Here is a 115,343-nt window from a genome sequence, read left to right as displayed (position 1 = left end):
GAAGGCTTCGGCGCCGAAGTGCAGCGCCGCATCATGGTTGGCACCTACGCCCTGTCGGCCGGCTACTATGACGCCTACTACGTCAAGGCGCAGCAGATCCGCCGCCTGATCAAGAACGACTTCATGGCCGCCTTCAACGATGTCGACCTGATCCTCGGCCCGACCACGCCGAACCCGGCCTGGAAGCTTGGCGCCAAGAGCAGCGACCCGGTCGCCGCCTACCTGGAAGACGTCTACACCATCACCGCCAACCTGGCAGGCCTGCCGGGCCTGTCGATGCCAGCCGGCTTCGTCGATGGCCTGCCGGTCGGCGTGCAGCTGCTGGCCCCGTACTTCCAGGAAGGCCGCCTGCTCAACGTCGCGCACCGTTACCAGCAAGTCACCGACTGGCACACCCGCGCCCCTAACGGCTTCTGAGGAATTCACACATGCAATGGGAAGTTGTGATCGGGCTGGAGATTCATACCCAGCTGGCCACCCAGTCGAAGATCTTCTCCGGCAGCGCCACCACCTTCGGCTCCGAGCCGAACACCCAGGCCAGCCTGGTTGATCTGGGCATGCCCGGCGTACTGCCGGTGCTGAACCAGGAAGCCGTGCGCATGGCCTGCATGTTCGGCCTGGCGATCGATGCCGAGATCGGCAAGCGCAACGTGTTCGCGCGCAAGAACTACTTCTACCCCGACCTGCCCAAGGGCTACCAGATCAGCCAGATGGACCTGCCGATCGTCGGCAAGGGCCACCTGGACATCGCCCTGGAAGACGGCACCATCAAGCGTATCGGTGTTACCCGCGCGCACCTGGAAGAAGACGCCGGCAAGAGCCTGCACGAAGACTTCAGTGGCTCTACCGGCATCGACCTGAACCGCGCCGGCACGCCGCTGCTGGAAATCGTCTCCGAGCCGGACATGCGCAGCGCCAAGGAAGCCGTGGCCTACGTCAAGGCCATCCACGCCCTGGTGCGCTACCTGGGCATCTGTGACGGCAACATGGCCGAAGGCTCGCTGCGCTGCGACTGCAACGTGTCGATCCGCCCGAAAGGCCAGGCCGAGTTCGGCACCCGCTGCGAGATCAAGAACGTCAACTCGTTCCGCTTCATCGAGCGCGCGATCAACAGCGAGATCCAGCGTCAGATCGACCTGATCGAGGACGGCGGCAAGGTGGTGCAGGAAACCCGCCTGTACGACCCGAACAAGGACGAGACCCGCTCCATGCGCAGCAAGGAGGAGGCCAACGACTACCGTTACTTCCCCGATCCGGATCTGCTGCCGGTGGTGATCGAGGACAGCTTCCTCGAAACCGTCCGCGCTGGCTTGCCGGAGCTGCCGCCACAGAAGGTCGAGCGCTTCCAGAGCCAGTACGGCCTGTCGGCCTACGACGCCAACGTACTGGCTTCCAGCCGCGAACAGGCGGACTACTTCGAAGAAGTGGTGAAGATCGGTGGCGACGCCAAACTGGCCGCCAACTGGGTCATGGTCGAGCTGGGCAGCCTGCTGAACAAGCTGGGCATCGAGATCGACCAGGCGCCGGTAAGCGCCGCGCACCTGGGCGGCATGCTGCTGCGCATTCGTGACAACACCATCAGCGGCAAGATTGCCAAGACCGTGTTCGAGGCCATGGCCGCCGGTGAAGGCGATGCCGACAGTATCATCTCAAGCCGTGGCCTCAAGCAGGTCACCGACACCGGTGCGATCGACAAGATGCTCGACGAAATGCTCGCAGCCAACGCCGAACAGGTCGAACAATACCGCGCCGCCGACGAGGCCAAGCGCGGCAAGATGTTCGGCTTCTTCGTCGGTCAGGCGATGAAGGCTTCCAAAGGCAAGGCCAACCCGGGGCAGGTGAACCAATTGCTCAAGGCCAAGCTCGAAGGGTGAGCTGAAAAAAGCGGCGAGGGCTTTGCCCTCGATCGCGGGTCAAGCCCGCTCCTACAAGAGATCGCGCCATTCCTGTAGCAGCGGGCTTGACCCGCGATGGGCCGCACAGCGGCCCCAATGCACCGGAGCATCCGAATTGCTAAAACGATCCCTAGGTACGCTAGCCCTCTTCTCTGTCCTGGCCGGCTGCGCCAGCCACGACATCGACCCGCGCGGTTACAACGAAACCGGCACCGCTTCCTATTACGGCTCGCGCCACCACGGCAAACGCACTGCCAGCGGCGAACCGTTCAACCAGCACGGTCTCACTGCCGCCCACCGCAGCCTGCCATTCGGCAGCCGGGTGCTGGTCACCAACCTGGCCAACGACCGCAGCGTGGTGGTCCGCGTCAACGACCGCGGCCCGCATACCCGCGGCCGGTTGATCGACCTGTCACGTGCCGCAGCAGAAAAAATCGGCATGCTCCGTAGCGGAACGGCGCGCGTCCGGGTACAAGGTCTGAGCGACTGACCTGACAGGAGTCTGATCATTTTCGACCTGGCCACCCTCCCCACCTTCAGCCTGCTGCAAATGGGCGTTGCCCTGCTGCTGCTGATCGCCGGAGCCGAACTCCTGGTGCGCGCCGCTCTGCGCCTGGCCCAGCGCCTGCACGTGCGACCACTGATCATCGGCCTGAGCCTGGTGGCCTTCGGCAGCACCGCGCCGCAGCTGACCGTGAGCCTGCAAGCCGCCTATCAAGGTGCGCCCGACGTGGCCGTGGGCAGCGTGATCGGCAGCAACATCTTCAACGTGCTGGTCATCCTTGGCCTGGCCGCACTGATCATCCCGCTGCGGGTATCACGCCAACTGGTGCGCCTGGACATCCCGTTGATGATCGTTGCCAGCGGCCTGGTCTATGCGCTCTGTGCCAATGGCCACCTGGGCCGGGCCGAAGGGCTGCTGCTGCTGCTCGCCCTGGCCGGCTACCTGGCCATGCTGTGGCACCAGTCTCGCAACTATGCCCGCACCTATCCCGCCCAGAATGCCGGGGCTGCCAGCGCCGGGCGCTTCTGGTCCGGAACACTGCTGCAGGTGCTGTTCGGCCTTGGCCTGTTGAGCCTGGCCGGCCACCTGCTACTGGAAGCGGCCATTGAAGTGGCTACCGATCTCGGCCTGTCCGAACGCGTCATCGGCCTGACTGTGGTGGCCGTGTGCACGTCCCTGCCTGAACTTGCCGCCGCGCTGATCGCCGCCATTCGCGGCGAGCGAGAGATCGCGGTAGGTACGGTGATCGGCAGCAACCTGTTCAACCTGCTGGCAGTGCTCGGCCTGACGGCGCTGATCACCCCTGAGCCGCTGAGCATCTCGCCCAATGCGCTGGCGTTCGACCTGCCGGTAATGCTGGGTGTCGCGGCCCTGAGCCTGCCCGTGTTCTACTCCGGCTACCGTGTCACCCGCGTCGAGGGACTGGTGTTCCTCTGCCTGTATCTGGTCTATGGCCTGCATGTAGCGGCCTTCACCATGGGCATGCCACTGGCCGGGCGGCTGGAGCAATTGATGTTTTTCTATGTATTGCCGGTGCTCGGCTTGGTTTTGCTGTTCACCACTGTGCGAGCCTGGCGCAGGCAGCACTAGGGGCCTGGCACGGGATTGTGGGAGGACCACCAGGCGCTGGCCTTTCCTCTGCATCGCCCGTGAGATCGAGCGCCGCCCGCGCGGCGCATCGCGAGCTTTGCTCGCTCCTACGTTTGTTTTTGGCCAGTAACGCCTGTGACAGGCGCACGCGACCGCCTTGTTGGTACGACACGATATTGAGGCATGCGCCAAGGCGTTCGCGCGCAAATCCCACAGGAATGATTGGCCCGAAACAAACGTAGGAGCGAGCAAAGCTCGCGATGCGCCGCGCGGGCGGCGCTCGATCTCATTGGCGATAAAAATCTAACGGCGAACCTGGCGAGCCTTCTTCAGCTTGAAGGCCACCCACAGCACCGCAATCCACCCCGGAATCAGCATCACCGAGATGCGGATCGGCGGGGTCAGGTACATCACCCCCAGGATCAGCACGATGAACGCCAGGCACAGGTAGTTGGTCAGCGGGTGCCCCCAGCTCTGGTAGAACGGGGTAATGCCGGCCGCCAGCTTGGCCTTGCGGAACTTGAGGTGGGTAATGCTGATGCTGGCCCAGTTGATCACCAGCGCCGAAACCGCCAGTGCCATCAACAGGCCGAACGCCTCACCGGGCATCAGGTAGTTGATCAGCACGCACAGGCCGGTCGCAAAAGCCGAAACGCCCAACGCTGTCAGTGGCACGCCGCTGCGGCTGACCTTGAGCAGCTGGCGCGGCGCATCCCCCTGGCTGGCCAGGCCGAACAGCATGCGGCTGTTGGCGTACACGCAGCTGTTGTACACCGACAGCGCGGCGGTCAGCACCACGATGTTGAGGATGGTCGCCACCAGGTCGCTGTCCAGCTCGTGGAAGATCATCACGAACGGGCTGCCACCCTGCACCACTTTCTGCCAGGGGTACAGCGACAGCAGCACGGCCAGGGCGCCGATGTAGAAGATCAGGATGCGGTAGACCACCTGGTTGGTCGCCTTGGGGATGCTCTGGCGCGGATTGTCGGCCTCGGCAGCGGTGATACCGACCAGCTCCAGGCCACCGAACGAGAACATGATCACCGCCAGCGCCATCACCAGCCCGGTCACGCCATTGGGGAAGAACCCGCCGTACTGCCACAGGTTGGCCACGCTGGCATCCGGGCCGCCGTGGCCGCTGGCCAGCAGCCAGGCACCGAAGCCGATCATGCTGACGATAGCCACCACCTTGACCAGGGCGAACCAGAACTCCATCTCGCCGTAGACCCTCACCTGGGTCAGGTTGATCAGGTTGATTGCCACGAAGAAGATCGCCGCCGTGGCCCAGGTCGGGAACTCCGGCCACCAGTACTGCACATAGATACCCACGGCCGTGAGCTCGGCCATGCCGACCAGCACATATACCACCCAGTAGTTCCAACCGGAGACGAACCCGGCGAACTCGCTCCAGTATTGGTGGGCGAAGTGGCTGAAGCTGCCGGCGACCGGTTCCTCGACCACCATCTCACCCAATTGGCGCATGATGAAGAAGGCCATCAGGCCGGCGATGGCGTAGCCCAGCAAAACGGAGGGGCCAGCCAGCTGGATGGTCTGGGCGATGCCCAGAAACAGCCCGGTGCCGACAGCACCGCCCAGCGCAATCAGCTGGATATGGCGATTCTTCAACCCGCGCTTCAGCGGCTCGGGCGTGCTCTGGTCTTGCATGAAGTGTCCTTTGGCTCAGTGAGGCAGTGTTGTTGCTGTTGTTTTGCAGTCAAGGATCTAGATCCATCCGCCCCACTGCAAGATGAAAATACCAATATTGGTGGTGATCGCCGCCATTAGCGTTGTAATCACGATGATCGAGGCCGCCAGTTCGTGGTTACCGTTGGCGGCGCGGGCCATGACATAGCTGGCCGCTGCCGTCGGGCTGCCGATATAGAGGAACAGGATGCCCAGCTCGGCTCCACGGAAACCGCACAACCAGGCACCCAGGGTACCGATCAGCGGCAGCCAGACCATCTTCACCAAGCTGGCATCGATGGCCAGCTTGCCGCTGTCACGCAGCGCCGCCAGCGAAAGGGTGCCGCCGATGCAGATCAGCGCCAGCGGCAGGGTCATCTGCGCCAGGTAGTCGCCCGAGGTCAGCAGCCAGTTGGGCAGCGGCACCTGCCCGTAAGCCATCGGCGTGGCGACCAGCACGCTGATGATCAGCGGGTTGCTGAAGATGCTCTTGCAGATGCTCCAGGGGTCGGACTTGAGGTCCGGGCTGTACACCGCCAGCACCACCGACGATAGCGAGTTGTACATGAGGATCACCAGGCCGGCGAGCACCGCCCCCAGGGAGATGCCGTAGTCGCCATAGAGACTGGCGGCCAGGGCCAGGCCGATCACACCGTTGTTGCCGCGGAACGCGCCCTGGGTGTAGATGCCGCGGTCGGTCAGCGGGCTGCGCCAGATGGCCATGCCCCAGGACACGGCGAAGCCGACCAGGGTGGCGGCGACGAAGTAGAGGATGACCTTGGGCTGCACCGCCGTGGCCAGGTCGGCGTGGTAGATGCCGAGGAACAGCAACGCTGGCATGCAGACGTTGAACACCAGCTGCGAGGCGACGCGGTTGAAATTGTCGTCGATCAGCTGGATGCGTTTGAGCAACACGCCCATGAACAGCATGGCGAAGACGGGCGCCGTGATGTTCAGCGTCTGGATAAGAAGGGCGAGCATGCGCAAGCGGTCCTGATGGGGTTGCCGTTAGGCGGCTAATGATACGCCAACGCGTCAGGAATTGCGGGGATCGTGGAGGACTATCTTGATACACCTGTGCCGGCCCTTTCGCGGGGCAAGCCCGCTCCTACAGGTTCACCGCCGGCCCAGGGCCTGATGAAAATCCTGTAGGAGCGGGCTTGCCCCGCGAAGAAGCTTACACGGAGTCAGCGGCGAACCGGACGTTTCTGCAATTTGCGCTGCAGGGTACGGCGGTGCATGCCCAGCGCCCGCGCGGTGGCAGAGATATTGCCCTCATGCTCGTTCAGCACGCGCTGGATGTGCTCCCACTGCAAGCGGTCCACCGACATCGGGTTTTCCGGCACCAGCGAGTCCAGGTCGGCATGCTCCGACAACAGCGCGGCCAATACGTCGTCGGCATCGGCCGGCTTGCACAGGTAGTTGCAGGCACCGCGCTTGACCGCCTCAACGGCGGTGGCGATGCTCGAGTAACCGGTCAGGATCACCACGCGCATCTCCGGGTCCAGCTCCAGCAGCTTGGGCAGCAGCACCAGGCCCGAGTCGCCTTCCATCTTCAGGTCCAGCGTGGCGTAGTCCGGCAGGTCCTGTTGGGCCAGGATCAGGCCTTCCTCGGCGGAACCGGCAGTGCTCACGCGGAAACCACGGCGGCTCATGGCCCGGGCCATGACCCGGGTAAAGGTGGCGTCATCGTCCACCAGCAGCAGGTGCGGAAGTTCTTCGCCTTCGACCTGGTTTTCTTCGCTCATCATTCATCTCCTCGCTTGCCATGGGGCAGGCGCAGTTCGGTCAGGGTGCCACCCTGTTCATGACTATAGAGTTTCACCGAACCGCCCGCACGGGTCACGCTGGCCTTGCTCAAGAACAGGCCCAGGCCGAAGCCTTTGCCCTTGGTGGTAATGAAGGGTTTGCCGATCGCTTCGGCAATGGCCGGCGGCACGCCGGGGCCATGGTCGCGGATGCTGATCAGGATGTCCTGGGCGTCCCAGTCAAGGGTCACCTGCAGGTCATCAGGGCAGGCATCGGCGGCATTGTTCAGCAGGTTCAGCAGCGCCTGGGTCAGGTCCGGTGGCGGCGTCAGGCGCGGCACCTGGCCGTCGCGCAGGCGCTGGAAGCGGTAGCTGGCCTCCGGGCGCATCAGGTGCCAGCGGTTCAGCGCCTCGTCGAGCCAGGCGGTGACGTCCTGTTCGACCACCGCCAGGCGGCGGTTGGCCTCGGCGGCGCGCACCAGCTGTTGCAGGGTTTCCTTGCACAGCTTGACCTGGTCCTGAAGGATCTGCAGGTCTTCCTGCAGCAATGGGTCGGTGTGGTCCTGGCGCATTTCATTGAGCAGCACGCTCATGGTCGCCAAGGGTGTGCCCAGTTCGTGGGCGGCACCGGCAGCCTGGGTGGCCACGGCCAGTAGCTGTTCATCACGCAGGCTTTCTTCGCGGCGCTCGGAACGCAGTTGCTCCTGGCGACGCAGCTCCTCGGCCATGCGCGCGGCGAAGAAGGTAATTACGGCGGCGGCCAGGGCGATACTCAGCCACATGCCGTAGACCTGCATCTTGTCCCGCGCCATCGGCAGCCCCTCGAGCGGGTAGAACTGCACCAGCAGCAGGCTGTAGGCAGTCAGGGCGATACCCGAGAGGATCAGCGAATACAGCCACGGCAAGGTCACCGCAGCGATAGCCAGCGGCACCAGGTAATAGGACACGAACGGGTTGGTCGAACCCCCTGAGTAGTACAGCAAGGCGCTGTGAATCAGCAGGTCGCAGGCCAGCTGCAAGGCATATTCGGTCTCGGTGACCGGCAGCGACAAACGCAGGCGCAAGGCGGTGAAGGCGCAGAGCAGCGACGACAGGGCCAGGGTCGCGGCCAGCGAGAGCCACGGCAGCGGCAGCAGGTCGGTCCAGTAGGCGACGCCCACGGAGCCTGCCTGGGCGGCCAGGACCAGAACGCGAATGACAGTCAGGCGCCAGAGGTTCTGGCGTGTTGCGGACAACGGTTGTGCGGCGGCGAGCATGCGCTCTCCCGATGAGTGCTCCAGGAAAATCGGCTGGAGTATACCGAAGCCGGGCGCCCCGCTGCAGCGATGCGGCAAAGCGCCACACTTTGTCACAAGTTCATGATGGCACTTTTGAACCCACTACACTGCTCCGGGTCTGATGGGCCATGCGTGGAATGGATGCCCAGAACCCACGCCCACTATTGCCAAGGAGTAACACATGCACATCCCACGTCGCGGCGCGGCCCTGATCCTTTCCTGCGGCCTGTTCGCCAGCCTGCCGGCACTGGCGGCCGACGAACCGCGCTACAACCAGGTATCGCTGCGCGCCGAAGTCAGCAAGGAAGTGGCGCGCGACCTGATGGTCGTGACCCTCTACAGCGAAGCGCAGAATACCGACCCGGGCAAGCTCGCCAAGCAGATCACCGAAACCATGAACAAGTCCGTGCAGCAGGCGCGCCAGGTCAAGGACGTGAAGATCAGCCAGGGCAGCCGCAACAGCTACCCGGTGTATGACAGCAAGGGCCAGAAGATCACCGGCTGGCGCGAGCGCGCCGAGCTGCGCCTGGAAGGTGCCGACTTCCCGGCCCTGTCCCAGCTCACTGCCGACCTGCTGCAGGACCTGAAGATGGGCGGCATGGACTTCTCCATTGCCCCGGCCACGCGCAAAGCCAGCGAGGATGAATTGCTCAAGGATGCGGTGAATGCGTTCAAGGCCCGGGCGCAGCTGGCCACCGAGGCACTGGGCGGCAAGGGCTACAAGGTGGTCAGCCTGAACCTGAACAGCTCCGGTTACCCGCGCCCTTACCTGCGCAGCGCGCCGATGGCGATGAAGGCCATGGCGGCTGACGAGGCGGCACCAGCGCCGGATATCGAGGCGGGTACCAGTGAAGTCAGCATGAATGCTGATGGCCTGATCGAAGTACAGATGCCTTGATGTCTATTGGGGGCGCAATGCGCCCCTAATCCCATTTTCAGACATTTCCTACGCACCACACAGGTGCGTCCTACACCTTCACCCGCCCCGAAACATCCCGCAAAAAGCCATCATTTCGCCCACGCAAACGTTCAACTTCGCTGAAAGTTATACGAATGCGACATCCATGTACGCCCGTACTACTTTTCTGACGCCAACTATCCTTCTGCCTGTTGCATTGGGAATACCCCCTGCATAAGTATCCGCAGGTCGGCTCACGAGGCCACCTCAAATCAAAAATGACAACAATGAGGCCACCATGCTTAAACACGCAGTCATTCCGTTCCTGCTCGGTGCAGGCTTGCTCGCCGGCGCTCCGCTAGCCCACGCCGCGTCCAATCTGGTGTTCTGCTCCGAAGGCAGCCCGGCCGGCTTCGACCCGGGGCAATACACCACCGGAACCGACTTCGACGCCTCGGCCGAGACCGTGTTCAACCGCCTGACCCAGTTCGAGCGCGGCGGTACCGCAGTCATCCCTGGCCTGGCAACCAAGTGGGACGTGGCCGACGACGGCAAGACCTACACCTTCCACCTGCGCGAAGGGGTCAAGTTCCACACCACCGACTACTTCAAGCCGACCCGTGAATTCAACGCCGATGACGTGCTGTTCACCTTCGAACGCATGCTCGACAAGAACCACCCGTTCCGTAAGGCCTACCCCACCGAATTCCCGTACTTCACCGACATGGGCATGGACAAGAACATCGCCAAGGTGGAGAAGCTCGACGATCACACGGTGAAGTTCACCCTCAATGAAGTGGACGCCGCATTCATCCAGAACCTGGCCATGAGCTTTGCCTCCATCCAGTCCGCCGAATACGCCGGCCAGCTGCTCAAGGACGGCAAGGCCGCCGACATCAACCAGAAGCCGATCGGCACCGGCCCGTTCGTGTTCAGCAAGTACCAGAAGGACGCGCAGATCCGCTTCAAGGGCAACAAGGACTACTGGAAGCCCGAGGACGTGAAGATCGACAACCTGATCTTCGCCATCACCACCGACGCCTCGGTGCGCATGCAGAAGCTGAAGAAGAACGAGTGCCAGGTCACCCTGTTCCCGCGGCCGGCCGACATCGAGCCGCTGAAGGCAGACAAGAACCTGCAGATGCCACAGCAGGCCGGCTTCAACCTCGGCTACATCGCCTACAACGTGATGGACAAGATCAAGGGCAGCAACGAGCCCAACCCGCTGGCCCAGCTGAAAGTCCGCGAAGCGCTGGACATGGCCGTGGACAAGAAGAAGATCATCGAATCGGTCTACCAGGGCGCCGGCCAGCTGGCAGTCAACGCCATGCCGCCCACCCAGTGGTCCTATGACACCAGCATCAAGGACGCGCCATACGACCCAGAGAAGGCCAAGCAGCTGCTCAAGGAAGCCGGCATCAAGGAAGGCACCGAGATCACCCTGTGGGCCATGCCGGTGCAGCGCCCGTACAACCCCAACGCCAAGCTGATGGCCGAGATGCTGCAGTCGGACTGGGCCAAGATCGGCATCAAGGCGAAGATCGTCAGCTATGAATGGGGCGAGTACATCAAGCGTTCCAAAGGCGGCGAACAGGGCGCCATGCTGATCGGCTGGAGCGGCGACAACGGTGACCCGGACAACTGGCTCGGCACCCTCTACGGCTGCGACGCCATCGACGGCAACAACTTCTCCAAGTGGTGCTACAAGCCCTACGACGACCTGATCAAGCAGGCCAAGGCCACTTCCGACCAGGCCAAGCGTACCGAGCTTTACCAGAAGGCCCAGCACATCCTCAAGGAGCAGGTGCCGATCACCCCGATCGCCCACTCCACGGTGTACCAGCCGATGAGCGCCAAGGTGAAGGACTTCAAGATCAGCCCGTTCGCGTTGAACGCCTTCTACGGCGTCAGCGTGGACAAATAGGGTAGATCCCGGCCCCCGCCCGACCGCGGCGGGAGCCGTTTCACCGCAACCAAGCACTGCACACCTGCTCCGACGCTACCCGCGACGGGGTCGGGAAACTGTTGCCGCCATTCGTACCCCGAAGCGGCTTGAACAGCTGGAACAGGAACCGCCATGCGCCACCTCACCCGCCTTTCGACCCTGCTCGCCCTCGGCCTGCTGAGCCAGGCCCCTGCCCTTCAGGCCAAGAACCTTAAGTTCTGCTCCGAAGGCAGCCCGGCCGGCTTCGACACTGCCCAGTACACCAGTGCCACCGACAATGACGCCGCCGAGCCGATCTACAACCGGCTGGTGGAGTTCGAGCGCGGCGGCACGGCCGTGCACCCGGCACTGGCGACCAAATGGGAGGTCTCCGACGATGGCCTGCGGTACACCTTCCACCTGCGCGAGGGCGTGAAGTTCCACGCCAACAAGGCCTTCAAACCGAGCCGTGACTTCAACGCCGACGACGTGCTGTTCACCTTCAACCGCATGCTCGACAAGAACCACCCGTTCCGTAAGGCCTACCCTACCGAATTCCCCTACTTCGTCGGCATGGGCCTGGACAAGAACATCGCCCGGGTCGAGAAAGCCGACCCGCTGACCGTGGTGTTCACCCTGAACAAGGTCGATGCCGCCTTCATCCAGAACCTGGCCATGAGTTTCGCCTCGATACTCTCGGCCGAGTACGCCGAAACGTTGCTGGCCAACGGGCGCCCCAGCGACATCAACCAGCAACCGATCGGCACCGGCCCGTTCGTGTTCCAGCGTTATCAGAAGGACTCGCAGATCCGCTTCAAGGGGAACAAGAACTACTGGGCGCCAGAGCAAGTAAAGATCGACAACCTGGTGTTCTCGATCAACACCGACCCGTCGGTGCGCATCCAGAAGCTGCGCCGCAACGAGTGCCAGGTCACCCTGAACCCGCGCCCGGCTGACCTGCCCGCGCTCAAGGCCGATGGCAATCTACAAGTCATGCAGCAGCCGGGTTTCAACCTCGGCTACATCGCCTACAACACCCAGCACCCGCCGTTCGACCGCCTGGAAGTACGCCAGGCCATGGACATGGCGGTGGACAAGAAAGCGATTATCCAGGCGGTGTACCAGGACTCCGGCCAGCTGGCGATCAATGCCATGCCGCCGACCCAGTGGTCCTATGACAGCAGCCTCAAGGACGCCCCCTTCGACCCGGAAAAGGCCAAGCAGCTGCTGCAGCAGGCCGGGGTCAAGCCGGGCACCGAGGTCACCCTGTGGGCCATGCCCGTGCAGCGCCCGTACAACCCCAATGCCAAGCTGATGGCCGAGATGCTCCAGGCCGACTGGAACAAGCTCGGTTTCAAGGTGCGCATCGTCAGCTACGAATGGGGCGAATACCTCAAGCGCATGAAGAGCGGCGAGCACGACATCGCCCTGATTGGCTGGACCGGCGACAACGGCGACCCGGACAACTGGCTCGGCACCCTCTACAACTGCGACGCCATTGGCAGCAATAACTACTCGCGGTGGTGCGACCCGCAGTACGACAGCCTGGTCAAGCAGGCCAAGCAGGTTACCGACCGCGAGCAGCGCACGGCGCTGTACCAGCAGGCCCAGCAGCGTCTGAAGCAGCAGGTGCCGATCACCCCGGTGGCGCATTCCACGGTGAACCAGCCGCTGAGCATCAAGGTGGCCGACTTCAAGGTCAGCCCGTTCGGGCGCAATGACTTTTCCGGTGTGAGTGTTGATTAGGCGATAGCCAGGTCAGGCCTCTTCGCGGGGCAAGCCCGCTCCTGCACAGGTTGGTGATCACCCTGTAGGAGCGGGCTTGCCCCGCGAAAGGGCCGGCATGGCCAACACACCTCCCCCGACTTGGCCCGGCGCCCCCGGGCAACCCTGGCAACACCGCAGCAAGCAACCCGGCCCACAAGGCCAGGCAATAACTAAAAGAACAGAAAGGGAGCTTTAACCTTGAGACTATTCACCTTGACCGCTTTGGCCTTATCCATCGGCACCTTTTGCGCCGTGACGGAGGCCGACACCCAGAGCCAGGACTACGTCCCGATCAGCCTGAAATCCACCAGCGAACAGGACGATGCAAACGGCTTCCTCGACGGCCAGAGCCTGTCTGGCAGCACGCGAAACTGGTACGCCCACGAACGCGCCACCCGCGCACCGCTGTGGAAGTACTACAAGGCTGACGGCAGCCGCCACGACACCCACAGCCGCGACAACTGGGTGCAGGGCACCATCCTCAACTACAGCTCAGGCTTCACACAAGGCACTGTCGGCTTTGCCGTCGAGGCCGCCGGCTACAACGCCATCGCCATCCAGCAGGGCCGCGCCGCGATCGCCGGGCCGAACAACCGAACGCTCACCCACAGCGACGGTGACCCGGTCGGCCAGTGGAGCAAAATGGGCCTGGCCAACGTCAAGGCGCGCGTCTCCAACACCACCCTCACCGTCGGCCGCCAGTCGGTGGACACGCCGATGATCGCCTACATCGGTAACCGTGCGCTGCCGTCGAGCTTCCAGGGCGCGTTCCTGCACAGTGCCGAGTTCGACAACCTGTCGATCGACCTGGGCACTTTCGACCGCGTTTCGCCGCGCACGGAACAGAGCCTGAGCAAGTTCCGCAGCGAATACAGCGCCACCGGCGTCGAAACCGACCGCGCCAGCACCGCCGGGGTCAACTACCAGCCGTTCAAGAGCCTGACCACCAGCCTGTACGCCACCAAGGTCGATGACTTCTGGAACCAGTACTACTTCGGCGCCAACCACGTCCTCGGCGACAACGCCGTGCTCGCCCTGACCACTGGCCTGAACTACTACAAGACCGTGGATGAAGGCAGCAAGAAGATGGGCGAGATCGACAACGACACGTACAGCCTGTCGTTCGGCCTGACCCACCAGGCCCACACCCTCACGGCGTCATGGCAGCAGGTCAACGGCAACGAGTACTTCGACTACCTGCACGAAACCAATGGTATCTACCTGGCCAACTCGCTGCTGTCGGACTTCAACGGCCCCAACGAGAAATCCCTGCAGATTGCCTATGTGCTGAACATGGCGCCCTACGGCGTGCCGGGCCTGAAGTTCAACCTGTACAACGCCCGCGGCTGGGGCATCGACGGCACCCACTACCGTGGCACCGCCTACGACGTGAACGGCCTGGACGGCGAAACCCACTACGAGTGGGGCATCGGCACCAGCTACGCCGTGCAGAGCGGGCCGTTCAAGGACACCAGCATCCGCGCCACCTACACCGCACACCGCGCCAGCAAGGCCCAGGCCGATGGCAGCCTGGACGAGTTCCGCGTGGTCACCACCATTCCATTCAACATTCTCTGACCGCTGGCGCCATGGCCCGCTTCAACCCGGGCCGTGGCGGCTACGCTGGAATCAACGCATGCAGGGAGTTTCCATGACATCGCTACCGCTCCGCGCTGCCCTGGCAGCAGTCATCCTCGGCGCCGCCGGCAACCTCGCGGCCACGCCACTGGTGGTGTGCACCGAAGCCAGCCCTGAAGGCTTCGACATCGTCCAGTACACCACCGCCGTCACCGCCGACGCCTCGGCCGAGACGGTGTTCAACCGCCTGGTCGACTTCAAGCCCGGTACCACCGACATCCAGCCGGCCCTGGCCGAACGCTGGGACATTTCAGCCGACGGCCTGACCTACACCTTTCATCTGCGCCATGGGGTGAAGTTCCACACCACCGACTACTTCAAGCCGACCCGCGACTTCAACGCCGACGACGTGCTGTGGAGCCTGAATCGCCAGCTCGACCCGCACCACCCTTGGCATGACAAAAGCAGCGTCGGCTACCCGTACTTCGAGAGCATGGCCTTCAAGGACCTGCTGAAATCCGTGGCCAAGACCGACGACCACACGGTGGTGATCACCCTCACCCGCCCGGAAGCGCCGTTCCTGCGGGACATGGGCATGCCCTTTACCTCGATCTACTCCGCCGAATACGGCGACCAGCTGCTCAAGGCCGGCAAGACCGGCGACCTCAACAGCAAGCCCATCGGCACCGGCCCCTTCATCTTCCAGCGCTACAACAAGGACGCCCAGGTTCGCTACAAGCCCAACCCGGACTACTTCCGCGGCAAGCCGCCAGCCGATGCGCTGGTCTTCGCAATCGCCACCGACAGCAACGTGCGCCTGCAGAAGCTGCGCGCCAACGAATGCCAGGTGGCGCTCTACCCCAAGCCCGATGACATACCGTTGATCAAGAAGGACTCGACACTCAAGGTCGACGAAATCGAAGCCCTGGTCACCGGCTACATCGCGATGAACACCCAACACAAGTACCTGAGCGACGTACGCGTGCGCAAAGCCATCAACATGGCCTTCGACCGCCAGACCCACGTCGACCAGCTGTTCGGCAAGGGCAACGCACTGGTCGGCGTGAACCCCTACCCGCCGACCATGATCGGCTATAACACCGAGAACAAGAACCCGCCCCGCGACCTGGCCAAGGCCCGCGAGCTGCTCAAGGAAGCCGGGGTACCGGAAGGCACGGTGATCACCCTGTTCACCCGCAACGGCGGCGGCGCGACCAACCCCAACCCACGCCTGTCCGCCGAAATGCTGCAGGCCGACCTCAAGCAGATCGGCCTTAAGCTGGATATCCGCGTGATGGAGTGGGCCGAAATGCTGCGCCGGGCCAAGAACGGCGAGGCCGACCTGGTGTCCACCGGCTGGGCCGGCGACAACGGCGACCCGGACAATTTCCTCAGCCCGCTGCTCAGCTGCGATGCCGCAAAAAGCGGCGAGAACTACGCGCGCTGGTGCAACGCCAAATTCCAGGAGCTGATCACCCGCGCCCGCGAAGTGAGCGACAACGACCAACGCGCCAGGCTCTATGCCGAGGCTTTGAAGGTGTACGATGACGATCAACCCTGGATCAGCATGGCCCATCCGAAGATGTTCACTGCCATGCGTGACAACGTGGAGGGCTACGTGATCAACCGTCTGACCAACAACAACTTCGCCACCACCCGGGTGAAGTAGAACAACAACGATCGCCGGGACCCCACACGGGCACCGGTGGCACTGCGTGACCTGCTTATGAGGTAACCCCGACAATGTTGAGTTTTATTGCCCGGCGCCTGGGCCTGCTGATACCGACCTTCTTCGGTATCACCTTGCTGACCTTCGCGCTCATACGCCTGATCCCCGGCGACCCGGTGGAAGTGATGATGGGCGAGCGCAGGGTCGACCCCGAAATGCACGCCCAGGCCATGGAGCGCCTGGGCTTGAACAAGCCGTTGCCGGTCCAGTACCTGGACTACGTCGGCAAGCTGGCCCAGGGCGATCTCGGTGAATCGCTACGCACCCGCGAGAGCGTGTGGACCGAGTTTCTCACCCTGTTCCCCGCCACCCTGGAGCTGGCCCTCGCCGCCTTGCTGTTCGCCGGCGTGGTCGGCCTGCTAGCCGGGGTGATCGCCGCGCTCAAGCGCGGTTCACTGTTCGACCACGGGGTGATGGGGATTTCCCTGGCCGGCTACTCCATGCCGATCTTCTGGTGGGGCCTGATCCTGATCATGTTCTTCTCGGTGAGCCTGGGCTGGACCCCGGTTTCCGGGCGGATCGACCTGCTCTATGACATCGAGCCGAAGACCGGCTTCATGCTCATCGACACCCTGCTCAGCGACGAGGAAGGCGCGTTCAAGGATGCGGTGATGCACCTGATCCTGCCGGCCATCGTGCTAGGCACCATCCCGCTGGCGGTGATCGCCCGCATGACCCGTTCGTCGATGCTCGAAGTGCTGCGCGAAGACTACATCCGCACCGCCCGCGCCAAGGGCCTGTCGCCCGCCCGCGTGGTGTTCGTGCATGGCCTGCGCAACGCGCTGATCCCGGTGCTGACGGTGTTCGGCCTGCAGGTCGGCACGCTGCTGGCCGGCGCCGTGCTCACCGAAACCATCTTCTCCTGGCCGGGCATCGGCAAGTGGCTGATCGAAGCCATCGGCGCCCGTGACTACCCCGTGGTCCAGAACGGCATCCTGTTGATCGCCTGCCTGGTGATCCTGGTCAACTTCGTCGTGGATATCCTCTACGGCCTGGCCAACCCACGCATCCGTCATCAGCGCTGAGGCCTTCGCCATGACTAGCCCGATTCCGAAATCCGTCACACCGGCCAGCCCGGTGGACCAGAGCCTGCTCTACCCCTCACCGTACAAAGAATTCTGGCACGCCTTCTCGCGCAACAAGGGCGCGGTAATGGGCCTGGCCTTCATGTGCCTGGTGGTGTTCTGCGCCCTGTTCGCGCCGTGGGTTGCCCCCCATGACCCGAGCGAGCAGTACCGCGACTTCCTGCTGACCCCGCCGGTGTGGCTTGAGGGCGGCAGCTGGCAGTTCATCCTCGGCACCGACGAACTGGGCCGCGACCTGCTGTCGCGCCTGATCCAGGGCGCGCGGCTGTCGCTGCTGATCGGCCTGTCGTCGGTGGTGATGTCGCTGATCCCGGGGATCCTGCTGGGCCTGCTGGCCGGCTTCTTCCCGCAGGTGCTTGGCCCCTCGATCATGCGCCTGATGGACGTGATGCTGGCCCTGCCCTCGCTGCTACTGGCGGTGGCCATCGTCGCCATCCTCGGCCCTGGCCTGATCAATACCGTCATCGCCATCGCCATCGTGTCGTTGCCCTCCTACGTGCGCCTGACCCGCGCCGCGGTGATGGGCGAGCTGAACCGTGACTACGTCACCGCCGCACGCCTGGCCGGTGCCGGGCTGCCACGGCTGATGTTCGTCACCGTGCTGCCCAACTGCATGGCGCCGCTGATCGTGCAGGCCACCTTGAGCTTCTCCTCGGCGATCCTCGACGCCGCCGCGCTGGGCTTCCTCGGCCTCGGCGTGCAGCCGCCAACCCCCGAGTGGGGCACCATGCTGGCTTCGGCCCGTGACTACATCGAGCGCGCCTGGTGGGTGGTGAGCCTGCCTGGCCTGACCATTCTGCTCAGTGTGCTGGCAATCAACCTGATGGGCGACGGCCTGCGCGATGCGCTGGACCCGAAACTCAAGAACGCCGCCTGAGGAGAACGCCATGTCACTGTTGCAGATCAACAACCTGAACGTGCGCTTCGGCGACGCCAATGCCGTGCCCGTGGTCGATGGCCTGGACCTGGCGGTGGAAGCCGGCGAGATCCTGGCCATTGTCGGCGAGTCCGGCTCGGGCAAATCCGTCACCATGATGGCCCTGATGGGCCTGATCGACGCCCCCGGGCGCATCACGGCCGATTCGCTCACCTTCGACGGCACCGACATGCTCAAGCTCAGCGGCCGCCAGCGGCGCAAGGTGGTGGGCAAGGACATCGCCATGGTCTTCCAGGACCCGATGACCGCGCTCAACCCCAGCTACACCGTTGGTTACCAGATCGAGGAAGTGCTGCGTCAGCACCTGGGCCTGAAAGGCAAGGCCGCACGCCAGCGTGCCCTGGAGCTGCTTAAGAAAGTCGAGATCCCGGCTGCGCAAAGCCGCCTGGACGCCTACCCGCACCAGCTCTCCGGCGGCATGAGCCAGCGTGTGGCGATCGCCATGGCGATTGCCGGCGAACCCAAGCTGCTGATCGCCGACGAACCGACCACCGCGCTCGACGTGACTATCCAGGCGCAGATCATGGAGCTGCTGGTCAACCTGCAGAAGGAGCGCAACATGGCGCTCATCCTGATCACCCACGATCTGGCCGTGGTCGCCGAAACCGCCAGACGGGTGTGCGTGATGTACGCCGGCCAGGCCGTGGAAGTCGGCCAGGTGCCGGAGCTTTTCGACGTGCCCGCCCACCCGTACAGCGAAGCGCTGCTGGCAGCGATCCCCGAGCACAGCGTCGGCGCCGAGCGCCTGGCCACCCTGCCCGGCATCGTCCCCGGCCGCTACGACCGCCCGACTGGCTGCCTGCTGTCGCCGCGTTGCCCGTACGTGCAGGACAACTGCCGGCACCAGCGCCCGCCCCTCGACCCGCAGGCCCACAGCCTGGTGCGTTGCTTCTACCCGCTGAACCAGGAGGTGGCGTGATGGCCGTCGTTCTCACTGCCCGGGAGCTGACCCGGCATTACGAAGTGTCCCGCGGGCTGTTCAAGGGCCACGCCCTGGTGCGCGCGCTCAATGGCGTGTCGTTCGAACTGGAGGCCGGCAAGACCCTGGCCGTGGTCGGCGAGTCCGGCTGCGGCAAGTCGACCCTGGCTCGCGCCCTGACGCTGATCGAAGAGCCCTCCTCCGGCTCGCTGCAGATTGCCGGCACCGAAGTGAAAGGCGCCAGCAAGTCCGAGCGCAAGCAACTGCGCCGCGACGTGCAGATGGTATTCCAGAGCCCTTACGCTTCGCTCAACCCACGGCAGAAGATCGGTGACCAACTGGCCGAGCCACTGCTGATCAACACCTCGCTGAGCAAGGCCGAGCGGCGCGAGAAAGTGCAGAAGATGATGGAACAGGTCGGCCTGCGCCCCGAGCATTACCAGCGCTACCCGCACATGTTCTCCGGCGGTCAGCGCCAGCGGATTGCCCTGGCCCGGGCGATGATGCTGCAACCGAAGGTGCTGGTGGCGGATGAGCCGACTTCGGCGCTGGACGTGTCGATCCAGGCCCAGGTGCTGAACCTGTTCATGGACTTGCAGAAGGAGTTCAACACCGCCTACGTGTTCATCTCGCACAACCTGGCGGTGGTGCGGCATGTGGCCGATCAAGTGCTGGTGATGTACCTGGGGCGGCCCGCGGAGATGGGGCCGAAGGCGGATATCTACGAAAAGCCGTTGCATCCATATACCCAGGCGCTGCTGTCGGCCACACCGGCGATTCACCCGGACCCACTGAAACCGAAGATCCGCATTGCCGGAGAGCTGCCCAACCCACTAGATCCGCCGGATGGGTGTGCATTCCACAAGCGTTGCCCATATGCGACCGAACGTTGCGCCAAGGAGGTGCCGGCGTTGCGGCAGGTGAGTACGCGGCAGGTCGCTTGCCATTATGCCGAGCAGTTTCTTTAAGCTTTAGATTGTTGGGGCCGCTTCGCGGCCCCGGGAATCTCAATGCATGAAAAGCCAGATCAGGATGATCACTGGTATCGGCACCCCAATCATCCAAAGTAATAAAGAGCGCATGTTCCATCTCCTTAATCGAGCACCAACACAAAGGGCGGCTTACGCCGCCCTTCGGATCAATGCATGAACAGAGCAATCAGGATGATCACCGGGATTGGAACCCCGAGCATCCAGAGCAGTATCGAGCGCATGGTTATTCTCCTTCCTTAACGTTGAATGGTGCGATGAGCGACGTAGTCGACTTCAAGCCATTGCACGCGGTCGCGCAGACGGCCGCCATACAACGCAGCCACGCTGGCGAAGAATGCGCCGCAAAGCAGAGCGACGAAGGTCCACAGTGCAGTCCAGGCTGCCACCTTGGCCGCTTTGTCAGCCGCTTGCTTGGCATCCACCTTCAGCTGCTGTACCTGTGCCATGACCTGGTCGACACGTGCCTCGGCCTCCGGCTGGGTCAACCGGGTACGTTGGGCCACCAGCTGCGCAAGGTAGGCCCGATCTTCCGCAGGCAAGGCGCCGTCACTGGCGATTCCTTTGGCCAGAATTCGTGCTGCCACGCCATTGGCGGCATCTTCACTGACCGGTGCCGGCCCCTCGCCACGGAACAGGCTATCGACGAAATACCCCATCGAGTTGCTGTTGTTGTCAACCGCAGCAGCCCCCCCTGCCGCCGCGGTCACGGTCGCCGCCTGGGAGGCCGCGCTGGCGCCCGCGCCAATCACGTTGCCCGCAGCGCCCAGCACCAGCATTGCCGCCACCAGGGTCGCCACCGCCCAGGACAGGAAACCGTGGGCGGTATCGCGGAAGTACACTTCATCACCATGCAGGTTGGCCCACTTCACCCGCAGCCGACCCGCGATGTAGCCGCCTAGGCCCGATGCAATGATCTGGGTGAGCAGGAGCCAGATGATGGTGGAAATGCCCAGCGCCTTGGCGCTCGCCCCTTCGTTGGCCCAAGGGGAAGTCGCTGCAAAGCCCAAGCCTGCCCCAAGAACCACGAGGATCAGGGACAAGGCAGCAGCGGCGGCGGCACCAGCGAAGATCGCGGCCCAGGACACACCTGAGCGGGTTTGGGGATCGACAACGGGATAGTCGGCAGAGGGGATCATGATGTGTTCGCCTGTATTGGGTTGTTAGCGAGAATTCCATTCGCGCAGTAACCATTGCAGCGGCTGTGCCAGTTGTGACAAAAAATGACACCCTTTCAGATCAACAAGTTAGCAATCAGACCAGCGCATCAACCGTGCAAAATGCGCGAATTGCCGAACTGCATCAGGTGTTCTGCATTCTTGTCGACGCCCCGACGGCAGGGCATGATTCGGGCATGACCCTTCTCGACACGCCCGCCCAGACCCCGCTGACCGCCGACACCGTGCTGCGCTACCACTTGTGCTGGAAGCACCGTGACCTCGACGGCGTGATCGCGCTCTACCACCCCGACATCCAGTACCACGACTTCTTCCAGAACCGCGTGCTCGGCTACCGCGAGCTGCGCGACTACGTGCGCGCCTGCCTGCCCCATGAAGCCGGCGAGGACATCGTCCACAGCGACCGCATCCGCGTCGACGGCTGCACGGCCTTCATCCAGTACCAGGTCACGGTGCAGGGCGGCGACGGCCTGGTGGCGTTCCAGTCCAGCGAAGCGATCACCGTCAAGGACGGCCTGATCTGGCAGGTCAACGAGTACGCTACCCTGGTTCGCCAGAACGGCAACGGCCTGGTCAGCAGCGGCCCGCGCCCGGCCACTAGCCGCCTGGGCCTGTCGCCACGGCAGCTGTCGACCATGGCCCAGGACCTGGAGCACTACTTCCAGCGCCAGCGCCCCTACCTCGACCCGGAGCTGGACCTGCAGCAGGTGGCCGACGCCAGCGGCTACAGCCGTAACCAGATCTCCTACCTGCTCAACCAGGTGCTCGGGCAAAGCTTCTACCGCTACGTCAACCAGGCGCGCCTGCAACACCTGATGGCCAGCCTCGACGACGACAGCGTCGAGGCGCCGATCGACGACCTGGCGTTCAACGCCGGCTTCAACTCGCTCTCGGCGTTCTACAAGTGCTTCCGCGAACACACCGGCCTCACGCCCAAGGCCTATCTCAAGCAAATTTCCCTGCGTGCACGCACGTAAGACAGCCACCAGCCGACACCACTAGCATCGCCCACAGACCTTGACGGATGTGGAGCAAAACCCGATGCAACCCCTGCGCACGCTCAGCCTGTGGATGGACCAGCTCGACGAGCCGCTGTGCGCGCGCCCGGCCCTGCGCCAGGACCTCGAGGTCGATGTGTGCATCATCGGCGCCGGCTACACCGGGCTGTGGACCGCCTACTACCTCAAGCGCCAGGCTCCGCAACTGAATATCGCGGTGATCGAGGCCAACATCGCCGGCTTCGGCGCTTCTGGGCGCAATGGCGGCTGGCTGATGGGCAACCTGCTGGGTGAAGACCGCCTTCTCGCCACCCTGTCGCCGCAGCAGCGCCGCTCCAGCATCGACCTGTTGCATGGCATTCCTGATGAAGTGCACAGCGTGCTGCAGCGCGAGGGCATCGACTGCGACTACCGCAAAGGCGGCGTGCTGTATTGCGCCGCGCGTTACCCGGAGCAGGAACGCAGCCTGCGCGCGTACCTCGACGACCTCTATCGCCAAGGCATGACCGAGGACGACTACCGCTGGTTGCGCCCCGAGCAGCTGGACGCACAACTACGGGTCAGCAATGCCTACGGCGCTATCTACAGCCCGCACACCGCAACCATCCATCCGGCCAAGCTGGCCCGTGGCCTGGCCCGGGCCGTGGAAGCCCTGGGCGTGACGATCTACGAGAACACTCCAGCCATCGACTGGCAACCCGGCGAAGTACGCTCGCCCCTGGCGCGCATTCGCTGCCAGTGGATGGTGCCTGCGGTCGAAGGGTACGCCGCCAGCCTGCCGCCGCTGGGCAAGCACCAGTTGCCGGTGCAGAGCCTGCTGGTGGCCACCGAGCCGCTGCCGGAATCGACCTGGGAGCAGATCGGCCTGAGCCAGGGCCAGGCCTTCAGCGAGAGCAGCCGCCAGGTCACCTACGGCCAGCGCACCGCCGACAACCGCCTGGTATTCGGCGCCCGCGGCGGCTACCGCTTCGGTGGCCGGCTGCGCGAGAACTTCAACCTCGAGGAGCATGAAGTCGAGCTGCGTCGCTACCTGTTCGGCGAACTGTTCCCGCAGCTCAAGCACGCCCGCATCACCCACTCCTGGGGCGGCAACCTGGGCATGGCGCGGCGCTTCCGCCCGCACATGCTCTGCGACCGCCAGCGTGGCATCGCCCTGGCCGGCGGCTACGGCGGCGAAGGTGTCGGTGCCACCAACCTTGGCGGGCGCACGCTGGCGGCGCTGATCCTCAACCAGCACAACGAACTGACCGCGCAACCCTGGGTACTCGACAACCGCCCGGTTGCAAGCCTGGCCAGCTGGCCGCCCGAGCCCTGCCGCTGGCTCGGCTACAACGCGATCATCCAGAGCTTCGTCCACGAGGACCGGACCCTCGCCAACCCCGCCAGCGCGCCTTGGAGGCGGCGCCTGGCCAGCTCCCTTGCGGACTTCATGGAAGGCTTCATGCACTGACTTCCCTTACCCCGACACAGGATCCACCGGTCATGAGCATTACCCAGTTCAAACACACAGACACCGCCGTGCTCGAAAGCGCCAACCCGGTCGCGGTGCCACTTGGCGAACCCGTGGCAGTGGCTTCGGTCACCTGCGTGGAACGCAGCGACGGCGTCGAGACCGGCATCTGGGAGTGCACGCCCGGGCGCTGGCGGCGGCAGATCGTGCAGCAGGAGTTCTGCCATTTCATCAAGGGCCGCTGCACCTTCACCCCCGACGGTGGCGAGCCCCTGCTCATAGAAGCCGGAGACGCACTGATGCTACCGGCCAACAGCACCGGCATCTGGGACATCCAGGAGACCGTGCGCAAGACCTACGTTCTCATTTTCTGATCCGCTGATCGCCTGCCTTCGATAACAACAGACAAAGCAAGGTAAACCCGACATGCGCACGCTCCTTCTCGCCCCCCTGATGCTGGCCGCTAGCGTCGCCAGCGCCGCCGAAACGGTGAAGATCTACAACTGGTCCAGCTACGTCGCGCCCGACACGCTGAAGAACTTCCAGCAGGCCAGCGGCATCGTGCCGACCTACGACGTGTACGACAGCAACGAGACCCTCGACGGCAAGCTGATGACCGGCAACTCCGGCTACGACGTGGTGTTCCCGTCCAACCACTTCATGGCCCGGCAGATCCAGGGCAAGGCCCTGAAGCCGCTGGACAAGTCGCAGTTGCCCAACTGGCACAACCTCAACCCGGTGCTGATGAAGGCGCTGGAGGTCAACGACCCGGGTAACCAGTACGGCTTCCCGTACCTGTGGGGCAGCACGGGCATCGGCTACAACATCGACAAGGTCAAGGCGGTGCTCGGCGACAATGCACCGGTGGATTCCTGGGACCTGATCTTCAAGCCCGAGTACATGAGCAAGCTGAAGAGCTGCGGCGTCGCAGTGCTGGACAACGGCCCCGAACTGCTGCCGATCGCCCTGCACTACCTGGGCCTGCCGCACCACAGCCAGAACCCGGCCGACTACGACAAGGCCAAGGCGCTGCTGATGCAGGTGCGGCCGTACATCAGCTACTTCCACTCATCGAAGTACACCGGCGACCTGGCCAACGGCGATATCTGCGTGGTGGTGGGCTTCTCGGGAGATGTGCTGCAGGCGAAGAACCGTGCCGAAGAGGCGAAAAACGGAGTGAAGGTGGGGTATTCGATCCCCAAGGAAGGTGCGCCGATGTGGTTCGACATGGTGGCCATGCCGGCCGACGCGCCGGATGAAAAGGCCGGGTATGCCTACATGAACTACCTGCTGCAGCCGGAAGTGATGGCCAACATCAGCAACCATGTGCAGTACGCCAACGGCAACCTCAAGGCGGACGGGCTGGTGGAGCCGGTGATGAAGGGTAATACGATGATTTACCCGAGCGAGGATGTGATGGGCAAGTTGTATGCCCTGGAGGCGATGCCGGCCAAGATCGACCGCATCAGGACGCGAATCTGGACCAGCATCAAAGCCGGGAATTGAAATGGGGCCGCTTTGCGGCCCCAATTCCGCGATCAGTGGTGCTCGCGGGTAGCGCGGAACTTGATGTCCGGCCAGCGCTCTTCCATCAGCGCCAGGTTGACCCGGGTCGGCGCCAGGTAGGTCAGGTGACCGCCACCGTCGATGGCCAGGTTTTCCATGGCCTTGTTCTGGAATTCCTCGAGCTTCTTCTTGTCATCGCAGCCGATCCAGCGGGCCGACCAGACGGTGATCGGCTCGTAGGCACATTCCACCTTGTACTCTTCCTTCAGGCGGCTGGCGACCACGTCGAACTGCAGCACACCGACCGCACCGAGGATGATGTCGTTGCTGCGCTCCGGGAAGAACACCTGGGTTGCGCCCTCCTCGGCCAGCTGCTGCAGGCCCTGACGCAGCTGCTTGGATTTCAGCGGGTCCTTCAGGCGCACGCGGCGGAACAGCTCCGGCGCGAAGTGCGGGATACCGGTGAAGCCCAGCGCCTCGCCTTCGGTGAAAGTGTCGCCGATCTGGATGGTGCCGTGGTTGTGCAGGCCGATGATGTCGCCGGCATAGGCCTCTTCCAGCTGCTCACGCTCGGAGGAGAAGAAGGTCAGCGCGTCGCCGATGCGCAGGTCCTTGTTGATCCGCACATGGCGCATCTTCATGCCCTTTTCGTACTTGCCCGAGCAGATGCGCATGAAGGCGATGCGGTCGCGGTGTTTCGGGTCCATGTTCGCCTGGATCTTGAACACGAAGCCGGTGAATTTCTCTTCCACAGGCTCGACGGTCCGCTCGTGGGCGACGCGGCCCAGCGGGCGCGGTGCCCAGTCGACGACGGCATCGAGCACATGGTCGACGCCAAAGTTGCCCAACGCGGTACCGAAGAACACCGGGGTCAGCTGACCGTTGATGAACTCTTCCTGGTTGAACTCGTGGCAGGCGCCCTGCACCAGCTCCAGTTGCTCGACGAACGAATCGTACTGGTCACCCAGGTGCGCGCGGGCCTCGTCGGAGTCCAGATTCTGGATGATCTTGGCTTCGGTGCGCTCGTGGCCGTGGCCCGGGGTGTAGACCACGATGTAGTCGCCGGTCAGGTGATACACGCCCTTGAAGTCGCGATAGCAACCGATCGGCCAGGTGATCGGCGCGGCCTTGATCTTCAAGACGGCTTCGATCTCGTCGAGCAGTTCGATCGGGTCGCGGATGTCACGGTCGAGTTTGTTGATGAAGCTGACGATCGGCGTGTCGCGCAGACGGCATACATCCATCAAGGCGATGGTCCGCGGCTCTACACCTTTGCCGCCGTCGAGCACCATCAGCGCCGAGTCCACCGCGGTCAGGGTGCGGTAGGTATCTTCCGAGAAGTCTTCGTGGCCGGGGGTGTCGAGCAGGTTGATCATGTGCTCGCGGTACGGGAACTGCATCACCGAAGTGGTGATGGAGATGCCGCGCTGCTTCTCCATTTCCATCCAGTCGGAGGTGGCGTGGCGGTCGGACTTGCGCGACTTCACGGTACCGGCGACGGCAATGGCCTTGCCCATCAGCAGGAGCTTTTCGGTGATGGTGGTCTTACCGGCGTCGGGGTGGGAGATGATTGCGAAAGTGCGGCGCTTCGCGACTTCGGCGGCCTGGTTGGTCATGGGAAATCGCCTGACTGGGGGATTTGAAAGGGGCGATATCATACCTGAAGTTGGGCGGGGACCAAAGCCGGCTGCATGAGTGGTTGCAGGACCGGCCTGCCCCGCGAAGAGGCCGGTAGATGCAAAGAAATCCATCAGACAATCGCTTTATCACGACAAAAGGCCACAGGGCAGTTATTTCAACGCCTCCAGGGCATTAACCCGCTGTTTTTTCTCGCCAAGATTCACCCTGCCCAGTGATTAACGCTGGCCAAATGCCGCCTCAGATGGGAACCTTTACGCCCACGGAGACGTCCACTCCCCTGCAACCCGCTTCGGTTGGGGACTGGTTTCATCAGCATTTTCGGGCCCGACGGGGTTCGGCTCATGGCCTGATCGCAGCCTTCGGTTGCCTCACGCTGCTACTCGCGAACACACCACCCGCCGCCAGCACTGGCCGGCGACCAAGAAGTGTGCTCGCCGACAACACAAGGAGTCCGCCTGTGGCTACACGCTACGGTAAAGGGCTGTTGGGATGCGCCACCGTGCTCGTCATCCTGGCCCTGCTGATCCACTGGATCGGCATCGACACGATCGCGCATTATCGCGACGATCTTGGGTTCTATCTGCAAGCGCACCTGGTACTGGTGCTAGCTTCGATGGCGGCGGCGCTGGCCGTGGGCATCCCCGCCGGCATTGCGCTGAGTCGACCGCACCGGGTCGACAAAGCCGAGCGCTTCATGCAGTTCTTCAACGTTGGCAATACCATCCCCCCCCTGGCCGTTCTGGCCATCGCCCTGAGTATCCTGGGCATCGGCGCCGGGCCTGCGATCTTCGCGTTGTTCCTCGCCTCCCTCCTGCCCATCGTGCGCAACACCTACGAGGGCCTGAAAAACGTCCCCGCCTCGCTCAAGGAAGCCGCCACCGGTATCGGCATGACGCCGCGCCAGCAACTCTGGCAGGTGGAACTGCCCAACGCCGTGCCGATCATCGTCGGCGGCGTGCGCGTGGCCCTGGCACTGAATGTCGGCACCGCGCCGCTGGCCTTCCTGATTGGCGCCAACAGCCTGGGCAGCCTGATCTTCCCCGGCATCGCCCTGAACAACCAGCCACAGCTGCTGCTCGGTGCCGCCTGCACCGCACTGCTGGCATTGGTGCTGGATGCGGCGGTGAGTTTCTCCAGCAAGCGCTGGCTGGAACGTGGCCTGGCTGGATAACAAGAGGGAACCCATGAACAAGAGAATCGCCTTGCTGCTGGGCGCGGCCCTGCTGTTCGCAGGATTTGCCCAGGCAGCCGAAAAACCCTTGATCCGCATCGGCGCGCGGGTGTTCACCGAGCAGACCGTGCTCGCCGAAATCACCGCGCAATACCTGCGTGCCAACGGCTTCGACGTGCGCGTCACCACCGGTCTTGGCAGCAGCATCGCGCGCCAGGCCCAGGAAACCGGTCAGCTCGACCTGATGTGGGAATACACCGGCGTGTCGCTGGTCTCGTACAACCATATCGACGAGCGCATGCCCAATGCCGAGGCCACCTACGCCAAGGTCAAGGAGCTGGACGCGAAAAAGGACCTGATCTGGCTGACCCCGTCGAAGTTCAGCAACACCTATGCCCTGGGCCTGCCCAAGCAGGTGGCCGAGGCTTATCCACAGGTCAACACGATCAGCGACCTCAACCAGGTGCTGCGTGACGAAAGCCAGCGCAAGCATCTGGTGGCGCTGGACACCGAGTTCGCCAACCGCCCGGATGGCCTGGTCGGCCTCAAAGAGATGTACGACCTGCACGTGAGCCGCGCCAACATCCGCCAGATGGATGCCGGCCTGGTCTACACCGCCATGCACAACAACCAGGTGTTCGCGGGCCTTGTGTACACCACCGACGGCCGCCTGAGCGCGTTCAACCTGAAGCTGCTGGAAGACGACAAACACTACTTCCCCGACTACACCGCCGCCCCGGTGGTGCGCAAACAGGTGCTCGACGCCAACCCGAAACTTGTCGGCCTGCTCAAGCCACTGGCCGAGCAACTCGACGACGAGACCATGCGCCAGCTCAATGCCAAGGTCGACGTCGAACACCAGAACCCGACCACGGTGGCCGCGGCCTTCCTGCGCGAGCACCCAATGCCTAGCGAGGTACAGCCATGAGCCTGCTCGACACGTTCGCCCACCTCGACTGGGCCCAGGTGCTGCAGCTGACCTGGCAGCACATCATGCTGGTCGGCGTCGCCGTGGGCCTGGCGATCATCGTCGGCGTGCCGCTGGGCATCCTGATGACCCGCTTCCCGGCCGTCGCCGGCCCGCTGCAGGCCAGCGCCACGGTGCTGCTGACCATCCCGTCCATCGCCCTGTTCGGCCTGCTGCTGCCGTTCTACTCCAAGTTCGGCCAGGGCCTCGGCCCGCTGCCGGCGATCACTGCGGTGTTCCTCTATTCGCTGCTGCCGATCCTGCGCAACACCTACCTGGCCCTGACCAACGTCGAGCCCGGCATCCGTGAAGCGGCGCGTGGTATCGGCATGACCTTCGGCCAGCGCCTGCGCATGGTCGAGCTGCCGATTGCGGTGCCGGTGATCCTCGCCGGCGTGCGTACCGCCGTGGTGATGAACATCGGCGTCATGACCATCGCCGCCACCATCGGGGCCGGCGGCCTGGGCGTGCTCATCCTCACCTCCATCAGCCGCAGCGACATGTCGATGCTGCTGGTCGGCGCCGTGCTGGTCAGCCTGCTGGCGATCGTCGCCGATCTGCTCCTGCAAACCCTGCAACGTGCCCTGACTCCAGAAGGACTGCGCTCATGATCGAACTCCAGAACCTCAGCAAGACCTTCAACGTCAACGGCAAGGACGTCAAAGCCGTCGACTCCGTCAGCCTCACCGTCAACGAAGGTGAAATCTGCGTGTTCCTCGGCCCGTCGGGCTGCGGCAAGAGCACCACGCTGAAGATGATCAACCGCCTGATCGCACCGACCTCAGGCCGGGTGCTGATCAACGGCGAAGACACCAGCGCCCTCGACGAAGTGACCCTGCGCCGGCACATCGGCTACGTGATCCAGCAGATCGGCCTGTTCCCCAACATGACCATCGAGGAGAACATCACCGTGGTCCCGCGCCTGCTCGGCTGGGACAAGCAGAAGTGCCACGAGCGGGCCCGCGAGCTGATGCACATGATCAAGCTCGAACCCAAGCAATACCTGCAGCGCTACCCCCGTGAGCTGTCCGGCGGCCAGCAGCAGCGCATCGGCGTGATCCGCGCACTGGCGGCAGAAGCACCGGTACTGCTGATGGACGAGCCGTTCGGCGCGGTCGACCCGATCAACCGCGAGATGATCCAGAACGAGTTCTTCGAGATGCAGCGGGCGCTGAACAAGACCGTGATCATGGTCAGTCATGACATCGACGAGGCGATCAAACTGGGCGACAAGATCGCCATCTTCCGCGCCGGCAAGCTGCTGCAGCTGGACCACCCGGACACCTTGCTGGCGCACCCGGTGGATGACTTCGTGAGCAACTTCGTTGGCCAGGACAGCACGCTCAAGCGCCTGCTGCTGGTGCGTGCGGAGGACGCGGCGGACAACGCGCCGTCGGTGAGCCCGCAGACCCCGGTGAGCGATGCGCTGGAGCTGCTCGACGAGCATGATCGCCGTTATGTGGTGGTGACCGATGGGCAGAACAAGGCGCTGGGGTATGTGCGTCGGCGTGACATGCACCGCCAGCAAGGCACCTGTGGCGACTTCCTGCGGCCGTTCAATGCCACGGCATCGCATGACGAGCATCTGCGCATCCTGCTTTCGCGGATGTACGAGTTCAACCGGGCGTGGTTGCCGGTGCTGGATGCGGAGCAGGTGTTCCTCGGCGAAGTGACGCAGGAGTCGATTGCGGCTTATCTGAGCTCGGGGCGTTCGCGGGGGGCCAAGACCAGCATCGTTTCGCCAGCCGAGGTGGTGGCCTCGTAATCGCTGGGGGCGCTTTGCGCCCCATTTGCGGGACAAGCCCGCTCCTACAGGTACAGCGACAATCTCAGGGATCGCGGAGTACCTGTAGGAGCGGGCTTGTCCCGCGAAGCAGGCGACGCGGTATCAGAACCCTACACTGGCCTGCACATAGAAGGTCCGCGGCTCACCCACATAGATACCGGCATTGTTGTCACTCGAACGCGTGAAGTACTGCTTGTCGAACAGGTTCTTCACCCCCGCCGCCAGCTTCAGGTTGGACATCTGCGGCCCGAAATCGTACCCACCACGGGCATGCCAGGTCACATACCCCGGAATATCGCCATACTGCCCATCGGCACTCGGCTCGGTGATGTAGTCACCCGTGAAGCTGCCATCGGCATTGATCCCGGTTCCCGGCGCACGCTGCTTGGACTGGGCATAGGCATCCAGATTCCAGGTCCAGCGGTTGATCGCATAGCGCAGCCCGGCCGTGGCCACTTGGCGTGAATAGAACGGCAGGTCACGGCCCTTGAAGCCCGGAATATCCCCTTCATACGTCGCGCGGGTATAGGTGTAGCCACCGCTCACCGACAGGCCGTCCAGGCGCGGGTCCAACCCGGCCAGGTCATAGCGCACCGAAGCCTCGATACCTTGGTGCTTGGTCGCGCCGAGGTTGGTCCAGCCCACGTCGTTGCTGATGTACTGCAGCTCGTCGTCGAAGTCGATGTAGAACGCGGTCAGCTCACCGGCGAAGCCGCCGTTGTCATAACGGGTACCGAGCTCGTAGGTCTTGGCTTTTTCCGGTTCCAGGCCGTTGGCCGTGCTGTTGCCAGTGCCGCCCTGGCCCAGCTGGAAGTACTGCAGGCTGCCGAACGAGGTCTCGTAGTTGGCGAACACCTTCCAGGCATCGGAGATGTGGTACATCACGCTCAGCGCCGGCAGCGGCTCGTTGCTGGTGATGCTGCGGTTCTTCTCCGGCACCGGGCGGTTGTTGGCATCCAGCACCGGGCGATCCCGCCAGTCGGTATTGATGTGCTCGAAACGGATGCCCGGGGTGATGGTCCAGTTGCCGACATCGATCTTGTCATCGATGTAGTAGGCGCTAGCTTCAGTGCCACCGCTGCGGTCCTGGAACACGTGGCCGTCCGACGTCGGGGTGGGCGTCGGCACGTTGTCGATCAACGCCAGGCGCGTCGACTGTTCGCGCATGGCTTCTTTCAGGTAGCGATAACCGACGCTGACTTCCTGGGTGGTAGGGCCTGCGAAGAAGATCCGCGACAGCCGTGGCTCGATGGCGAAGGTGTGGTAATTGCGCGGGTACGACGACAGGGTCTTCATATCGCGCGCGGCGATGGCGCTGCCACGGAAGCTGTCGGTGTAATAGGTCAGCACTTCGAACTGGGTGGCGTCGTCGAGCTGGTGCTGCCACTTGAGCGACACGTCCTTGCGCCGGCCGGCGAAGTAGTCGTAATCGCGCAGCGACTGGTACGGGTTGCTGTCGTACTGGGCCTGGGTCAGGCCACCGGGCATGTCGGCACGACCATCGTAGTAGTGAAAGTTGAGCCAGAACTCGTCGACATCGGTCGGCGCCCAGTGGGTCTTGAGGATGACATCGTCGATGTCGTTGCCGTTGTTGCTTTCACGGTAACCGTTGCCGTTCACACCGGTATAGAGCAACGCCACGCCCATGCCATTGTCGGCGGTACCGCCGGCGAACGCCGACTCGGTGTGCTTCCAACCGCCATGCTGAGAGGTTTCCAACGTGGTGGACAGCTCAGCCGACGCCTTTTTTGGAATCGCCCGGGTAACGAAGTTGATCACCCCGCCGACGTTCTGCGGGCCATAGCGCACCGAGCCTGCGCCGCGTACCACGTCGATGCTGTCGAGGTTGCCCGAGGAGATCGGTGCCATCGACAGCTGCGGCTGGCCATAGGGCGCAAAGGCCGCCGGAATGCCGTCGATCAGCACGGTCGAGCGTGGCGACAGGCGCGAGGTCAGGCCACGCACGCCAACGTTCAGCGACAGGTCACTGCCACCGGTGCCGTTGCTGTCCTGTACCTGCACGCCAGGGATGCCACGCAGCACATCGCGCACGTTCATCGCGCCCTTCTCCACCATCGCCTCGCGACGGACCACGGTGCGCGCACCAGGGTGGTTCTGCACCACGGCCTGGTCGGCATCGCCCAGCCAGTCACCGACCACCTTCACGTCGGTGGGCGCCAGCTCCAGGCTGCCGGTGGTGAGCGTGCCGGCAGCCTGGGCCGGTTTCACCACCACCGTGTCTTCGGACATCTCATAGGTCAGCCCGCTGCCCTGCAGCAGTTGCTGCAGCGCCTGCTCGGGCGCCAGGTTGCCGGACACGGCCGGGGCCTGCTTGCCAGCCACCAGCTCGGGGCTGAAGAACAGCTGCAGGTTGGTCTGCTGGCCCAACTGGCTCAATGCCGAGGCCAAAGGCTGCGCCGGGATCAGGATCGTGCTGCTTGCCTGCTCGGCTTGAGCATTGATGGCCGCGGTGCTGAGCGCCAGGGCCAGCGCGAGAGCGCTCAGGCGTGGATAGGGTTTGTTGTTCACGTCGTCGAAATATCCTGAAGAGGAATAAACGCCAACCGCATGCGAATGGAAATGCTTGGCAGTTGCAGCTGGCGAGGAAGACGAACGGGCGGAAAAAAACCTGAATCTATTTCGCGATTATTTCGCGTGATCCGTCTTCATGGGCCTTGATCGCCACCGGCAGGATGCTCGGCAAGGCGCGCAGCAGCGCGTCCGTGTCATCGGTGCTGAAGGTGCTGGAGAGGCGCAACTGGGCAACCTTGCCAGGTGCCACGCGCAGTGGTTGGGCACGGTAGCGCGACACTTCGGCCACCACCTCGGCGAGGGTAGCGTTGTCGAACACCAACTTGCCCTGGCGCCAGGCGGTCAGCGAGGCGGCATTGACCGCATAAGGCGCCGCGACCTGGCCATGGGCATCGATCCAGGAACCTTGGCCAGCGTTCAGTTGCGCCAGCGAGGTGTCACTGCCCTGCACACGCACCGAGCCCTGCTCGACCGCAACACGGGTCGCGGCCGGGTCCAGACGCACATCGAAACGGGTGCCGGTCACGGTCACGCTGCCCTGGGCGGTATCGACCACGAACGGGCGGCTGCTGTCGTGGGCGACGATGAACATCGCCTCACCTGCGTTCAACTGGATGTGCCGACGGCCTGGGCTGAAATCGACAAGCAACTGGGTGGCGCCGTTGAGTGCGAGGTGCGAACCATCCGGCAGCTCTACTTGGCGGCGCTCGCCAAAGGCCGTCTGCAGCTGATCCTGGTAGTTGAGCTGTTGGTAGTGCCAGCCCATCCAGCCCAGCCCCAACGCCACCACCGCCACACTCGCCGCCAGCGCCTGGCGCAACAGGCGCCGTTGCGGCAGCTGGCGTACCGGGTCCGGCTCGCACAGCGCTTCGAGGCGCTGGCGCGGGATCAGCTCGGCCGCGCTCCAGACCGTGGCCAAGGCATCGTACTCGGCGCGGTGTCTGGGATCCGCGGCCAGCCAGGCACGTAGCTGCTTGTGCAGCGCGGCATCGCGCGGCGAGTCCTGCATGCGCACGAACCATGCGGCCGCCTGCTCACGGACGGTCTCGGAACCGGGCTGTTTCATGGGAAAGGTCTCCTGACTCATCGTGCTGACACATCCAGGTGCTCACGCAGATGTCGGAGCGTGCGAATCATATACTTTTCGACCATGTTCTTGGTCAAACCCATGCGCTCGGCGATCTCGGCCTGACTCAGGCCTTCAAGCTTCTGCCAGATGAACACCCGGCGGCAGTTAAGCGGCAACTGGGCCAGTGCGCGCTCGACGCTGTCGGCCAGCTCCAGGGCATGCATGTAGGCCTCCGGGTCGTCGCTGGCGCTGCTGCCTTCATCGAAGGCCTCCAGCTCCAGCGCCTGGCGCCGGTCTTCGCGGCGAAACCCGTCCACGGCGATGTTGCGGGCGGTCTGGTGCAGGTAGGCGCGTGGCTGCTCGACCTGCTCGAGCGGGTTTTCCAGTACCCGGACAAAGGCATCATGGGTGAGGTCCTCGGCCTGCTGACGACTGCGCAATTTGCGCGTCCAGGTGCCGATCAGCTCATGGTAGTGGTCAAGGAAGCCTTTGTGTCCGGACACGGTCGGGGTCGTCAGGGAGGCGGATGATGGTGCGAATAGTAATGTTTCTCATCAAAACCAGCAAATCCGCCAATCGGTAACAAAAAATTTATGACTTATTTCATGTACGTGAGTACCAGAGAATGTGGCCATAAATATGAACACCTGAAGCCTTTTCGCGGGCACGGCCGCTCCCACAGGAATCGCTTGAAGCCTGTAAAAAGGGGCTTGCCTGTACAGGGGTCAAAACGCTCCATTCCACAATTTTTTACGCTTGAAACACCCCGGGGAACATCAGGTGGTCATGCGAGTCGGTTATTCAACGGGTAGGGCGTCGTTCCACGACGATCGCGCCCGGATTGCCTGTTGATTCTGCATTCTTCACGCCCTAAAGTGCGCGCCGAACGTCCATGCTGGAAACGATCCATCCGGCTCAAGTACTGAGTAGGCGAACCAAAGTGGGGATACGGAGGACGTTCAGTTTGCAGCCACTTAATCTTTCAGTTTGCCCATGGAGTCCCTGAGCATGTCGATCCAGGTCGAAGACTATTTCGCGCGTGACACCTTCCAGAAAATGAAGGCGTTCGCCGACAAGCAGGAAACCCCGTTCGTACTCATCGACACCCAGATGATCAGCCAGGCCTATGACGACCTGCGTGCTGGTTTCGAATTCGCCAAGGTGTACTACGCGGTCAAGGCCAACCCGGCCGTCGAGATCATCGACCTGCTCAAAGAGAAAGGTTCGAGCTTCGACATCGCCTCGATCTACGAGCTGGACAAGGTCCTGGGCCGTGGTGTCAGCGCCGACCGCATCAGCTACGGCAACACCATCAAGAAGTCCAAGGACATCCGCTACTTCTACGAGAAGGGCGTGCGCCTGTACGCCACCGACTCGGAAGCCGACCTGCGCAACATCGCCAAGGCCGCGCCAGGCTCGAAGGTGTACGTGCGCATCCTCACCGAAGGCTCGACCACGGCCGACTGGCCACTGTCGCGCAAGTTCGGCTGTCAGACCGACATGGCCATGGACCTGCTGATCCTCGCCCGCGACCTGGGCCTGGTGCCTTACGGCATCTCCTTCCACGTCGGTTCGCAACAGCGCGACATCAGCGTGTGGGACGCGGCCATCGCCAAGGTCAAGGTGATCTTCGAGCGCCTGAAGGAAGAGGACGGCATCGAGCTGAAGCTGATCAACATGGGTGGCGGCTTCCCGGCCAACTACATCACCCGTACCAACAGCCTCGAGACCTACGCCGAAGAGATCATTCGCTTCCTGAAGGAAGACTTCGGTGACGACCTGCCGGAAATCATCCTCGAGCCAGGCCGTTCGCTGATCGCCAACGCCGGTATCCTGGTCAGCGAAGTGGTGCTGGTCGCACGCAAGTCGCGCACCGCCGTCGAGCGCTGGATCTACACCGACGTGGGCAAGTTCTCCGGCCTGATCGAAACCATGGACGAAGCCATCAAGTTCCCGATCTGGACCGAGAAGAAAGGCGAAGCCGAAGAAGTGGTCATCGCCGGCCCGACCTGCGACAGCGCCGACATCATGTACGAAAACTACAAGTACGGCCTGCCGCTGAACCTGGCCATCGGTGACCGTCTGTACTGGCTGTCGACCGGTGCCTACACCACCAGCTACAGCGCAGTGGAATTCAACGGCTTCCCGCCGCTGAAAGCTTACTACCTGTAATGCGCAACGGGGCCGAAAGGCCCCGTTTTCATTTGTGGGCCTATTCGCGGGTAAACCCGCTCCCACAGAGACCGCGCCCCATTAAAAGCTGGCGCTGTACCCGCGAAAGGGCCGGTACAGGCGACATCAAGCCCCGCGCCGCTCCAGTTCCTCGGCATAACGCCCGGCAAACGCCATCAACACCGGCCCTGCCCCCTGCAAGGTCACCACGGCACTGCGCAGGAAGTTCTCATTCCCCTCGACTCGCGCCCGCTCCAGCCAGATCCCGGCCTCGGCCACCTCACCCCGCTCGATCAGCACCATTGCCAGGCTGAACATCCCGCGAAAATCCCCTGCCTCGGCCGAGCGCCGATACCAGCGCACCGCCCGCACCGGGCTCGGCGCCGTAGCAATACCATGCTCCAGGTAGCGCCCATACAGGTTCATCGACTTGGCATGCCCCATCTGCGCCGCCTTCTCGTAACAGCTCAGCGCCTGGGCCTGGTTGGCCGGCAGGCCTCGCCCGGTAGCCAGCAGATTGCCGAGGTTGTACAGCCCCCAATCCAGCCCGGCATCGGCCGCCCGCGCATAGTGAATGGCCGACTGCGCCAGGTTCACCTCGCCCCCCCAGCCATGCTCCAGGCAACGACCGAGCATGTTGTGCGCCATGGCACTGCCGCCCTGCGCGGCAATGCCGAACCAGCGCCGGGCGACACCGGCGTCCTGCTCGATGCCACGGCCATCGAGCAGGATCTGCCCAAGCAGCAACTGCGCCTCGACCAAGCCCTCCCCCGCCGCCGCCAGGATCGCCTGGGCCGCCTGGCCGGGGCTGTGTTCGAGCATGGCCTGCAGGCCGGCAGCATCCACCACTTCTTCACGACGCAACTGATAGGACATAGCTCAGACCTCGGCCCAACGGCGCAGCAGGTTATGGTAGGTGCCGGTCAGTTGCAGCAATGACGGGTGGTCCGGCACATCGGCGGTGAGCTGCTGGATGGCATTGTCCATCTCGAACAGCAAAGCCCGCTGGCTGTCCTCGCGCACCAGGCTCTGGGTCCAGAAGAACGCCGCGTAGCGCACGCCACGGGTCACCGGGTTGACCTTGTGCAGGCTGGTGCCGGGGTACAGCACCAGGTCGCCGGCCGCCAGCTTCACCTGCTGCAGGCCGTAGGTGTCCTGGATCACCAGCTCGCCGCCATCGTAGCTGTCCGGGTCGCTGAGGAACAGGGTCGAGGACAGGTCGGTGCGCACCCGCTCCGGGCTGCCCTTGGGCTGGCGCAGGGCGTTGTCGATGTGGAAACCGAAGTTGCCACCCTCGCGGTAGCAGTTGATCAGTGGCGGGAACACCTTGTGCGGCAGCGCCGCCGACATGAAACGCGGTGTCTGCCACAAGCGCTCGATCAGTGCGCTACCAATCTCCTTGCCCAGCGGGTGCCCTTCTGGCAGCTGCAGATTGTGCTTGGCCTTGGCCGACTGGTAGCCGGCCGTGACCTTACCGTCGGCCCAGTCGGTCTGCTCCAGCGCCTCGCGGATACGGGCGAGTTCATCGGCGTCGAACAAGCCTGGGATATGAAGCAGCATGGCGGCGGCACCGTTAAGATTTGTAAAGGGCTCAATGATATTGATTCCCTTTTACACTGCACAAGCCCTGGCTGTGCCTTAGACGATTCAGCGTCGATAAATCGTAAAGAGAATATGTAAAGATTGTAAATTCTTAGCGAATGGTAACGAGTCTCAATTGTGCCTTACAATCCCTTACATTAACATCCGCGGCCTTCACACCTTGGGGAAGGCCAATAACAATGCGTCACGTACCATCTGCAGTGAGTCCACCACGCCTGATCGTCTCGGCCATTGGGGTCGCCTTGAGCGCTTCGGGCGCCTACGCCGCCGACCCGGCTGCCAGCAATGCCATCACCCTCGACGCCACCAGCGTCAATGGCAAGGCTGAGCAGGCCAGTACCGATTACAAGGTCGAAAAGGCCTCCTCGCAGAAGTACACCGCACCGTTGGTGGACACCCCGCGCTCGGTCACCGTGATCCCGCAGCAAGTGATCAAGGACACCAACGCCCTGACCCTGCAGGACGCCCTGCGCACCGTACCCGGCATCACTTTCGGTGCCGGCGAAGGCGGCAACCCGCAAGGCGATCGCCCGTTCATCCGTGGTTTCGACGCCCAAGGCGATACCTACCTGGACGGCGTGCGAGACACCGGCGCCCAGACCCGCGAAATCTTCGCCATCGAGTCGGTCGAAGTGGCCAAGGGCCCTAACTCGGCCATCGGGGGCCGTGGCGCCGCCGGCGGCACCATCAACTTGGTGAGCAAGCGTGCACACTTGGGCAACTCGCTCGATGGCGCCTGGACCTGGGGCAGCGACCAGACCCAGCGCTACACCTTCGATGGCAACTACCAGTTCAGCGACACCGTTGCCGGGCGCCTGAACCTGATGACCCACGAAAGCAACGTCGCCGGCCGTGACAGTGTCAACTACGACCGCTGGGGTATCGCCCCATCCCTGGCCTTCGGCCTGGGTACCGCGACCCGCGTCAACCTCGACTATTACCACCTGGAGAGCGACGACCTGCCGGATTCGGGCATTCCGTACAGCATCCCGACCGCAGGCAGCGGCGCGCGTACTTCGGCACACCCGAGCAAGCCGGACGACGGTGGCGACAGCAGCAACTTCTATGGCCTGAACGACCGCGATTTCCGCAAGAGCCGCGTCGACATCGCCACCTTCGCCATCGAACACGACCTGACCGATGCGCTGACCATCAAGAACACCTTCCGTCATGGCAACAGCATGCAGGACTACATCCTGACCCAGCCTGACGACAGCAAGGGCAACGTCAACAATGGCAGCGTCTGGCGCCGCGCCAACACACGTGTGGGCAATACTTCCACCACCACCAACCAGACCGACCTGTTCGGCGAGTTCTACCTGGGTGGCATGAAGAACAGCTTCTCCACCGGTATCGAATTGAGCCGCGAAGAAAGCGATCGCGAAAGCTACAACGTCGACACCGACACCGTTGCCGGTGGCGCAGCCAACACCAACTGCACCCCAGGCATGATCGGCGCCACCAGCGGCTACAACTGCACCTCGCTGAGCAACCCGAACCCGGATGACCCGTGGAACGGTGCAATCTCGCGCAACTACGCCGGCATCAACACCAAGAGCAACACCCGGGCCATCTACGTGTTCGATACCCTGGAGCTGTCGCCACAGTGGCTGCTGAACATGGGCCTGCGTTACGACCACTTCGATACCCAGTACCGTGGCTACAACGCCAACGGCAGCACTGCGGTAAGTACCAAGGGCATCGTCTCCAAGGGCAAGGATACCAGTGAGTTCGTCACCGGCCAGCTGGGCCTGGTGTGGAAACCGGCCGACAACGGCAGCATCTACGTGTCCTACGCCACCTCCGCCACCCCACCCGGTGCGATGCTCGGTGAAGGCACTGAAGGCAACCCGCTGGGCAACACCACCGATCGCAGCGGCAACCTGCTGAGCAGCGACATGGAGCCGGAAGAAACCACCAACTACGAAATCGGCACCAAGTGGGACCTGCTCAACGAGCGCCTGTCCCTGGCCGCCGCGCTCTTCCGCACCGAGAAAGAAAACGCCCGCGTCCAGGTGGACACCACCACCTACGAAAACGTCGGCGAAACCCGGGTGCAGGGCATCGAACTGTCGGCCAGCGGCAAGATCACCGACAAGTGGCAGGTATTCGCCGGCTACACCTACATGCAAGCGCGCCAGATCGACGGCGGCCCGCTGGGCAAGGCCAACGACGGCAACCAGCTGCCGAACACGCCGAACAACAGCGCCAGCCTGTGGACCACCTACTCGATCACGCCAAAGCTGACTGTCGGTGGCGGCGCGTTCTACGTGGATGATGTGTACGGCAGCGTGGCCAACACCACCATGGTCGACAGCTACGTGCGCTACGACGCTATGGTTGCCTACAAGCTGACCAAGAACGTCGACCTGCAACTTAACGTGCAGAACCTGACCAACGAGGTCTACTACGACAAGGCCTTCTCCACCCACTTCGCCAACCAGGCGGCCGGGCGCACGGCGCTGCTGACCACTAGCGTACATTTCTGATCGTGGGTACAAACCCCTGAGCCCAGGCCCAGGTTTTTTTTGTCTTCTGTCAGTAGGCGATGACCTTTGCCTTGAATACGGCGGCCTCGCCAAGAGAGGTGTTGAGCAAGCCATCAGCCGTTCTACCCAGGCGTTCTCCACTGAGTGAGCGCAGGTGAAAGCGCAGATCGGCCTCGTCGTTCCACGCATTGAGCGGCTCGACTTTCCAGGCTGTCTCTTCGGCATCTATTCGGTACAGCCCGGCATAACCATTCAGGCTCAGGTTGAGCAGCGTCCCTCGGTAGCCACCCGCCCGCGTGACGCTGGAAATCAGGTAATGCAGACGCGTTCTGGATTCACTCAAGATGAATGTAAACCTGAAATCCACTGGCAGGCTTTGATCACTGCCGTCGACAGCCGTTAACCAGCCACTTTGCGCTGGCGTCGATGAAAGTGTTACACCCACGCGTTGGTCAGAATTCTGGCCGGTAATAAAAAGCTGAGCGGTAAAGCTCCTTGTTAACATATGTGACATTGGTTTGTACCCGAATGGATAAGTAGGTGTTCACTGTGCTCCGCATCACCCGGCCAATCACACGCCGAACCGTTTCCAAGGTCCGCACGACATGAAAAAAACGCTGTTTCAGCTGCACTGGTTCTTTGGCATTACCGCAGGCCTGGTGCTGGCCTTGATGGGCATCACCGGTGCGCTGTACTCGTTCCAGGAGGAGCTGCTGCGCGCGTTCAACGCCGATGTTCTCAAGGTCGAAGTGCGCGCCGAGGGGGTACTGCCACCCGCCGAATTGGTTCGCCGGGTCGAGGCCGAGCAAGGCGAAAAGGTATCGATGCTATGGGTGGATGTGCGCGAAGGCAACGCCGCGCGGATCTTCTTCACCCCGTCACCCGGCGAGCGCCGTGGCCAACTGCATTACGCCGACCCGTACACTGGTGAACTCAAGGGCGAAGTGGCCGGGCAAGACTTCTTCAACCTCATGCTCACCCTGCACCGTTTTCTGGCCATGGGTGATACCGGCCGGCAGGTCACTGGTGCCTGCACCCTGATGCTGGTGTTCTTCTGCCTGTCCGGTCTGTACCTGCGCTGGCCGCGCAAGGCGCTGGACTGGCGCACCTGGCTGACCTTCGACTGGGCCAAGAAAAGCCGCGCCTTCAACTGGGACCTGCACGCCGTCGCCGGCACATGGTGCCTGCTTTTCTATCTGCTGTTTGCCCTGACCGGGCTGTTCTGGTCCTACGAGTGGTACCGCGAAGGCCTGAACAAGCTGTTGGCCGACGCGCCAGCCGCTGGCCAGCAACAAAAGCGCGGCGAAGGCCGTGGCCGCCACGGGCCGCAGAAATTCGACAAGGACGCCCCGCCGCTTGTGGTCGACTATGACGCCATCTGGGCCAACCTCAAGGACGCTGCCGGCCCTGGCCTTGCCGCCTATAACCTGCGCCTGCCACCGGTTGGTGGCCAGCCGGCCAACCTGTTCTACCTGCTGGAAAACGCCGACCACCCACGCGCCTTCAATACCCTGGTGCTGGACCCGGCCACCGGCCAGGTGAAAAGCCACGACCGCTACACCGACAAGTCCTTCAAGGCCCAGTTGCTGCAGAGCGTCTACGCCCTGCATGTTGGCGAGTACTTTGGCCTGCCGGGGCGCATCATCGTCACCATCGCCAGCCTGACCATGCCGCTGTTCTTCGTTACTGGCTGGCTGTTGTACCTCGACCGCCGCCGCAAGAAGCGCCAGGTGCGTGCCGCCCGCGATAACGTTGCCAGCAACGGTGCCAGCGGCGACAGCTGGCTGATCGGCTTTGCCAGCCAGAGCGGCTTTGCCGAGCAATTGGCCTGGCAGAGCGCCGGCCAGCTGCAGGCCGCCGGCCTGCCGGTGCAGGTACGCGCGCTGGCCGAGCTGGGTGAAGACGACCTGCGCCAGGCCCGCCGTGCGCTGTTCGTGGTCAGCACCTTCGGCGACGGCGAAGCGCCCGACAGCGCCCGAGGCTTCGAGCGCAAGGTGCTCGGCCAGCCGTGGGCGCTGAACAACCTCAACTACGCCCTGCTCGCCCTCGGCGACCGCCAGTACCCGCACTTCTGCGGCTTCGCCCGTCGCCTGCAGGCATGGCTGGGCGAGCGCGGTGCCAGCAGCGCGTTCAGCCCGGTAGAGGTGGACAACGCCGACCAGGTGGCCCTGCAGCAGTGGCAGCAGGAACTGGCGCAACTGACCGGTGCCCAGCCGGTGGCCGCCTGGCAGCCGTCCAGCTTCGGCAATTGGTCGCTGGTAAGCCGCCAACTGCTCAACCGTGGCAGCCAGGGCCAGCCGGTGTATCTGCTGGGCCTGCAGCCGCAAGAGCCGTCCAGCTGGGAGGCCGGCGACTTGGTGGAGATCCTACCGCTCAATGGGCAGCCAAGGATCGACGCGTTCCTCAAAGGCATGGCACTGGACGCCGCTGCCCAGGTACAGGTGAATGGCCTGAACGAAACCCTTGCCCAGGCGCTGGCCGGCCGCCAGCTGCCGATCCGTCGCGATCACCTGATCGGCTTGCAGCCGCAAGCGCTGGTCGATGCATTGGTGCCGATCGGCACCCGCCAATACTCCATTGCCTCGATTGCCAGCGATGGCGTGCTGGAACTGATCGTGCGCCAGGAACGCCACGCCGATGGCATGCTGGGCCTGGGTTCCGGGTGGCTGACCGAATACCTGCCGTTGAACGGTACGTTGAGCCTGCGCCTGCGGCGCAACAGTGGCTTTCACCTGCCGCAGAGCACCACACCAATGATACTGATCGGCAACGGCACTGGCCTGGCCGGCCTGCGCAGCCTGATCCGGGCGCGGGTGAATGCTGGCGAACAACGTAACTGGCTGCTGTTCGGCGAGCGGAACCGCGCGCACGACCTGCTGTGTGGCGATGAGCTACAAGGCTGGCTGGCAAGGGGCGAACTGGCACGCCTGGACCTGGCGTTCTCGCGGGATCAGCCGGAGAAGGTGTATGTGCAGGACGTGTTGCTGCAGCAGGCTGAGGAGTTCAAGCGCTGGGTAGCTGACGGGGCTTGCGTGTATGTTTGTGGCAGCCTGCAAGGGATGGCTGCGGGGGTGGATGCGGCGCTCAATGCCATGCTTGGAGGCGCGGTCGTCCAGCAGTTGATCGAGGACGGTCGGTATCGGCGGGATGTGTACTGACACTTGCTCCTGTCGTCCGCTGCGCAGAAAACCATTCCTTTACTGCGCAGCGGAATCGATAGGACTGTTAGTATATTTTGATGTGATGCAATTCGAATGTAAGAATTTTGCCACTCTCGACATTCAAGTATTCAAGCCCGTTCAAAGGGTCTTGGTATGCAGCAACCCGTCGTCCTTGATCGTCGCGCAAATGAAGTTGGACGCCGTCAAGACTTCGGCTGTACCTTTCCCATTCGGTAATTGCTTCAAGCTTCCAGTGCTTGACGGTCGCTTGCGTCGCGAACGCCGCGTAAAGCGGCGACACATGATCGAGTATTTTATTTGCTGTAGAAATGCCGTAAAAGCCAACATAGCCGTTGAGGCTATATCCGAGTTTTCCCTCTGCGAGGTCCCCCCCTTGGCCATCATCGGCCCCCCTGATGCGATAGTAGACCCGAGTACCATAGTCTGCTTCGAAGAGGAACAACAAACGAGCGTCCTTTGAGTTATCCTTGAAGCGGTCGCGGATGACCAGCCAACCATCTCGTTCCGTGCTCCAGGGCGCAGCACCTCGGTCACAGACACCGACGTAGCCCGAATAGCCTTCTGTGGTGCAATAGAGTTGTGCGGAGAAATCTGTTCTGAACATTGTTAAGTCCTTGGTAGATGCTGTGATTGATACAACATCATCCTCGACAACAAATTCTCAATGCAGCGTGAAGGCCTTCCAGCACCGCTTGGAAGGCTCAATGTATCTGGTAGTTAATGTAATTCAAAAATGTCCGCATCCAAGTTAGCTGGAAACTTGGCCCGGTACGCTGCCAGCTCAGCCGCGTTCAACACGGCGGTGAACACCCCATCGGCCTCCCCGGCACTGAGCAGGCTCTCGCCCTGGAAGTCCAGCACCTGGCTGTCGCCGGAATAGGCAAAGCCCTTGCCGTCGGTACCCACCCGGTTAACAGCCGCCACATAGCACAGGTTCTCGATACCTCGCGCCGGCAACAGGCGGTTCCAGTGCTGGCGGCGCGCAGCCGGCCAGTTGGCGGTATACAGCAACAGGTCCGTGTCCTGGGCATCGCGGCTCCACACCGGGAAGCGCAGGTCGTAACAGATCAGCGGGCGAACCCGCCAGCCCTTGATCTCGAACTGCACCTGGCGCTCGCCGGGGGTGTAGTGCTTGTGCTCACCGGCCATGCGGAACAGGTGGCGTTTGTCGTAGTGCAAAATCTCGCCATCCGGGCGTGCCCACAGCAGGCGGTTGCGGTGGCTGCCATCGGCGGCCTGGATAATCACGCTACCGGTGATCACCGCATTGTACTTCTTCGCCTGGGCCTTCAGCCATTTGTAGGTCGGGCCGTTCTCAGGCTCGCACAGGCTTTCCGACTGCATGGAAAAACCGGTGGTGAACATTTCCGGCAAAATCACCAGGTCCACTTCGCCCACCTGCTCCAGCAACACCTCGAAGTGCGCATAGTTGGCCTCGCGGTCATGCCAGGCCAGGGTGGTTTGCACCAGGGCGACTTTCAGGTTCGGCAGTGTGCTCAGATCGCGCATAGTTTTTCCGCTGCCTGACGCAGCGTCTCCTCTCGTTTGGCAAAGCACAGGCGTACCAGGCGTTGCTCGGGAATGGGTTGCTGGTAGAACACCGACACCGGAATGGTCGCTACGCCGTGCTCACGGGTCAGCCACAGCGACATGTCGACATCATTCAGGTCCGGGCGGATCTGCGAATAGTCCACCAGCTGGAAATAAGTGCCCGCCGTAGGGGTAAAGCTGAATCGCGAACCTTCCAGCAAGCCGCAGAACAGGTCGCGCTTGGCTTGGTAGAAGGCCGGCAATTCATCGATATGCTCCGGGTGCTCGGCCATGAAGTCGGCCAGCGCGCACTGCAACGGCGTCACCCCGCAGAAGTTGACGTACTGGTGCACCTTGCGCAGCTCGGCGCTCAGCGCTGGCGGGGCAATCACGTAGCCGGTCTTCCAGCCGGTGACGTGGTAAGTCTTGCCGAACGAGCTGACCACGAAGGCGCGCGAGTACAAATGCGCGTGGGCCAGCACGCTGGCGTGACGCACGCCGTCGTAGACCAGGTGCTCATAGACTTCATCGCTGACCACGTAGATATCGCGGTCGGCGATCAGCCGGGCCAATTGGTCAAGGTCTTCGCGGGTGATCAGCGCACCGCTGGGGTTATGCGGCGAGTTGAGGATGACCATGCGCGTGCGCGGGCTCAGGGCGTCGCTGAACTTCTGCCAGTCGATGCGGAAGTCGCCGTCGCTCAGCTGCACATGCACACAGCGCCCGCCTGCCAGTTCCACGGAGGGCTGGTAGCTGTCGTAGCAGGGGTCGAAGACGATCACCTCGTCACCCGCCTGTACAACCGCCTGGATGGCGCAGAAGATCGCCTCGGTGGCACCCGGGGTGATGGTCACTTCCTGATCGGCATCCACCTGGGCGCCATACAACCGCGCAACCTTGGCCGCCACTTGCTGACGCAGGGCCGGCAGGCCGGTCATCGGCGAGTACTGGTTGTGCCCGGCGGCCACGTGCCGGCCGACTGCATCGAGCAGCGCCTGCGGGCCGTTGAAGTCGGGGAAACCCTGGGACAGGTTGAGCGCGCCGGTCTGCACGGCGAGCTGGGACATGGTGGTGAAGATGGTCGTGCCGACATTCGGCAGTTTGCTGCGGATCATGGAGCCCTCTTTCCTGGGGTGTATCCGGCACGGGGTGGAGTCCGAGCATAGCGGATCGAGCGGTCAGGAAAAAGGTTGAAACAATAGGGGGATTGCTTTGGATCAAAGGGCTTCTTCGCGGGCAAGCCCGCGAAGAAGCAGACGCGGAATCAGCGCTTGTCGCGGCGCTTCTTCTCGGCCTTCTTGTGGTGCGACATCAGGCGGCGCTTCTTGTTGACCTGGCGATCGGTGAGGGTGTTCTTCTTGCCCTCGTACGGGTTCTCACCGCCCTTGTACTCGATACGGATCGGCGTACCGACCAGCTTCAGCACGCGGCGGTAGGTGTTTTCCAGGTAACGCGAGTAGGACTTCGGAATCTTCTCGGTCTGGTTGCCGTGAATCACGATCAGCGGCGGGTTGGCACCACCCAGGTGGGCATAGCGCAGCTTGATGCGGCGACCGTTGACCAGCGGCGGCTGGTGCTCGCTCACGGCATCTTCGAGGATCTGCGTCAGGCGGCTGGTCGGCCAGCGGGTGACCGCCGACTTGAACGCAGCCTGTACCGACTTGTACAGGTGGCCAACGCCAGTGCCGTGCAGGGCAGAGATGAAGTGGATGTCGGCGAAGTCGACGAAGAACAGCCGGCGCTCCAGCTCGGTCTTCACGTAGTCGCGCTCGCCCGACTCCATGCCATCCCACTTGTTCAGGGCGATGACGATGGCGCGGCCGGCTTCCAGGGCGAAGCCCAGCAGGTTGAGGTCATGGTCGACCACACCTTCGCGGGCATCCATGACGAAGATCACCACGTTGGCGTCCTTGATCGCCTGCAGCGTCTTCACCACCGAGAACTTTTCGACTTCCTCGTGGATCTTACCGCGCTTGCGCACGCCGGCGGTGTCGATGAAGGTGTACTTCTCGCCATCACGCTCGAACGGGATGTAGATACTGTCGCGGGTGGTGCCCGGCTGGTCGTATACCACCACACGCTCTTCGCCGAGCATGCGGTTTACCAGGGTCGACTTGCCCACGTTCGGGCGGCCGATGATGGCGATCTTGATGCCATCTTTCTCGCTCGGGCCGGGGATGCGAACCGCTTCCTCGCCTTCGGCGACTTCTTGGTCCAGAGCTTCTTCCTCGGCGTCACGAGGAATATGGCCGAGTACGCTTTCCATCAGCGCGTTGATGCCACGGCCTTGGGAACCGGCCACCGGAATGGCGTTGCCCATGCCCAGCGGCGAGAACTCGGCGCGGGCGACGTCGGCGTCGATGTTGTCGATCTTGTTGGCCACCAGGATGGCCGACTTGTTGCGCTTGCGCAGGTGCTCGGCAATCATCTGGTCTGCGGCGGTCATACCGGCGCGGGCGTCGACCAGGAACAGTACGTAGTCGGCTTCTTCGATGGCCATGAGCGACTGCTCGGCCATCTTCTCGTCCATGCCCACTTCGTCACCGGTGATACCGCCGGTGTCGATGAGGATGAAGGAACGACCCTGCCAGGTGGCATCACCGTATTGACGGTCACGGGTCAGGCCCGACAAGTCACCGACGATGGCATCGCGGGTCTTGGTCAGGCGGTTGAACATGGTGGATTTGCCGACGTTCGGGCGGCCCACCAGGGCGATTACGGGAACCATGCGGCTCTCCACTCTTGAATTCTTGAAAATGCAAAGGCCGCTGCAAGGCAGCGGCCGGAGTTCGGGCGGCGTGTCCTACGCCGCGGCCTGAAGCCCGCCAAGGCTTCAAGCATAGCTTCAGCGGATGGTCAGTGCCTCGAGCTTGCCGCTGTTGCCGAAGACGTAGATGGTGTCGCCGACCACAAGTGGGCGGGCGCGCAGGCCATCGCTGTCGATACGCTCACGGCCGACGAAGCGGCCATCGACCTGGCTCAGCAGGTGCAGGTAACCCTCAAAGTCCCCCACAGCCACGTAGCTGGAGAACACTTCAGGCGCGGTCAGCTGACGGCGGGCCATCGAATCGTTGGTCCACAGCGCGCTGGAAGAGCGCTCGTCGACACTTTCAACGGTACCGGTAGCTTCGCTGACATAGACGTTGCCGTAGCCCTGGGCGACGCCCACGTAGCTGGAGGCATCGCGCTGCCACAGCACGCGGCCGCTTTCCAGGTCCAGGCCCGCTACGCGGCCCTGGTAGGTGCTGACGTACAGGGTACCACCAGACAGCAGCAGGCCGCCGTCGATGTCGACCACGCGGTCCAGCTCGGAACGGCCCTGCGGGATGGCCACGCGGCTCTCCCACACCGGCACGCCGTTGTTGATATCCACCGCCACCACCTTGCCGGTGGACAGGCCGGCGACGGCCAGGCGGTTGGTGGCAATTGGCGCGCCGGTGCCACGCAGGGTCAGCACGGCCGGGGTGTTTTCGTAGATCCAGCGGCGGTTGCCGGTACTGGCGTCGAGGCCGATCAGGCGGTCGTCCTGGGTCTGCACCACCACCACGTCACCGTTGTTGGCAGGCGGCGCCAGCACTTCACTGGTCACGCGCGAGCGCCAACGCTCTTCACCGGTGCTGGAGTCCAGGGCGACCACTTCACCCTTGAGGGTGCCGAGCATCACCAGGCCGTAGCCCACGCCGACAGCGCCGGACACCGGCAGCTCGAGGTCTTTCTTCCACACCACGTCACCGGTGATGCGGTCGAGGGCGAAGACTTCGCCGTTGACGTCGGAGGCGTAGATACGGTCGTTCTCGATCGCCGGAACCAGGGTGTTGTAGGTTTCACCCTGGCCGTCACCGATCGAACGGCTCCACTGCTTCTTCAGCACCACTTCTTCGGTGAACTTGGTCAGCTCGGCCGGTGGCAGTTCCTTCTTGCTGTTGCTGCTGCAACCTGCGGCCAGCACGGCCAGGGTCAGCACTGCTGCTTGTTTCCAACCGATCACTTACGCGTCCCCTTTGGCCAGGTCATCCAGCTTCAGTTGCAGGCCACCGACCGCTGCTTCATCAGATAGCGCGGCCTTGGCTTTTTCGTAGGCACTGTGGGCATCGTCGCCGCGACCCAGCTGCACCAGCAGGTCACCCTTCAGTTCTTCGCGGCTGGCCAGGAAAGCCTTGTCAGCATCGCCGTCGAGCAGTTTGAGGGCCTCTTCGGCCTTGTTCTGAGCGGCGAGCACGCGCGCCAGGCGCTGGCGCGAGATTTCGCCCAGGGTGACGTCGGCCGGCTTGTCCAGCACGCTCTTCAGCTCGGCAGCGGCGTCGTCGAGCTTGCCGCTCTCGACCGCGACCTTGGCCACGAACAGGCTGCCGTACTGGGCGTACGCCGTACCGCCGAACTCGCTCTTGAGCTTGCCGGCCAACTCCGCGACCTTGGTCGCGTCTGGCTGGCCATTCGGCGTCAGGCTGGTCTCAAGCAGGGCCTGATACAGCTGCGAGGCACCTTGCGACTGGTTGTTCTGGTACTTGTGCCAGGTATTCCAGCCCAACACCACCACGCCAGCCAGCAGGGCACCGGTCAGCAGCGGCTTGCCGTTGCGGTTCCACCAGTCCTTGACCCCTGCCAGTTCATCATCGGTACTCGACACCCCAATACTCCTTTTCGCCTATTCGCTTGTTGAACCGCGTTACGCCTGAGCGATCGCGGTTTCCAGGTGCTCAGCCAGAGCATCCCAGGCAATGTTCTGTTGTTCGCCCTGACCACGCAGGGGCTTCAAGCCGATTTCTTGCTTGGCCAGTTCGTCGTCGCCGAGGATCAGGGCGAACAGTGCGCCGCTCTTGTCGGCTTTCTTGAACTGACTCTTGAAGCTGCCACCACCGGCGTTGACCGCCAGGCGCAGGCCCGGCAGGCGATCGCGCAAGCCTTCGGACAGGCGCAGGCCGGCCAGTTCCGCCTGCTCGCCGAAGGCGCACAGGTAGACGTCGATGGTGCGGTTGATCGACTCGGGGACCTTGCCGAGGGTTTCCAGCAGCAGGATCAGGCGCTCGATGCCCATGGCGAAACCAACGCCAGTGGTCGGCTTGCCGCCCATCTGCTCGACCAGGCCGTCGTAACGGCCACCGGCGCAGACGGTGCCCTGGGCGCCGAGCTTGTCGGTGACCCACTCGAACACGGTCTTGCTGTAGTAGTCCAGACCGCGAACCAGCTTGGTGTTGATCACGAACGGGATGCCAGCGGCGTCGAGGCGTGCCTTAAGGCCCCCGAAGTGCACGCGGGAATCTTCGTCCAGGTAGTCTTCCAGCTTCGGCGCGCCGACCAGCACCGCCTGGGTGCCCTGGTCCTTGCTGTCGAGGATGCGCAGCGGGTTGCTCTTGAGGCGCCGCTGGCTGTCTTCGTCGAGCTGCTCCAGGCGCGCCGAGAGGAACTCGACCAGCGCATCACGGTAGCGGGCACGGGCTTCACTGGTGCCCAGGCTGTTGAGTTCGAGCTTGACTGCGTCCTGGATGCCCAGCAGGCCCCACAGGCGCCAGGTCAGCATGATCAGCTCGGCGTCGATGTCCGGACCGTCCAGGTTGAACACTTCCACGCCGATCTGGTGGAACTGGCGATAGCGGCCCTTCTGTGGGCGCTCGTGGCGGAACATCTGGCCGATGTACCAGAGTTTCTGCACCTGGCCGTTGCCGGTGATGCCATGCTCCAGCACGGCGCGCACGCAGGCGGCAGTGCCTTCAGGGCGCAGGGTGAGCGAATCGCCGTTGCGGTCCTCGAAGGTGTACATCTCTTTTTCGACGATGTCGGTCACTTCACCGATGGAGCGCTTGAACAGCTCGGTGAACTCGACGATCGGCGTGCGGATCTGGCTGTACCCGTAGGTGTCCAGCAGGCCGGCGACGGTGCCTTCGAAGTAGCGCCAGAGTGGTGACTGCTCTGGCAGGATGTCGTTCATGCCACGGATGGCTTGCAGCGATTTGCTCACGAAAAGTCCTTACGAATCTATGTGTCAGCTGCGGGCGATCAGCGCCGCGTCAGCTTCGACCTTTTCGGCCGCTTTCTGGCGGATGAGCTTCTCCAGCTCATCGACCAGGTTGTCATTGGTCAGCTTCTGCGCCGGCTTGCCGTCGATGTAGACCAGGTTCGGCGTACCACCGGTCAGCCCCACATGGGACTCCTTGGCTTCGCCAGGCCCGTTGACCACACAACCGATCACCGCCACGTCCAGCGGCACCAGCAGGTCTTCCAGGCGGCCTTCCAGCTCGTTCATGGTCTTGACCACATCGAAGTTCTGCCGCGAGCAGCTCGGGCAGGCGATGAAGTTGATGCCACGCGAACGCAGGTGCAGCGATTTGAGGATGTCGTAGCCGACCTTCACTTCCTCGACCGGGTCGGCCGCCAGCGAGATACGGATGGTATCGCCGATGCCTTCGGCCAGCAGCATACCGAGGCCGACGGCGGATTTCACCGTCCCCGAGCGCAGGCCACCAGCTTCGGTGATCCCTAAGTGCAGCGGCTGGATGATCTGCTTGGCCAACAGGCGGTAGGCTTCGACGGCCATGAACACGTCGGAGGCCTTGACGCTGACCTTGAAGTCCTGGAAGTCCAAGCGGTCGAGGTGCTCGACGTGACGCAGGGCCGATTCGACCAGCGCGGCCGGGGTCGGCTCGCCGTACTTCTTCTGCAGGTCCTTTTCCAGGGAACCGGCGTTGACGCCGATGCGGATCGGGATACCACGGTCGCGGGCTGCATCGACCACCGCGCGCACACGGTCTTCACGGCCGATGTTGCCCGGGTTGATGCGCAGGCAATCGACGCCAAGCTCGGCCACGCGCAGGGCGATCTTGTAGTCGAAATGGATATCGGCAACCAGCGGCACGCTGACCAGCTGCTTGATCTTGCCGAACGCCTCGGCGGCGTCCATGTCCGGCACCGAGACGCGGACGATGTCGACACCGGCATCAACCAGGCGCTGGATCTGCGCCACGGTGGCCATGACATCGTTGGTATCGGTGTTGGTCATGCTCTGCACCGCGATGGGGGCATCACCACCCACCGGCACATTGCCGACCCAGATTTTGCGGGATTCGCGACGTTTGATCGGAGATTCGCCGTGCATGACTTACTGTCCCAACTTCAGGCGAGCGGTCTCGCCACTGGTGAACGGGGCAACATCGACGGCCTGGCCGTTGTAGCTGACCTGGGCGCCACGGGCAAAGCCCAGGCGAACCGCGAACGGGGGCTTGCCGGTCAGCTCGAGGTTGTCCCCCTTGCGCTTGATGGCGCTGAACAGCACCTTGCCGTTGCCATCGGACACTTGGGTCCAGCAATCGGCGGTGAACTGGATTGCAACCTTGGCGCTACCAGCCGGCACGGCCGCAGGGGCGGCAGGCTCGGCGGCGGCGACGGCCGGCACGCTGGCAACTGGCGCGGCCGGCGCTACCGGAGCCGGGGCTGGTGCGACAGCATGGGCCGGTGCCTGCTGAACCGGCGCAGTAGCAGGCGCTGGAGCCGGTGCAGGCGCAGACGGTGCGGCTTCGCTGGTGGTTTCGGCTGCGGCTTCGACCGAGGCTGGTTCCAGTGGCAGCGGTGCGCTCTCAGGCTGCTGTCCCGCCGACACGGCCTGGTCTTCAGGCTCGTCCAGCGGGTGAATCTGGGTGGTGCCGTCGGCACTTTCGACTTCCACGTGCTCCAGCGCCATCTTGGCCAGGTCCTTGCCTTTCAGGCTGCCCTGGTCCTGCCACCAGATGAAGCTGCCGCCGACCACCGCGACCAGCAGCAACAGGGTGACACCGCGCATGATGTTGTGCGACAGGCGCACCGGCTCTTCGATACGACCCAGGGAATGCACTTCACTGCCCTTGGCGTGGGTGCCGGTGTACCGGTCGAAAGCCTCGACCAGTGGTGCCTGGTCCATGTCCATCAATTTGGCATAGGCGCGGATGTAACCACGGGCGAAGGTATGCCCAGGCAGCTTGTCGAAGGCGCCGGTTTCCACGTGGTTCAGCGAACTTACGGTGAGATTGAGCTTGCGAGCCACCTCGGCTTGCGACCACTCCCGTTTCTCGCGGGCCTGGCGCAACAGGTCACCGGGGTTCTGGCCAGTCGCTGCTGCTACTTCGGGATGCGCGGCTTTCATCGTTGCTCCGACAGGTATTGCTGATATTCCGGCGTACCGGGATAAAGTCGTTGTAATTGCTGGCCCACATCGGCCAGGGTGCCCTGCTCGTCGAATACCCGGGCAAGGCGGCTGCCCAGCAGAAGGCTACGGGCGCTGTGATCGCTCAACTGGCTGAAACGATCGTAGTAATCCCGGGCCGGCACATAATGCCTGTTTTCGTAGGACAACTCAGCCATTTCCAGCAACGCTCTGGGCTGGCGTCGGTTGAGTTGCAGGGCCTTGGTCAGATACGCGTGTGCCTGGTCGCGATCATCGAGCTCCAGGGCCGTCAGGCCAAGGTTCTCGTACACCCGCGAGCGTTCAGGATACAGGGTATCGGCACTGGCCAGGCGAAACATCTGCTCGGCTTCGGCAAAACGTTGCTGAGCATATAGGAAACTGCCGTAGTTGTTGCGAATTCGCGTGTCACCCGGGCGGGCTGCAAGCGCTTTTTCGAAGTGCGCCTGGGCAAGGGCTGGCTCGTCTTCGGCCTGGAACACCAGGGCCAGGGCCGCGTGAGCATCGGCATCCCCGGCATCCAGCGCGAGCGCCTTGCCCAAGGGGGCCTTGGCCTGCTGGGTCAAACCTTGTTGCAAATAACCCAGGCCAAGCTGCGAATAGGCTCGCCCTGCCTCCGTCCGCCCCTGGCGGCTGGCCAGGGGATCGCTCGCGCCGCCCGACACGCAGCCGGCCAGCAGCGAAAGCGCAAGGATCGACAGCGCGGCGCGCAGGCTCATGGCAAGGCCGGACTCAGTGACGCACGGCGCTGTCTTGCAGCTCGGCGTCAGCGGAGAGCTGGCGTACCGCGATGTAGCGCTCGCTGCGGCGGGTACGGTCGTTGACCTGGCCGACCAGCTGACCACAGGCGGCGTCGATGTCGTCGCCACGGGTGGTGCGGGTGGTGACGTTGAAACCACCGTGGTGCAGCAGGTCCTGGAAGCGGCGGATCGCGTTGTTGCTCGGCCGCTCGTAGCCCGAATGCGGGAACGGGTTGAACGGGATCAGGTTGATCTTGCACGGTACGTCGCGCAGCAGCTCGATCATCTGTGCCGCATGCTCAGGCTGGTCGTTGACGTCCTTGAGCAGGGTGTACTCGATGGTCAGCACGCGCTTGCCGCCCAGGGTCGACATGTAGCCCATGCACGATTCCAGCAGCATCTTCAGAGGGTACTTCTTGTTGATCGGTACCAGCTGGTTGCGCAGTTCATCGTTCGGCGCATGCAGCGACAGCGCCAGGGACACGTCGATGTGCTTGGCCAGTTCGTCGATCATCGGCACCACGCCCGAGGTGGACAGGGTGACGCGGCGCTTGGAAATGCCATAGCCCAGGTCATCCATCATGATGTGCATGGCGGCAATGACGTTGTCGAAGTTCAGCAGGGGCTCGCCCATGCCCATCATGACCACGTTGGTAATCGCGCGGTCGATCTTGGCCGGGACGGTCCCGAAGGATTTGTTCGCAAGCCACACCTGGCCGATTACTTCGGCGGCAGTGAGGTTGCTGTTGAAGCCTTGCTTGCCGGTGGAGCAGAAACTACAGTCCAGGGCGCAGCCGGCTTGCGACGAAACGCAGAGGGTACCGCGGTCGTCGGTGGGGATATAGACGGTCTCGACGCAGCTGCCGGAGGCAACGCGGATCACCCACTTGCGGGTGCCGTCGGCGGAAATGTCTTCACTGACCACTTCCGGGGGGCGAATCTCGGCAACGGCCTCGAGCTTTTCGCGCAAGACCTTGCCAACGTTGGTCATGGCCGCAAAGTCGGACACGCCAAAATGGTGAATCCATTTCATCACCTGACCGGCACGGAAGCGCTTCTCCCCTATCGAGTCGAAGAACTTTTCCATTTCCGGCTGGGTCAGCCCCAACAGGTTGATTTTGCCAGTAGATGTCGTCATGGATTCACCCTCACCCGTAAGCTTTCGCTTAGCGAGTGGTTACCTCGGTAGCAGCGAAGAAGTAAGCGATTTCGCGAGCAGCGGCAGCTTCGGAGTCCGAACCGTGAACGGCGTTGGCGTCGATCGACTCGGCGAAGTCAGCACGGATGGTACCTGGAGCAGCTTCTTTAGGGTTGGTAGCGCCCATCAGCTCACGGTTCAGAGCGATGGCGTTTTCGCCTTCCAGAACCTGAACAACGACTGGGCCGGAAGTCATGAAGGCAACCAGGTCACCGAAGAAGCCACGAGCGCTGTGCTCGGCGTAGAAGCCTTCGGCTTCGGCTTTGGACAGTTGCTTGATTTTCGAGGCAACGATTTTCAGGCCGGCTTCTTCGAAGCGGGTGGTGATCTTGCCGATTACGTTCTTGGCAACGGCGTCAGGCTTGATGATCGAGAAAGTACGTTGAACAGCCATGGAAAACTCCAGAATATTGAGTGTTACGAAAAATTAAACCCGCGAATTATACGCGGGTTCCAGGGGATTGCCTAACCTGCAGCGTCACGCTTAGTCGGCTTCTTCAATCCAGGCCGCCTGGATGGCCTCGAGCACTTTCTCACCGCCACGTGACGGATCGTCGCTGAACTCTGGCAAGGCCAGCACCCAACGGTGCAGATCGACGAAATTCACATATTTAGGATCGACGTCCGGCTTGCTTTCCGCAAGCTGGATGGCGATCTCAAGTACATCAATCCATTTCAAGCTCATGGGGCAAACCTCAGTGCGGCGCTTCGGCAGCGTGGTTGAGCGTATATTTGGGCAGCTCGATGGTGAGGTCATCCTCACCAACGGTCACCTGGCAGGCCAGGCGCGATTGCGCCTCCAGGCCCCAGGCCTTGTCCAGCATATCCTCTTCCAGCTCGTCGGCTTCCTCGAGCGAATCGAAGCCTTCGCGCACGATGCAGTGGCAGGTGGTGCAGGCGCACACGCCGCCGCACGCGCTTTCCATCTCGATGTGGTGCTCGTGGGCCAGCTCCAGGATGTTGGTACCTGGCTCCACCTCAACCACCAGCCCGTCCGGGCAGAACTTCTCGTGCGGCAGGAAAATCACCTGGGGCATCGGTTACTCCTCGATCTCATTCAGGTTGCGCCCGGCCAGTGCGGCTTTGACCGTCGAATCAAGGCGACGGGCGGCAAATGCATCGGTCACCTGCGACAGACGCTTGGTCTGCTGCTCGATGGCCGCGCCATCGGTGCCGCTGAGCAAATCACGCAATTCTTGCATCTGGTACTCGATGGCGACCCGCTCGTCTTCGCTGAGCAGGCGGTCACCGTCGGCATCCAGGGCGCCCTGCACCGCTTCGAGCAGGCGTTCGCCGTCGACCTGGTGCTCGCGCAGCTGGCGCGCCTGCTTGTCGGAGCCTGCGTGCTCGAAGGAATCCTTGAGCATGCGGGCGATCTCGCCGTCGGTCAGGCCGTAGGACGGCTTGACCTGGATGCTGGCTTCCACGCCCGAGCCCAGTTCACGGGCTGCAACGCTGAGCAGGCCGTCGGCGTCGACCTGGAAGGTCACGCGAATCTTCGCAGCGCCGGCAACCATGGCCGGAATGCCGCGCAGCTCGAAGCGCGCCAGGGAGCGGCAGTCGCTGATCAGCTCGCGCTCACCCTGCAGGACATGGATCATCATGGCCGACTGGCCATCTTTGTAGGTGGTGAATTCCTGGGCGCGGGCCACCGGAATGGTGGTGTTGCGCGGGATCACCTTCTCCATCAGCCCGCCCATGGTCTCAAGACCCAGGGAAAGCGGGATGACATCGAGCAGCAGCAGTTCACCACCTTCGCGACGATTACCGGCCAAGGTGTCGGCCTGGATGGCGGCACCGATGGCCACCACCTGATCAGGGTCGATCGACGTCAGCGGGGTGCGACCAAACAGCGCGCCCACGGCTTCGCGCACGCGCGGCACGCGGGTCGAACCACCGACCATCACCACTGCGCCCACTTCTTCCAGCTCGACGCCGCTGTCGCGCACGGCGCGGCGGCAGGCTTTCAGGCTGCGGGCAACCAAGGGCTCGATCATCGCTTCGAAGGCGGTACGGCTCAGCTCGCCCGTCCAGGCGCCATGGCTGACACTGACAGTATCAGCGTCGGTCAGGGCTTCCTTGGCGGCGCAGGCAGCCTGCAGCAGCTGGCGCTGGGTGGCCGGGTCGAGATCAGCGGAGAGGCCGGCCTGCTCGATGATCCAGCCAGCAATGGCGTGGTCGAAATCGTCGCCGCCCAGTGCGGTATCGCCACCGGTAGCCAGCACTTCGAACACACCAGCAGTCAGACGCAGTATGGAAATATCGAAGGTACCGCCACCCAGGTCATAGATGGCCACCAGGCCTTCGGCATTCTGGTCCAGGCCATAGGCCACGGCAGCGGCGGTCGGTTCGTTGAGCAGGCGCAGCACGTTCAGGCCGGCCAGGCGCGCAGCATCCTTGGTAGCCTGACGTTGGGCATCGTCGAAATAGGCCGGCACGGTAATTACCGCACCCACCAGCTCGCCACCCAGGGTGGCTTCGGCACGCTCGCGCAGCACCTTGAGGATGTCTGCGGACACTTCCACCGGGCTTTTCGGCCCCTGGACGGTGTCGATGAACGGCATGTGCGACTCGCCGCCGATGAAGCGGTACGGCAGCTGCTCGCCGAGCTGCTTGACGTCTGCCAAGCCACGGCCCATCAGGCGCTTTACCGACAGCACGGTATTCAGCGGGTCGCTGGATGCCGCTTCGCGCGCGGCCAGGCCGACTTCGTTGTGGCCAGCCAGGTAACGCACCGCCGACGGCAGAATGACGTTGCCCTGCGCATCGGGCAGGGGCTCGCTGCGACCGCTGCGCACGGCAGCGACCAGAGAATTGGTGGTACCCAGGTCGATCCCCACCGCCAGGCGACGCTGGTGCGGCTGAGGGCTTTGACCGGGTTCGGCGATCTGCAGTAGGGCCATGCTTATCTGAATACCTTAGGCGTCATCACGGGCGACACCGGGTTAATCGTCGAGGCGCTCTTCCAGTTGGCGCACTTCTTGAGCGAGCTTGTCGAGGAACTGCATGCGGCGCATCAGGCGCTCGGCCTTGTCGCGCTCGGCAGGCACATCCCAGCAGGCGGCGAAATCCTCGTTGAGGGTGTCCTGGGCAGCCTTGAGGCGCTTCTTGAACACGGCCACGCCATCGAGGTCGGCTTCATCCTGCAGCTCTTCGAGCTCTTCGCGCCACTGCATCTGCTGCAACAGGAAAGCAGGGTCATGGACCGTGACTTCCTGGGGCACTTCGTGGCCACCGATAGCCAGCAAGTAGCGGGCACGGCGCGGCGCACTGCGCAGGGTCTGATAGGCGTCGTTGAGAGCCGCGGACTTTTCCAGCGCTACCCGCTGCTCGCGTTCGGAGGCGTCGGCGAAGCGGTCCGGATGGACCTCGCGGGCCAGCTCGCGATAGCGAGTGGCCAGTTTGTCGAGGTCCAGGCGGAAGCAGGGCTGGAGGTCAAACAGAGCGAAATGACAAGGAGTACCCACGGCCAGCCTCAGACGTTGAAGCTTTCGCCGCAGCCACACTCACCGCGCACGTTGGGGTTGTTGAACTTGAAGCCTTCGTTCAACCCTTCCTTGACGAAGTCCAGCTCGGTGCCATCGAGGTACACCAGGCTCTTGGGATCGATGATCACCTTGACGCCATGGTTCTCGAACACCTGGTCCTCTGCGGCCAGCTCGTCGACGAACTCCAGCACGTAGGCCAGGCCCGAGCAGCCGGTGGTGCGCACGCCCAGGCGAATGCCCTCACCCTTGCCGCGCCCGTCGAGGGAGCGGCGAATGTGGTTGGCGGCGGCTTCTGTCATGCTGATAGCCATCGGAACTCCTTGAGTCTTACCTTGCAACGGGCGGCTTAGATCAAGCCTTTCTTCTGCTTGTAGTCGCGAACGGCTGCCTTGATGGCATCTTCGGCGAGTACCGAGCAGTGGATCTTCACTGGCGGCAACGCCAGTTCTTCCGCCAGCTGGGTGTTCTTGATGGTTTCGGCTTCGTCCAGGGTCTTGCCCTTCATCCACTCGGTGGCGAGGGAGCTGGAAGCGATGGCCGAACCGCAGCCGTAAGTCTTGAACTTGGCGTCTTCGATGATGCCTTGCTCGTTGACCTTGATCTGCAGACGCATCACGTCACCGCACGCTGGAGCGCCGACCATGCCGGTACCGACATCCGGGTCCTCGGCGTTCATCTTGCCGACGTTGCGTGGGTTTTCGTAGTGGTCGATGACCTTTTCACTGTATGCCATGGTGCAATTCCTTCCTCATCAGGGAGCCGCTCTTGCCGGCGACTGCTTAGTGGGCGGCCCACTCGATCTTGGAGATGTCAACGCCGTCTTTGTACATGTCCCACAGCGGCGACAGCTCACGCAGTTTGTTGACAGCCATGCAGACTTGCTGCGCGGCGTAGTCGACTTCTTCTTCGGTGGTGAAGCGGCCGAAGGAGAAGCGGATCGAGCTGTGCGCCAGCTCGTCGTTGCGGCCCAGAGCGCGCAGTACATACGACGGCTCGAGCGAAGCGGAGGTACAGGCCGAACCGGACGATACGGCGATGTCCTTCAGAGACATCAGCAGCGACTCGCCTTCGACGTAGTTGAAGCTCAGGTTCAGGTTGTGCGGTACGCGGGCAGTCTTGCTGCCGTTGACGTACAGCTCTTCGAGGTCCGAGACCTGCTTGAAGAAGCGGTCGCTCAGGGCCTTGATGCGCACGTTCTCGGCGGCCATTTCCTGCTTGGCGATGGCGAAGGCTTCGCCCATGCCGACGATCTGGTGGGTCGGCAGCGTGCCCGAACGCATGCCGCGCTCATGGCCACCGCCGTGAATGATGGCTTCCAGACGCACACGCGGCTTGCGGCTGACGTACAGCGCGCCGATACCTTTAGGGCCGTAGACCTTGTGCGCCGAGAACGACATCAGGTCGACCTTCAGCTTCTGAACGTCGATTTCGACCTTGCCGGCCGACTGCGCAGCATCGACATGGAACAGCACGCCACGCGAACGGGTCAGCTCACCGATGGCGGCGATGTCGTTGATCGAACCGACTTCGTTGTTCACGTGCATCAGCGAGACCAGGATAGTGTCGTCGCGCAGGGCGGCTTCGACCATGGCCGGGGTGACGATGCCGTCTTCGCCCGGTTCCAGGTAGGTGACTTCGAAACCTTCACGCTCGAGCTGGCGAGCGGTATCCAGGACCGCCTTGTGCTCGATCTTGGAGGTGATGATGTGCTTGCCCTTGGTCTGATAGAAGTGCGCCACGCCTTTCAGGGCGAGGTTGTCGGACTCGGTGGCACCGCTGGTCCAGACGATTTCGCGCGGGTCGGCGTTGATCAGGTCGGCAACCTGGCGGCGACCGTTCTCGACCGCTTCTTCGGCCTTCCAGCCGAACACGTGGGAACGCGAGGCCGGGTTACCGAAGTTGCCGTCGACCAGCAGGCAGTCGGCCATCTTCTGGGCGACGCGAGGGTCGACCGGCGTGGTAGCGGAGTAATCGAGGTAGATCGGCAACTTCATGGGTATCTCCTATCAGGCGGTGGCGTCGCTCGTCACTGTTAAAATAAAAGGTCAGTCGACGGCGGACGTCTCAATCTTGTCCAGCTGGGCAGTACGGCCTGCGACACGCCGCAGGTCCTGGCGCTGGGCGACTTCCTGCACCTCACGGCGCATGACGAGGTCGGCCAGGCTGATGCCGCTGAGGAATTCATGGATCTGCTGGCTGAGGTCGCACCACAGGTGGTGGGTCAGGCAGGTGTCACCGGCATGGCAATCCCCGAGGCCCTGGCAACGGGTGGCATCTACCGACTCGTTGACCGCGTCGATGACCTGGGCCACCTGGATGGTTTCCATGCCGCGCGACAACTGGTAGCCACCGCCCGGACCGCGCACGCTGGAGACCAGGCTGCTGCGGCGCAGCTTGGCGAACAGCTGTTCCAGATAAGAGAGGGAAATGCCCTGGCGCTCGGAAATGTCGGCCAAAGACACCGGCCCATGCTGCGCGTGCAGTGCCAGGTCGAGCATGGCAGTCACGGCGTATCGGCCTTTGGTAGTCAGTCGCATGGCTATTGGGTACCACGGGAGTTACGGGATGTGTGCGAGTATGCGATTCCCGAGCATTTAAGTCAACTATTAGACCTACTGCTTTAGTCGGGTTTGCATCTGGGAGGCGGGCGCGATTGTAGCAGTAATGGGGCGTGAGCACACGCCCCATATGTCAGGGTGACGTCACTGCGGCGTAATCAATGCGACTGAGTGTCGCGCTGGGCAGCCTGGGTTTCGACCGCGAAGTCATCTTCCGGCAGCTTCGGCAGTTCCTTGGCACAGTAGTCACTGCCCATCTTGGTCAGCGCGCCACACATGCCCTCCAGGCGCTCGTCGACGGCCTGCAGGTGGTCGAGCATCTGGCCGATGGCCCGGGCTACCGGGTCCGGCATGTCGCCGCTGACACCATAGGCATCGAAACCGATCTTCTCGGCCATCGCCTTGCGCTTGGCCTCGAGCTCGGTGTCTTCACTGTTCTTGACAATGATCCGCCCCGGGATGCCGACGGCAGTGGCGCCGGCCGGCACCGCCTTGGTCACCACCGCATTGGAGCCGATCTTGGCCCCGGCACCGACGGTGAACGGGCCAAGCACCTTGGCACCCGCCCCTACCACCACACCGTTTTCCAGGGTCGGGTGGCGCTTGCCCTTGTTCCAGCTGGTGCCGCCCAGGGTCACACCCTGATAAAGGGTGACATCGTCACCAATCTCGGCGGTTTCGCCGATGACGATGCCCATGCCGTGATCGATGAAGAAGCGTCGACCGATGGTCGCGCCGGGATGGATCTCGATACCGGTCAGCCAGCGACCGAAGTTCGACACCAGGCGGGCCAGCCACTTGAAATCGCGCTTCCACAGGGCGTTGCCCAGGCGATGCAGCCAGATGGCGTGCATGCCGGGGTAGCAGGTCAACACCTCGAAGGCATTGCGCGCCGCCGGGTCTCGATGAAATACGCTCTGGATATCTTCACGCAGACGCTCGAACATCTGTCAGTCCTTCCGTTTATGCGGCTCGCCCCGTGCGACCTTCTGGGTCTCGGTGAGGATGCCGCGCAAAATGCTCATTTCCGAACGATTGACCGAGCTGCGCCCATATAGCCGGCGCAGGCGCGCCATCAGGTGCTTGGGCTTCTCAGGGTCGAGGAAGCCGATGTCCACCAGGGTGTTCTCCAGGTGTTCATAGAACAGCTCCATTTCGTCCATGGTCGCCAGCTCGTTGCTGCGCAGCGAGTTGGCATCGAACTTCTCGACTTTCGAGGGCGCGCCTTCGGCTGCCAGCCAGGCCATGCGTACCTCATAGGAGAGCACCTGGACCGCGGCGGCAAGGTTCAGCGAACTGAAGTCGGGGTTCGAGGGAATGTGCACGTGGAAGTGACATCGCTGCAGTTCTTCGTTGGTCAGGCCAGCGTGTTCACGCCCGAACACCAAGGCGATCTCTTCGCCGCCGGTGGCGTGCTCCACGGCCTTGGCCCCGCATTCGCGCGGGTCGATCAAAGGCCAGGGGATGCTGCGCTCACGGGCACTGGTGCCCATGACCAGGCTGCAGCCGACCAGCGCGTCTTCAAGGCTGTCGACCACTTGGGCATTGGCCAGGATGTCGTCGGCGCCCGAGGCACGCGCAGTGGCGTCGCCGGACGGGAACTCTTTTGGCTGCACCAGCACCAGACGCGACAAGCCCATGTTTTTCATGGCACGCGCAGCGCCGCCGATGTTGCCGGGGTGGCTGGTATTGACCAGAACAACACGAATATTTTGCAGCAAGGTGTTGTGCTCACAGATGCAGGAATCAGGGCCTTCGATCTTACAGAACCGACAGGCGTAACGCCACGAAAGCAAATGTGGCACTTCTGCCTTCAAAAATTTCTGCTAGAATGGCCGGCTTTCCTCTTTAACATCTCCAGGTGACCCGCCCATGCAGCCTATGCTGAATATCGCCCTGCGCGCCGCTCGCAGCGCCAGTGAATTGATCTTCCGCTCCATCGAACGCCTGGATACCATCAAGGTCGACGAGAAAGAGGCTAAGGACTACGTTTCCGAAGTTGATCGCGCCGCCGAACAGAAAATCGTCGACGCACTGCGCAAGGCCTACCCGAACCACTCGATCCAGGGTGAAGAGACGGGCATGCACGCGGGCACCGGCGAAGAAGGCAAGGACTACCTGTGGATCATCGATCCGCTGGATGGCACCACCAACTTCCTGCGCGGCATCCCGCACTTCGCCGTCAGCATCGCCTGCAAGTACCGCGGTCGCCTCGAGCACGCGGTCGTCCTCGACCCGGTTCGCCAGGAAGAATTCACCGCCAGCCGTGGCCGTGGCGCCCAGCTCAATGGCCGTCGCCTGCGCGTCAGCTCGCGCACCAGCCTGGAAGGCGCACTGCTGGGCACCGGCTTCCCGTTCCGTGACAACCAGATGGCTGACCTGGACAACTACCTGGGCATGTTCCGCGCCCTGACTGGCCAGACCGCCGGCATCCGCCGCGCAGGCTCCGCCAGCCTGGACCTGGCCTACGTGGCTGCCGGCCGTTTCGATGCCTTCTGGGAGTCGGGCCTGTCCGAATGGGACATGGCTGCAGGCGTGCTGCTGATCCAGGAAGCCGGTGGCCTGGTGAGCGACTTCAACGGTGGCCACGATTTCCTCGACAAGGGCCACATCGTTGCAGGCAACATCAAGTGCTTCAAGGCCGTACTGACCGCTATCCAGCCACACCTGCCAGAGCACATGAAGCGCTAAGCGCGGATTGCAGCCATAAAAAAGCACCCCTGGGGGTGCTTTTTTTATGCCTGCCGTTTACTGCCCAGCTTCGCTGAGGATCAGCTTGCCATTCTTGTCCAGCGGAATGGTCGAACCCGGCTCGCGGTCCATCTTCACCTTGCCCACCTGATCACCAATGGAATAGGTCACGTTGTAACCCACTACCTTCTCGCTGATGTCGTTGACCGTGTTGCAGCGGGTTTGTGTGGTGGTGTAGGTATCACGCTGCTGCATGCCTTCCTGCACCTTGTTGCCGGCATAACCACCACCGACCGCACCGGCCACGGTGGCGATCTTCTTGCCGGTGCCGCCGCCGATCTGGTTACCCAGCAGGCCGCCAGCAAGGGCACCGACCACGGTACCGGCGATCTGGTGCTGGTCCTTGACCGGCGCCTGACGCGTAACGGCGACGTCCTTGCAGACCTCGCGCGGAGTTTTGACCTGTTGCTTGATCGGTTGCACGTCGGTGACCTGGGCGTACTCAGGCCCCTTGTTCACCAAGCTGTAGGTGGCAACAGCACCTCCGGCAGTAACACCGACAGCACCCAGCACAGCGCCTACGAGCATTGATTTGTTCACATGAACCTCCTGTTGTACCTGCAGGGGCTAACCTGCTTTCTCCCAGCCTTGGAGCAAAAAAAAAGGCGTGAGTTCAACACTCACGCCTTTTTCATCGCCGAACGGCGTAGGACTAGCCCTTAAGGACGGTCATCCGCACCTTCGTTTTTCGCAGGAGGAATCAGGTCTTCACTGTTCAGGTTCAGCCAGATCAGCACCACGTTGGCGATGTAGATCGACGAGTAGGTACCGGCCAGGACACCGATGAACAGCGCCAGCGAGAAGCCAAACAGGTTGTCGCCACCGAAGATCAGCAACGCACCGATCGCCAGCAAGGTCGACACCGAGGTGGCGATGGTGCGCAGCAGGGTCTGGGTGGTCGAGACGTTGATGTTCTCGATCAGCGAGGCCTTGCGCATCACGCGGAAATTCTCACGCACCCGGTCGAACACGACGATGGTGTCGTTCAGCGAGTAGCCGATGATCGCGAGTACCGCTGCCAGCACCGTCAGGTCGAAGGTGATCTGGAAGAACGACAGGATACCCAGGGTCACCACCACGTCGTGGATCAGCGAGACGATCGCGCCCACGGCGAACTTCCACTGGAAGCGGAAAGCCAGGTAGATGAGGATGCCGCCCAGCGCCAGGAGCATGCCGAGGCCGCCCTGGTCGCGCAACTCTTCACCTACCTGCGGGCCGACGAACTCGACGCGCTTGAGGGTGGCCGGGTTGTCGCCGCCAGCCTTCTGCAGGGCCGCGCCAACCTTGGCACCCAGCTGTGGGTCATCGCCCGGCATGCGCACCAGCAGGTCGGTGGTGGCGCCAAAGCTCTGCACCACGGCCTCGTGGAAGCCGGAGTCTTGCAACTCGGCACGTACTGCCTTGAGGTCGGCCGGCCGCTCATAGGTCAGCTCGATCAGTGTGCCGCCCGTGAAGTCGAGGCCGAAGTTCAAACCCTTGTGGAACCAGCTGAACAACGCCAGCACCGTCAGGAGCATGGTGGCGGCGAACGCAATCTTGCGTACGCCCATGAAATTGATGGTTTTCATCGCAGCTCCCTCAAACCCACAGCTTCTTGATGTCACGCCCGCCACAGGTCAGGTTGACCAGTGCACGGGTCACCATGACGGCAGTGAACATCGAGGTGAAAATCCCGAGGGACATGGTCACCGCGAAGCCCTTGACCGGGCCGGTACCCATGGCGAACAGGATGCCGCCGACCAGCAAGGTGGTCAGGTTGGCGTCGACGATTGCCGAGTAGGCACGGTTGAAACCTTCATGGATCGCGCGCTGCACCGACATGCCAGCGGCAATTTCTTCCCGAATACGCGAGAAGATCAGCACGTTGGCGTCCACCGCCATACCCATGGTCAACACGATACCGGCAATACCCGGAAGGGTCAGCGTGGCACCCAGCAGCGACATCAGCGCCAACAGCAGCACCATGTTGCCCGCCAGGGCGATGGTAGCGAGCACGCCAAAGCCGCGGTAGATGGCGATGATGAACAGCGAGACGAACAGCATGCCCCACAGCGACGCATCGATACCCTTGGTGATGTTGTCAGCACCCAGGCTTGGACCGATGGTACGTTCTTCGGCGAAGTACATCGGCGCAGCCAGACCACCGGCACGCAACAGCAGGGCCAGTTCCGACGATTCACCCTGGCCGTTCAGGCCGGTGATGCGGAACTGGCTGCCCAGTGGCGACTGGATGGTCGCCAGGCTGATGATCTTCTTCTCTTCCTGGAAGCTCTGCACGGCAACGTCCTTCTCGACGCCATCGACAGTCTGCTTGACGTAGCGGGTGACCGGCTTCTGCTCGATGAAGATCACCGCCATGCTACGGCCAACGTTGCTGCGGGTGGCGCGACTCATCAGCTCGCCACCATGGCCATCCAGGCGGATGTTCACCTGTGGCCGGCCGTGCTCGTCGAAGCTGGCCTGGGCGTCGGTAACCTGGTCACCCGTGATGATCAGGCCGCGCTCGACAGCAGCGGAACGGTTGCCCTCACGGAACTCGAAGACCTCGGTAGTAGCCTTGGAAGCGCCCGGCTCGGCACCGAAGCGGAACTCCAGGTTTGCAGTCTTGCCGAGGATACGCTTGGCTTCGGCAGTGTCCTGTACGCCCGGCAGCTCGACCACGATGCGGTTGGCGCCCTGGCGCTGTACCAGCGGCTCGGCCACGCCCAGCTCGTTCACACGGTTGCGGACGGTGGTCAGGTTCTGCTTGATCGAGTATTCGCGGATCTCGGCGACTTTCGCCTGGGTCAGCGCCAGACGCAGCACGGCGAGCTCGTTGCGCTCGGTGGTGGTCAGGTCGAAATCATTGAAATTCTTGCGGATCAGGGCACGTGCCTGTTCGCGGGTAGCATCGTCAGCGAAGCCCAGCATTACACCGCCATCCTGCTGCGGCAGGCTGCGGTAGCGGATGCGCTCTTTGCGCAGCAAGGTCTTGACCTCGCCTTCGTAGACTTTCATGCGGGCGCTCATGGCCTTGTCCATGTCCACTTCCAGCAGGAAGTGCACACCACCGGACAGGTCCAGGCCCAGCTTCATCGGGCTTGCACCCAGGTTGCGCAGCCATTGCGGGGTAGTCTGGGCCAGGTTCAGGGCCACGACGTAATCATCGCCCAGTGCCTTGCGCACTACATCCTTGGCTGGCAATTGAGCTTCCTGGTTGGTCAGGCGAATCAGCCCACTGCCCTTCTCACCCAGACTTGCGCCCTTGACGGTGATACCAGCATCGACCAGCGCCTTGCTGACACGGTCGAGGTCGGCCTGGTTGACCTGCAGCGCCGAGCTGGCACCGCTGATCTGTACCGCCGGATCATCCGGGTAGAGGTTGGGAGCGGAATAAATGAAACCGATCGCCAGTACCACCAGGATCAGTGCGTATTTCCACAGAGGGTATTTGTTCAGCATCACGCCGCCCGTTCAAGACGCGGGGCGCTTTGCGCGCCCCGACTGGAAAAATGAAACCGGTAACTCAGATAGCCTTGAGCGTACCTTTTGGCAGGGTGGCCGCGATGGCACCCTTCTGGAACTTCAGCTCGACGGTGTCGGAAACTTCCAGGACCACGAAGTCATCGGAAACCTTGACGATCTTGCCGGCGATGCCGCCGTTGGTGACAACTTCGTCACCTTTCTGCAAGTTGCTCAGCAGGTTCTTCTGCTCTTTGGCGCGCTTGGACTGCGGGCGCCAGATCATCAGGTAGAAGATGACCAGGAAACCGACCAGGAAAATCCACTCGAAACCGGTACCGGCTGGGCCAGCGGCGGGTGCTGCAGCGTCCGCGTATGCGGCGGGGATCAAGAAGCTCATTGGGCACTCCTAATGTAATTTTCTAATAATGGATGCGAACAGTCAGTCCAAAGGCGGCACAGGCAGCCCGCGTTTGGCGTAGAAGGCGTCGACAAAGGCGGCCAATTTACCCTGTTGAATAGCCTCGCGTAAACCGGCCATCAAGCGCTGGTAATGGCGCAAGTTGTGGATGGTATTCAGCATGCTGCTCAGCATTTCGCCGCACTTGTCCAGATGGTGCAGATAAGCGCGGGAGAAGTTGGTGCAGGTGTAGCAGTCACAGGTCGGATCCAGCGGCGAATCATCGTGGCGATGGAACGCGTTGCGGATCTTGATCACCCCTGTATCGACGAACAGGTGGCCGTTGCGCGCGTTGCGCGTGGGCATCACGCAGTCGAACATGTCGACGCCGCGGCGCACACCCTCAACCAGATCTTCCGGTTTGCCTACCCCCATAAGGTAACGAGGTTTGTCAGCCGGCATCTGATCCGGCAGGTAGTCGAGCACCTTGATCATTTCGTGCTTCGGCTCGCCGACCGACAGGCCGCCGATGGCCAGGCCGTCGAAGTCGATATTGACCAGCGCTTCCAGCGAGCGCATACGCAAGTCCTGGTACATGCCCCCCTGGACGATACCGAACAGCGCTGCGGTGCTGTCGCCGTGGGCATTTTTCGAGCGCTGGGCCCAGCGCAGCGACAGCTCCATGGAGGTGCGCGCCACGTCGTGCTCGGCCGGGTACGGCGTGCACTCGTCGAAGATCATCACGATGTCCGAGCCAAGGTCGCGCTGCACCTGCATGGACTCTTCCGGGCCCATGAACACCTTGGAGCCGTCGACTGGCGAGGCGAAGGTCACGCCTTCCTCCTTGATCTTGCGCATGGCGCCCAGGCTGAACACCTGGAAACCACCGGAATCGGTGAGGATAGGGCCTTTCCACTGCATGAAGTCATGCAGGCCATTGTGCTTCTTGATCACCTCGGTACCCGGGCGCAGCCACAGGTGGAAGGTGTTGCCGAGGATGATCTCGGCGCCGATGGCCTCGATGTCACGCGGCAGCATGCCCTTGACCGTGCCATAGGTGCCCACCGGCATGAACGCCGGGGTCTCGACCGTGCCACGGGGGAAGGTCAGCCGACCACGACGGGCCTTGCCGTCGGTGGCCAGCAGTTCGAACGACATTCGACAGGTGCGACTCATGCTTGATCCTCTGGGCCGCGTGGCGCCGGATTGCGGGTGATGAACATCGCATCACCGTAACTGAAGAAGCGGTACCCGTTGTCGACCGCTGCCGCGTAGGCAGCCATGGTCTCGGGGTAACCGGCGAAGGCCGAGACCAGCATCAGCAGCGTGGACTCCGGCAGGTGGAAGTTGGTGACCAGGCAATCGACCACATGGAAGGGCCGGCCCGGGTAGATGAAGATGTCGGTGTCACCACTGAAGGCCTTGAGCACGCCATCACGCGCCGCACTCTCCAGCGAGCGGACGCTGGTGGTACCGACCGCGATCACCCGGCCGCCACGGGCGCGGCAGGCCTCGATGGCGTCGACCACATCCTGGCTCACTTCGAGCCACTCTTTGTGCATATGGTGATCTTCGATCTTGTCGACCCGCACCGGCTGGAAGGTGCCAGCCCCCACATGCAGGGTGACGAAGGCGCGCTCGACGCCCTTGGCGGCGATCTTCTCCAGCAGCGCTTCGTCGAAGTGCAGGCCGGCAGTCGGCGCGGCCACCGCACCGGCGCGTTCGGCGTACACGGTCTGGTAGCGCTCACGGTCGGCGCCTTCGTCGGGGCGGTCGATGTACGGCGGCAACGGCATGTGGCCGACGCGATCGAGCAGTGGCAGCACCTCTTCGGTGAAGCGCAGCTCGAACAGCGTGTCGTGGCGGGCAACCATTTCAGCCTCGCCACCGCCATCGATGAGGATCACTGCACCCTCTTTCGGCGCCTTGCTGGCCCGCACATGGGCCAGCACGCGGTGGCTGTCGAGCACACGCTCGACCAGCACTTCCAGCTTGCCGCCAGAGGCTTTCTGGCCAAACAGCCGGGCCGGAATCACCCGGGTGTTGTTGAACACCATCAGGTCGCCCGGCCGCAGATAGTCGAGCAGATCGGGGAATTGCTTGTGCGCCAACGCCCCGCTCGGCCCATCGAGGACCAGCAGACGGCTGCCATGGCGCTCGGCCAGAGGGTGGCGGGCGATCAGGGAATCGGGGAGTTCGAAGGAAAAATCGGCGACGCGCATGATGATGTTCGGGTTCGACAGGGCCGGGAAGTTTAGCCCAATGCGTGAAAATTGACCATGAAAGCCGATTGACCGACCAAGGGCAGCTCTCTATACTGCGCGCCACAAGCCCTGATGGCGGAATTGGTAGACGCGGCGGATTCAAAATCCGTTTTCGAAAGGAGTGGGAGTTCGAGTCTCCCTCGGGGCACCAAGATCCAGAAGAAACCGACCTTATGGTCGGTTTTTTTGTGCCTGCAATTTAGTCTTTAGCGCCTCTGCGGGAGTTGGCTTCCCCTCGCATACGTCAAATGCCCTATCCAGCTCAATTGAGCTCAATGCAGCTCAATCGAGCTCAACCCAGCTCATTCATCCTTACAAGCCAGAACCCCGCCTTTTGACGCCACCCCAACGACCACGTGCTTTCCAGGCATCCAGCGAATCTATTGGCCGCCACGGCAGTGCTGGCCATAAGCTGTCATTCGTCGGTTATATGCCGAAAGTATTGATGCCGTAATATCACTTAGCCATAGTTGCGCCCCCTTACCCATGATGACTGCGTGACCCATGAACAAAACCGCGCCCTGTCTGGCAGCAATGATGCTGCTGAGTGGGTGCAATGGAATGCCAACCGCATACGTTTCAGACCCCGTCTACGACCAGGCTTTTGTCGTCACCTCCGGTGCCCCCCTGCCGATGCTGCTGATGGCCAGCGCCATTCAGTGGAATGAAGACTACGCCGTCACTGCCAAGCACACCCCGTTCCTGCGCAACGTGGTGCATGAAGGGCTGGGTGATGTGGTGTTCTTCAGGCACAAGGCCAGCAAGGTGCCGCAGTGGCGCCAGTTCGTCCCGGGCGAGTCGGTGACGGCGGTCGGCTTCAACAGCTTGATGATGCCGGTGCAAGGCAAGGGCCATACGCTCGACTCGCTGGTGCGCCTGGAAGGCACACCGGGCAGTGTCTTCTACTCGGTGCATGACGGCCCGCTGGTCAAGGGCATGTCCGGTGGCCCGGTGTTCGCCGATGACGGCAGGGTGGTCGGGATGAACGTCGCCTTCATCGCCAAGGACGGAATCGATGCCCGCAACCGCCCGGACCTGGCCGGCAAGGCACGCGTCAGTGTGTTCATGTCGTACAGCGAGATCGACAAGGAATGGCGGCGCTTCCAGTACCTGGCGCACAAGGGCAAACCGAACGGCGCGCCTGCCCCGGTGAAGGGCTATGTGGTTGCCAGCAAGCCTTGATCCACCGCTGTGGGCCAACATGATACGGTTGCGGTCGGCCTGATGATTTGGCCAGCACATTCACGCAAAAGGACCTGCCATGCACTTTGCCAACCGCCCCGTCCAACCCAGTTCGTACCGTTTGGCATTGAGGAGCGGCAGGCTCAGGATGGCAAGCGGGTGGCGTTGGTACAGATGAAACAGCAACTGCGTTGATCACGGCATTGCGCGCCCGCGCTCTGTCAACGTGAAGCCGCGCCCGGGCAAGTTCGGCAGAGTTGCCATCGCTCATCACCTGCATCAGGTATTCCTCGATTGCCTCTTCGCAATCCAGGAGGCTTGCCATGTCGAAAGGAATCAGATTCGGCTTCATCAGAGCCCCCGCATAAATGCGCGAAATAAAGAGGCACCGACAATGCCAGTTCTTTTTTCGACACCCTAGTCAGCGGCCTCCGAAAGCTGTGTAGTCCGCTTCGCGCTTTTTAAACAACACGTCCAGTAACATCGCCAGGACGAACAGCACCGAACCATACCCGCCCCTCGACGTCCCATCCTGCATCCCCGGCTTTTCGAGGCAGCTCGTGTGAAAGACGTCATCGCCCGCAAATACCGCCTGATCGTCAAGACCTTCGGCTACATTGGCTGGTCGCTGTTCTGGCTGCTGCTCTGGGACGTGCTGGTCACCATCGACTTCATGCTGTTCTTCAACAGCAAGTTCACCCTGCCGCTGATTCCGCTGACCTTGCTGGGTTCGGCGCTGGTGGTGCTGGTGAGCTTTCGCAACAGCAGCGCCTACAACCGCTGGTGGGAAGCGCGAACTTTATGGGGAGCGTTGGTGAACGGTTCGCGCAGCTTCGCCCGGCAGACGCTGACGTTGATCGATGACACCGAAGATGGGTTGAACCCGGTCAAGGCGACCTTGCTGCGTCGGCACATCGCCTATGTGAACTGCCTGGCGGCGCACCTGAAGGGTGAGGCCTGCCCGGACGAACTGATGGCATTTATCCCGCCGGGCGAGTTCGAGCGGCGTAACCGATCGAACAACTTCGCCAACGATATTCTCAGCGGCTCGGCGGCGTTGCTGGCACGGGAATACCAGGCCGGGCGGTTGGACAGCATTCGCCTGGCGCGGCTGGAGTCGACGTTGGTGGACCTGTCCAACGCCCAGGGTGGCATGGAACGGATCGCCAATACGCCGCTGCCCTACCCTTACGTGTATTTTCCGCGGCTGTTCATCACCCTGTTCTGCCTGATCGTGCCGGTGGGGCTGGTGGAATCGCTGGGCTGGTTCACGCCGCTGGCATCGACGGTGGTCGGGTTCATGCTGCTGGCGATCGAGCGGATCGGGACGGATCTGCAGAGTCCGTTTCGCTTAAGTGAGCATCAGATTCAGATGGATACCATCTGCGAGACCATCGAGCGGAATCTGGAATCGATGCAGCGGGAAGCGCAGTGTGAGGAGTTGGTGTCGTGAATGGGGCTGCGTTGCAGCCCCTGCTATCTGTCAGGCCCGCACATACCGCTGGCGCAACACATCGCTGAAGGCATCCACCAGCAGCACCAGCAGCAACATCGCCATGATCACCGTACTGGCCTGGGCCTCCTGGAACAGGCTCAGGGTGGTATAGAGCATCTGCCCCAGCCCCCCTGCCCCGACAAACCCCAGCACACTGGCCATGCGAATGTTGTTCTCCCAGCGGTACAGGCTGTATGCGAGCAACTGGGGCCACAGGTTCGGCAAGGTCCCGAAACAGAACGCTGCCACCTGCCCGCCGCCCTGCAGGCGAATGGCTGCGGCGGGCTCTGCCGGCGCATTCTCCAGCGCTTCGGCGAACAGCCGCCCCAACACCCCGGACGTGTGCAGCGCCAGGGCCAAGGTACCGGCATTGGGCCCAAGGCCCGCCGCCAGCACCGTCAACGCCGCCCACACCAACTCCGGAATGGCCCTCAAGGCATTGAGCAGCAACCGCGCCAGCGATTGCAGCGGCCAACCGAAGCGCCCCGCCGCCGGCAAGGCCAACAGCATGCCGAGGAACATCGCCAGCAAGGTGCCCAGCCCGGACATGGCCAGGGTTTCCATGGCACCCCGCCCTACCGCCTGCAGGTGCTCGCCGGACAGATCCGGATGCAGGAAGCGAGCTGCGTACTCGCCCATCTGCCCCAACCCGCCATCACCCACCAAGGCATGCAGGTCCAGTTGCAGATAACCGAACGACGCCACCACTGCCGCGACGATGGCAACGATCACCAGCAGGTTGATCACCCGGTTCATGCCAGCCTCCCGCGCAGGAAGCGGCTAAGCAGGTCGGCCAGCAGCACCAGACCGAGGAACGCCAGCAGCATGCTCGCCACTTCGCCCCCGGCAAACATGCGCATCGACAGGTCGATCTGCTGCCCCAGCCCACCGGCACCGACAAAGCCCATCACCACCGAGGCGCGCACGGCACATTCCCAGCGGTAGACGGTGTAGGACACCACTTCCGCCGACGCACTGGGCAAAATGCCGTAGAAGAACGCCGTCAATCGGCCGCTGCCGGCCTGCAGCAAGGCATGCGCCGGGCGCTGGTCGACCGATTCGAAGATTTCCGCGTAGACCTTGCCGAGCATGCCGCTGTAGGTAATGGCGATGGCCAGCACACCGGCCGTCGGCCCCAGGCCCACGGCCCGCACGAACAGCAGCGCCCAGACGATCTCCGGCACGCTACGCAGAAAAATCAGCAAGCCGCGCACAGGCAGGCGCAACAAGCGCGACCACAGTCCTGCCCGGCCACCCCGGGAGGCAGCGCGCAGTGACAGCGCACGACTGGCCAACAGGCTGGTCGGGACTGCCAGCACCAGCGCCAGGGCCATGCCGGCTGTCGCCACGGCCAAAGTCTGCAAGGTGGACTCGTACAGTAACTTGAGGAATTCGGCACTGTGCGCCGGCGGCCAGAAGGCGCTGGTGAAACTGGCGATCTGCTGCCGGTTCTCCGCCTGCAGCAAGACGCCAGGGTTCAGTTCGCTCAATTGCAGCCCAGGCCACAGCACGGCCAATGCCAGCAGAGTCAGTAACAAACGCGGCAACGCAGCCGGGTCGCGGGCATCGGCCTTCAGCATCGTGGAATCTGCACGGTCAGGGTCGGCCCCTGTGCTTGCGCTGGCGAGCCCAGTTGCTCGTTGGCGTACAGCGCATCCAGCAATTGCGTGGTCACCGACTCGGCCGGGCAGTCGAACGCCACTTGCCCTTCGCGAATGCCGATCACCCGTGGGAAATGCGCCAGCGCCAGGTCCACTGCATGCAGGCTGGCCACCAGGGTCACGCCATTGGCTTGCGCATGGCGATTGAGCAATGCCAGGCTGTGATCGGCCAGCACTGGGTCCATGGCCGACACTGGCTCGTCGGTCAGCAGCACTTCCGGCCGCTGATACAACGCCCGGGCGATGCCGACCCGCTGCAATTGCCCACCGGACAGCTGTCCACACTGGACGAACAGCTTGTCGGCCAGGCCCAACTCGGCCAAGGCCTGGCGCGCCCCCGGCACATCGGTCGGATACACCAGGTTGAGCAGGCCTCGCAACAAGCCCCACTGCCCCAGGCGCCCCGCCAGCACGGCTGTTACCACACGCTGGCGCGGAGGAAGCGGCGGAGCCTGGTGCACCAGCCCAATCCGTGCCCGCAGGCGCTGGCGCGCCCCGGCAGACAGCGCCCAGGGCTGCTCACCGAACAGTTCCAGGTGCCCGCTGCTGGGCTGCACGGCGGTGGCCATCAGGTGCAGCAGGCTGGACTTGCCGGCCCCCGAAGGGCCGATGATCGCCACCCGCTCACCCTTGGCGATGCTCAGGCTGACAGCATCGAGCGCGCGGACCTGGCCGTGGCGCAGGCCGGCGCCGTGTACATGAATAGTCACTTGAGCAGGCCGGCCTCACGTGCGGCTTGCTCGGTGCCCGCGTAGTTTTCAGGCTTGGTCTCGATGAAGCGGCTGGCCGCCTGCAGGTCGAGGATCGCCTTGTGCTCCGGATTGGCCGGGTCGAGGTCGAGGAAGGCCTTCTTGATTTTCTCTTTCAGCGCCGGGTCCATGTTGCCGCGCACGGTCCAGTTGTAGTCGTAGTAGGTCGGCGTGGTAGCGAACACCTTGACCTTGCTGGTATCGACCTTGCCGGCATCGACCAGCTTCTGCCAGACGCTGGCATTGAGCACGCCGCCATCGACCTTGCCCGCTTGCACCCAGGCCACGGTGGCGTCGTGGGCACCGGAATAGGCCACACGGCTGAAGTAGCTCTCAGGCTTGATGTTGTCTTCCTTGAGCATGAAGTAGCGCGGCATCAGGCTGCCCGAAGTGGACGAGATCGAACCGAACGCGAACGACTTGCCCTTGAGGTCAGCCAGGCTCTTCACGGCCGGGTTGGCAGTGATGAACTTGGAGGTGAACTGGGCGTCCTGTTCACGCTGCACCAGCGGCGTGGCGGTTGGGTCTTTCAGGTGCACCTGGACGAAGGTGAAACCACCCAGCCAGGCCATGTCCAGGCGGTTGCTGGCCAGCGATTCGACCACCGCCGGGTAGTCGGCGACCGGAACGAACTTCACGTCCATGCCCAGTTGCTTGGACAGGTACTTGCCCAGTGGCTCGAACTTGCGCAGCAGTTCGGTCGGTGCTTCGTCGGGGATGGCACTGACCCGCAAGGTGTCGGCAGCCTGGGCGACTACGGCGCAGCAGGACAGCACGAGGCCGGCGGCGAGCGCCAGGGGGCGTTTGAGCATGGGAGTTCTCCGGTTCAATAGCGGGGAAAGTGCCGGCAACACGCCGACGCTGGGAATTATAAGAGTCGCAGGCGCAAAGGCCAGCTTTGCTACAATCGCGCAACAAATTGATCCCCTGAGGTGCACATGAGCGAGCCGATTCGCCTGACCCAGTACAGCCACGGTGCCGGCTGTGGCTGCAAGATCTCCCCCAAGGTGCTGGATGTGATCCTCGCCGAAAGCGGCGCCCAGGCCCTGGACCCGAAGTTGTGGGTCGGCAATGCCTCGCGTGACGACGCCGCCGTGTATGCCCTGGATGACGAGCGCGGGGTGGTATCGACCACCGACTTCTTCATGCCGATCGTCGATGACCCGTACGACTTCGGGCGCATCGCCGCCACCAACGCGATCAGCGACATCTACGCCATGGGCGGCGACCCGCTGATGGCCATCGCCATCCTCGGCTGGCCGGTCAACGTACTGCCACCGGAAGTTGCCCGCGAAGTGATCCGCGGCGGCCGCGCCGTGTGCGCCGAAGCCGGCATCCCGCTGGCCGGCGGCCACTCCATCGACGCGCCGGAGCCGATCTTCGGCCTGGCGGTCACCGGCGTGGTCAGCAAGCGCCACCTCAAGCGCAACGACACCGCCACCGCCGGCTGCCGCCTGTACCTGACCAAACCACTGGGCATCGGCATCCTCACCACCGCCGAGAAGAAGGCCAAGCTGCGCGAGCAGGACCAGGGCCTGGCGCGCGACTGGATGTGCACGCTGAACACCCCGGGCAGCCGCTTCGGCAAGCTCGATGGAGTCAAGGCGATGACCGACGTCACCGGCTTCGGCCTGCTCGGCCACCTGGTGGAGCTGGCAGAAGGCAGCGGCCTGACGGCAGAGTTGGATTACGCCGCCGTCCCACGCCTGCCGAGCGTCGACCATTACCTGGCCGAAGGCTGCATTCCTGGCGGCACACTGCGCAACTACGACAGTTACGGGCACAAACTCGGCGCGCTGACCGACGAGCAGAAGCACCTGCTGTGCGACCCGCAGACCAGCGGTGGCCTGCTGGTCGCCGTTACCCCTGAAGGCGAAGCCGAGTTCCTGGCAGTGGCAGGCGAACTGGGGTTGAACCTGTCGCCAATCGGCCTGCTGGTCGAGCGACAGAGCCATGCGGTCGAGGTGAACTGATGCGCCCCGACTGCACCGACTTCCGCCAATTGTTCCTCGACGACGCGCCGATGATGGACATGCGCGCGCCGATCGAATTCGTCAAAGGTGCCTTCCCAGGCACCGTCAACCTGCCGCTGATGAACGACCAGGAGCGGCAGAAGGTCGGGACCTGCTATAAGCAGCAGGGCCAGGCCGCTGCCATCACCCTCGGCCACCAGCTGGTCAGCGGCGCGACCAAGCGCGAGCGCCTGCATGCCTGGGCCAGCTTCGCCAAGGCCCACCCTGATGGCTACCTGTACTGCGCCCGTGGCGGCCTGCGCTCGCTGATCGTGCAGCAGTGGCTGCGCGACGAGGCCGGCATCGACTACCCGCGCATCAAGGGCGGCTACAAGGCCATGCGTACCTTCCTGCTGGAAACCACCCAGCGGGCCGTGGAGCAGTGCGACTTCGTGCTGGTTGGCGGCCTCACCGGCACCGGCAAGACCGACGTGCTGCACCAGCTGAACAACGTGCTCGACCTTGAAGGCCATGCCAATCACCGTGGCTCCAGCTTCGGCAAACGCGCCACCGGCCAACCGGCGCAGATCGACTTCGAGAACAAGCTGGCCGTCGACGTGCTGAAGAAGCGCGCCCGTGGCATCGAACAGTTCGTGCTGGAAGATGAGGGCCGCATTGTCGGCAGCTGCTCGGTGCCGTTGGAGCTGTACCAAGGCATGCAGCACTACCCGGTGGTGTGGCTGGAGGACAGTTTCGAGAATCGCGTGGAGCGCATCCTGCGCGATTACGTGATCAACCTGTGCGCCGAGTTCGTTGATGTGCATGGCGAAGAAGACGGTCGCCGGCTGTTTGCCGAACGCATGTCGCAAAGCATGAGCAACATCCACAAGCGTCTTGGCGGAGAGCGCTTCCAGCGCTTGTCTGCGATCTTGAATGAGGCGCTGGACGAGCAACTGCGCAGTGGCGAGGTGGACCTGCATCGGGGTTGGATCGAAGGGTTGCTCAAGGAATACTACGACCCGATGTACGCCTACCAGCGTGAAGCCAAGGCCGAGCGGATCGAGTTTGCCGGGGATGGCGTGGAAGTGCGCGAATACCTCAAGGCCCGCGCCCAACGTTGATCGAGGCGCGCTCCTCCTGTGGGAGCTAGCCTCAGGCAAAGTCACCGTCCGGGGCTGAGCACCCGCTCCAGCTCCGCCGCCCGCTCGCGGGTCATGTCCAGCATGCACATGCCACCTTCCAGCTGCGCCATGGTCCCGCCACTGGCCTGTACATGGAACTTGCAGTTGGCATCGCGGTAGGCGATCCACTGCCGCTGCACATCGCGCAGGCTCTTCTGCGGCCCCGACTCAAGCTTGCTCGTCAGTTGCTTGTAAACCCGATTCAGGCGCTGGTCCTGATGTTGCGTCTCTGCCTGGATGCAACTGCTCATGGCCAGCGTGCTGGGGGCTTTGTCCATGCACTGGTTGTAGGCCGGCGAGTTGTCATCGGCCAGCGCCATCGGCGCAACAAAGGCCAACAGCATCAGGTATCGCTTGTTCATCGCAAAGCCCTTCATAGCGTTTGAACCGGCGGCGGCGGCATCAACACCTTGCCTGGCTCGAATTGCAGCGCTGGCATCTGGGTGGCCGCGTAGGCGGTCACAGCCAGCGCTGCGATCAGGGCGACATCCAGCCAGCTCCAGCCCGGCACATCGTCACTGCTGCGCGCGGCCCAACACTGCCAGGCCTGGCCCAAACAAAACACAGCGATCGCTGCCAGCCACAGGTAGAAGCCCGCGCCGAAGCCGGTACGGTTGGTGAATTCATAGCTGCTGTTGTCCGGCAGGCGCTCTATACCAAAGCTGCTGGCAGCGAGGTACAAGGCCCCCATCCCAAGCAGCAACGCAAGCCGACGGAAGCGTCGATGGCAAAGGATGGCGACCGCCAGCAGCGGGTTGGCGAACCACTGGAACATCCCGAAGGGGATGCCCCAGGGGCCGTACAGGAACATCTGCAGTGCGGGCATGTGCCGGCCGGCATTCATCAGGGCGCCGTCGAAGGCCAGGCTGAGCAGGTAGAGGCCAAGGCTCAGCGTCAGGTAGAAGGCCGGTAAGCGGGCGCCCAAGGTCATGCGACTGGCGGCTCCAGCAGCAGGCCGTAGATGCCCGAGTCGGTCAGCTCGCCCGCCACGCACCAGCGCGCCCGCAGCGTGCCTTCTAGCACAAAGCCTTGGCGTTCGAGGGTGCGGGCCGAGCCCTGGTTGCGTGGGTCGATCTCGCCTTCGAGGCGGCGCATGTGCAGGGTGTGGGCGATGTAGTCGATGAAGCAGGTCAGCGCTTCGTCCATGTAGCCCCTGCCCTGCACGGCGCTGGCCAGGCAGTAGCCGATCTCGCCGCGGCGCGAGACATCATCGATGTTGAACAATTGGACCATGCCGATCAGTTCGCCATTGTCGCGGCGATACATGCCCAGCTTGAGCTGGTCGCCATTGGTATAGGCTTCGCGGTCGGCGGCCAGGGCGCTTTCGGCTTCGGCCAGGTCTTGCCAAGGTGCATGGTGCCAGTAACGCATGACCTCGGGGTCGGCCATGATCGTCAGCCATTGCTCAGCGTCGGCATGGCGCATCGGGCGCAGCTGCAGGCGCGGGCTGTCGAGGCAGAGGTCAGTCGGGAAACTGCGGGGTGGGGTCACGCCGGATCTCCTGTCCATTGCTGGGGAGATGACAGTTTAACGTTATGTGGGGCTGCGGGTGTATGTCTTGGGGTTTGCGGTGGGGCGGATAGCGAGCGCCGCGCGGGCGGCGCCCAATCTCAACAGCGCTGCAACTCTATCGGCGAACACCCTTCAGGCGCCGCTGGCAGCGAAAATGGCTCAGGCCACCTCAGCCCCATCATCCGGCCAATGCGGCTCGTTGGCACCGGGCGGGGTCAGTGGCGGCAGCCCATAGGCCGCCCGCGCATCGTCACAGCTGGGGTTATGCACCCCACCTTCCCACGACGCCTCGAACTCACGGCATGGGCTGGAACGGTTGGCGTAGATGGTGCACGCCACCTCGGTACCGATCTCGCCCTGCAGGCTCACGCAGCGGCAAGGCTTGGCGTCGGTGCCGATCATGGCAACACGGGTGGGGTTGATCTGTACCACCAGGTCATCCGGCACAAGGCCACCGGCGGACTGGCATTCGCCCCAGAAGAAGGACACACGGAAGTACCCGCAGCAGGCGCCGCAGTCAAGGCAAGGATTGTTTTCGGACATGATGGCACGGAGGGAAGGTTGTTGTTATCGGGCTGGCCCGCGCGCCATTTGTAATCGAAGCCAGGTCGGCTGAGAAGAGGGGCAATGCAAAAATAGTTTGCCGTTGATCCGGCAGGCCCGAGCCCGCCGAAGCGGGCCCGGGTGAAGCGTTATTTCTGGGTCAGGCCATCGGCCCGGAACATCTGGCGGATACCGCGGATCGCCTGCCGAATACGGTCCTGGTTCTCGATCAGGGCGAAGCGCACATGGTCGTCGCCGTAGTCACCGAAACCGATGCCCGGCGACACGCAGACTTTGGCTTCGGCCAGCAGTTTCTTGGAAAACTCCAGTGAACCGAGGTGCGCGTACTGCTCGGGAATCTTCGCCCACACGTACATCGACGCCTTGGGGTTCTCGACCATCCAGCCCAGCTCGTGCAGGCCCTTGACCAGCAGGTTGCGACGCTGGCGGTACTGCTCGGCGATATCCCGCACGCATTGCTGGTCGCCTTCCAGCGCGGCGATGGCAGCCACCTGCAGCGGAGTGAATGTGCCGTAGTCGTGGTAGCTCTTGATCCGCGCCAGGGCGCTGACCAGCTCGGGGTTGCCGACCATGAAGCCGATCCGCCAACCGGCCATGTTGTAGCTCTTGGACAGGGTGAAGAACTCTACCGCGATGTCCTTGGCGCCCGGTACCTGCATGATCGAGGGCGCCTTCCAGCCGTCGTAGACGATGTCGGCGTAGGCCAGGTCGTGCACCACCAGCACGTCATACTGCTTGGCCAGGGCCACCACGCGCTCGAAGAAGTCCAGCTCAACGCACTGGGCAGTCGGATTGGACGGGAAGCCGAGGATCATCATCTTCGGCTTGGGGATCGATTCGCGGATCGCCCGCTCCAGCTCGTTGAAGAAGTCCACCCCCGGCACCAGCGGCACCGAGCGCACCTGGGCACCCGCGATCACGGCACCGTAGATGTGGATCGGGTAGCTCGGGTTGGGCACCAGCACGGTGTCGCCGTGATCCAGGGTGCCGAGCATCAGGTGCGCCAGGCCCTCTTTCGAGCCGATGGTGACAATGGCTTCGCTTTCCGGGTCGATATCGACCTCGTATCGCTCCTTGTACCAGTTGGAGATGGCCCGGCGCAGGCGTGGAATGCCGCGGGACGTGGAATAACCATGGGTGTCATCACGTTGGGCGACCTGCACCAGCTTCTCGACGATGTGCGGCGGGGTCGCGCCATCGGGGTTGCCCATGCTCAGGTCGATGATGTCCTCGCCACGGCGGCGGGCAGCCATCTTGAGTTCGGCAGTGATGTTGAAGACGTAAGGGGGGAGACGATCGATGCGCGCGAAGCGGCGCGGCGAACCTGGATTGGCCATGGTTTCCTCTGCAGACGTAAGCGCCCGGAACCGTCCGAGCGACGCTGGCCGCTGCGGCGGCCTGAATCAGAAGATAGTGCCGAAACAGGATAGCTGTAAAGGATAATTTCCTGTTTCCTTAGAATTTTTCAGATGTATTTTTTGAAAATAAAGAATTTATGTTTTCACGCCAAAACAGGAAAAACAGGCATGAAAAAACCCGGCACAGTGGCCGGGTTTTAGTGAAGCACTTGCCTCGATCAGCGCGCGTAGGTCATCAGCACGTCTGCAGCGGTCTGGCTGTCCACACCCATCATCACGCTCAGGGCAGTGACGGTGAGGATGGAGAAGCCGAACACCTTGCGAGCCCACTTGCTGTCATCCTCGGCCTTGTAGCCACCCCAGGCCATGTACAGCCAGTAGAGGCCCATGGCTGCCGCCACGGCCAGGTAGCCGAGGCCGGCGTAACCGCCGAGGGTGAGCATCAAGGTGGCGAGCAGGAACGCCAGCACGTACAGCACGATCTGCTTCTTCGCCGCGAGGATGCCGCGCGCCACCGGCAGGACCGGAATGTTGGCAGCGCTGTAATCCTTGAAGCGGAAGATCGCGATGGCAAAACTGTGCGGCATCTGCCACAGGCTGAACATCACCAGCAGGGTGACAGCAGCCAGGTCGAAGCTGTTGCTCACGGCGCAGTAGCCGATCACCGGAGGCATGGCACCGGACAGGCTGCCGACCAAGGTGCCGTGCACCGATTTGCGCTTCAGCCAGAGGCTGTAGAAACCGACGTAGACGATGAAGCCGATCAGCGCACAGAACGCCGACAGCGGGTTGGCCTGCACATACAGCAGGCTGAAGCCCGCCACCCCAAGCAGGGTGGCGTAGACCAGCGCGAGGGTCAGCGACATGCCGCCCTGGACCATGACGCGGTTCTTGGTGCGCTCCATCTTGTGGTCGATGTCACGGTCGATGCAGTTGTTGAACACGCATCCGGACGCCACCACCAGCGAAGTACCGATCACCACCGCCAGGAACAGGGCGAAGTCCACATGGCCCTTCGAGGCAAGGAAGAAACCGCCTGCCACGGAAAGCACGTTACCGAAAATGATCCCCGGTTTGGTGATTTGGATAAAGTGCTTTACGGACATGCAGTCTTACCTCACTTGGCCATCATTTCGAAGTGGATGCTGAACATGATCCACAGCGACAGGCCGACCAGCAGAGCGATTACCATCGCGGTGAACAGGAACGTCGACACATTGGAACGCTGCTCTTTCGAGCGGTCCATGTGCAGGAAGTACACGAGGTGTACCACTACCTGAATCACAGCCATGGCCACGATGATCAGAACGGTCAGGTTCTTCGGCAGGCTTGGCGACATGGCCAGGCCGAACGGGATCGCGGTCAGGATGATCGACAGGATGAAGCCGATCATGTACGACTTGACGCTGCCGTGGTTACCTTCGTGATGAGTGTCGTGTGCGTTAGCCATTACAGAACTCCCAGCAGGTAGACGACGGTGAATACGCAGATCCAGACCACGTCCAGGAAGTGCCAGAACAGGCTCAGGCAGCTCATGCGGGTCTTGGCGGTCGGCGTGATGCCGTGCTTGTTGATCTGGTACATCATGATTGCCATCCAGATCAGGCCGGCGGTCACGTGCAGACCGTGGGTACCTACCAGGGCGAAGAAGCCCGACAGGAAGCCACTGCGGGTTGGGCCGAAGCCCTCGCCGATCAGGTGATGGAATTCATAGATTTCCATCGCGATGAAGCCTGCACCGAACAGGAAGGTCACAGCCAACCAGCCCAGTACGCCCGCTTTCTTGCCGTCGAACATCTTCAGCATGGCGAAGCCGAAGGTGATCGAGGACAGCAGCAGGAACAGCGTTTCAACAGCTACGAAGTCGAGCTGGAAGATGTCGTGACCCGACGGGCCGCCGGCAAAACTGCCGGACAGCACCGCGTAGGTGGCGAAGAGCGACGCAAACAGGATGCAGTCGGTCATCAGGTACAGCCAGAAACCGAGGACGGTCATCTGGCCCGAGTCGTGGTGGTGGTCATCGTGAGCATGGTCATGACCATGCGCGCCACCGTGGATTACTTGACTGGACATTGATTACACCCGTTCAAACGATTCGACACGTGCGCCGGCAGGCAGAGCACCTGCTTTGGCCAGCGCCTTGAGACGCTCGCCTTCGATGCGCGCCACTTCTTCGGCCGGAACCATGTAGCCCTGGTCGTCACGCGCAGCGTGGCGAACGAAGACCGCGATGGTTGCCAGCAGGCTCGTGCCAACCAGCCACCAGATGTGCCAGATGAAAGCGAAGCCGAAGACAGTCAGGAACATACCCATGAACAGACCGGTAGCGGTGTTGTTCGGCATGTGGATCGCTTCGTACTTGCCCGGCACCTTGTAGGCAACACCGGCTTCCTTGGCTTCGTTCCAGCAGTCCAGGCCAACTTTCTCTGGCATGTGGGCGAAGTTGTAGAACGGAGGTGGCGACGAGGTCGACCATTCCAGGGTACGGCCGCCCCATGGGTCGCCGGTCACGTCCAGGTTCTGCTCGCGATCGCGGATCGAAACGACGATCTGGATCAGCTGGCAGGCGATACCGAACAGGATCAGCACGGCGCCGACAACGGCTACGTACAGGTAGGGTTCCCACAGTGGGTTGTCGGAGTGGTTCAGACGACGGGTCATGCCCATGAAGCCCAGGGCGTACAACGGCATGAACGCTACGTAGAAGCCGGAGATCCAGAACCAGAAGGCAGCTTTGCCCCACTTCTCGTTCAGCTTGAAGCCGAACGCTTTTGGCCACCAGTAGGCGAAGCCGGCGATGTAGCCGAATACCGCACCACCAATGATCACGTTGTGGAAGTGAGCGATTACGAACAGGCTGTTGTGCAGCACGAAGTCAGCACCTGGAACAGCCAGCAGAACGCCAGTCATGCCACCGATCGAGAAGGTGATCATGAAGCCCAGGGTCCACAGCATCGGTGCGGTGAAGCGCACACGGCCCTGGTACATGGTGAACAGCCAGTTGAACAGTTTCACACCGGTCGGGATGGAGATCAGCATCGTCGCCAGGCCGAAGAAGGTGTTGACGCTGGCGCCGGCACCCATGGTGAAGAAGTGGTGCAGCCATACAGCGAAGCCCAGGACGGCGATGGCGCCCGATGCGTAGATCATCGAGTGGTGGCCGAACAGACGCTTGCCGGAGAAGGTCGAAGTCACTTCCGAGAACACGCCGAAGGCCGGCAGGATCAGGATGTAAACCTCAGGGTGACCCCACGCCCAGAACAGGTTGACGTACATCATCGGGTTCCCACCAAGCTCGTTGGTGAAAATGTGGAAGTCCAGATAACGGTCAACAGTCAGCAGTGCGAGTGCAGCAGTCAGGATCGGGAACGAAGCCACGATCAGCACGTTGGCCCAGGTGCAGGTCCAGGTGAAGATCGGCATGTCCATCAGCTTCATGCCAGGTGCGCGCATCTTCATCACGGTGACGAGGAAGTTCACGCCGGTCAGTGTCGTACCCAAGCCTGAGAGCTGTAGCGCCCAGATGTAGTAGTCGACACCCACCCCAGGGCTGTACTGAATGCCCGCGAGCGGCGGATAGGCAACCCAGCCGGTCTTGGCGAATTCACCAACGCCCAGCGAGATGTTGACCAGCAGCACGCCTGCCAGCAGCAGGTAGAAGCTCAGGGAGTTCAGGAACGGGAAGGCAACGTCACGTGCACCGATCTGCAGAGGAACCGCGAGGTTCATCAGGCCGGTGAAGAACGGCATCGCCATGAAGATGATCATGATCACACCGTGAGCGGTGAAGATCTGGTCATAGTGTTCAGGCGGCAGGTAGCCTTCGGAGCCACCGGTAGCGGCAGCCAGCTGGGTACGCATCATGATGGCGTCGGCAAAGCCGCGCAGCAGCATGACCATCGCGACGACGATGTACATCACGCCGATCTTTTTGTGGTCGACAGTAGTCAGCCACTCGGTCCACAAGTAGGTCCACTTGCGGAAATAGGTGATAGCACCAACGACAGCAATACCCCCGAGCGCGATCATGGCAAGCGTCACCATGACTATCGGCTCGTGGAAGGGTATCGCCTCCAGGGTTAATTTACCGAACATCTCTTACTCCTCTGCACCGGCAGCTGGTTGCACACTCGACTCGGTGGTGGCCAGATCTTTGCTGCCTGCTTCTTCGTGGACCGGCTTGCCGCGGTTCATACCTTCGTACTTGTCGACGATGGTCTGGAACAGTTCAGCAGGTGCCTCGCTGTACAGCGCGACTGGGTTGTATTCGCTAGGTTTGGCCAGTGCTTCGTACTCGGCCTTGCCCAGTTTCAGTGGCGACTGCTTGACCTCGGCGACCCACTTGTCGAAGTCTTCCTGAGAGGTCGCATTAGCCTTGAATTTCATGCCGGTGAAGCCAGCACCGCTGTAGTTGGCGCTGATACCGTCGAAGACGCCATTTTCGTTGGCGATCAGGTGCAGCTTGGTGGTCATGCCCGCCATCGCGTAGATCTGGCCACCCAGGCCCGGGATGAAGAACGAGTTCATCACGGCGTCGGAGGTGACGCGGAAGTTCACCGGGACATTAGCCGGGAAGTTGATCTGGTTGACGGTGGCGATGCCCTGTTCCGGGTAGATGAACAGCCATTTCCAGTCCAGCGCGACCACGTCGATCTGGATCGGTTTCACGTCGGAATCGAGCGGACGGTATGGGTCCAGCTTGTGGGTCGACTTGTAGGTGACGTAACCCAGGGCGATGATGATGATGATCGGGATGATCCACACCGCGAGTTCGATCTTGGTCGAGTGCGACCAGTCGGGGGTGTAGGTGGCTGCCTTGTTGGAAGCACGGTACTTCCAGGCGAATGCCACGGTCATGATGATGACCGGAATCACCACCAGCAGCATCAGGCCGGTCGCGATCAGGATCAGGTTCTTTTGCTCAATGCCGACCTGACCTTTCGGGTCGAGCAGGGTCCAGTTGCACCCACTGAGTAAAAGCATGCCTAAAAAGGGCAATATGCCAAACAGTCTGGGGTAACGCTTTTTACTCATCTCACGACCTCTAGATCAGCTTGCTTCAATGCAATTTGTGTTTTGGTAGCCAACACTTCGTCCTGCCAAGTGCGGCATTTCGCGCCCGTACTCGCTCCTGCCCGGGCCCGACTGCAGGACCTTGGCGCAAAGCGTGTTAGCGGTGCTTATGGTTTCGTAGGCAACAGGCCTGTACTTCAGACCAAGTCCATTTGGTGCGGGAAAACGCGGAGGGGGGTCCGCCCGGTATCGCCGTTGGGCGAAACTTGACGAAGTCAGCAAAAAGGAGCGCTGGGGCTTCCTTCAATCCTGCGACTCGCAAGCAGTGCCGAACGGAAATTGGGGGCGATTGTAGATAGGTCGCCAACCCTTGACTATGACTTATTGAGCAACAGTCCTTTACAGAATCCGTAACAATCCAGCTCGATAAATCAACTTCGCGACAGTTTGTCGCACCCCGCTTAATAGCCCTCGAACCCGCATTTCGCAAGGCTTTGAGGTTGATCTGGATCAAGCGGGGGAAGACTTTTCGCTCTTCTCATCCGGTGCAAAAGACCACACCGAAATCGGGACTTATGTCTAAGGCTGGCGCCGGTTGCGGTAGATGCCGAACGGTACCAGGATGGCCGTCAGGACGAACGCCACCAGCGCCCACTGCGCCAGTGACAAACCGAGGATCGGCGGGTACGGCGTGCTGCAGAAGCCGTCGACCTGGAACGCCAGTGGCCAGAGCTTGGCCAGGGGCAGGTCGTCGACGATCGGCTGCAGCGTATCGATGCCGCAACTGACCATGGGGTTGGCGAGTATATACACATGGTTGCCAGCCGCAACGATTCCGCCAATGGCACTAAGCACTACCAGACCCTCGAACAGGGTCAGGCTGCGGCGCCCGGGCATGGCAGCGGCAATGAACGCAAAGATGGCAATAAAGAGCAAGGCATAGCGTTGCAGGATGCACAGTGGGCAAGGTGCCTCGCCCAGTACCACCTGCATGTACAGCGCTCCGCCGATCAGGGCGAGGCAGATCACCCCCAGCAGCACCAGAAAGCGCCGTTCGCGATTCAGGCGCGATGTTTGTTCGTTCATTGCCGATTCCTTCGATGGATAGGTGGCAGCGTGGTCCGCCCGCCTGAGTGCAATTCTACACGCAGGCATGGCCCTTTAGCGTGCGAGGGGGCGGCGAGACAGCACTGCGCAGGGCTATCCGGAGACTCTGTGACCGGCTGCAGCAACGTCGGTTCAACATCGGCCGGTAAAAAAGCGGCTGCCCGGGTGCCGCGCAGGGGCAAGCCCCTCGACACCCGGGAGTGAAGGATACAGTGATTAAAGGAGGATTAAAGATGAAAGGTGCCCGAGGCACCTTTCATCTTTCTTTATATATAGGCAGGAAATATTCGCCGGTACCGGCCCTTTGGCGGGGCAAGCCCGCTCCTACAGGGCAGCCGCCGGCCCGAAGAACTCGTAGCGGCTCTGCTGCTCCGGCACACCCAGGCCCTTCAACTGGCGCTTGACCGCCGTCATGAAGCCCTTGGGCCCAAGGAAGTAGGCATCCACGTCACGCCCGTGCGGCAGCCACTCGGCCAACAGGTCCTCGCTCAGCAGGCCCACGGCATCGGCGGCAGCACCACCGTCCAGTTCGGCATAGCAGTAGAAGCGCTTGAGCTGCGGATGGCGCTCGGCCAGGCCGTCGACCCAGTCGCGGAAGGCATGCACGGCACCGTTACGCGCACAGTGGATGAAGTGCACCTCACGCGGGGTTTGCAGTGCGGCTTCGAGCATCGCCAGGGTTGGGGTAATGCCCACACCACCGCTGATCAGCACCAGCGGTTTGTCGCTGGCCGCCAGAGTGAAGTCACCCGCTGGCGGGAACAGCTGCAGCGTGTCGCCCACCACCAGCTCATCGTGCAGGTAGTTGGAGACCTTGCCGCCCTCCTCGCGCTTGACGCTGATGCGGTATTGGCGGCCGTCGCACAGGGCCGACAGGGAGTAGTTGCGGCGCTGCTCGGCACCGTCGATGAACAGCTGCAGGCCGATGTACTGGCCTGGCTCAGCCTTGAGTACCGGCTGGCCGTCCACCGGGGCGAAGTAGAACGAAGTAATCTCGCTACTTTCCTGCTCGCGACGCACCAGGCGGAATTCACGAGTACCGCGCCAGCCGCCCGCAGCCTCTTCCTTCTGTTTGTAGAGGCTTTCCTCGGCACCGATCAGGATGTCGGCCAGTTGGCCGTAGGCAGCGGCCCAGGCAGCGATGACCTCAGGGGTGGCGATTTCCTTGCCCAGCACTTCTTCGATGGCGCGCAGCAGGCAGCGGCCGACGATCGGGTAGTGCTCCGGCAGAATCTGCAGGGCAACGTGTTTGTTGATGATCTGGCCGACCAGGCCACCCAACTGCTCCAGCTGGTCGATGTGACGGGCATACATCAGCACGCCATTGGCCAGGGCGCGCGGCTGCTCGCCGCTGGCCTGGTGGGCCTGGTTGAACAGCGGACGGACCTCTGGGTATTCGCTGAGCATCATCTTGTAGAAGTGGGTGGTCAGCGCCTCACCACCGGTTTCCAGCAGAGGGACAGTGGCTTTGATGATTGCACGTTGTTCGGCATTGAGCATTTGCGACAACTCCTGAGCCTGAGGCTTCAAATGGTTGCCACTGCTGTTACAGCAATCGTGCCAACTTTTTTCGCCAATAAAATCAGGGCATTGACGCCGATCATGTCAAATAGACCTACCCGGGCGTATAGTCAAAACGACTTACAGGAGTCCATATGACTACAAAGCCGTTGCTCACCACTTTGCTGCCCCTGGTCAGTGACCTGTCCCGCGACTTGCCCGACCAGGAACGCTACCGCCGGCTGCTGCAGGCGATGCGCGGGCTGTTGCCCTGCGATGCCGCCGCGCTGCTGCGCCTGGATGGCGAATGGCTGGTGCCGCTGGCCGTCGATGGGCTTTCGCCCGATACCCTGGGCCGTCGCTTCAAAGTCAGTGAGCACCCGCGCTTCCAGATCCTGCTCAGCCGCCCGGAGCCGACACGCTTTGCCAGCGACTCCGAGCTGCCCGACCCTTACGATGGCCTGGTCAACGCTCATGACGCCGCCCTCGAGGTACACGACTGCATGGGTTGCCCGCTGATGGTCGACGAGCGCCCGTGGGGCCTGGTTACCCTCGACGCCCTGACCCCAGGCCAGTTCCAGAGCCTGGAACTGGAAGCCCTGCAGGCCTTCGCCAGCCTGGCCGCCGCCACCGTGACCGTGGCCGAGCGCATCGAGCACCTGGCCCTGCGCGCCGAGGACGAGCACCACCGCGCCGAGATCTACCGCCAGGCCAGCGGCCAGGACAAGGAGCTGATCGGCCAGAGCCCGGCGCACAAGCGCTTGCTCGAAGAAATCCGCCTGGTAGGCGGCAGCGAGCTGACCGTGCTGATCACCGGCGAAACCGGCGTGGGCAAGGAACTGGTGGCCATGGCCCTGCACCAGGCCAGCAACCGCGCCGACAAACCCCTGGTCAGCCTCAACTGTGCAGCCCTCCCCGACACCCTGGTGGAAAGCGAACTGTTCGGCCATGTGCGTGGCGCCTTCACGGGCGCCCACGGCGAACGCCGCGGTAAGTTCGAGCTGGCCAACGGTGGTACGCTGTTCCTCGATGAAGTGGGCGAATTGCCGTTGACCGTGCAAGCCAAGCTATTGCGCGTGCTGCAGAGTGGCCAACTGCAACGCCTGGGCTCGGACCGCGAACATCGCGTCGATGTACGCCTGATCGCCGCCACCAACCGCGACCTGGCCGCCGAGGTGCGCGCAGGCAACTACCGCGCCGACTTCTACCACCGCCTCAGCGTGTATCCGCTACAGGTGCCGCCGTTACGCGAACGTGGTCGCGACGTACTGCTTATTGCTGGCTATTTCCTCGAACAGAATCGATCGCGCCTTGGCTTGAACAGCCTTCGGCTGAGCAGTGAAGCGCAAGCAGCACTGCTGGCGTATGACTGGCCGGGCAACGTGCGCGAACTCGAACACCTGATCGGTCGTTCGGCCCTCAAGGCCATGGGCCAACACCCGGAGCGCCCACGCATCCTCACCCTGGATGCCAGCGACCTCGACCTGCGAGCCCCCCAGCCAGCCCCGACAGCGCCCCTTGCCCATGCCACGCCTGCAGCCCTGGCGGTACCCGTCGGCGGCCTGCGCGAAGCACTGGATGATTACCAGCGCCAGGTGATCGATGCCTGCCTGCAACGTCATCAGGACAACTGGGCCGCAGCAGCCCGCGAACTTGGCCTGGACCGTGCCAACCTGAGCCGCCTGGCGCGCCGCCTGGGGCTTCGCTGAGTCAACACTCACTAAAGAACTATCCGCAAAGCCATCTGGTGGCAATCTACTGGACTGCTATATCTCCCTAATCTCCGGTTACACGGCCATGGGTCGCGCAGGCGGCCCTGTGTACCGAATTCCAGCAGGGAGCACTCATGGACAACATCGTCGTCGCCGACAAGCAATCCGCCGTAGCCACCCAGAATGCCTGGGGCAATATCACCCTCAACAGCCCAGCTGTGGTGCAGATGCCCATCGCTCCCGACCAGGTGGCCACCGTCACCCGGCGCGGCCAGGACCTGATCGTCACGCTCAAATCCGGAGAAAAGGTCACTGTCGGCAATTTCTTTGCCGTAGACCAGGCAGGTGTTGGCAGCGACATGGTGTTCGTTGGCGAAGACGGCACTTTGTGGCACGCCAACTATGACACAACGGCGTTCACTGGCTTCACCTTCGACGAAGTAGCCTCGCTTGACGAACTGGTGGCCGGTATCGGTGTCGCTGGTGACGGCACCTCGACCTTCGCCATCGCCGGCCTCAGCCTGCTTGGTGTCGGCGGCGTGGCCGCAGCGGCCAACAATAGCAGTGGTGGCGGAGGGGGCGGTAGCGCCCCCAGCGACACCACACCGCCCGCCACGCCCATCGACCTGCTGGTTTCGCCTGACGGCCTGCGCCTGAGCGGGCGCGGTGAAGCGGGCGCGACGGTGAAGGTGTTCGACGCCGCCGGCAACCTGATCGGCAGTGGCACGGTGAATGCCGACGGCAGTTTCAATGTCGCCTTGAACACCCCTCAGGCCAGCGGTGAAAACCTCGGCGTCACCCTGACCGATCCTGCGGGTAACGCATCGCAGCCTGGTGCGGTAACCGCACCGGACACCACCGCGCCAGCAGCACCGACGGAGCTGGCAATCAACGCACAAGGCAACACCCTCACCGGCAGCGCTGAACCCGGCTCGACCGTGCAGGTACTCGGTGCCGATGGCGCTGTTCTAGGAAGTGCGGTGGCCGGTGCCGACGGCCAGTTCAGCGTCACCTTGCAGCCGCCACAGACTGACGGCCAACCCTTGCAAGTCACGGTCACCGACCCAGCCGGCAACGTCTCCAGCGCCACCACCATCAGCGCACCGGACGATGGCATCGGCAATCCGCCCGACACCACGCCCCCAGACGCCCCGGCCGGCCTGGTGATCAGTCAGGCCGGTCAGCAGCTCAGCGGCCGCGGTGAAGCTGGTGCCAGCGTGCAGGTGCGAGATGCCCAGGGCAACCTGATCGCCAGCGGCACCGTCGGCGCCGACGGTAGCTTCCTGATCACCCTGAGCCCGGCAGTGAACGATGGCAGCAGTGTCCAGGTGACCCTTACCGACGCAGCCGGCAACGTGTCGCAACCGGGCTCGGTGACCTCGCCCGACCTGCAAGCACCGGCACAGCCCACCGACCTGGCCTTGGTCGATGGCGTGACCTTCAGCGGTAAAGGTGAAGCCAACAGCATCGTGCAAGTGCGCGATGCCGGCGGCAACCTGATCGGTACTGGCACGGTGGGTGCTGATGGCAATTTCAGCATCACCCTCTCCCCGGCCCAGGCCAATGGCGAAGCGCTGGACGTGCGCCTGCTGGATGCCGCTGGCAATACCTCTGCGCCGTTGCAGTTCGACGCCCCTGACATCACCGCACCCAACCCGGTCAGCGGCATTGCCGTGGGCCCAGGCGGCCTGCAACTGGCAGGCAGCGGTGAAGCCGGTGCCACCGTCGAGGTGCGCGATGCCAGTGGTAACCTGCTTGGGCAAAGCATTGTCAGTGCCAATGGCACCTTCATCATCGACCTCGCTCCGGCTGCCCAGCCGGGCGAGCAGCTGAGCATCGTGCAGACCGACGCCGCCGGCAATGCCTCCAGCGCCGTCGATTACGCAGTGCCCAGCACCACCGTACCGACCAGCCCGACTGACCTGACCGTGGCCGCCGATGGCAGCAGCGTCAGCGGCAGCGCCCAGCCTGGTACCCGCATAGACGTGCGCGGTGCGGACGGCACGCTGCTGGGCAACGTGGTGGTCGGTGGCGACGGCACGTTTACCGTCGCCCTCTCCCCGGCACAAGCCAATGGCGAACTGCTGAACGTTACCGCCGTCGATGCCGACGGCACCTCGTCGCTGCCTGCGCAGGTCAGCGCCCCGGACATCACCGCGCCAAGCGCACCTGCCGACCTGGCCGTGAGCGCCGATGGCAGCACCGTCACCGGCCGTGCCGAAGTCGGCAGCACCGTGCGTGTGCTGGCTGCCGATGGCACCACCGTGCTCGGCACCGCCGTGGTCGATGCAACGGGTGTCTTCTCCATTACCCTCACGCCAGCACAGGTCGACGGAGAAGTACTGCAAGTCACCGCCACCGACGCCGCCGGCAACCTCTCCACCGCAGGCAACGTCACCGCCCCCGACGTCGATGGCGGCGACACCACGCCACCCGATGCGCCCACCAACCTGGTGATCGGCCTGGCCGGGCAGCAGCTCAGTGGCCGCGGCGAAGTCGGCGCCAGCGTGCAGGTACGTGATGCCCAGGGCAACCTGATCGCCAGTGGCACCGTCGCCGGCGATGGCAACTTCCTGGTTACCCTGAACCCGCCCGTGAACGATGGCAGCAGCGTACAGGTGACCCTCACCGACGCGGCCGGCAACGTGTCGCAACCAGGCTCGGTGACCTCGACCGATCTGCAACCACCGGCACAACCCACCGACCTGGCCTTGGTCGATGGCGTGACCTTGAGTGGTAAAGGTGAAGCCAACAGCATCGTGCAAGTGCGCGATGGCGGCGGCAACCTGATCGGCAGCGGCACGGTAGGTGCCGATGGCAACTTCAGCATCACTCTCTCCCCGGCCCAGGCCAACGGCGAAACGCTGGACGTGCGCCTGACCGACGCGGCGGGCAACACCTCCGTACCACTCGATTACACGGTGCCGGATATCACCCCACCTGCCGAAGTCAGCAACATTGTGGTCGGCAGTGGTGGCCTGGCCCTGAGCGGGCGCGGTGAAGCCGGCGCCACCGTCGAGGTGCGCGATAGCAACAACAACCTGCTAGGTACCGGCACGGTCGCCGCCAACGGCAGTTTCCTGATCGACCTCGACCCCGCCGCTCAGCCTGGCGAGCGCCTGAGCCTGGTGCAGACCGATGCTGCCGGGAATGCTTCTCCGGCGCTGCAATACGACGTGCCGCTGGCTCAGGTACCGGACAGCCCGAGCGCCCTGGTCATCGCGGCCGATGGCAGCAGCCTCAGCGGCAACGCCCTGGCCGGCACCCGGGTGGATGTGCGCGATGCCGACGGCACCGTGGTGGGCAGCGTGGTGGTTGGCGCCGATGGCACCTTCACCGTCGTGCTCAACCCGGCACAGGCCAATGGCGAACTGCTGGATGTGACAGCCGTCGACACCGCCGGCGGCGTCTCCCTGCCCACTCAGATCAGCGCCCCGGACATCACCGCCCCATCCGCACCCGGCAACCTTACCGTCAGCGCCGATGGCAGCACGGTCACCGGCCGCGCGGAGCCTGGCAGCACCGTACGGGTATTGGCCACCGACGGTACTACCGTGCTCGGCACCGCCGTGGCCGGCGCTTCAGGCACCTTCAGCGTCACCGTCTCGCCCGCGCAAGTCGACGGCGAGCAATTGCAGGTCACTGCCACCGACGCTGCAGGCAACACCTCCACGGCAGGCAACGTCACCGCGCCGGATGTCGATGGCGGTGGTGACACCACTCCTCCGCAGCCCGCCACCGACCTGATCATCAGTGCCGATGGCCGCACGGTTTCTGGCCGTGGCGAAATCAATGCCACGGTCAATGTGCTGAATGACCAGGGCCAAGTGATCGGTACCGGTACCGTGCAAGCCGATGGCACCTTCACCTTGCAATTGACGGCACCGGTGCTCGATGGCTCGTCGCTGCAGGTCACCCTCACCGACGCCGCTGGCAACGTCTCGACACCCAGCCCGCTGACCTCGCCGGACCACCTGGCGCCTGCGCAACCGATCGGGCTCAGCCTGACCGATGGCATCACCCTGGCCGGTACCGCCGAGCCGGGAACCCGAATCGATGTGCGTGATGCCGATGGCAACCTGATCGGCAGCGGCATCGTCGCCGCAGATGGCAGCTTCAGCCTGGTCCTCGCCCCAGCCCAGGCCAATGGTGAACAGCTGTCCATCACCGCCACCGACGCGGCCGGCAACGCCTCTGCGCCGCTGAGCTACACCGCACCGGATACCACCCCGCCGGCAATCATCAACAATGTGGTGGTCGGTGACGGCAGCCTGACGGTTTCCGGCCGCGGTGAACCCGGCGCGACCGTGGAAATCCGCGATGGCAATGGCAACGTCCTCGGCACCGGTGTGGTCGCGGCCAACGGCACGTTCCTGGTCAACCTCGATAACCCGGTCACTGCGGGCGAGGTGCTGGTGCTGATGCAGACCGACGCTGCCGGCAACCCGTCAGTGGCCCTGACGGTCATCGTCCCGGCCACCGAAGTGCCGGAAAGCCCTAGCGGATTGGTGGTCGCCGGCGATGGCACATCGATCAGCGGCAGCGCGCCGGCCGGCAGCCTGGTGGAGGTCCGTGATGCCAACGGCAGCGTGATCGGCAGCGTGCAGGCCGGCAACGATGGCACCTTCACCATCAACCTCAATCCGGCCCAGGCCAACGGCGAACTGCTCGACGTGGTGGCCATCGATGCCGACGGCAACAGTTCGTTGCCGGCGCAGATCAGCGCCCCGGACATCACCCCGCCCAACCAGGCCAGCGACCTGGTGGTGAGCGCCGACGGCGCCACGCTCACCGGCCGCGGCGAACCTGGCAGCACGGTCCAGGTGACCAACGCCCAGGGCACGCTGCTCGGTAGCGCGGTGGTGGGTGCCAACGGCCAGTTCAGCGTTACCCTGGCCCCCGCGCAAACCGATGGTCAGGCACTGGATGTGGTACTGCGCGACGCCGCAGGCAACAGTTCGACCGTCAACATTACTGCCCCGGATACAGATGGCCCGCTGCAGCCTTCCGGCCTGAATGTCGACATCACCGGCCTGCACCTCACCGGCCTGGGCCAGGTCGGCTCGACGGTGACCGTGCGCGCGGCCGATGGCAGCGTACTGGGGACTGCGCTGGTCGGCGCAGACGGGCGCTTCGACGTCACCCTCACTGCGGCGCAGCGCAACGGTGAAAGCCTGACCGTGGAGGCCACCGACAGCCTCGGCAACAGCGCCGGGCCAGTGACCTTCACCGCACCCGACCTCACCCCGCCGCAGGTGGTCGGCAACCCGACCATCGACGGCACGGGCACGACGGTCAGCGGTTCCGGGGAACCCGGCGCCACGGTCACGGTACGCGGGCCGGGCGGCAGCGTGCTGGGCAGTGCGCTGGTGGCCGGCGATGGCAGCTTCGCGGTCACCCTGGTGCCGCCACAGACCAATGGCCAGGCATTGACCATCGAACAAACCGACCTTGCCGGTAACGTTTCTACTGCCGTCGGTTTACCGGCTCCGGATACCCAGGCGCCGAACGCGCCGATAGGCCTGCTGCTGTCGGCCGACGGCGCCGTCGTCACCGGTAGCGGCGAGCCTGGCGCGCAAGTGAAAGTGACCGGCGTCGGTGGCGTGGTACTGGGCACTGCAGTGGTTCAGGCCGATGGCAGTTTCAGCGTGTCCCTCATCCCTGCGCAGCTCAACGGCCAGACCTTGTCCGTCACCCAGACCGATGGCGGCGGCAACGCCTCTGGCGCTGGCACCGTGGTCGCCAGTGACCTGCAAGCACCAAGCCCGGCAGTGGTCCTGGGCTTGGTCAGTGGCGGCACCGTGCTCAATGGTGCGGGCGAAATCGGCACGACCGTGGAAGTGCGTAACAGCGCCGGGCAATTGCTCGGCGACGGCATTGTCGGTGCCGATGGTAGCTTCAGCATCACCCTCAGCCCCCCACAGACCAATGGCCAGGTCCTGTCGGTTGTGCTGATCGACGGTGCCGGGAACAACTCGCCATCGACCTCGTTCACCGCACCGGACACCTCCGGCCCGGCCACGCCGGCTGGCCTGCAGGTCAGCGCCGACGGCAGCAGCGTGCACGGCACCGGCGAAGTCGGCTCGACGGTCGAGGTGCGCAACGCCGCAGGCGACCTGCTAGGCAGCGTAGTGGTGCCTGCCGGTGGCAGCTTCAGTGTGACGCTGACCCCGGCGCAACTCGATGGCCAGACGCTTCAGGTCAGCTTGTTAGACCCCGCAGGCAACGCGTCCACCAGTGCACTGGTCAACGCGCCGGATATCACCCCGCCGGAGCTGCCCGTCGGTCTGTTGGTCAGCCCGGACGGCAGCACCGTCACTGGCAGTGCGCCAGGTGCCAGCTCGGTGACCGTGACCGACCCGAACGGCAACGTGGTGACCGTTGCGGTCAACGGCGACGGCAGCTTCAGCGTGCCGCTGGATACGCCGCTCACCAACGGTGAGACCCTGAGCGTGGTGGTCAGCGATGCAGCCGGCAACGCAACCGCGCCATCCACCGTCACCGCGCCCGACACCACCCCGCCCGCCCCGGCCGCCGACGTCACGGTCAGCCCCGACGGCGGCACCATCAGCGGCAGCGCCGAGCCTGGCACAACGGTCATCGTGCGCGATGGCAACACCGAGCTGGGCACCGGCACCGCCGGGCCGGATGGCACCTTCGTGATACCGGTCAACCCGCCCCTGGTCACCGGCGACACGGTGCAAGTGGTGGTACGCGATGGCGGTGGCAACGAAACCTCGATCAACGTCAGCGGGCCTGACGGTACCGAAGTGGCCACGCCATCCGCCCTGTCGCTGAGTGCCGACGGTTTCCTGCTGACCGGCGAAGGCACGGTCGGCTCACTGATCACCGTTACCTCCGGCGGCACCACCCTGGGCACTGGCACGGTCGGCACCGATGGCGTCTTCCATATTTTCTTCGCCAGTGCCCTGCTCAATGCCCAGACCCTGCAGGTCACCGCACGCCTGTCGGTTGGCGGCAAACCGTCGGTGCCGGCGATCATTGTCGCTGCCGACGCCACTGCACCGGATGCGCCGAACCTACTGGCCCTCGACCGCACCGGCAACACCTTGACCGGCCACGGTGAAGTGGGCGCCACGGTACGCGTGGTCGATGCCCAGGGCACCGTGCTAGGCACGGCGACCGTGGCCAGCAACGGGCTGTTCAGCGTTAGCCTGGTGCCGCCCCAGGCCAATGGCCAAAACCTCACCATCACCCAGGCCGACGCCGCCGGCAACGTTTCATTGGCGGCCACGCTGCAAGCGGCCGACCTGCAGGCGCCGAACGCCGCCACTGGCCTGAGCCTGAACAGCGCCGCCACCGTGGTCAGTGGCCAGGGCGAAGCCGGTGCGACCGTGACCGTGCGTGACGCCAACGGCGCCATTCTGGCCACCGGCACGGTAAACCTGAGCGGGCAGTTCCAGATCACCCTGCCCAGCGCGCAGACCACCGGCAGCCCGCTGCAGGTGACCCTGACCGATGCTGCGGGCAACGTGTCCGGCCCTGCCAGCCTGGCGACGCCGGACCGCACGCCACCCGCCGCAGTTGGCAACCCGGTACTCAGTGCCGACGGCAAGCAGTTGTCCGGCAGCGGCGAAGTAGGTGCCACCGTGCAGGTGCGCAATGCCGCCGGCACCGTGCTGGGGAGTGCCATCGTGGGCGCCGACGGGCGCTTCACTGTGACATTCGACACGCCGCAGATCAGCGGCCAGGCGATTGGCGTGAGCCAGGTGGACGCCGCTGGCAACGTGTCGCCCGCCATCAGCCTGGTGACTCCAGACCTGACCGCGCCAACCGCGTTGACCAACGTGGTGCTCAACAACAACGGGCTCACCCTCACAGGCCTCGGCGAAGCCGGTGCCAGCGTGACCGTGCGCGGCGCGGATGGCACCATCATCGGCACCGGCCTGGTAGCAGCCAATGGCAGTTTCATCCTCACCCTCACCAGTGCCCAGCTCAATGCCCAGCACTTGAGCGTGACCCAGACCGACGCCAGCAACAACACCTCCATCGCCGTCAGCGTCATAGCCCCTGACCACACGCCACCCGCAGCGCCGAGCGCACTGGCCCTGTCCAGTGGCGGCCTGCAGCTGAGCGGTAACGCCGAAGCAGGCAGCACCGTGACCGTGCGCGATGCTGCGGGCAATGTGCTGGGCAACGCCGTGGCCACCAGCAACGGCACCTTCCAGCTGAGCTTGAGCAGCGCGCAGAACAACGGCCAGACCCTGCAGGTGACCGCCACCGATGCCGCGGGCAATGTCTCGACTGCCGCATCCTACACGGCCGCCGACACCACGCCGCCTGCCGCAGTCGCCAGCCTCGCCGTCGCTGCCAATGGTGCGACGCTGGCGGGGACCGGCGAGGTCGGCGCCACGGTCACCGTGCGCGCACCGGACGGCACGATCCTGGGCACCGCGGTCGTCGGTGCCGATGGCCACTTCAGCGTGACCTTGATCCCTGCCGCCGGTACCGGCGAAATCCTCAGCGTGACCCAGGCTGATGCCGCACTGAACACTTCCCCTGCATTGACGGTCACCGCACCCGGGATCACCGCGCCGGACATACCCGGCAACCTGGTGTTGTCGGCCAATGGCCTGGCCGTCACCGGCACGGCCACGCCGGGTACCACGGTCAACGTCTATGGTCCCTCAGGCGCGTTGCTCGGCAGCGCACCGGTGGGCAACGATGGCACCTTCACCGTCACCCTCGGCAGTGCCCAGGCCAACGGCGAAATACTGCATGTGAGTGCGGTGGGCACCGACGGTGGCGTTTCGCTGCCAACCACCCTGCAGGCACCGGATACCACCGCGCCGCAACCGCTGAGCAACCTGGTGCTGTCCGCCAATGGCCTGGTACTGACCGGCCACGGGGAAGCCGGCGCCACCGTTGCGCTCACCGGCCTCGGCGGGCTCGCGCCGGGCACCGCAGTGGTCGACGCCAACGGCAACTTCACCCTCAACCTCAGTGCCGCTCAGATCAACGGGCAACTGCTCAGCGCCGCGCAAACCGACGCCGCCGGCAACGAGTCCAACAGCATCAGCCTCACCGCGCCAGACCGGGTGGCACCGGATGCAGCGGCCAACCTGGCATTCGCCGGGGGCGGCACACTGCTCAACGGTACCGGCGAAGCCAATGCCCTGGTCAAGGTCGTCGCGCTCGACGGCAGCGTGCTGGGCACTGGCGTGGTCCTGGCCAACGGCACCTTCCAGGTCGCCCTGCTCACGCCGCAGGCCAACGGCCAGCAAGTGCAGGTGGTGCTGACCGATGCCGCCGGCAACCAGTCCACCGCCGCCGCCATCACCGCGCCGGATACCACGCCACCGAATGCGCCCAGCGAATTGGCCATTTCCAGTGATGGCGTGACCATCACCGGCCGGGGCGAAGCGGGGGCATCGGTCACGGTCCTCAACCCGCTCGGCCAAACGATCGGCACGACGCTGGTCGATGCCAGCGGTCACTTCACCATCACCCTCAGCCCGGCATTGGGCAATGCCGAACTGCTCAGCTTTACCCAGACCGACGGCGCCGGCAACGTATCGGCCGTCGCTACCCTGCAGACACCGGACTTCACCCCACCGGACCTGCTCACCAACGTCGCCATCAACGCCGACGGCAGCGTGGTCACAGGTTCCGGCGAACCGGGTGCGACCGTTACCGTGACCAACGCCGCAGGCGTACTGCTGGGCACCACCCTGGTGCTCGCCGACGGCAGCTTCCGCGTCACCCTGGCCCCCGCGCAGATCAACCAGCAGGTGCTGTCGGTACAGCAGGCCGACCCGCCCGGCAACATCAGCGAACCGGTCTCGGTCAACGCACCGGACCTGACCCCGCCAGCTGCGGCGGCCTCGCTGCACCTCAATGCCGCCGGCGACCAGCTCAGCGGTACCGGCGAAGCCGGCACCACGGTGCGCGTCTACGTCGGCACCACCGAGCTCGGTACAGCCACGGTCGCGGCCAATGGCACCTTCGTGGTCAACCTCAGCTCGGCACAGCTCAACGGCCAGCTGCTGCAGGTCACCCTGACGGACGCAAGCCAGAACATCTCACCAATCAGCGCCCTCACCGCCGTCGACATCACCCCACCGGCTACGGTGCTCGCCGCCCTCAACGCCAGTGGCACGCAGATCAGCGGCACTGGCGAGGCCGGCGCGCACGTCACGGTGATGAACAACCTGGGCAACCAGGTCGGCCAGGGCACCATTGCCGCCGATGGCAGCTTCGTGATCACCCTCACAACTGCGCAGGTCAACGGCCAAGTGTTGAGCGTCATCGCCCAGGACGCTACCGGCAACCCGTCCATACCTTTGCAACTGACCGCACCGGACCTGACTCCACCCGTGCAGCCCGGCAACCTGGTCCTCACCGGCGGCACATTGCTCACCGGTACGGGCGAGGTGGGCAGCACCATCACCGTACGCGCCCCGGACAACTCTGTACTGGGCACTGTCACGGTGCCGGCTGGCGGCATCTTCACCGTCACCTTCGCAAGTTCGCAGAGCACTGGCCAGCTGTTGACTGTGGTGTCGACCGATGCCGCTGGCAACGCCTCGCTGCCGGCCACCTATCAGACCATCGACACCGTGCCACCCACGGCGGTCACCAACCTCGCCGTCAACAACACCTACAACATCCTCACCGGACGCGGCGAAGCCGGCGCGAACGTGACGGTCAGCTTCGGCGGCGTGGTGATCGGCACGGGCCGAGTCGACAGTGGCGGCAACTTCTCAATCAACCTGTCGCCAGCACCGGGTTCGGCCGCATCCCTGGCCGTCACGCAAACCGACGCTGCCAACAACACCTCGGCGGTGGCGACCTTTATCACGCCACTGATTCCGCCACCCGAGCCACCCGTCAACGTGGCGCTGGCCGCCAACGGCCTGACCCTCACTGGTACCGCCGCCAGCGGCACGTCGATTCGCGTCTACGACGCCGCCGGCAACCTGATCGGCAGTGGCTTGGCCAACATTGGCAACGGCGGTTTCAGCATCACCTTGAGCGCCGCCCAACTCAACGGCCAGCACTTGTCCGTGACCTCGGTTTCGCTGTTGGGCGGTGAGTCGCAGCCAGTGTTCCTGACAGCAGCCGACATCACGCCACCGGCCAACCCGGTGGTCACCGGGCTGTCGGCCAACGGCCTGGTGCTCTCCGGTACCGGTGAAGCCGGCGCCACGGTGACCGTGCGCGATGCCAGCGGCAACCTGCTCGGCACCGGCCTGGTCAATGGTGGTGGGATATTCAGCATCAACCTGGCCAGCGCTCAGCTCAACGGCCAGGTACTGAGCCTGACACAGGCCGACGCCGCCCTGAACATTTCCGGCGCCACCAGCTACACCGCACCGGACGTTCAAGCCCCGCTGGCACCGACCAACCTGGCGATCAACGGTGCCGGGACGGTACTGACCGGCGTAGGCGAACCGGGCGCGACCGTTACCGTGACCAACGCGGGTGGCACATCGCTCGGCACGGCAGTGGTGCTGGCCAACGGCACCTTCAGCGTCAACCTGACCGCCACCCAGAACAACGGCCAGGCCCTGGTGGTGCGCCAGACCGATGCCGGCAACAATGTTTCGGCCAGTACCGGCATCACCGCCCCGGACACCACCCCACCTGCCGCGCCGGTGGCCAACATCAACGCCAACGGCACCACGGTCAGCGGCTCTGGCGAAATCGGCAGCACGGTGACCGTGCGCAACAGCCTGGGCACCGTGCTCGGCACCGCCACGGTAGGCAGCAACGGCCTATATGTGGTCAGCCTGAGTGCGGCGCAAATCAACTTCCAGGCATTGAGCGTCACTCTCACTGATGCCGCCGGCAACACCTCCACCGCCACCGCGCTGAACGCGCCGGACCTCACCCCTCCGGCCAACGCGGCCAACCTGGTGATCAGCGCCGACGGTACCACCCTCACCGGCACCGGCGAGGCCGGCGCCACGGTCACGGTACGCAGCGCCAGCGGCACCGTGCTGCAAACCGCGACCGTGCAACCCAATGGCACCTTCACCGTCACCCTGAGCCCGGCCCAGGACAACGGCCAGGTGCTGTCGGTAACCTTGACCGACCCACGCAGCAACGTCTCCGGCAACGTCAACATCACCGCCCCCGACGTCGATGCCAACGCCCCAGTCATTGCCAGCAACAACCTGGCCACCGCCACCGTCAACCTGGCGCCGGTCACCGCCAGCACCACCTACACCGACAGCTTCACCACCCTGTTGTCGGGCTTCAGCAAGACCTACACCTGGACGGTGGCGCCTGGCACCACGGTCGACCCGACCCTGACGCTGACTACCAACAGCGTGCTGGCGTTGCTTAACAACTCAACCTTTACCCTGCAGGTGAAGGATGCCTCCGGCGCCTGGGTTACCATCGCCACCGGCAACACCCAAGGGCTACTCGACCTGATCGTGCTGCCGCTGGGGCTGCAGGTGGACATCGGCAAGCTGCAGGCCGGTGACTATCGCCTGACCGTGGCCAGTGGCGGCATCGGCCTGGTGACCCAAGTCACCACCAGCCTGGACATCGAAGCCACCAGCCTGACCCAGTTCACCGGCACCGGCACTGCCGCCTCGGGCAACGTCATCACCGACCCCGGCACCAATGGCGTGGTCGACTCCCTCGGCCCGGACAGCGGCGCCGTGCTGAAGATACTGGTCAACGGCAGCTACGTGACCGCTGCCAGTGGCCCGGGCACCACGGTGCAGGGCCAGTACGGCACCCTGGTGATCCATGCCGACGGCAGCTACACCTACACCCCAAGCGGCAGCCCGTCGAGCGTCGGCAAGGTGGATGTGTTCAGCTACGAGCTGGTGCACCCGAACGGGCTGACCGCCACAGCCAACCTCTACGTACGCATCGACAGCCCACAGGCCACGGAGGTCTGGAACGACAGCAACCTCAGCGCACCGGCCACGGTGGTGGATGCCGTCAACGACATCGACAGCAGCCACATCACCCTGGCCAACCGGGTCGACAGCAGCAGCGCCACCCTGGGTTCGCTGACCCTGCCGCTGATCGGCTCGCGCTCGGCCACCTACACCACCACGGTGGCCACCGATACCACGGCCAACCTGCAGGTGGTGGTCAACTCGGCCAACCTGCTGAGCCTGCTCAACGGCACCACCATCCAGCTGCTCAAGCTCAACACCAGCACCGGCCAGTACGTGTTGGTGCAGTCGGTCACGGGCAGCTCGCTGGTCAGCCTGCTCGGTGGCGGCTCCGGCTACACCTTCCAGAATCAGGGCGCGGGCACCTATCACATCGTGGTCAGCGCCGGCGGCATCGGCCTGGCAAGCTCGATCACCACCAGCCTCAACACCACCACCACGTACCTCACCGAGTACGTGGTCAGCAGCGCCACGGTGGCCAGCGGCAACCTGATCACCGACCCGTCGGGCTCCGACACCTTGGGTTCGGCATTGACCGTGCTGAGCGTGCTGACGGCCGCCAACACCTTCACCATCCCCGGCCACAACGGGGTCAGCGTGGCCGGCACCTACGGCACACTGCTGGTGCATGCAGACGGCAGCTACACCTACACCCTCAACAGCGGGCTGACCTCGGCAGTGATCGGCCAGCACGATACCTTCACCTATGAGCTGACCCACCCTAACGGCACCACCGACACCGCCACGCTGACCGTCAACCTGGATAACGCCGCCGGCCTCACCACCTTCTCCGCGCTGGTGGCCAACACCAGCGACGACAGCGTGGCCGTGGCCAGCGTCGCAGCTTCAGCCTCCAGCGAGGTTATCGCCGGCACCGACGGCAACGACCACCTGATCGGCAGCCAGGGCGGGCACATCAGCCTGGAAGGCGGCGCGGGCAACGACACCCTCGAAGTGGTCGACCAGAACTTCGCCAGCGTCAATGGCGGCACCGGTACCGACACCCTGCTGTGGGGCGGCGGCGATGCCAGCATCGACCTGGGCACCCTGGCTGACCGTATCCACAATATCGAGGTGATCGACCTCAACGACACCAGTGCGGTAGCACTGACCCTCAACCTGGCGGACGTGGTGAAGATCACCGAAACCGGCAACGACACGCTGATCATCAAAGGGGATGACAAAGACTCGGTGCACATGACGGACAACTGGACCCTGGTCGGGAACCAGAGCGTCGACGGCATCGACTATAACCAGTACACGGCCCAGGAAGACCCAAGCCACCACCTCTGGGTGCAGAACAGCATCCATGTCGTCTGAGGCCGCTGCAACCCGCCGGGCACACTGCCTGGCGGCAAGGACGATCAGCAGTAAGGGAATTTCGTGAAGCGAAGCAGTCCGCTGTCACCGCTGTGGCTGGGAGCCTTCGGGCTCCTGGTATTGAACCTGAATCCGGTTGCCCAGGCAGCCGATGACATAGACCCCAGACTGCGCACCATTGGGCCGTCATTGATGCGCGACGCGCCCGACGCCATCCCCGCTCGCCCGCCTTCCGGGCAGTCCAACAACAATGGCGACCGCCTGGGGCTGGCCGAGGCGGTGCTGACCGCCGCGCAGTGGCACCCGAGCATCGCCGAAGCCGTCGGCAACCTCTACAAGCAGGGCGAAGGCATCAACGTCGCCCGTGCCGGTTACTACCCACAGATTTCCGGCGGTCTGCGCACCGGTTATGACACCGGCTATGGCGGCGACCGCAACAGCCAGGCGCTGAATCTGTCGTTGAAGCAGATGCTCTACGACTTCGGCAAGGTCGACAATGCCGTCAGTGCCGCGCAGGCCGCCGCTACCCGGGCCCAGGCCAACATCCTGCTGGTGGTCGACGACCTCGCCCGCGACACCGCCTACGCCTGGATCGAAACCCGTCGCTATGAACAGCTGATGGTCATCGCCCGCGACCAGATCCGCGGCGTCGGCGACATCGCCGGCATGGCCCGCCAGCGCAGCGACATGGGCGCCAGCACCCGCTCCGATGTGGTCCAGGCCGAGTCGCGGGTGGAAGGCGCCCGCGCCACCCTCGAGGAATACCAGTCGCAGTACGAACGCTGGCGTTCGACCCTGGCCGAACTGCTTGGCCGGGTGGCACCGCCGGCCCTGGCCGAGGCATCACCACCGGAGCTGAACCAGGCGTGCAAGCGCTCTTCAGGCGGCAGCGACCGCTTGCCAGCCGTGCTGATGGCCCTGGCCTTGCGCGCCCAGTCTCAGGCCGAATTGGCCCAGGCCAAGGCCGAAGCCTACCCCACGCTGTCGCTGCAACCCCAGGTCAATCACTACTTGGATAACGACTACAACCGCGACAACCGCAGCCTGGACCGTACCCAGGCGGGCATCTATCTGAATGTCGAGGTGCCCATCTACCAAGGTGGCGCCATCAGCGCCCGCAGCCGCGCCGCCGGCCATGCACTGAGCGCCGCCGACTCCGCCGAAGACGCCGCGCGCCTGCAGGCCCGCCGCGGCCTGGCCGAAGCCATGGCGCAGACGTCCGGGCTGGGCCGGCGCCTGAATTCGCTGGAAGCGCGCCAGGCCAGCATCCAGGAAGCCCGCGAACTGTATGGCAGGCAATACCTGGACCTGGGCACCCGGCCCTTGCTCGACCTGCTCAACGCCGAGCAAGAGATCTACCAGTCACGCTTCGAACTCGCCGGCACCCGCTCCGACCTGCTGCGCCTGGATGTCGACTGCCTGTACAACTCCGGCGCCCTGCGTACCGCCTTCGGGCTGGAAGGGCGCAACCTGCAAGGGGTGGAAATCGAGCCATGAACGATACCGTCAAGCTGACCCAGGCCGGTCAGGCGCAGAACCCGGAGCCGGCTGTGGTGCACCGCCCTGATCTCGGCCCCTGGCTGGAAGTGATGCTGCAGGTCGCCCACCACTATCGTCTGGATGTTTCGCCCCAGCGCATTCGCCTGGCGGCAGTCGAAGATGCGCGACCGCTGGATGAAATCCTCCGGCACATGGCGCGCCAGGCAGGGCTGACCTTGCGCTTCGTGCGCTACGACGCCAAGGCCCTGCGCCAGTGGCGCACGCCGCTGGTGCTGGAACTGGACGATGGCCAGTTGGCTACCGTCGAGGCGGTGACCGAGGAAAACGAGCTGGCCGTGGTATTTGCCGGCGACCAGCGCCTGACCTCACGCCTGCCTCGCGAAGCGCTCGAAGGGCGCATCAACCGCGTGGCCTTGATGCGCCCGGCACGGCCGCTGCGCGATGTGCGCACCGACGACTACACCGCGCCCTACGATCGCCACTGGTTCACCCGTATCGTGCTGCGCGACCTGCGCCCGTATGGCCAGGTGATGGTCGCATCCTTGGTGGCCAACGTGCTGGCCCTGGCCGGGGTGCTGTTTTCGATGCAGGTGTATGACCGGGTGATCCCCGCCGAGTCCCTGCCGACCCTGTACGTGCTGTTCGGCGGCGTGGTGCTGGCGCTGGTGTTCGACTTCAGCATGCGCCTGCTGCGGCTGAAGGTCACCGACCTGCTGGGCAAGCGTGCCGACCTGCGGGTGTCTGACCTGGTCTACGGCCACGCGCTGCGCCTGCGCAATTCGGCACGGCCGAAATCCACCGGGTCGTTCATTTCGCAGCTGCGCGAGCTGGAGTCGATCCGTGACCTGATCACTTCGAGTACCGCCACGGCCTTAGCCGACCTGCCGTTTTTCCTGCTGTTCCTGCTGGTGTTCTGGCTGATCGGCGGGGTGCTGGTGTTCATCCCGCTGGTGGCGCTGCTGGCCATGGTCATCCCGGGGCTGTTGGCGCAGCGACGTCTGGCGGCACTGGCCAATGCCTCGATGCGCGAGTCGTCGCTGCGCAACGCCATGCTGGTGGAGAGCATCCAGGGCCTGGACGAGATCAAGGCGCTGCAGGCCGAGGCGCGCTTCGAGCGCCAGTGGAACCAGTACAACGCCGCCTGCGCGCACACCAGCCTGCGCCTGCGCACCCTGACCAACGGCCTGGTGACCTGGACCCAGAACGTGCAGGGTGCGGTGTTTGCCGTGGTCATCGTGATCGGCGCGCCGATGGTGATTGCCGGCGACCTCACCACCGGTAGCCTGGTGGCGGCCTCGATGCTGTCGTCACGGATGATGGCACCGCTGGCTCAACTGACCCACGTACTGACCCGCTGGCAGCAGGCCAAGGTGGCCCTGCAAGGCCTGGACAAACTGATGCAGGCGCCGGTCGACCACCCCGAAGGCGAGGCCCGCGTGCACCTGCCGGCGATCCGTGGCGAATATGCGCTGCGCCAGGCCCACTTCCGCTACAGCCCGGAAGCGCAACCGGTGCTGAGCATCGGCCAGCTCGACATCCAGCCCGGCGAGCGCATCGCTGTGCTCGGGCGCAACGGTGCTGGCAAATCGACCCTGCTGCAGGCACTGGGCGGCGCCATGGACCTGAGCCAGGGCGAAGTCAGCCTCGACGGCATTGCCATGGCCCACCTCGACCCGGCCGACCTGCGCCGTGACGTCGGCCTGCTGGCCCAGTACGCACGGCTGTTCCACGGCACCCTGCGGGAAAACCTCACCCTCGGCGCCGGCCAGGCCAGCGATCAGGAACTGGTAGCCGCGCTGGCCGCCACCGGGGCTCTGGATTTCGTCCGGCACCTGCCCAAGGGCCTCGACCATCTGATTCTCGAAGGCGGCGTGGGCCTGTCCGGCGGGCAGCGCCAGGCCTTGGTGCTGGCACGTTTGCTGGTTCGCCAACCGCAGGTGCTGCTGCTCGACGAGCCCACCGCCTCGCTCGACGACGTCACCGAGCGCAAGCTGCTGGATAACCTCGATCGCTTCTGCCAGGGCCGTACTCTGGTGATCGCTACCCACCGCCTCAGCGTGCTACAGCGTGTGGATCGCATCATCGTGCTGGACGGCGGGCGCATCGTCATCGACGACAAACGCGACGCCGCCCTGGCCAAGCTGCAAGGAGCGCAGGCATGAGCAACCACGAACTCCCCGCCTCCTACCTGGACGGCCAGGACGACCAGGCCGTGCTGCGCGCCGGCCGCATCATCACAATCTGCGCAATCATGCTCGCCGCGTTCCTGGCCTGGGCCGCCTGGTTCGAGGTAACCGAGGTGTCCACCGGCACCGGCAAGGTGATCCCCAGTTCACGCGAGCAGGTGATCCAGTCGTTCGAAGGCGGCATCGTCGCCGAGATGAACGTGGCCGAAGGTGACCTGGTCGAGCGCGGCCAGGTGCTTGCCCAGCTTGACCCGACCAAGACCGCGTCCAGCGTTGGCGAAAGCGAAGCCAAGTACCGTGCGGCCAAGGCCAGCGTGGCGCGCCTGCGAGCCGAGGTCACCGGCAAGCCGCTGAGCTTCCCTGAAAGCCTGCACGATTCGCCCGACCTGATCGATGCCGAGACGGCGCTGTACGAAACCCGCCGCCGTGGCCTGGAGCAGACCCTGGCCGGCATCGAGGATTCGCTGCGGCTGGTGCGCGCGGAACTGAAGATCACCGAGAACCTGGCCAAGATGGGCGCCTCCAGCCGGGTCGAAGTGATCCGCCTGAACCGCCAGCGCTCGGAGCTGGAGCTCAAGGCCAATGAGGCCCGCTCCGAGTACCTGGTGCGCGCGCGTGAAGAGCTGGCCAAGGCCAGTGCCGAAGCCGACAGCCTGTCGGAAGTGATCCGCGGGCGCAGCGATTCGCTGACCCGCCTGACCCTGCGTTCGCCGGTACGCGGCATCGTCAAGGACATCGAGGTCAACACCTTGGGCGGCGTGGTGCAGCCTGGCGGGCAGGTGATGAAGATCGTGCCGATGGACGAGCGCCTGCTGATCGAAACGCGCATCGCCCCACGGGACATCGCCTTCATCCACCCCGACCAGGCGGCCAAGGTCAAGATCAGTGCCTATGACTACTCGGTGTATGGCGGGCTGGATGGCAAAGTGGTGGGGATATCGCCAGACACCCTGCAGGACGAAGTGAAACCGGAGATCTACTACTACCGGGTGTTCATCCGCACCGAGCAGGACAGCCTGACCAACAAGGCCGGCAAGCACTTCGCGATCGTGCCGGGGATGATTGCCACGGTGGATATCCGTACCGGCGAGAAGACCATCCTCGATTACCTGATCAAACCACTGAACCGCGCCCGCGAGGCCCTGCGCGAACGCTGACCGCAAAGCAACACAGCCCCTTGTAAGAGCGGGCTTGCCCCGCGAACACGGGCGAAGCCCGTGCCATCCACCGCGTCGCTTGCTTCGCGGGTCAAGCCCGCTCCTACAAGATCTCGGCCCTGTTAACTGAACGGTGGACTAAAGCCCGGACGACCTGGGCCGATAACCCGGTATCCCCTGTCTCCCACGAAGGTCACCATGGCCACGCAAAATGCCCGCGCGGACTCGCTGTCGCTGCTGCTGTTCACCCTGCGCAGCGGGAAGCTGATGGCAATCAACCTGCTCAAGGTCAGCGAGATCATCCCCTGCCCGCCACTGACCAAGCTGCCCGAGTCGCACCCGCACGTGAAAGGCGTGGCGACCCTGCGCGGCAACTCGCTGTCGGTGATCGACCTGTCCCGGGCCATCGGCGAACGCCCGCTTGCCGACCCGCACGGTGGCTGCCTGATCGTCACCGAGATCAGCCGCTCGCGCCAAGGCCTGCACGTGCAGGCGGTGAGCCGCATCGTCCATTGCCTGAGCACCGACATCAAGCCGCCGCCGTTCGGCTCGGGCAACCGATCGTTCATCACTGGCGTGACCCGGGTCGACAACACGCTCGTTCAGGTGTTGGACATCGAGAAGGTCATCCACGGCATCGCCCCGCCCGAGCCGGAGCCACAGCCAGGTGAATTGAGCGAGGAAGACGCCAGCCTGCTGGCCGCCGCCAACATCCTGGTGGTCGACGACAGCCAGGTGGCGCTGCAACAGTCGGTGCACACCCTGCGCAACCTCGGCATCGACTGCCACACCGCACGCAGCGCCAAGGATGCGATGAACGTGCTGCTGGAGCTGCAAGGCACCGCGCAAGAGATCAACATCATCGTCTCGGACATCGAAATGTCCGAGATGGATGGCTACGCCTTCACCCGTACCCTGCGCGAGACCCCGGACTTCCAGCACCTCTACGTGTTGCTGCACACCTCGCTGGACAGCGCCATGAGCAGCGAGAAAGCCAAGCTGGCCGGGGCCAATGCCATCCTCACCAAGTTCTCTTCGCCCGACCTGACCGACTGCCTGGTGACGGCGGCACGGACCGTGGTGTTTGCCGAGCGCTGAAGCTCGTGTTGTTATATTCAGCGACAAACTCCCAGGCTTGCCGCCAGGGGTGACTCGGGCATAATTCGCGCCCCTCGGATCAACTCCCGGAACCGCGTATGAAGTTTTTCAGCTCTCTCCTGATCGCCTGCGCCCTGTTCAGCGGTGTTGCCCAGGCCTCCAGCAGCCAGGCCTGGAACGAGCAACGCCAGCAGATGCTCAAAGCCTGCCTCAAGGCCAGCCAGTTCAAGGATGCCCACGCCCGCGGCAAACCAGCGGAGTTCGATGACCAGATTGGTTTCAGCGCCCTGCTGATCGAAGGGGTCTATCCACAGAACCATATGCAGCAACGCACCGGCACCGAGTTGTGCCTGTATGACCGCAAGCAGCAGCAGGCCTACATCAGCGAATGGAACCCGGACGACAAGTGAACGACAGCCTGCGTTTTGCCTGTACCGGTTGTGGCAAGTGCTGCACCGGCCACCACGTACCGCTGACCTTGGACGAGGCGCGTCAGTGGACTGCAGGCGGTGGCCAGGTGGTGGTCTTGATCGAAGGCTTCGTGACCGATGGGCCGGGGATGCCGGTAGATCAGCGCGAGCATGTGCTGCGTCGCTCGTATCCGGTGCCTTGCGGCGGCAGCGAAGTGCGCGTTTCGGTGACCTTTGCCGCATTCAACCCGGGGCGCTGTCGCAACCTCGACGACAATGACCTGTGCACCATTTATGAAAACCGACCGCTGGTCTGTCGCATCTACCCGGTGGAAATCAATCCGCATATTCCGCTGCGGCCAGAGAACAAGGACTGCCCACCCGAGGCCTGGGAGCAAGGGCCCGTGCTGATCCACGGCACACTGCCGGTGGACCCGACGCTGCTGGCGCTGGTGCAGGCTTCGCGGCAGGCGGATCGCGACGACATCGCGGCCAAGGTGGCTATCTGCGAGGCACTGGGGATGACCACCAGCGCGCTCAAGGGCAATGGGTTTACCGCTTGGCTACCGGACATGGCGGCCTTTGCCGGGGCGCTAGCGCAGGCGTCCTCAGGGAACGGGGCTGAGTGGATGCTGCATGTGGAGCAGCCTGAACTGGTGAATGAGTTGCAGGGTCGAGGATTGCAGACCACTGCTGAAGCACCGGTCTACTATGCCTTTATCGGGTTCTAGGTAAGCAAGTTCGACCTCTTCGGTTATCGCTGAAGCAGTTCCCCGCCTATCAGACGCCATCCGACAGAGCGCGTAGGATAGTTAGTCACCCCTGCGCTCTTGAAGTATTTGGTTTCAGATTCGGAATATCCCTGCAGCTGGGATTTGCGCATCACCACAAGACTCAAGACGGACACCCCAAAATCCAACCTCCCCCAACCTGTCACCGCTGTCAGCCGGCTGTCACGCTGCCGACCCGGTCACAGCGCTATAAACTCCAATACACACCTCCGTTCCCCACCCCTTGGCCAAGGTGCCCGCGCCGATGCGACGTCCTTCCCGTTCCGCTGTTCTCGCCGCGTTGGCGCTGCTCGCCGTGGTGGCCCTGGGTAGCTGGTATAGCCAACGCCAGCAAGCCACCGCGCCCCATGCGCAAGCGGCGATCCCGGTGCGCGTGGTCAGCGTCGCCCAGCAGGACGTGCCGCGTTACGCCAGCGCCATCGGCTCGGTGCTTTCACTGCACAGCGTCGAAGTGCGACCACAGGTCGAAGGCGTGCTGACCCAGGTACTGGTCAAGGAAGGCCAGTGGGTGAAGGAAGGCGACCTGCTCGCCACCCTGGATGACCGCGCAATCCGCGCCACGCTCGACCAGGCCCGCGCCCAGCTTGGCCAGAGCCAGGCACAGATCCAGGTGGCCGGTGTCGACCTCAAGCGCTACCGCCTGCTCAGCACCGACGATGGCGTGTCCAAGCAAACCCTCGACCAACAGCAGGCGCTGGTCAACCAGCTGCAAGCCACGGTCAAAGGTAACCAGGCAGCCATCGCCAATGCCGAGGTGCAACTGTCGTACACGCAGATCCGCTCGCCGGTGACCGGGCGTGTCGGCATCCGCAATGTCGACCCCGGCAACCTGGTGCGCACCACGGATACCCAAGGCCTGTTCAGCGTCACCCAGATCGACCCGATCGCCGTCGAGTTCGCCCTGCCGCAACAGATGCTGCCGACCCTGCAGGCCCTGCTCAAGGCGCCAACCCCGGCGCTGGTCGAGGCGTACATGGACGCCGACGGCGAACGCAACCTGCTCGGCGAAGGGCATCTGGCGCTGATCGACAACCAGATCTCGGCCAATACCGGCACGGTACGGGTCAAGGCCGAATTCGACAACAAAGACGGTCGCCTGTGGCCGGGGCAGCTGGTCACCATCCGCCTGCGTACTGCGGTCGAGGAGAACGCACTGGTGGTGCCGCCCCCGGTGGTGCAGCGGGGTGTCGACGGGCACTTCGTCTACCGCCTGGACGGTGACAAGGTCACCGCCGTGCCGGTCAAGGTGCTGTATCAGGACAGTGGCCTGAACATCATCGCCGGGGTCAAGCCGGGCGAGCGCCTGGTGCTCGACGGCCAGTCACGGCTCAAGCCGGGTTCGCGGGTCGAGGTCACCCCGGACGCCCCGCCGCCGGCGCAAATGGCTGAGCGCAGGAGCCAGCCATGAATACCCGCAACGGTGTCTCGGCCTGGTGCATCGACCACCCGATCGCCACCCTGCTGCTGACCTTCGCCCTGGTGCTGCTGGGCGCCATCGCCTTCCCGCGGCTGCCGGTGGCACCGCTGCCCGAAGCGGATTTCCCGACCATCCAGGTCACCACCCAGCTGCCCGGTGCCAGCCCGGAAACCATGGCATCGTCGGTGGCCACGCCGCTGGAGGTGCAGTTCAGTGCCATCCCCGGCATGACCCAGATGACCAGCAGCAGTGCGCTGGGCTCGACCACGCTGATCCTGCAATTCACCCTCGACAAGAACATCGACACCGCCGCCCAGGAAGTCCAGGCGGCGATCAACACCGCCACTGCGCGTCTGCCCCAGGACCTGCCCAACCCGCCGACCTGGCGCAAGGTCAACCCGGCCGACAGCCCGGTGCTGGTGCTCACCGTCAGCTCCGCACAGATGCCCGGCAATGACCTCAGCGACTACGCCGAGACCTTGCTGGCGCGCCAGCTCAGCCAGATCGAAGGGGTCGGCCTGATCAACATCACCGGCCAACTGCGCCCGGCCATTCGCGTGCAGGCCCAGCCGGAAAAGCTCGCCGCCATCGGTCTGACCCTGGCCGATGTGCGCCAGGCCATTCAGCAGACCAGCCTGAACCTGGCCAAGGGCGCGCTGTACGGCGAACACAGCGTCTCGACCATCGCCGCCAACGACCAGCTGTTCCACCCCGAGGACTACGCCCAGCTGATCGTCTCGTACCGTAACGGCGCGCCAGTGCACCTCAAGGACGTGGCCAAGGTCATCAACGGCGCCGAGAACGCCTACGTCAAAGCCTGGTCCGGCGACCAACCGGGGCTCAACCTGGTGGTGTTCCGCCAGCCCGGGGCGAACATCGTCGACACAGTCGACCGGGTGCTGGCGGCCCTGCCCAAGCTGCAGGAAATGCTCCCGGCGTCGATCGAAGTGTCGGTACTGCAGGACCGTACCCAGACCATCCGCGCCTCTTTGCACGAAGTGGAGCTGACCCTGATGATCGCCGTGGCCTTGGTGATCGGGGTGATGGCGCTGTTCCTGCGCCAGTGGTCGGCGACCCTGGTGGTGTCCAGCGTGCTCGGAGTGTCGCTGATCGCCAGTTGCGCATTGATGTATGTATTGGGCTTCAGCCTGAACAACCTCACATTGGTGGCCATCGTCATCTCGGTGGGCTTCGTGGTCGACGACGCCATCGTCGTGGTCGAGAACATCCACCGTCACCTGGAGGCCGGCGACGACAGCCGTACGGCGGCGCTCAAAGGCGCGGGCGAGATCGGCTTCACCGTGGTGTC

General features: G+C 63.6%; 96 protein-coding genes, 1 tRNA gene and 2 pseudogenes (2 of these 99 only partly in view). 42 read left to right on the top strand and 57 right to left on the bottom strand.

The window, feature by feature from the left end; translation table 11 throughout:
* From gatA to ACOKS3_RS04935, 4 genes are all read left to right on the top strand, one after another.
* Positions 1-417 carry the 3' portion of an Asp-tRNA(Asn)/Glu-tRNA(Gln) amidotransferase subunit GatA gene (gatA, locus tag ACOKS3_RS04950; RefSeq protein WP_422763368.1) on the top strand. Its footprint begins 1,035 nt before the window's first position, so only the last 417 of its 1,452 coding nucleotides appear in the window; its start codon lies off the left edge, out of view; it ends in the stop codon at positions 415-417.
* An 11-nt stretch (positions 418-428) separates the two neighbouring features.
* Complete coding sequence (gatB, locus tag ACOKS3_RS04945) at positions 429-1,874, top strand: Asp-tRNA(Asn)/Glu-tRNA(Gln) amidotransferase subunit GatB (protein ID WP_027920235.1); 1,446 nt, start codon at positions 429-431, stop codon at positions 1,872-1,874.
* 136 nt (positions 1,875-2,010) lie between these two features.
* A complete protein-coding gene (locus ACOKS3_RS04940) occupies positions 2,011-2,385 on the top strand; it encodes a septal ring lytic transglycosylase RlpA family protein (RefSeq protein WP_103445585.1) in 375 nt (124 codons plus the stop codon).
* Positions 2,386-2,445: 60 nt separating this feature from the next.
* Entirely contained in the window at positions 2,446-3,489 is a 1,044-nt protein-coding gene (locus tag ACOKS3_RS04935; RefSeq protein WP_103445586.1) for a calcium/sodium antiporter, read from the top strand.
* A 303-nt stretch (positions 3,490-3,792) separates the two neighbouring features.
* Here ACOKS3_RS04935 and ACOKS3_RS04930 read toward each other — a convergent pair whose 3' ends face one another.
* The 4 genes from ACOKS3_RS04930 to ACOKS3_RS04915 all read right to left on the bottom strand — a co-directional run bounded on the left by ACOKS3_RS04930 (position 3,793) and on the right by ACOKS3_RS04915 (position 8,176).
* Positions 3,793-5,154 (bottom strand): amino acid permease, encoded by a 1,362-nt coding sequence (locus ACOKS3_RS04930; RefSeq protein WP_103445587.1) that lies wholly within the window; start codon positions 5,152-5,154, stop codon positions 3,793-3,795.
* A 57-nt stretch (positions 5,155-5,211) separates the two neighbouring features.
* Positions 5,212-6,153, bottom strand: coding sequence for an AEC family transporter (locus ACOKS3_RS04925; RefSeq protein WP_422763367.1), 942 nt, complete (start codon positions 6,151-6,153; stop codon positions 5,212-5,214).
* A gap of 206 nt (positions 6,154-6,359) precedes the next feature.
* The gene (locus tag ACOKS3_RS04920; protein WP_079229623.1) at positions 6,360-6,920 is read right to left on the bottom strand and encodes a response regulator transcription factor; all 561 of its coding nucleotides are present in this window, start codon (positions 6,918-6,920) and stop codon (positions 6,360-6,362) included.
* Positions 6,920-8,176: an ATP-binding protein gene (locus ACOKS3_RS04915; protein WP_027920241.1), complete on the bottom strand. Its 1,257-nt coding sequence runs from the start codon at positions 8,174-8,176 to the stop codon at positions 6,920-6,922. The genes ACOKS3_RS04920 and ACOKS3_RS04915 overlap by 1 nt, the downstream gene beginning before the upstream one ends.
* Before the next feature lie 202 nt (positions 8,177-8,378).
* Between ACOKS3_RS04915 and ACOKS3_RS04910 the strand changes: the two genes are divergently transcribed.
* From ACOKS3_RS04910 to ACOKS3_RS04865, 10 genes are all read left to right on the top strand, one after another.
* On the top strand, positions 8,379-9,095 hold the full coding sequence (locus ACOKS3_RS04910) for an SIMPL domain-containing protein (protein ID WP_422763366.1): 717 nt from the start codon (positions 8,379-8,381) through the stop codon (positions 9,093-9,095).
* A 298-nt stretch (positions 9,096-9,393) separates the two neighbouring features.
* On the top strand, positions 9,394-11,019 hold the full coding sequence (locus ACOKS3_RS04905; RefSeq protein WP_103445589.1) for an ABC transporter substrate-binding protein: 1,626 nt from the start codon (positions 9,394-9,396) through the stop codon (positions 11,017-11,019).
* Positions 11,020-11,172: 153 nt separating this feature from the next.
* Positions 11,173-12,765: an ABC transporter substrate-binding protein gene (locus ACOKS3_RS04900; RefSeq protein WP_103445590.1), complete on the top strand. Its 1,593-nt coding sequence runs from the start codon at positions 11,173-11,175 to the stop codon at positions 12,763-12,765.
* 219 nt (positions 12,766-12,984) lie between these two features.
* Positions 12,985-14,364, top strand: a complete 1,380-nt coding sequence (locus ACOKS3_RS04895) for an OprD family porin (protein ID WP_103445591.1) — start codon at positions 12,985-12,987, stop codon at positions 14,362-14,364.
* Positions 14,365-14,437: 73 nt separating this feature from the next.
* Positions 14,438-16,033 (top strand): ABC transporter substrate-binding protein, encoded by a 1,596-nt coding sequence (locus ACOKS3_RS04890; RefSeq protein ID WP_422763365.1) that lies wholly within the window; start codon positions 14,438-14,440, stop codon positions 16,031-16,033.
* A gap of 74 nt (positions 16,034-16,107) precedes the next feature.
* A complete protein-coding gene (locus ACOKS3_RS04885; protein ID WP_103445593.1) occupies positions 16,108-17,118 on the top strand; it encodes an ABC transporter permease subunit in 1,011 nt (336 codons plus the stop codon).
* Between the two features lie 10 nt (positions 17,119-17,128).
* A complete protein-coding gene (locus ACOKS3_RS04880) occupies positions 17,129-18,055 on the top strand; it encodes an ABC transporter permease subunit (RefSeq protein WP_103445594.1) in 927 nt (308 codons plus the stop codon).
* 10 nt (positions 18,056-18,065) lie between these two features.
* The gene (locus tag ACOKS3_RS04875) at positions 18,066-19,034 is read left to right on the top strand and encodes an ABC transporter ATP-binding protein (RefSeq protein WP_103445595.1); all 969 of its coding nucleotides are present in this window, start codon (positions 18,066-18,068) and stop codon (positions 19,032-19,034) included.
* On the top strand, positions 19,034-20,002 hold the full coding sequence (locus tag ACOKS3_RS04870; RefSeq protein WP_103445596.1) for a peptide ABC transporter ATP-binding protein: 969 nt from the start codon (positions 19,034-19,036) through the stop codon (positions 20,000-20,002). The genes ACOKS3_RS04875 and ACOKS3_RS04870 overlap by 1 nt, the downstream gene beginning before the upstream one ends.
* Positions 20,003-20,048: 46 nt before the next feature.
* Complete coding sequence (locus tag ACOKS3_RS04865) at positions 20,049-20,183, top strand: hypothetical protein (protein WP_258035827.1); 135 nt, start codon at positions 20,049-20,051, stop codon at positions 20,181-20,183.
* 79 nt (positions 20,184-20,262) lie between these two features.
* Here the strand turns inward: ACOKS3_RS04865 and ACOKS3_RS04860 are convergent, their stop codons facing one another.
* Positions 20,263-21,162, bottom strand: coding sequence for a hypothetical protein (locus ACOKS3_RS04860; RefSeq protein WP_422763364.1), 900 nt, complete (start codon positions 21,160-21,162; stop codon positions 20,263-20,265).
* A 215-nt stretch (positions 21,163-21,377) separates the two neighbouring features.
* Here ACOKS3_RS04860 and ACOKS3_RS04855 point away from each other — a divergent pair, with 215 nt between their 5' ends.
* The 4 genes from ACOKS3_RS04855 to ACOKS3_RS04840 all read left to right on the top strand — a co-directional run bounded on the left by ACOKS3_RS04855 (position 21,378) and on the right by ACOKS3_RS04840 (position 25,155).
* Positions 21,378-22,178: an AraC family transcriptional regulator gene (locus ACOKS3_RS04855; protein WP_103445598.1), complete on the top strand. Its 801-nt coding sequence runs from the start codon at positions 21,378-21,380 to the stop codon at positions 22,176-22,178.
* Between the two features lie 64 nt (positions 22,179-22,242).
* On the top strand, positions 22,243-23,649 hold the full coding sequence (locus ACOKS3_RS04850) for an NAD(P)/FAD-dependent oxidoreductase (RefSeq protein ID WP_422763363.1): 1,407 nt from the start codon (positions 22,243-22,245) through the stop codon (positions 23,647-23,649).
* Between the two features lie 32 nt (positions 23,650-23,681).
* Positions 23,682-24,023, top strand: coding sequence for a cupin domain-containing protein (locus ACOKS3_RS04845; protein ID WP_103445600.1), 342 nt, complete (start codon positions 23,682-23,684; stop codon positions 24,021-24,023).
* 52 nt (positions 24,024-24,075) lie between these two features.
* Positions 24,076-25,155: a polyamine ABC transporter substrate-binding protein gene (locus ACOKS3_RS04840; RefSeq protein WP_103445601.1), complete on the top strand. Its 1,080-nt coding sequence runs from the start codon at positions 24,076-24,078 to the stop codon at positions 25,153-25,155.
* 32 nt (positions 25,156-25,187) lie between these two features.
* On the opposite strand, the gene ACOKS3_RS04835 is transcribed toward ACOKS3_RS04840, so the two are convergent.
* Positions 25,188-26,771 (bottom strand): peptide chain release factor 3, encoded by a 1,584-nt coding sequence (locus ACOKS3_RS04835; protein ID WP_103445602.1) that lies wholly within the window; start codon positions 26,769-26,771, stop codon positions 25,188-25,190.
* 482 nt (positions 26,772-27,253) lie between these two features.
* Between ACOKS3_RS04835 and ACOKS3_RS04830 the strand changes: the two genes are divergently transcribed.
* The 4 genes from ACOKS3_RS04830 to ACOKS3_RS04815 are packed head-to-tail and all read left to right on the top strand — an operon-like array spanning position 27,254 to position 30,699.
* Positions 27,254-27,967, top strand: a complete 714-nt coding sequence (locus ACOKS3_RS04830; protein ID WP_422763362.1) for an ABC transporter permease — start codon at positions 27,254-27,256, stop codon at positions 27,965-27,967.
* A gap of 13 nt (positions 27,968-27,980) precedes the next feature.
* The gene (locus ACOKS3_RS04825; protein WP_103445603.1) at positions 27,981-28,895 is read left to right on the top strand and encodes a glycine betaine ABC transporter substrate-binding protein; all 915 of its coding nucleotides are present in this window, start codon (positions 27,981-27,983) and stop codon (positions 28,893-28,895) included.
* Positions 28,892-29,545, top strand: a complete 654-nt coding sequence (locus ACOKS3_RS04820; protein ID WP_159412016.1) for an ABC transporter permease — start codon at positions 28,892-28,894, stop codon at positions 29,543-29,545. Before ACOKS3_RS04825 ends, ACOKS3_RS04820 begins: the two co-directional genes overlap by 4 nt.
* Positions 29,542-30,699 carry an osmoprotectant ABC transporter ATP-binding protein OsmV gene (locus ACOKS3_RS04815; RefSeq protein ID WP_103445605.1) on the top strand — a complete coding sequence of 386 codons (1,158 nt, stop codon included), beginning with the start codon at positions 29,542-29,544 and terminating at the stop codon, positions 30,697-30,699. The genes ACOKS3_RS04820 and ACOKS3_RS04815 overlap by 4 nt, the downstream gene beginning before the upstream one ends.
* A gap of 123 nt (positions 30,700-30,822) precedes the next feature.
* Here the strand turns inward: ACOKS3_RS04815 and ACOKS3_RS04810 are convergent, their stop codons facing one another.
* The 3 genes from ACOKS3_RS04810 to ACOKS3_RS04800 all read right to left on the bottom strand — a co-directional run bounded on the left by ACOKS3_RS04810 (position 30,823) and on the right by ACOKS3_RS04800 (position 34,824).
* On the bottom strand, positions 30,823-33,249 hold the full coding sequence (locus ACOKS3_RS04810; RefSeq protein ID WP_422763361.1) for a TonB-dependent siderophore receptor: 2,427 nt from the start codon (positions 33,247-33,249) through the stop codon (positions 30,823-30,825).
* Between the two features lie 106 nt (positions 33,250-33,355).
* Positions 33,356-34,318 (bottom strand): FecR family protein, encoded by a 963-nt coding sequence (locus ACOKS3_RS04805; RefSeq protein ID WP_422763360.1) that lies wholly within the window; start codon positions 34,316-34,318, stop codon positions 33,356-33,358.
* A 17-nt stretch (positions 34,319-34,335) separates the two neighbouring features.
* Positions 34,336-34,824 carry an RNA polymerase sigma factor gene (locus ACOKS3_RS04800; RefSeq protein ID WP_103445608.1) on the bottom strand — a complete coding sequence of 163 codons (489 nt, stop codon included), beginning with the start codon at positions 34,822-34,824 and terminating at the stop codon, positions 34,336-34,338.
* A 505-nt stretch (positions 34,825-35,329) separates the two neighbouring features.
* Between ACOKS3_RS04800 and ACOKS3_RS04795 the strand changes: the two genes are divergently transcribed.
* Positions 35,330-36,493, top strand: coding sequence for a type III PLP-dependent enzyme (locus ACOKS3_RS04795; RefSeq protein WP_025337787.1), 1,164 nt, complete (start codon positions 35,330-35,332; stop codon positions 36,491-36,493).
* A gap of 126 nt (positions 36,494-36,619) precedes the next feature.
* Here the strand turns inward: ACOKS3_RS04795 and ACOKS3_RS04790 are convergent, their stop codons facing one another.
* Positions 36,620-37,369, bottom strand: a complete 750-nt coding sequence (locus ACOKS3_RS04790; RefSeq protein WP_422763359.1) for a tetratricopeptide repeat protein — start codon at positions 37,367-37,369, stop codon at positions 36,620-36,622.
* A gap of 3 nt (positions 37,370-37,372) precedes the next feature.
* Positions 37,373-38,053, bottom strand: coding sequence for a Fe2+-dependent dioxygenase (locus ACOKS3_RS04785; RefSeq protein ID WP_422763358.1), 681 nt, complete (start codon positions 38,051-38,053; stop codon positions 37,373-37,375).
* 221 nt (positions 38,054-38,274) lie between these two features.
* On the opposite strand from ACOKS3_RS04785, the gene ACOKS3_RS04780 reads away from it, so the two are divergent.
* Positions 38,275-40,584: a TonB-dependent receptor gene (locus ACOKS3_RS04780; protein ID WP_422763357.1), complete on the top strand. Its 2,310-nt coding sequence runs from the start codon at positions 38,275-38,277 to the stop codon at positions 40,582-40,584.
* 49 nt (positions 40,585-40,633) lie between these two features.
* Here the strand turns inward: ACOKS3_RS04780 and ACOKS3_RS04775 are convergent, their stop codons facing one another.
* Positions 40,634-40,927: a hypothetical protein gene (locus ACOKS3_RS04775; protein WP_146049004.1), complete on the bottom strand. Its 294-nt coding sequence runs from the start codon at positions 40,925-40,927 to the stop codon at positions 40,634-40,636.
* A gap of 262 nt (positions 40,928-41,189) precedes the next feature.
* Between ACOKS3_RS04775 and ACOKS3_RS04770 the strand changes: the two genes are divergently transcribed.
* On the top strand, positions 41,190-43,742 hold the full coding sequence (locus ACOKS3_RS04770; protein ID WP_422763356.1) for a PepSY domain-containing protein: 2,553 nt from the start codon (positions 41,190-41,192) through the stop codon (positions 43,740-43,742).
* A gap of 67 nt (positions 43,743-43,809) precedes the next feature.
* Here the strand turns inward: ACOKS3_RS04770 and ACOKS3_RS04765 are convergent, their stop codons facing one another.
* From ACOKS3_RS04765 to trmJ, 22 genes are all read right to left on the bottom strand, one after another.
* Positions 43,810-44,370, bottom strand: a complete 561-nt coding sequence (locus ACOKS3_RS04765) for a hypothetical protein (RefSeq protein ID WP_103445614.1) — start codon at positions 44,368-44,370, stop codon at positions 43,810-43,812.
* A 113-nt stretch (positions 44,371-44,483) separates the two neighbouring features.
* The gene (locus ACOKS3_RS04760; RefSeq protein WP_103445615.1) at positions 44,484-45,275 is read right to left on the bottom strand and encodes an amidohydrolase; all 792 of its coding nucleotides are present in this window, start codon (positions 45,273-45,275) and stop codon (positions 44,484-44,486) included.
* Positions 45,263-46,411, bottom strand: coding sequence for a pyridoxal phosphate-dependent aminotransferase (locus ACOKS3_RS04755; RefSeq protein ID WP_422763355.1), 1,149 nt, complete (start codon positions 46,409-46,411; stop codon positions 45,263-45,265). Before ACOKS3_RS04755 ends, ACOKS3_RS04760 begins: the two co-directional genes overlap by 13 nt.
* Positions 46,412-46,560: 149 nt before the next feature.
* Positions 46,561-48,024 carry a ribosome biogenesis GTPase Der gene (gene der / locus ACOKS3_RS04750; protein ID WP_103445617.1) on the bottom strand — a complete coding sequence of 488 codons (1,464 nt, stop codon included), beginning with the start codon at positions 48,022-48,024 and terminating at the stop codon, positions 46,561-46,563.
* A gap of 117 nt (positions 48,025-48,141) precedes the next feature.
* Positions 48,142-49,284 (bottom strand): outer membrane protein assembly factor BamB, encoded by a 1,143-nt coding sequence (gene bamB, locus ACOKS3_RS04745; protein WP_103445618.1) that lies wholly within the window; start codon positions 49,282-49,284, stop codon positions 48,142-48,144.
* Complete coding sequence (locus ACOKS3_RS04740; protein WP_085673696.1) at positions 49,285-49,923, bottom strand: tetratricopeptide repeat protein; 639 nt, start codon at positions 49,921-49,923, stop codon at positions 49,285-49,287.
* Positions 49,924-49,962: 39 nt separating this feature from the next.
* The gene (hisS, locus tag ACOKS3_RS04735; RefSeq protein ID WP_422763354.1) at positions 49,963-51,252 is read right to left on the bottom strand and encodes a histidine--tRNA ligase; all 1,290 of its coding nucleotides are present in this window, start codon (positions 51,250-51,252) and stop codon (positions 49,963-49,965) included.
* 24 nt (positions 51,253-51,276) lie between these two features.
* A complete protein-coding gene (gene ispG, locus ACOKS3_RS04730) occupies positions 51,277-52,386 on the bottom strand; it encodes a flavodoxin-dependent (E)-4-hydroxy-3-methylbut-2-enyl-diphosphate synthase (protein ID WP_027920273.1) in 1,110 nt (369 codons plus the stop codon).
* Between the two features lie 3 nt (positions 52,387-52,389).
* Positions 52,390-53,406 carry a RodZ domain-containing protein gene (locus ACOKS3_RS04725; RefSeq protein ID WP_422763353.1) on the bottom strand — a complete coding sequence of 339 codons (1,017 nt, stop codon included), beginning with the start codon at positions 53,404-53,406 and terminating at the stop codon, positions 52,390-52,392.
* Positions 53,403-54,164 (bottom strand): type IV pilus biogenesis/stability protein PilW, encoded by a 762-nt coding sequence (gene pilW, locus ACOKS3_RS04720; protein WP_103445620.1) that lies wholly within the window; start codon positions 54,162-54,164, stop codon positions 53,403-53,405. Before pilW ends, ACOKS3_RS04725 begins: the two co-directional genes overlap by 4 nt.
* A gap of 13 nt (positions 54,165-54,177) precedes the next feature.
* Positions 54,178-55,323, bottom strand: a complete 1,146-nt coding sequence (rlmN, locus tag ACOKS3_RS04715) for a dual-specificity RNA methyltransferase RlmN (protein WP_054887568.1) — start codon at positions 55,321-55,323, stop codon at positions 54,178-54,180.
* 28 nt (positions 55,324-55,351) lie between these two features.
* Entirely contained in the window at positions 55,352-55,777 is a 426-nt protein-coding gene (ndk, locus tag ACOKS3_RS04710) for a nucleoside-diphosphate kinase (RefSeq protein ID WP_011532343.1), read from the bottom strand.
* A 90-nt stretch (positions 55,778-55,867) separates the two neighbouring features.
* A complete protein-coding gene (gene iscX / locus ACOKS3_RS04705) occupies positions 55,868-56,068 on the bottom strand; it encodes a Fe-S cluster assembly protein IscX (protein ID WP_027920277.1) in 201 nt (66 codons plus the stop codon).
* Between the two features lie 10 nt (positions 56,069-56,078).
* Positions 56,079-56,420 carry an ISC system 2Fe-2S type ferredoxin gene (gene fdx / locus ACOKS3_RS04700; protein WP_103445621.1) on the bottom strand — a complete coding sequence of 114 codons (342 nt, stop codon included), beginning with the start codon at positions 56,418-56,420 and terminating at the stop codon, positions 56,079-56,081.
* Between the two features lie 3 nt (positions 56,421-56,423).
* Positions 56,424-58,286, bottom strand: a complete 1,863-nt coding sequence (gene hscA, locus ACOKS3_RS04695; protein WP_103445622.1) for a Fe-S protein assembly chaperone HscA — start codon at positions 58,284-58,286, stop codon at positions 56,424-56,426.
* A gap of 42 nt (positions 58,287-58,328) precedes the next feature.
* Positions 58,329-58,850, bottom strand: coding sequence for a co-chaperone HscB (gene hscB / locus ACOKS3_RS04690; protein ID WP_422763352.1), 522 nt, complete (start codon positions 58,848-58,850; stop codon positions 58,329-58,331).
* 8 nt (positions 58,851-58,858) lie between these two features.
* The gene (gene iscA, locus ACOKS3_RS04685; protein WP_023630636.1) at positions 58,859-59,182 is read right to left on the bottom strand and encodes an iron-sulfur cluster assembly protein IscA; all 324 of its coding nucleotides are present in this window, start codon (positions 59,180-59,182) and stop codon (positions 58,859-58,861) included.
* 35 nt (positions 59,183-59,217) lie between these two features.
* The gene (gene iscU, locus ACOKS3_RS04680; protein WP_007929523.1) at positions 59,218-59,604 is read right to left on the bottom strand and encodes a Fe-S cluster assembly scaffold IscU; all 387 of its coding nucleotides are present in this window, start codon (positions 59,602-59,604) and stop codon (positions 59,218-59,220) included.
* A 46-nt stretch (positions 59,605-59,650) separates the two neighbouring features.
* Positions 59,651-60,865, bottom strand: coding sequence for an IscS subfamily cysteine desulfurase (locus ACOKS3_RS04675; RefSeq protein ID WP_103445623.1), 1,215 nt, complete (start codon positions 60,863-60,865; stop codon positions 59,651-59,653).
* Between the two features lie 51 nt (positions 60,866-60,916).
* Positions 60,917-61,408 (bottom strand): Fe-S cluster assembly transcriptional regulator IscR, encoded by a 492-nt coding sequence (iscR, locus tag ACOKS3_RS04670; RefSeq protein WP_008092572.1) that lies wholly within the window; start codon positions 61,406-61,408, stop codon positions 60,917-60,919.
* 179 nt (positions 61,409-61,587) lie between these two features.
* Positions 61,588-62,376 carry a serine O-acetyltransferase gene (cysE, locus tag ACOKS3_RS04665; RefSeq protein WP_103445624.1) on the bottom strand — a complete coding sequence of 263 codons (789 nt, stop codon included), beginning with the start codon at positions 62,374-62,376 and terminating at the stop codon, positions 61,588-61,590.
* 3 nt (positions 62,377-62,379) lie between these two features.
* Positions 62,380-63,150, bottom strand: a complete 771-nt coding sequence (trmJ, locus tag ACOKS3_RS04660) for a tRNA (cytosine(32)/uridine(32)-2'-O)-methyltransferase TrmJ (protein WP_103446229.1) — start codon at positions 63,148-63,150, stop codon at positions 62,380-62,382.
* A gap of 151 nt (positions 63,151-63,301) precedes the next feature.
* Between trmJ and suhB the strand changes: the two genes are divergently transcribed.
* Positions 63,302-64,120: a type III secretion system regulator SuhB gene (gene suhB / locus ACOKS3_RS04655; protein WP_103445625.1), complete on the top strand. Its 819-nt coding sequence runs from the start codon at positions 63,302-63,304 to the stop codon at positions 64,118-64,120.
* Positions 64,121-64,177: 57 nt separating this feature from the next.
* On the opposite strand, the gene ACOKS3_RS04650 is transcribed toward suhB, so the two are convergent.
* The 6 genes from ACOKS3_RS04650 to queA form a co-directional block, all read right to left on the bottom strand.
* A complete protein-coding gene (locus ACOKS3_RS04650; protein WP_103445626.1) occupies positions 64,178-64,720 on the bottom strand; it encodes a glycine zipper 2TM domain-containing protein in 543 nt (180 codons plus the stop codon).
* A gap of 119 nt (positions 64,721-64,839) precedes the next feature.
* A complete protein-coding gene (gene secF, locus ACOKS3_RS04645) occupies positions 64,840-65,748 on the bottom strand; it encodes a protein translocase subunit SecF (protein ID WP_103445627.1) in 909 nt (302 codons plus the stop codon).
* A 10-nt stretch (positions 65,749-65,758) separates the two neighbouring features.
* A complete protein-coding gene (gene secD, locus ACOKS3_RS04640) occupies positions 65,759-67,621 on the bottom strand; it encodes a protein translocase subunit SecD (RefSeq protein ID WP_103445628.1) in 1,863 nt (620 codons plus the stop codon).
* A 64-nt stretch (positions 67,622-67,685) separates the two neighbouring features.
* Positions 67,686-68,021: a preprotein translocase subunit YajC gene (gene yajC, locus ACOKS3_RS04635; protein ID WP_027920288.1), complete on the bottom strand. Its 336-nt coding sequence runs from the start codon at positions 68,019-68,021 to the stop codon at positions 67,686-67,688.
* Between the two features lie 42 nt (positions 68,022-68,063).
* Positions 68,064-69,179, bottom strand: coding sequence for a tRNA guanosine(34) transglycosylase Tgt (gene tgt, locus ACOKS3_RS04630; RefSeq protein ID WP_163986015.1), 1,116 nt, complete (start codon positions 69,177-69,179; stop codon positions 68,064-68,066).
* Between the two features lie 14 nt (positions 69,180-69,193).
* Positions 69,194-70,243, bottom strand: coding sequence for a tRNA preQ1(34) S-adenosylmethionine ribosyltransferase-isomerase QueA (queA, locus tag ACOKS3_RS04625; RefSeq protein WP_103445630.1), 1,050 nt, complete (start codon positions 70,241-70,243; stop codon positions 69,194-69,196).
* 108 nt (positions 70,244-70,351) lie between these two features.
* Here queA and ACOKS3_RS04620 point away from each other — a divergent pair.
* From ACOKS3_RS04620 to ACOKS3_RS04610, 3 genes and pseudogenes are all read left to right on the top strand, one after another.
* Positions 70,352-70,436 (top strand) — tRNA-Leu (locus ACOKS3_RS04620).
* 386 nt (positions 70,437-70,822) lie between these two features.
* The gene (locus ACOKS3_RS04615) at positions 70,823-71,467 is read left to right on the top strand and encodes a trypsin-like peptidase domain-containing protein (RefSeq protein ID WP_103446230.1); all 645 of its coding nucleotides are present in this window, start codon (positions 70,823-70,825) and stop codon (positions 71,465-71,467) included.
* A gap of 111 nt (positions 71,468-71,578) precedes the next feature.
* Positions 71,579-71,662: pseudogene (locus ACOKS3_RS04610) on the top strand (GNAT family N-acetyltransferase); the annotation flags it as partial.
* Between the two features lie 13 nt (positions 71,663-71,675).
* On the opposite strand, the pseudogene ACOKS3_RS04605 reads toward ACOKS3_RS04610, so the two are convergent.
* Positions 71,676-71,819: pseudogene (locus ACOKS3_RS04605) on the bottom strand (helix-turn-helix domain-containing protein); the annotation flags it as partial.
* Positions 71,820-72,029: 210 nt separating this feature from the next.
* Between ACOKS3_RS04605 and ACOKS3_RS04600 the strand changes: the two are divergent.
* Positions 72,030-72,920: a bestrophin family protein gene (locus ACOKS3_RS04600; RefSeq protein ID WP_103445631.1), complete on the top strand. Its 891-nt coding sequence runs from the start codon at positions 72,030-72,032 to the stop codon at positions 72,918-72,920.
* 30 nt (positions 72,921-72,950) lie between these two features.
* Here the strand turns inward: ACOKS3_RS04600 and phnE are convergent, their stop codons facing one another.
* Genes phnE through ACOKS3_RS04580 form a run of 4 tightly spaced genes read right to left on the bottom strand, consistent with a single transcriptional unit; the run spans position 72,951 to position 76,184 of the window.
* Entirely contained in the window at positions 72,951-73,718 is a 768-nt protein-coding gene (gene phnE, locus ACOKS3_RS04595) for a phosphonate ABC transporter, permease protein PhnE (RefSeq protein WP_103445632.1), read from the bottom strand.
* The gene (locus ACOKS3_RS04590) at positions 73,715-74,542 is read right to left on the bottom strand and encodes a PhnE/PtxC family ABC transporter permease (protein ID WP_103445633.1); all 828 of its coding nucleotides are present in this window, start codon (positions 74,540-74,542) and stop codon (positions 73,715-73,717) included. The genes phnE and ACOKS3_RS04590 overlap by 4 nt, the downstream gene beginning before the upstream one ends.
* Complete coding sequence (locus ACOKS3_RS04585; protein ID WP_103445634.1) at positions 74,536-75,333, bottom strand: phosphonate ABC transporter ATP-binding protein; 798 nt, start codon at positions 75,331-75,333, stop codon at positions 74,536-74,538. The genes ACOKS3_RS04590 and ACOKS3_RS04585 overlap by 7 nt, the downstream gene beginning before the upstream one ends.
* A complete protein-coding gene (locus tag ACOKS3_RS04580) occupies positions 75,330-76,184 on the bottom strand; it encodes a putative selenate ABC transporter substrate-binding protein (RefSeq protein WP_103445635.1) in 855 nt (284 codons plus the stop codon). The genes ACOKS3_RS04585 and ACOKS3_RS04580 overlap by 4 nt, the downstream gene beginning before the upstream one ends.
* 126 nt (positions 76,185-76,310) lie before the next feature.
* Here ACOKS3_RS04580 and selD point away from each other — a divergent pair, with 126 nt between their 5' ends.
* Positions 76,311-77,345, top strand: coding sequence for a selenide, water dikinase SelD (selD, locus tag ACOKS3_RS04575; RefSeq protein ID WP_422763351.1), 1,035 nt, complete (start codon positions 76,311-76,313; stop codon positions 77,343-77,345).
* Positions 77,345-78,445 (top strand): tRNA 2-selenouridine(34) synthase MnmH, encoded by a 1,101-nt coding sequence (mnmH, locus tag ACOKS3_RS04570; RefSeq protein WP_103445637.1) that lies wholly within the window; start codon positions 77,345-77,347, stop codon positions 78,443-78,445. Before selD ends, mnmH begins: the two co-directional genes overlap by 1 nt.
* A gap of 41 nt (positions 78,446-78,486) precedes the next feature.
* On the opposite strand, the gene ACOKS3_RS04565 is transcribed toward mnmH, so the two are convergent.
* The 12 genes from ACOKS3_RS04565 to hmpA all read right to left on the bottom strand — a co-directional run bounded on the left by ACOKS3_RS04565 (position 78,487) and on the right by hmpA (position 89,559).
* Positions 78,487-78,867: a lysozyme inhibitor LprI family protein gene (locus ACOKS3_RS04565; RefSeq protein ID WP_103446231.1), complete on the bottom strand. Its 381-nt coding sequence runs from the start codon at positions 78,865-78,867 to the stop codon at positions 78,487-78,489.
* 11 nt (positions 78,868-78,878) lie between these two features.
* Positions 78,879-79,436, bottom strand: coding sequence for a hypothetical protein (locus ACOKS3_RS04560; protein ID WP_422763350.1), 558 nt, complete (start codon positions 79,434-79,436; stop codon positions 78,879-78,881).
* The gene (locus ACOKS3_RS04555; protein WP_103445639.1) at positions 79,433-79,996 is read right to left on the bottom strand and encodes a GNAT family N-acetyltransferase; all 564 of its coding nucleotides are present in this window, start codon (positions 79,994-79,996) and stop codon (positions 79,433-79,435) included. Before ACOKS3_RS04555 ends, ACOKS3_RS04560 begins: the two co-directional genes overlap by 4 nt.
* Before the next feature lie 180 nt (positions 79,997-80,176).
* Positions 80,177-80,560, bottom strand: a complete 384-nt coding sequence (locus ACOKS3_RS04550; protein ID WP_103445640.1) for a YkgJ family cysteine cluster protein — start codon at positions 80,558-80,560, stop codon at positions 80,177-80,179.
* Positions 80,561-80,709: 149 nt separating this feature from the next.
* Positions 80,710-81,918, bottom strand: a complete 1,209-nt coding sequence (gene alaC, locus ACOKS3_RS04545) for an alanine transaminase (protein WP_103445641.1) — start codon at positions 81,916-81,918, stop codon at positions 80,710-80,712.
* Positions 81,919-82,157: 239 nt separating this feature from the next.
* Positions 82,158-83,045 carry a heme o synthase gene (gene cyoE, locus ACOKS3_RS04540; RefSeq protein ID WP_054887539.1) on the bottom strand — a complete coding sequence of 296 codons (888 nt, stop codon included), beginning with the start codon at positions 83,043-83,045 and terminating at the stop codon, positions 82,158-82,160.
* 11 nt (positions 83,046-83,056) lie between these two features.
* Positions 83,057-83,389: a cytochrome o ubiquinol oxidase subunit IV gene (gene cyoD, locus ACOKS3_RS04535; RefSeq protein ID WP_103445642.1), complete on the bottom strand. Its 333-nt coding sequence runs from the start codon at positions 83,387-83,389 to the stop codon at positions 83,057-83,059.
* Positions 83,389-84,012, bottom strand: a complete 624-nt coding sequence (gene cyoC, locus ACOKS3_RS04530) for a cytochrome o ubiquinol oxidase subunit III (RefSeq protein ID WP_027920308.1) — start codon at positions 84,010-84,012, stop codon at positions 83,389-83,391. The genes cyoD and cyoC overlap by 1 nt, the downstream gene beginning before the upstream one ends.
* A 3-nt stretch (positions 84,013-84,015) precedes the next feature.
* Complete coding sequence (gene cyoB / locus ACOKS3_RS04525; RefSeq protein WP_422763349.1) at positions 84,016-86,034, bottom strand: cytochrome o ubiquinol oxidase subunit I; 2,019 nt, start codon at positions 86,032-86,034, stop codon at positions 84,016-84,018.
* Between the two features lie 3 nt (positions 86,035-86,037).
* The gene (gene cyoA, locus ACOKS3_RS04520; protein WP_103445643.1) at positions 86,038-86,973 is read right to left on the bottom strand and encodes a ubiquinol oxidase subunit II; all 936 of its coding nucleotides are present in this window, start codon (positions 86,971-86,973) and stop codon (positions 86,038-86,040) included.
* Positions 86,974-87,531: 558 nt separating this feature from the next.
* The gene (locus ACOKS3_RS04515) at positions 87,532-88,038 is read right to left on the bottom strand and encodes a disulfide bond formation protein B (RefSeq protein WP_103445644.1); all 507 of its coding nucleotides are present in this window, start codon (positions 88,036-88,038) and stop codon (positions 87,532-87,534) included.
* Positions 88,039-88,383: 345 nt separating this feature from the next.
* Complete coding sequence (hmpA, locus tag ACOKS3_RS04510) at positions 88,384-89,559, bottom strand: NO-inducible flavohemoprotein (RefSeq protein WP_103445645.1); 1,176 nt, start codon at positions 89,557-89,559, stop codon at positions 88,384-88,386.
* Positions 89,560-89,714: 155 nt separating this feature from the next.
* Here hmpA and norR point away from each other — a divergent pair, with 155 nt between their 5' ends.
* The 10 genes from norR to ACOKS3_RS04460 all read left to right on the top strand — a co-directional run.
* Positions 89,715-91,268: a nitric oxide reductase transcriptional regulator NorR gene (norR, locus tag ACOKS3_RS04505; protein WP_422763348.1), complete on the top strand. Its 1,554-nt coding sequence runs from the start codon at positions 89,715-89,717 to the stop codon at positions 91,266-91,268.
* A 137-nt stretch (positions 91,269-91,405) separates the two neighbouring features.
* Positions 91,406-105,475, top strand: a complete 14,070-nt coding sequence (locus ACOKS3_RS04500) for a BapA/Bap/LapF family large adhesin (RefSeq protein ID WP_422763347.1) — start codon at positions 91,406-91,408, stop codon at positions 105,473-105,475.
* Between the two features lie 63 nt (positions 105,476-105,538).
* Positions 105,539-106,972 (top strand): TolC family outer membrane protein, encoded by a 1,434-nt coding sequence (locus tag ACOKS3_RS04495; RefSeq protein WP_103445648.1) that lies wholly within the window; start codon positions 105,539-105,541, stop codon positions 106,970-106,972.
* Positions 106,969-109,137 (top strand): type I secretion system permease/ATPase, encoded by a 2,169-nt coding sequence (locus ACOKS3_RS04490; RefSeq protein WP_103445649.1) that lies wholly within the window; start codon positions 106,969-106,971, stop codon positions 109,135-109,137. Before ACOKS3_RS04495 ends, ACOKS3_RS04490 begins: the two co-directional genes overlap by 4 nt.
* Entirely contained in the window at positions 109,134-110,318 is a 1,185-nt protein-coding gene (locus ACOKS3_RS04485; RefSeq protein WP_103445650.1) for an HlyD family type I secretion periplasmic adaptor subunit, read from the top strand. The genes ACOKS3_RS04490 and ACOKS3_RS04485 overlap by 4 nt, the downstream gene beginning before the upstream one ends.
* A 198-nt stretch (positions 110,319-110,516) precedes the next feature.
* A complete protein-coding gene (locus tag ACOKS3_RS04480; protein ID WP_103445651.1) occupies positions 110,517-111,416 on the top strand; it encodes a chemotaxis protein in 900 nt (299 codons plus the stop codon).
* 98 nt (positions 111,417-111,514) lie between these two features.
* Complete coding sequence (locus ACOKS3_RS04475; protein ID WP_103445652.1) at positions 111,515-111,826, top strand: hypothetical protein; 312 nt, start codon at positions 111,515-111,517, stop codon at positions 111,824-111,826.
* Positions 111,823-112,557 (top strand): YkgJ family cysteine cluster protein, encoded by a 735-nt coding sequence (locus tag ACOKS3_RS04470; protein WP_103445653.1) that lies wholly within the window; start codon positions 111,823-111,825, stop codon positions 112,555-112,557. The genes ACOKS3_RS04475 and ACOKS3_RS04470 overlap by 4 nt, the downstream gene beginning before the upstream one ends.
* Positions 112,558-112,861: 304 nt before the next feature.
* A complete protein-coding gene (locus tag ACOKS3_RS04465) occupies positions 112,862-114,025 on the top strand; it encodes an efflux RND transporter periplasmic adaptor subunit (RefSeq protein ID WP_103445654.1) in 1,164 nt (387 codons plus the stop codon).
* Positions 114,022-115,343 carry the beginning of a multidrug efflux RND transporter permease subunit gene (locus ACOKS3_RS04460; protein WP_103445655.1) on the top strand. 1,771 nt of this gene lie beyond the right edge of the window, so 1,322 of the gene's 3,093 nt are visible here — the first part of the coding sequence; it begins with the start codon at positions 114,022-114,024; the stop codon falls past the right edge of the window. The genes ACOKS3_RS04465 and ACOKS3_RS04460 overlap by 4 nt, the downstream gene beginning before the upstream one ends.

Origin of the sequence: Pseudomonas sp. HS6-2 (assembly GCF_049325675.2) — a bacterium.
GTDB lineage: Bacteria > Pseudomonadota > Gammaproteobacteria > Pseudomonadales > Pseudomonadaceae > Aquipseudomonas > Aquipseudomonas putida_N.
The sequence above is the reverse complement of the archived record's forward strand: the minus strand, read 5'-3'. Positions and strand labels throughout refer to the sequence as shown.

What these genes read in the sequence shown, in the direction of transcription:
- ndk (WP_011532343.1), bottom strand. Translation starts at nt 55,777, where the DNA reads ATGGCTGTTCAACGTACTTTCTCGATCATCAAGCCTGACGCCGTTGCC.
- rlmN (WP_054887568.1), bottom strand. Translation starts at nt 55,323, where the DNA reads ATGACGACATCTACTGGCAAAATCAACCTGTTGGGGCTGACCCAGCCG.
- ACOKS3_RS04590 (WP_103445633.1), bottom strand. Translation starts at nt 74,542, where the DNA reads ATGCTGAAGGCCGATGCCCGCGACCCGGCTGCGTTGCCGCGTTTGTTA.
- fdx (WP_103445621.1), bottom strand. Translation starts at nt 56,420, where the DNA reads ATGCCCCAGGTGATTTTCCTGCCGCACGAGAAGTTCTGCCCGGACGGG.
- ACOKS3_RS04845 (WP_103445600.1), top strand. Translation starts at nt 23,682, where the DNA reads ATGAGCATTACCCAGTTCAAACACACAGACACCGCCGTGCTCGAAAGC.
- phnE (WP_103445632.1), bottom strand. Translation starts at nt 73,718, where the DNA reads ATGAACCGGGTGATCAACCTGCTGGTGATCGTTGCCATCGTCGCGGCA.
- ACOKS3_RS04805 (WP_422763360.1), bottom strand. Translation starts at nt 34,318, where the DNA reads ATGAAACAGCCCGGTTCCGAGACCGTCCGTGAGCAGGCGGCCGCATGG.
- cyoB (WP_422763349.1), bottom strand. Translation starts at nt 86,034, where the DNA reads ATGTTCGGTAAATTAACCCTGGAGGCGATACCCTTCCACGAGCCGATA.
- ACOKS3_RS04790 (WP_422763359.1), bottom strand. Translation starts at nt 37,369, where the DNA reads ATGTCCTATCAGTTGCGTCGTGAAGAAGTGGTGGATGCTGCCGGCCTG.
- ACOKS3_RS04900 (WP_103445590.1), top strand. Translation starts at nt 11,173, where the DNA reads ATGCGCCACCTCACCCGCCTTTCGACCCTGCTCGCCCTCGGCCTGCTG.
- secD (WP_103445628.1), bottom strand. Translation starts at nt 67,621, where the DNA reads ATGCTGAACAAATACCCTCTGTGGAAATACGCACTGATCCTGGTGGTA.
- ACOKS3_RS04500 (WP_422763347.1), top strand. Translation starts at nt 91,406, where the DNA reads ATGGACAACATCGTCGTCGCCGACAAGCAATCCGCCGTAGCCACCCAG.
- cyoA (WP_103445643.1), bottom strand. Translation starts at nt 86,973, where the DNA reads ATGAGTAAAAAGCGTTACCCCAGACTGTTTGGCATATTGCCCTTTTTA.
- der (WP_103445617.1), bottom strand. Translation starts at nt 48,024, where the DNA reads ATGGTTCCCGTAATCGCCCTGGTGGGCCGCCCGAACGTCGGCAAATCC.
- ACOKS3_RS04795 (WP_025337787.1), top strand. Translation starts at nt 35,330, where the DNA reads ATGTCGATCCAGGTCGAAGACTATTTCGCGCGTGACACCTTCCAGAAA.
- ACOKS3_RS04565 (WP_103446231.1), bottom strand. Translation starts at nt 78,867, where the DNA reads ATGAACAAGCGATACCTGATGCTGTTGGCCTTTGTTGCGCCGATGGCG.
- hscA (WP_103445622.1), bottom strand. Translation starts at nt 58,286, where the DNA reads ATGGCCCTACTGCAGATCGCCGAACCCGGTCAAAGCCCTCAGCCGCAC.
- ACOKS3_RS04785 (WP_422763358.1), bottom strand. Translation starts at nt 38,053, where the DNA reads ATGCTGCTTCATATCCCAGGCTTGTTCGACGCCGATGAACTCGCCCGT.
- ACOKS3_RS04475 (WP_103445652.1), top strand. Translation starts at nt 111,515, where the DNA reads ATGAAGTTTTTCAGCTCTCTCCTGATCGCCTGCGCCCTGTTCAGCGGT.
- tgt (WP_163986015.1), bottom strand. Translation starts at nt 69,179, where the DNA reads ATGTCGTTCGAACTGCTGGCCACCGACGGCAAGGCCCGTCGTGGTCGG.
- cyoC (WP_027920308.1), bottom strand. Translation starts at nt 84,012, where the DNA reads ATGTCCAGTCAAGTAATCCACGGTGGCGCGCATGGTCATGACCATGCT.
- iscU (WP_007929523.1), bottom strand. Translation starts at nt 59,604, where the DNA reads ATGGCATACAGTGAAAAGGTCATCGACCACTACGAAAACCCACGCAAC.
- ACOKS3_RS04815 (WP_103445605.1), top strand. Translation starts at nt 29,542, where the DNA reads ATGATCGAACTCCAGAACCTCAGCAAGACCTTCAACGTCAACGGCAAG.
- cyoD (WP_103445642.1), bottom strand. Translation starts at nt 83,389, where the DNA reads ATGGCTAACGCACACGACACTCATCACGAAGGTAACCACGGCAGCGTC.
- secF (WP_103445627.1), bottom strand. Translation starts at nt 65,748, where the DNA reads ATGAAAACCATCAATTTCATGGGCGTACGCAAGATTGCGTTCGCCGCC.
- gatB (WP_027920235.1), top strand. Translation starts at nt 429, where the DNA reads ATGCAATGGGAAGTTGTGATCGGGCTGGAGATTCATACCCAGCTGGCC.
- ACOKS3_RS04835 (WP_103445602.1), bottom strand. Translation starts at nt 26,771, where the DNA reads ATGACCAACCAGGCCGCCGAAGTCGCGAAGCGCCGCACTTTCGCAATC.
- alaC (WP_103445641.1), bottom strand. Translation starts at nt 81,918, where the DNA reads ATGGCCAATCCAGGTTCGCCGCGCCGCTTCGCGCGCATCGATCGTCTC.
- ACOKS3_RS04875 (WP_103445595.1), top strand. Translation starts at nt 18,066, where the DNA reads ATGTCACTGTTGCAGATCAACAACCTGAACGTGCGCTTCGGCGACGCC.
- ACOKS3_RS04580 (WP_103445635.1), bottom strand. Translation starts at nt 76,184, where the DNA reads ATGCTCAAACGCCCCCTGGCGCTCGCCGCCGGCCTCGTGCTGTCCTGC.
- selD (WP_422763351.1), top strand. Translation starts at nt 76,311, where the DNA reads ATGAGCGAGCCGATTCGCCTGACCCAGTACAGCCACGGTGCCGGCTGT.
- mnmH (WP_103445637.1), top strand. Translation starts at nt 77,345, where the DNA reads ATGCGCCCCGACTGCACCGACTTCCGCCAATTGTTCCTCGACGACGCG.
- queA (WP_103445630.1), bottom strand. Translation starts at nt 70,243, where the DNA reads ATGCGCGTCGCCGATTTTTCCTTCGAACTCCCCGATTCCCTGATCGCC.
- ACOKS3_RS04935 (WP_103445586.1), top strand. Translation starts at nt 2,446, where the DNA reads ATGGGCGTTGCCCTGCTGCTGCTGATCGCCGGAGCCGAACTCCTGGTG.
- ACOKS3_RS04675 (WP_103445623.1), bottom strand. Translation starts at nt 60,865, where the DNA reads ATGAAGTTGCCGATCTACCTCGATTACTCCGCTACCACGCCGGTCGAC.
- iscA (WP_023630636.1), bottom strand. Translation starts at nt 59,182, where the DNA reads ATGGCTATCAGCATGACAGAAGCCGCCGCCAACCACATTCGCCGCTCC.
- ACOKS3_RS04760 (WP_103445615.1), bottom strand. Translation starts at nt 45,275, where the DNA reads ATGCGCGATCTGAGCACACTGCCGAACCTGAAAGTCGCCCTGGTGCAA.
- cysE (WP_103445624.1), bottom strand. Translation starts at nt 62,376, where the DNA reads ATGTTCGAGCGTCTGCGTGAAGATATCCAGAGCGTATTTCATCGAGAC.
- ispG (WP_027920273.1), bottom strand. Translation starts at nt 52,386, where the DNA reads ATGCACGGCGAATCTCCGATCAAACGTCGCGAATCCCGCAAAATCTGG.
- ACOKS3_RS04920 (WP_079229623.1), bottom strand. Translation starts at nt 6,920, where the DNA reads ATGAGCGAAGAAAACCAGGTCGAAGGCGAAGAACTTCCGCACCTGCTG.
- ACOKS3_RS04820 (WP_159412016.1), top strand. Translation starts at nt 28,892, where the DNA reads ATGAGCCTGCTCGACACGTTCGCCCACCTCGACTGGGCCCAGGTGCTG.
- iscR (WP_008092572.1), bottom strand. Translation starts at nt 61,408, where the DNA reads ATGCGACTGACTACCAAAGGCCGATACGCCGTGACTGCCATGCTCGAC.
- iscX (WP_027920277.1), bottom strand. Translation starts at nt 56,068, where the DNA reads ATGAGCTTGAAATGGATTGATGTACTTGAGATCGCCATCCAGCTTGCG.
- ACOKS3_RS04850 (WP_422763363.1), top strand. Translation starts at nt 22,243, where the DNA reads ATGCAACCCCTGCGCACGCTCAGCCTGTGGATGGACCAGCTCGACGAG.
- ACOKS3_RS04930 (WP_103445587.1), bottom strand. Translation starts at nt 5,154, where the DNA reads ATGCAAGACCAGAGCACGCCCGAGCCGCTGAAGCGCGGGTTGAAGAAT.
- hmpA (WP_103445645.1), bottom strand. Translation starts at nt 89,559, where the DNA reads ATGCTCAATGCCGAACAACGTGCAATCATCAAAGCCACTGTCCCTCTG.
- ACOKS3_RS04925 (WP_422763367.1), bottom strand. Translation starts at nt 6,153, where the DNA reads ATGCTCGCCCTTCTTATCCAGACGCTGAACATCACGGCGCCCGTCTTC.
- ACOKS3_RS04490 (WP_103445649.1), top strand. Translation starts at nt 106,969, where the DNA reads ATGAACGATACCGTCAAGCTGACCCAGGCCGGTCAGGCGCAGAACCCG.
- ACOKS3_RS04725 (WP_422763353.1), bottom strand. Translation starts at nt 53,406, where the DNA reads ATGAAAGCCGCGCATCCCGAAGTAGCAGCAGCGACTGGCCAGAACCCC.
- ACOKS3_RS04765 (WP_103445614.1), bottom strand. Translation starts at nt 44,370, where the DNA reads ATGTTCAGAACAGATTTCTCCGCACAACTCTATTGCACCACAGAAGGC.
- ACOKS3_RS04560 (WP_422763350.1), bottom strand. Translation starts at nt 79,436, where the DNA reads ATGACCTTGGGCGCCCGCTTACCGGCCTTCTACCTGACGCTGAGCCTT.
- ACOKS3_RS04780 (WP_422763357.1), top strand. Translation starts at nt 38,275, where the DNA reads ATGCGTCACGTACCATCTGCAGTGAGTCCACCACGCCTGATCGTCTCG.
- ACOKS3_RS04550 (WP_103445640.1), bottom strand. Translation starts at nt 80,560, where the DNA reads ATGTCCGAAAACAATCCTTGCCTTGACTGCGGCGCCTGCTGCGGGTAC.
- ACOKS3_RS04865 (WP_258035827.1), top strand. Translation starts at nt 20,049, where the DNA reads ATGAAAAGCCAGATCAGGATGATCACTGGTATCGGCACCCCAATCATC.
- ACOKS3_RS04840 (WP_103445601.1), top strand. Translation starts at nt 24,076, where the DNA reads ATGCGCACGCTCCTTCTCGCCCCCCTGATGCTGGCCGCTAGCGTCGCC.
- ACOKS3_RS04615 (WP_103446230.1), top strand. Translation starts at nt 70,823, where the DNA reads ATGCTGCTGAGTGGGTGCAATGGAATGCCAACCGCATACGTTTCAGAC.
- ACOKS3_RS04770 (WP_422763356.1), top strand. Translation starts at nt 41,190, where the DNA reads ATGAAAAAAACGCTGTTTCAGCTGCACTGGTTCTTTGGCATTACCGCA.
- ACOKS3_RS04855 (WP_103445598.1), top strand. Translation starts at nt 21,378, where the DNA reads ATGACCCTTCTCGACACGCCCGCCCAGACCCCGCTGACCGCCGACACC.
- ACOKS3_RS04465 (WP_103445654.1), top strand. Translation starts at nt 112,862, where the DNA reads ATGCGACGTCCTTCCCGTTCCGCTGTTCTCGCCGCGTTGGCGCTGCTC.
- suhB (WP_103445625.1), top strand. Translation starts at nt 63,302, where the DNA reads ATGCAGCCTATGCTGAATATCGCCCTGCGCGCCGCTCGCAGCGCCAGT.
- ACOKS3_RS04480 (WP_103445651.1), top strand. Translation starts at nt 110,517, where the DNA reads ATGGCCACGCAAAATGCCCGCGCGGACTCGCTGTCGCTGCTGCTGTTC.
- ACOKS3_RS04515 (WP_103445644.1), bottom strand. Translation starts at nt 88,038, where the DNA reads ATGAACGAACAAACATCGCGCCTGAATCGCGAACGGCGCTTTCTGGTG.
- ACOKS3_RS04755 (WP_422763355.1), bottom strand. Translation starts at nt 46,411, where the DNA reads ATGATCCGCAGCAAACTGCCGAATGTCGGCACGACCATCTTCACCACC.
- ACOKS3_RS04915 (WP_027920241.1), bottom strand. Translation starts at nt 8,176, where the DNA reads ATGCTCGCCGCCGCACAACCGTTGTCCGCAACACGCCAGAACCTCTGG.
- ACOKS3_RS04485 (WP_103445650.1), top strand. Translation starts at nt 109,134, where the DNA reads ATGAGCAACCACGAACTCCCCGCCTCCTACCTGGACGGCCAGGACGAC.
- ACOKS3_RS04880 (WP_103445594.1), top strand. Translation starts at nt 17,129, where the DNA reads ATGACTAGCCCGATTCCGAAATCCGTCACACCGGCCAGCCCGGTGGAC.
- ACOKS3_RS04870 (WP_103445596.1), top strand. Translation starts at nt 19,034, where the DNA reads ATGGCCGTCGTTCTCACTGCCCGGGAGCTGACCCGGCATTACGAAGTG.
- ACOKS3_RS04885 (WP_103445593.1), top strand. Translation starts at nt 16,108, where the DNA reads ATGTTGAGTTTTATTGCCCGGCGCCTGGGCCTGCTGATACCGACCTTC.
- ACOKS3_RS04905 (WP_103445589.1), top strand. Translation starts at nt 9,394, where the DNA reads ATGCTTAAACACGCAGTCATTCCGTTCCTGCTCGGTGCAGGCTTGCTC.
- ACOKS3_RS04825 (WP_103445603.1), top strand. Translation starts at nt 27,981, where the DNA reads ATGAACAAGAGAATCGCCTTGCTGCTGGGCGCGGCCCTGCTGTTCGCA.
- cyoE (WP_054887539.1), bottom strand. Translation starts at nt 83,045, where the DNA reads ATGTCCGTAAAGCACTTTATCCAAATCACCAAACCGGGGATCATTTTC.
- norR (WP_422763348.1), top strand. Translation starts at nt 89,715, where the DNA reads ATGACTACAAAGCCGTTGCTCACCACTTTGCTGCCCCTGGTCAGTGAC.
- ACOKS3_RS04910 (WP_422763366.1), top strand. Translation starts at nt 8,379, where the DNA reads ATGCACATCCCACGTCGCGGCGCGGCCCTGATCCTTTCCTGCGGCCTG.
- ACOKS3_RS04890 (WP_422763365.1), top strand. Translation starts at nt 14,438, where the DNA reads ATGACATCGCTACCGCTCCGCGCTGCCCTGGCAGCAGTCATCCTCGGC.
- yajC (WP_027920288.1), bottom strand. Translation starts at nt 68,021, where the DNA reads ATGAGCTTCTTGATCCCCGCCGCATACGCGGACGCTGCAGCACCCGCC.
- pilW (WP_103445620.1), bottom strand. Translation starts at nt 54,164, where the DNA reads ATGAGCCTGCGCGCCGCGCTGTCGATCCTTGCGCTTTCGCTGCTGGCC.
- ACOKS3_RS04860 (WP_422763364.1), bottom strand. Translation starts at nt 21,162, where the DNA reads ATGATCCCCTCTGCCGACTATCCCGTTGTCGATCCCCAAACCCGCTCA.